Raw genomic sequence first — 115,343 nt, 5'->3', positions numbered from 1 at the left:
ATGATCATGAAGCAGGCAATGTGGTAGACGACATCGTTCATCCAGCGCGTCTTGAAGGCGGTGCCATGGCCGCATTCGTGCCAGCGGCTATCGGAGGCCGAGCCGTAGAGCACGCCATAAGCGAGGAAGAAGGGTAGCGCGATCCACGAGCCCCAGAAATAAATGCCGAGCCCGGCAAGGACGACCATGCTGCCCAGCCAGAGGGCCGTGTCGCGGATCGCCGGCGCATCGGAGCGCTGCATCAGCGCCTTCATCTCCTTGCGGGGAATGTCGGTGTGATACCATTCGGCTGCCGCCAGCCCCGTCTCGACGGCGGTGCGGCCGCTTTCGCCGAGAAGGTCGTAGTCGCGCTTCTTTGTCTGGGTCGCCATTATCCGCCTCCCGTTGCCCTTGCCTCGGAGAATAGGTTGACTTTGGAAAGCGCTCAATGCAGGCTTGATATAATCTATCAAAAACCATCACGAATGACTTGCATTCATGATCGAATCCATCAGGAACGCCGATGCGCCGTCCCACCATATCCGATCTCGCTCGCGCCTCCGGCGTCAGCGTCGCCACCGTCGACCGCGTTCTCAACGCCCGCCACCGCGTGCGCGAGGAAACGGCGCGACGGGTCTATGATGCGGCGCAGTCGATCGGCTATCACGCCGTCGGCCTGATCAAGCAGCGCGTCTTCGAGGATCTGCCGCAATACAGGCTCGCCTTCCTGCTGCAGAAGCCGATGCAGCCCTTCTATCAGAGCTTCGTGCGCGAGATCGAAACCGCCGCGCGCGCGCTGACGAGTGCGCGCATCCAGACGCAGATCGACTTTCCGTCAGCCGCGACACCGGCTGCGATCGTCGAAAAGATCAAGACGCTCGGCGCCCGCAACCAGGCCGTGGCTCTCGTTGGCCCGGATTATCCGGCGGTGACGACGGCGGTCGAGGAGTTGAAGGAGCGCGGTATTCCGGTGTTCTCGTTGCTCTCCGATCTCGCCACGGGCGTGCGCGACGCCTATGTCGGTGTCAACAACCGCAAGGTCGGGCGTACTGCCGCCTGGACGATTGCGCGCACGGCACACAAGCCCGGCAAGGTCGCCTGTTTCGTCGGCAGCCACCGCTTTCACGGCCATGAACTCAGAGAGATCGGCTTTCGTTCCTATTTTCGCGAGAATGCGCCTGAGTTCGATGTCGTCGACACGCTGATCAATCTCGAGACTGCCGAGATCACGCATGAGGCGACGTTGACGCTGCTGCAGAAACATCCCGATCTCGTCGGCCTCTATGTCTGCGGCGGCGGCATGGAGGGGGCAATTTCGGCATTCCGCGAAGAAGGCGTCGGCGGCAAGATCGTCCTCGTGGTCAACGAGCTGACGCCCGACAGCAAAGCCGGCCTTGCCGACGATATCGTCGCCATGGCGATCGGCACCCCCCTGCCCGCACTCTGTAAGGAGTTGATGGTCCTGATGACGGGCGCCATCGAAAACGGCGAAACGGCTGTTCCCGGACAGCTCTTCCTGCCTTTCGATATTCATATTTCCGAGAACATCTGAGGCGTGATGGAATTCCATCATTGCGTTCGAAATTCTCTCAGCAATGAAAGCCGGCGCCGGCGATGACGGATGGATTGCGACGCGAATTCCGATAGAGATTCGCTGACCCATTCACGAGGACCGCTCCGCCCTGACGCGGAGATCAGGAGGAGATACCGATCATGACTTCGATCCGTTTTGCGCTCAACCATATGGCCGCGCCGTTGCTTGCCATCGACGATTTTTTTGCGCTGGCCCGATCGCTCGGCATCGATGCCGTCGAGATCCGCAACGACCTTTCCGGCAATGCCATCCTCGACGGCACCAAACCCGAAACGATAAAGGAGGCTGCTGCCCGCCATGGCGTGACGATCATCTCGATCAACGCCCTGCAGCGCTTCAACGAGTGGAACGCGACCCGGGCCGCTGAAGCGGTGGAACTGATCGATTATGCCGGCGCGTCGGGCGCCAAGGCGCTCGTCCTCGTTCCGAAGAACGACGGGACCGGCTGCGCGGATGGCGAACGGCAGGCCAATCTGCGCCAGTCTCTGATTGCGCTGAAGCCGATGCTGGAGGAAGCCGGCATTATCGGTCTCGTCGAGCCGCTCGGTTTCGAGATCTGCTCGCTGCGCTCGAAGACCGAGGCAGCCGAGGCCATCAGGGGACTCGGCGCGGAATCGACCTTCAGGCTTGTCCACGACACCTTCCACCATCACCTTGCCGGCGAAGCGGCGACCTTCCCTGAGCTGGCCGGCCTCGTTCACATTTCCGGGGTCAGCGATCCCTCCGTTTCCGTTGCCGACATGCGCGATTCCCATCGCGTGCTCGTGGACGGCGACGACCGGCTCGACAATGCCGGGCAGGTCAGGGCGCTGCTGCAGGCGGACTATACCGGCCCGTTCTCCTTCGAGCCCTTTGCGGCGGAGGTGCATGCGCTGAAAGACCCGGCCGGCGCGCTGCGCGCCAGCATGGAGTATCTCAGCGCGCGGGTCTAAAAGCCGCGCGGTCGCTTGACGCTACTCTCTACCTCTGAACCGGCGCTGATAGGCCGGATCGTAGAGCGAGCTTTCGCGGAAATCCTCGGCCGCGAGCGAGGGGCCGACGAAGATGATCGCTGTGCGTTCGATCGGTTCGGCCGCAACCTTTGCCTCGATATCGGCGAGCGTGCCGCGCAGGATGCGCTCGTCTGGCCAGGAGGCCTTGACGACGATCGCGACCGGGCAGTCGACGCCGTAAAGCGGCGTCAACTCTTCGACCACTTGCTTCAGCGCGTGGATTGCCAGATGGATTGCCAGCGTGGCGCCTGTCGCGCCGAATTTTGCCAGTGTCTCGTCGTTCGGCATTGGTGACGCGCGGCCGGAAACGCGGGTCAGCACCAGGCTCTGCGCCACGGCCGGGATCGTCAGCTCTCGGCCGAGGGCTGAGGCTGCGGCGGCAAAGGCCGGAACGCCTGGCGTCATCGTATAGTCGATGCCGTGTTTTTGAAGCCGGCGCACCTGCTCGGCGACCGCACTCCAGACCGAGAGATCGCCGGAATGCAGCCGGGCGACATCCTGGCCCGCCGCGGCAGCGCGAAGATATTCTGCCTCGATCTCGTCGAGCGACATCGGCGCCGTATCGACGATGCGCGCGCCCGCCGGACAATATTGCAGCAGTTCGGGCGAGACGATCGAGCCGGCATAAAGGCAGACCGGGCACCGGGCGATGAGATCACGGCCACGCACCGTGATCAGATCCGCAGCACCTGGTCCCGCGCCGATGAAATGCACCGTCATCTCGTCATCCTTTCGTCCAGCGCCACTGCGTTACCGGCATGGCCGGCCGCCAGCCGGTCATGCCGCCGACAGGCTGGGCGCGCGATATTTCGATCCGCGTGAGGAAGCCGCCGCGTTTGGCATGTTCACTGAGCAGCACCGCTTCCATCTCCAGCGTCACGGCATTGGCAACAAGCCGCCCTCCTCGCTTCAGCGCGGCAATCGCGGCATCGATAACGCCCGGTTCGCTGCCGCCGCCGCCGAGAAAGATCACATCCGGTTCCGGCAGGCCCTTCAGCGCATCCGGCGCCAAACCTTCGATGACGGCAAGATGCGGCACGCCGAAGGCGGATGCATTGCGGGCGACCCGTGCGGCCCGTTCCGGCGATTGTTCGACGGCGATTGCCTTCAGGCTGGGATCGGCCAGCATCCATTCGATGCCGATTGAGCCCGAGCCTGCGCCAATATCCCAGAGCAGTTCGCCGTGACGCGGCGCGAGTGCGGAAAGCGTCATCGCCCGGATTTCACGTTTGGTGATCTGTCCGTCATGCTCGAACAGCTCGTCTTCGAGCCCTGCGGCAAAAGGCAGGATGCGAGCCCCCTCCCCTGCCGCAACATCGACGGCGCAGACATTCAGGGGATCGATGTCCACGAGATCGAAATCCGCCGCCACAGCACTTCTTTGCCGTTCCCGAGCACCGCCAAGCGCCTCGAGCACCGTAAGTCGCGACTGACCGAAGCCAGTGGCAGTCAGCAGGGCAGCCAGATCGCCGGGCCCCTTCTCGTCCGAGGTCAGCGCGATGATGCGCCGTCCGGGGTGCAGATGCGGCCGGATCAGGTTGATCGGCCGTCCATGCAGCGAGAGCGACGCGACGTCCTGCAGTGGCCAGCCAAGGCGGGAGGCAGCAAGGCTGAAGGCCGAGGGTGCGGGAATGGCGCGCATCTCGTCTGCCGCCACGTAGCGGGAGAGCGTTGCGCCGACGCCATAGAGAAAGGGATCGCCAGAGGCGAGCACGACAACAGGCGTGCCGCGCCTTTCAAGGATGGCCTCGACCGAGCGCTCGAACGGGCTCTGCCAGGAAAGCCTTTCGCCTGTGATCAGCGAGGCAGCAAGTGCGTGGTGCCGCGCACCGCCGAAGACGGCGGGTGCGGTCGCGATCAGCCTCTTTGCCTCCTCGCCCAGCCCTTCTGGACCATCTTCGCCGATGCCGATAATAGTCAGCCAGCGCTGGACTGACGGAGGAGCGACATCAGACATGGGACGACCCCGCATCTTGATCCTCGGCGGCACCAGCGAGGCGCGGCTGCTGGCCGAGGCGCTCGCGGCGCGTGATGATTGCGATGTTTTGTTGTCGCTTGCCGGACGCACCGAAAAACCGGCCATGCAGCCTGTTCCGGTTCGTATCGGCGGTTTCGGCGGCGCTACCGCACTCGCCGCTTTCCTGAAGGCCGGCGGATATGACCTGTTGATCGACGCCACGCATCCCTTCGCCGAGCGCATTTCGGCCAATGCCGCTTTCGCGGCTGAGGCCAGCGGTATCGCTGCCATCGCTCTGCGCCGTCCCGAATGGCAACGCCGGCCGGGCGATCGATGGCGGGACGTGCAGAGCATTCCGGCTGCCATCGAAGCGCTTGGCCCCCTCCCCCGCCGAGTCTTCTTGGCGACGGGCCGGCAGGGCGCGTATCATGCGGAAGCCGCGCCGCAGCATCACTATCTCATTCGCAGCGTCGATCCCGTCGAACCGCCGCTTGCGCTTGATAATGTCGAGTACATCCTCGATCGGGGTCCGTTCACGCTGGACGGTGAATGCGATCTGCTGAGACAGCACGATATCGACATCATCGTCGCCAAGAATAGCGGCGGTGCCGCCACCTATGCGAAGATCGAGGCAGCCCGCCTGCTCGGTATCGAGGTGATGATGGTGGCGCGCGCTCCGGCCTCGATCGTCAAAACGGTCGAAACTGTCGAGGCGGCGCTGGCGGCGATCGATCACCTGTTTCCTCCCGCCATGAAACGCGGCGTATAGACGAGGTCCAGTCGGCCTGGCCGCGTGACGATGCGTGTCTCGGCCGAGCCGATGATGATGCAGGTCGCCATATCCGCAATCGACGCATCTGCCTGCGACAGCGGCTGGACGGCGATGCGCTCGTCCGGGCGCCCGGCCGCGCGCCCGAAAATAACCGGCGTTGCTGGGGGCAGATGGTTGCGCAACAGCTTGAAGGCGTCGCCGAGCTGCCACGGCCGCGCTCGGCTGATCGGATTATAGAGCGCGATGACGAAACCCGCTTTTGCCGCCAGTTCAAGGCGGGTTTCTATTATATTCCAAGGCTTTAGATTGTCAGATAGCGAAATGGCGCAGAAATCGTGGCCAAGCGGGGCACCGGCTCTTGCCGCCACTGCCAGCATCGCGGTGATGCCGGGCAGAATGGTGAGATCGACCGAGCGCCAGGCGGCCGGCCCGTTCTCGATTGCCTCGCAGACCGCGGCGGCCATGGCGAAGACGCCGGGGTCGCCGCCGGAGACGACGCAGACTTTCGCGCCGTCAGCCGCCATGGCGAGGGCTGCCCCCGCCCTGTCGAGCTCCTCGCGATTGTCCGAGGCATGGCGCAGCTGATCGTCGCGGAGCTGCAGCCTGTCGAGATAGGGTCCGTAGCCGAAGAAATCCGTTGCCTGGTCGACGACGGTCAAAGCCTCCGGCGTCATCTGCTCGGGATTGCCGGGACCGGTGCCGATCACGAAAAGCCTGCCGCTCATCGGCTGCCCTCCCAGCCCGGCACCAGCACCAGCGAAAAATACGGGGCATCGCCGTCTGTCCTGTCGGCAAGCTTTTCCATCGCCGCATTCGCCATGGTGCCGCGCTCGACATAGACGGCTTCCGCAAGCCGGCCGGCCGCTGCGAGCGCCCGGCGGATCTTCGGCAGATTGCGGCCGACCTTCATGATGACGGCGGCCTGCGTATCGGCAAGGCGGCGCGTCAGCTCGGTCTCGGCCATCGTACCGGGCAGTACGGTAAGCACGTCGTCGCCCTGGACGATCGGCATGCCGGCAAGCGACCAGCAGCCCGACATGGCGCTGATGCCGGGGATCACTTCCGTCGGGTAGCGCTGGGAAAGCCTGATATGCAGATGCATATAGGAGCCGTAGAAGAGCGGATCGCCTTCGCTGAGAACGGCGACGGTCAGCCCGGCATCGAGATGCCCGGCGACCGCTTTGGCAGACAGGTCGTAGAATTGGGTGATCAGGCTCTGATAGCGTTCGTCGTTCTTGTCGATCTCGGTCGTCACCGGATAATAGAGCGGCAGCAGCGTCACGCCGGATTTCAGCAGCGGCTCGACGATCGCCTTGCCGTTGCCGCCCCTGCCCTGCTTGGCGAAATAGGCAATCACATCCGCGCCTTCGATGGCGCGCACGGCTTTGAGGGTCAGGAGCTCCGGATCGCCGGGACCCGTGCCGACGCCGATAAGACGGCCGCTTGTCGTCATAGGCCTGGCCTCGCCAATGCATTGATGGCGGCTGCCGTCATGGCGCTGCCGCCAAGCCGGCCGCGGACGATGGCAAAGGGTACGCCGTAGGAATTTTCCGCCAATGCATCCTTGGATTCCGCCGCGCCGACGAAGCCCACAGGCATGCCGAGGATCGCGGCGGGTTTTGGGGCGCCGTCGCGCAGGAGTTCAAGCAGATGGAAGAGGGCGGTCGGCGCATTGCCGATCGCGACAACGCTGCCGCCGAGCCGATCGAGCCAGAGATGCATGGCGGCGGCCGAACGCGTATTGCCGGTCTCGCGCGCAAGCTCCGGTGTCGCGGGATCGCGCATCGTGCAGATCACCTCGTTCAGCGCCGGCAGCCGCGCCCGGGTGACGCCCTGGGACACCATTTCCGCGTCGCAGAAGATTGGCGCGCCACCCTTCAGCGCATCGCGCGCAGCGCTGACGAAATCGGCGGCAAACAGGAAATGTTCCGCTGCCTCGACCAGCCCGCAGGCATGGATCATGCGCACGGCGATTTCGGCTTGATCGTCGGTGAAGCGCGAAAGATCGGCCTCGGCACGGATAATGGCAAAGGAACGCTCGTAGATCGCATCGCCGCTGCGGATATAATCGTAGTCTGGCATTCCTATTCCTGTCGCAGCGCCTTCGAAACGCCGATGGCGCCAAGCCGTGTAAGGCAGGCGGCGGTCGATTCGCCAGCGTCTTTGTTGTCTTCGATGGACCGGGCGAGCCTCTCTATAGCGAAATCGATCCGACCGCCAGCGATCCGTTCGTCCGGCTGATCCGCCGCAAGCCCATTGAGGATGAGGCCATAACCTTCCGCTGAGCCCGTCAGGGTCAGCGCCGGCCGGGCATGAGCGCAGCCCTTGGCGCAGCCGGATAGATGCAGCGTCAGCGAACCGTCGAAAAGGGCAGGTGCTGCGGCAATGAGACGGCGCGCAAGGGTCCGCGTCTCGTAGAAAGCGGAGCCGCAGGCGCCGGCGCCGGCACAGGCGGCGATATGCTCGGTATTCTCGCCAGGCTGGCTGCTGAAGCCATGTCTGGCTGCGGCGATCTGCATAGCCAGCACTGCATCGTCGGAAAGCCCGATGAGGAAGAAACCGCGACCGGGCGCAAGCCGGATCGCTGTTGCGCCACGGGCTTTTGCCAGGTCAAGCAAAGCGACCAGATCGGACGCTCTCATCTGCCCGAATTCCGGCCTGACGCCGAGTATGATTTTGCCGTCGTCAAGCCTGTGCGAGCCGGCAAGCGGCATGACTGCCGCGCGAGACGAAATGAATTGAATGCCATCCATCGCGGGAAAACGCGCCCGCAGAAGCGTCGCGTCGATATCCCTTGCTCGCCTGCCCTGCCCGAGGGTCGCCAACAAGCTCAGAATTTCGCCAACGGCTGATATCGCCGCCTCGGCAGGACCGATCGCGACTGGCATTGCAGTTTCACCGTCGCCATTGATCGCGACAAGCCAATCCGCGCCGAATTGCGCGACGACACGAATGTCGGCGGACAGTGCTGACAATCCGAAGGATCCGCCGCCGTCGACGATAAGCGAAAGCTTCGGCGCGAGTCGCGGCGAGGCAAACAGATCGTGGAGCGTAGCACGCAAGGCCATTTCCATCACGGCCGGATCGCTTATCTCTTCCGGGTCGATGCCGTGCAGCGGCGATGTCTCGATTGCCGGCCCTTCCGGCACGGTGATCCCGGCGGCATCGATATCGGCAGCGAGCTGTCCGACGGTCTCAGCCCGAAGGCCTCGGATCTGCAGATTGCCGCGGGCGGTGATTTCGAGAATGCCGTTTCCATGTGCTGCGGCGGAGCGGGCAAGGCTTGCGAACTGCGACAGCGTCAGCGCGCCGCCAACCGGCCGCAACCGCACCAGCAAACCATCGCCGGTCGCCATCGGCGCGGCAAGGGCGGGGCAGGCGCCGCGTCTACGCATCGTCGCCGCCGGGCGACCGTGCAGATCCGCCTCGCCCGTCCTGTCGCTCGCCTTTGCGGCCTTAATGCTCATTCTCGATCCTCTGGCCACTTCTTACATCATCGCAGCCGGGCCGGCAAAGCATGCTGGAAAGGCTTCGCACTGGTTAATCGTCGAAATCCCGTCCCTTGCGCAGGAGATAGATGTCCATGATCCAGCCGTGCCGCTGCCTGGCCTCGGTCCTGAGCGTCAGAATGTCGGTGGCGATGTCGCCAAGTCGTCCTGATCTAACGATCTCGTCCTTGGTTCCGAGATAGGCGCCCCAGAAGATCTCGGCATCGGGATTGTTGATCTTCGCAAAAGCCTGTTCGCCGTCGAGCATGACGACGGTGCTGTCGGTTAGAAGTCCATCCTGCGCCAGCCTGCGCCCTGTGGTGATCTCGATCGGTTTGCCGACGAGGTTGACGGGGATTCTGTGGCTGGCCGCCAGCGCCTGGATGCTGGTGATGCCGGGGATGACGCTGTAATCGAAATCCAGGCTGCTTTCCTGCCGCACGCGTTCGATGATGCGGATCGTGCTGTCGTAGAGACTGGGATCGCCCCAGACGAGAAAGGCGCCGCTGCCATCATCCGGGAGACCGGAGATCAGTTCTGCATAGATGCCGGCGATCTCACCGTGCCAGGCGTCGACGCTCTGCACATAGGTCTTGTCTGCCGTCTGCCTTTGCGGCACCGCGAACTCTGAAATCCTGCCGGCCGGCCGTGTGATATAGCGGTCGCAGATATCCCGCCGGATTTCGGCGAGCTCTTCCTTGCCGACGCCCTTGACCGGCAGGAAGACCACGTCGGCTGCGTTCATTGCGTTGATGGCCTGTATGGTCAGGTGCTCCGGGTTGCCCGTGCCGATGCCGATGATATGGATATGCTTCAAGCGGATACTCCCCGTTGAGTCCTGGCGGTCATGCCGAAAAAGCTTGGACGTCGCAAGGGCTGAACGATGAGTTGGCCGCGGCCAACCGGGCCTGTGGATAGCGGCTTAGCCCTATTGTTGCTGCAAATCCCGAATCGTGTCACTTTTGATACGCTTTTTGACGCTATGTTGACAGAAAAGCGCATCGAAAAGGATTGGGTGTTTTGGACAACATTAGCGTATCGACGACAGATGTACGGATCGAGCGGCATGCGAACCAGCTTTCGCGGCAACTGAAGCTCCTCCGTGACAAGCTGTTTCCGCCGCTCTCGCAAAAGACGCTACGAACATTCTCCTCCGGCGAGGCTGCCCAGATGATCGGCGTCTCCGACGGCTATCTTCGCCAGCTTTCACTGGATGGCAAGGGACCGCAGCCGGATCTTGCCCAGAATGGCCGGCGTTCCTACACACTCGGCCAGATCAACGAATTGCGCCAGTATATGGCGAAGCTCAAGCCGAAGGACGCGCTGACCTATCAGCCGTGGCGCCGTCCTGGCGAAAAGCTGCAGACGGTTGCCGTGACCAATTTCAAGGGCGGCTCGGCCAAAACAACGACGACGCTCTATCTGGCGCAGTATCTGGCGCTGGCGGGTTACCGGGTGCTTGCGATCGATCTCGATCCGCAGGCTTCGCTTTCCTCAATGCTCGGCGTTCAGCCCGAATTCGATCTTTCCGAGGGCGATACGCTCTATGGCGCAATTCGTTACGATGAGGGCCGCAAGGCGCTGAAGGAGATCGTCCGCAAGACCTATTTCGACGGACTGGATCTGGTGCCGGGCAATCTCGAGCTGATGGAGTTCGAGCACGAAACGCCACGGGCACTGAACGATCGGCAGCGGCCGGGCGAGCTGTTCTTCCGTCGCGTTGGTGTTGCCATTGCCGAGGTAGAGGCCGATTACGACATCGTGGTGATCGACTGCCCGCCGCAGCTCGGTTACCTCACGCTTGGCGCCGTTTGCGCCGCAACATCGCTGCTCATCACCATCCATCCGCAGATGGTCGATGTCGCTTCCATGTCGCAGTTCCTGCTGATGACTTCGGATCTGCTTTCCGTCGTACGCAAGGCCGGCGGCGACCTGCAGCATGACTTCATCAAATATGTCGTCACTCGTCACGAACCCTTCGATGCGCCGCAGTCGCAGATCGTTGCGCTGCTGCGCAGTCTTTTCAGTGATGACGTGTTGACGGCGACCATTCTCAAATCGACAGCAATCGCCGATGTCGGTCTGACCAAGCAGACGCTCTACGAGATCGAGAAAGGGCAGGTGCGCCGCTCGACCTATGACCGGGCGTTGGAATCGGTCAATGCCGCCAACAGCGAGGTTCTCGCCGGTGTTCACAAAGCCTGGGGCCGTACATGAGCAGACGCGATCGCCTGAAAGGTCTTTTTGACGATACGGCGCAGGAGTTGGCCGCGGCCAACTACGAGGAGCCATCTTCGCGCGGATCGGCCGGGCCGGTTCGGACGATGGCACTGACCCTTGGCCGCATGGAGGAAGAGAGCAGGGCGATGCAGGAGGCCTTGCTCTCCGGTGAACGCATCGTCGAACTCGATCCTGATTTGATCGATTCCTCCTTCGTCCGCGACCGCCTTGCTGACCAGCCGCTCGATATAGAGGACGAGCTTGTGCGCTCGATTGCTGAGAACGGCCAGGAAGTGCCGATCCTCGTTCGCCGCCATCCCAATGATCAGGATCGCTTCCAGATCGCCTACGGCCATCGCCGCCTGCAGGCGGTCAAGCTGCTCGGGCTCAAGGTGCAAGCGATCGTCCGCAAGCTTGACGATACCGATGTCGTCATCGCGCAGGGCATTGAGAATTCGGCGCGTCGGAACCTTTCTTATATCGAGCGCGCGGTCTTTGCCCTCAATCTCGAGCTGAAGGGTTTTGAGCGTCCCGTCATCATGAAAGCGCTGTCGACGGATAAGACGGAGCTTTCGAAGCTGATATCCGTCGCAAAGGCTATTCCTGCCGAAATCGTCAGGTCGGTCGGGGCCGCGCCTGGCATTGGGCGACGCAGATGGATGGCGCTTGCCCAGGACTGGAACGGGATGACGGCCGCGCGGCTTGCCAAGCTCATTGCTTCGGGAAGTTTCCTGGCGGAAGAGAGCGACCGCCGTTTCGAGCTTTTGGTTGCCGAGCTCGCCAAGAAAGAAGCGAAGCCCGAAACCACGGAATTTGACTGGAAGCCGAAGAGCGGCGGCAAAATTGCCGGCCGAATCAAGAGCGCCGGCAATTCCTTCACGATCGCGTTGAAGACCGGCGATGCGCCGGATTTCGGCGCTTACATTTCACGCCGTCTCGATGAGCTTTACGAAGCCTATCGGGCCGGCAAATTGCAAGCAGGAGAATAGGCCGCAAAAGAAAAAAGCCTCCGAACGTTGCCGTCGCGGAAGCCTTTCTCATATCTGGACAATCTGAGAATCGCACTTCCTCGAATCACTGTCAAGCATCTTCGGCATCCTTTTGGGTGGTAGCTTTCTTTTGCCTTGAGAAAAGGTGAGGGACATGGAGCCTCAATATGTATCGACGCCCTTCGGGCGGCGATCGATGACGCTTGGCATGCTGGCAAGCCAGGAAAGCGCCAGCAAGGTCGATCCGGACGCATCGGTCGACAAGTGGAAGATCTTTCGTGCACTCTGCGAAGCAAAGGACATGGTCGGCGTATCGGACCGTGCCTTGGCTGTTCTCAACGCGCTGTTGAGCTTCTATCCGAAGAACGAGATTGCCGAGGCCAACGGTTTCGTCGTCTTTCCCTCGAACGAGCAGCTGTCGCTTCGCACGCACGGCATGGCCGGCACGACGTTGCGGCGGAACCTGGCGATGCTGGTGGAAGCGGGCCTGATCATCCGGCGGGATAGCCCGAACGGGAAACGTTTTGCCCGCCGCAACGGCGAAGGCGGGCTTGGTGAGGCCTTTGGCTTCAGCCTGGCGCCGCTCCTGGTGCGCGCTCGCGAGATCGAGGCGCAGGCGGCTCAGGTGATGGCCGCCAGACTCGAATGGAAGCGCCTGAGGGAGCGCCTGACACTTTGCCGGCGCGATATCACCAAGCTCATCGAGATCGCGCTGGAAGAGGAAATTGCCGGCGAATGGGTCGAGATGCAGAAGCATTTCAATCTGCTTTCCGCTAGCCTGCCGCGCCGTCCGTCGGCTGCCGAGATGGAAAGTCTGCTGGCTGATCTCGAAGCTTTCCGGGAATTGATCGTCAAGACGCTGAAATCGAAGTCGAAAACAGAAAAAACAGACGGCAATGATAACCAAAACGGTCGGCACATACATAATTCAAACTCACACCTCATATCTGAACTTGAACCAAGCTTCGAACCGAAGCAGGGCGCAAAGCCGGAGGAAGAACCGCAGCCGTGGCGGGAGCCGCCGAAATCCTTCCCCCTTGCCATGGTGCTGCAGGCTTGCCCGGAGATCATCGCTTACGGAGCAGGCGGCGGCATTGGCAGCTGGCGCGATCTGATGGCCGCGGCCGTGATCGTCCGTTCCACTCTTGGCGTCAGCCCCAGCGCCTATCAGCTGGCCTGCGATGTCATGGGGCCGGAAAACGCCGCCACGGTGATCGCCTGCATTCTGGAAAGGGGCGGACATATCAACTCGGCCGGCGGCTACCTGCGTGACCTGACGCGGCGGGCGGAGCGCGGCGAATTTTCGCTCGGACCGATGCTGATGGCGCTGATGCGGGCAAATGGTCCGGCAGCGAGGAAAACCGGATGAACGGCTATGAAAAAGCTTCGCGCCAGCTGCGACGGTTAGAAGGATATGCGGCCGGTCGATCTGCCATCTCAACGGCTTCCTTCCCTCGACTTTTGTTGAAATACACCATTAACCATGTCATACATGGCGGAAGGAAACACCTATTTTGCTTCCATTTGTGAAAAACCGTAAAGCTTAACAATGCGCTACGATATCGACGGTGCAATGCTTCAGACCCTGCTTCCCTCCATTGCCGCGGCGGAGGATGCGGTGGCTCGGCTGGACGAGCGGGTGTTACGCTCGGTGGTCGGCGAGGGATTTGCTGAACGCAGCCATTTCTTCGACGCCGCCGGCGCGCTCTGGGTGGCCGGCGAACTCGTGCATGTCGAGGATCTCGTTTTGCATGATGCGCATATGGATAGCCGCGCTCCCACCCACGAACTGACGATCGCCCATTCCGTGCTGCGGGCACGTCGGCGCATCTGGACCGGCGACCCCTCCTGGGCACTTGGCGTCTCGGGCCTTGCGACGCTGACTGCGACCGGCGGGGAAGGGGAGGGGAAAGCACAGGAAGCGAAGAGCCTGGCAGTTCCGGTTGAGTCCGACGGAGAAGGTGAGGATGAGGACGGGCCGCTCGCTGCCGAGATGGCGGAGATCGATGCGCTTCTTGCCCGCTCGCAGAAGCTGCTCGATATCCATGCCGGGAAAACGCCGGCAAGCGAGACGGCCGCCGTTACCCCGGCAAGGCGCAACGAAGATCCTCTCGGTTTGCTCGGTGACGACGAGTGGGACGAGGAACAGCGGCTTACGGAGTGGCGAAGCGTCCAGCCATTGGCCGATAGCTTGCCACCAGTTCTCGGCGCCATCATCCTCTTCGAAGCCTGGGAAAGGATCGAGCCGTTGCGGCGTCAGCACTGGCTCGGTGGGCTTCTGGTCGCAAGCCATCTGCGCGCCCGCGGCAAGGTCGCCTCGCATCTGTTTTCTTTTTACGGCGGGCTGAAGCTGGTGCGCCACGAGCGTCGTCGGGCGCGCGATCGCGCCACGCGGCTGCAAGCCTTTCTGGAGGCGATGCATCTGGGTGCTGTGGCCGGCCTCAAGGAAATCGATCGTCTGTCGCTGGCGCGCACGCAGATGGAGCTGCGCTTTCGCGGCCGCCGTTCGAACAGCAGCCTGCCGGAGCTTGCCGATTTCATTCTGTCGCGGCCAATGGTCTCGGCGGCGATGATCGCCCGTCATTTGCGCATCACGCCGCGCGGTGCGCTGAATCTCGTCAATGAGATCGGCATTCGTGAAATTACCGGCCGGGGCCGCTATCGCGCCTGGGGTATCATCTGAAACGAAAACGGCCGGGCGTTGGCCCGGCCGTCTCCTTTAGGTGAGCACCCAGTCCGCCATCCTGTCACAGACTGCAGACCAGGCGCTCTTGCGCTTCCTTTGCCCCCAGAAGCGCAGTCCTATTCCCGCTCGCCGGTGAAGTTGAGCAGAAGCTGGAAGATGTTGACGAAGTTCAGGTAGAGCGAGAGCGCACCGAAGACGGCAAGCTTCTGGTTCGATTCCTGATCAAAGTTTTCCGAATACTGTTCCTTGATGTTCTGCGTGTCGTAAGCGGTGAGACCGACGAAGACGACGATGCCGATTACCGAGATCGCAAACTGCAGCGCGCTTGAACCCAGGAAGATGTTGACGACCGAGGCGATGATGACGCCGAAGAGGCCCATCATCAGGAACGAGCCCATGCGCGAGAGATCGCGCTTCGTCGCATAGCCGTAGAGGCTGGTGGCGCCGAACATCGTGGCGGTGATGAAGAAGGTCCGCGCGATGCTCATCCCGGTGAAGACCAGGAAGACGGAAGCGAGCGACAGGCCCATCACGGCGCAGAAGGCCCAGAAGGTGATCTGAGCGGTGCTGGCCGACATCGTCTGGATCTTGAACGAGAAGAAGAAGACGAAGGCGAGCGGGGCAAGCATCACCACCCACTTCAGCGGCGAGCCGAAGATCGGGACGTAGAGTGCCGGCGTCGAGCCGACGACAAAGGCGACGAGGCCTGTTATGACGAGGCCGAGAGCCATATAGTTGTAGACGCGCAGCATATGCTGGCGCAGGCCTTCGTCGAAGAGGGCCTGGGAGCCGGCGACGGCGCCGTAGCGGGGATTGATCGGGTTCATGCTGATCTCCTCGGTTTGAATTAATAGAGCGAGCGGGCGAGCCGTTCGGCCGCCTGGTCGAGATTGAGACCGCTATCGTCGGCGATCAGCGCATAAGCGACCTCGCCGATCTGCCAATAGGCGGCTTCCGCTTTTTCCAGCGTGAGATGACTGACCGGCTTGACCTCGAAGGCGCCCGGACGGACGGCAAAAAGCGACAGTCGCTTTCCATCTGCTTGTTCGATCGCCATCTCGACGCTGGGGCCGAATTCGGACGGGAAGATCTGCACGTCGGCGACCTTCCAATCCCTAGGCAGTTCGGGCATCACGATCGCGGTGGCGGCGCGAATATCGTCAGCGCTATAGCTGGCCGGCGTCTGCGGAGGCATCGATTGGCGCAGAGCGGCGGTCTGATAGGCGCGGACGGCATCCTCGACATAGGCGGGTGCCGGAACCGATGCCACCACCTCAGTCGCCGAGAAGGCGCCGAAGGAATTGTGCGCCACCCAGCCGGCGGCGATCAGAATGCCGACGGCGGCAACGCGCTGCATGGAATGGAAGATGCGGCCATAGGAAAGGCCACGTTCCAGCCGCCGGGCGGCATCGCGGGTCTCGGGGCGGCCAAAGGCACTTTCGCCGGCCAGCGCCAGACGCAGTTCGCCCCTCACGCTGAGGTCGGCCATGACCTTGGCGGCAATCGCCGGATTCTCGGAAAGATAGGATTCCACCTGGATGCGACGAGCGACATCGAGCTCGCCATCGACATAGGCGTTAAGATCGGCATCGAGGATCGGATCAATTGCTTTCATTGCCGTTCCCTCCGATGATTCTCAGATGCGAAACCCGCGGCGTCTTCTCCTCGAATTCGCGCAGTTGAGCGCGCGCGCGGGAGATGCGCGACATCAGCGTCCCCACGGGAATGCCGAGCGCCTGGGCGGCTTCCTGGTAGGAAAGGTCTTCGATCGCGACGAGGTGCAGCGCCTCGCGCTGTTCCTCCGGGAGGTCGAAGAAGGCGTCACGCACCTGCTGCAGGCGCACGGCGTGTTCCTGGCCGGCCGGAAGCGACTGCTCGGCTTCGACAGCCGCCTCATCGTGGCGGCGCGTCAGCGATCGGTTCCGGCGAAGACGATCGATATGGGCATTGTGCAGGATGGAGAGCAGCCAGGTGCGCAGGTTGCCGCCGCTGCGGAAGCTCTTTCGCTTCTCGAAGGCGCGCACCAGCGCATCATGCACCAGATCCTCCGCCTCGTCCGAATTGCGCACCAGCGAGCGAGCGTAGCGCCTCAGCGCTGCAAGCTGTCCGATGACGTCGAAGGGGCGTTCTTTGCGTTCCATGATTGAGTATACGCAAGTGCGGCGGGTTTTATTCCCGGCGCGGTAAAAAAATCATGCGGGCCGAAGATCGTCGCCGGATCATCATGAAAATAGTCTTCTCAAGCGGACCAGCGCCTCAAATCCCCAATTGTTTATGACAATTACATGACAGATCATGACGCCGCTGATTTGCGGGGGAAAATAAAGAATGAAGGAAAAGAAGCGGGTCTACGAAGCTCTCGTGGACGGCGCCATGGAAGGGCTGACGGATGAGGCGCTCTATGATTTCGTCAAGGCGCGTTGTCCGAAGGCCACCAGCAAGAAGATCGTCCGAGCCTCGCTTCTCGCCCTGATGGATCCTCATCTCAGAGACCGCAATATTCTCGACGTGATCTACGCGCTGGCGATCAAGCATAGGCTGGATGACGGGGTGCTGGACGACGGCGAAGACGAGGAGCCTGACGAGCGGGCACCCTCGCCGGCAGCCAACCAGAACATGCCACAGCTTTCCTGATGCAGGTCGCCTGAAATGGTCAGCCGCCGCCCGAAAGCTCTTCGAGGATCGGACAGTCCGGCCTGTCGTTGCCGTGGCAGGCATGCACGAGGTGCTCAAGCGTCCGGCGCAGCTCCGTCAGCTCGCGGATCTTGCGATCGATCTCGGCAAGCTTTGTCTGAGCGATATCCTTGACGTCGGCACTCGCCCGGTCCTTGTCCTCATAGAGCGCCAGCAATTGCCGGCATTCTTCGACGGAAAAGCCGAGGCCGCGCGAGCGCTGCAGGAAGCGCAGCTTGTGAACGTCGGTTGCGGCATAGTCGCGATAGCCGTTTCCGCCCCTTTCGGGGCGGATGAGGCCAATATCCTCGTAGTAGCGGATCGTCTTCGAAGGCAGGCCGGACCGTTCCGATGCTTCGCCGATATTCATCGCCATCTCCTATAATTTTGCAAAGCGCAGTCTCAGCGCATTTGATATGACCGAAACGGACGAGAGGCTCATTGCTGCTGCGGCGATCATCGGCGAAAGCAGCAGCCCGAAGATCGGATAGAGCACGCCGGCCGCGATCGGCACGCCAAGTGCATTATAGCCGAAGGCGAAGCCGAGATTCTGGCGGATGTTTTGCATCGTCGCCTCCGCCAGCCGCCGTGCCCTGACGATGCCGTTCAGGTCGCCCTTCACCAATGTGATGCCGGCGCTTTCCATCGCGACGTCGGCGCCGGTCCCCATGGCGATGCCAACATCGGCGGCGGCGAGCGCCGGGGCGTCGTTGACGCCGTCGCCGGCCATGGCGATGATGGCGCCCTTGCTACGCAATTCGTCGATCAGCGCCTTCTTGCCTTCCGGAAGCACATCGGCGCGAACCTCGTCGATGCCGAGGCTTTTTGCCACCGCACGCGCCGTGCGCTCGTTGTCGCCGGTCGCCATGATGATCTTCAACCCGCTGTCGTGCAGTGCCTTGATGGCGGCTGTTGTCGTCGGCTTGATGCGGTCGGCAACGGCGACGAGACCGGCAAGCGCGCCATCGAACACCACGAACATCACCGTCTTGCCGGCGCCGCGCAGGGCCTCGGTCTTCTCGGCAAGTACCGCCGGATCAATGCCGAGATCGGTAAGCATCGCGGCATTGCCGAGCGCCACCGTCGTGCCGCCGGCACGGCCCTGAACGCCCTTGCCGGTCTTTGCCTCGAAACCGGTGACCTCCACGAAGGGGACGCCGCGCTCCTCGGCGCCGGAAACGATCGCTTCGGCCAGCGGATGTTCGGAGCCGCGCTCCAGGCTTGCCGCCAGCGACAGCAGCCGGTCTTCGCCGACCCCACCGAAGGCGATGACATCGGTAAGCTTCGGCTTGCCTTCAGTCAGCGTGCCGGTCTTGTCGACGATCAGCGTGTCGACCTTGGAAAAGCGCTCAAGCGCTTCGGCATCCTTGATCAGCACGCCTTCCTGCGCGCCGCGCCCGGTGGCGATCATGATCGACATTGGCGTTGCCAGGCCGAGCGCACAAGGGCAGGCGATGATCAGAACGGCGACGGCGGCTAGCAGTGCATTCGCCATGCGCGGCTCGGGCCCGATCGCGGCCCAGACAAGGAAGGCAAGGATGGCAGCAGCGACCACCGCCGGCACGAAGACGGCCGACACCCGGTCGACGGCGCCCTGGATCGGCGCCCGCGAGCGTTGCGCCTTGGCGACCATGTCGACGATGCGCGACAGCACCATATCTGCGCCGACCTTTTCGGCGGCCATGACGAAGGTGCCGTTCTTGTTGATCGTGCCACCGGTCAGCGGGTCGCCTTTCGACTTCTCCAGAGGCAGGGGCTCGCCTGATATCATCGATTCGTCGACGGTCGACTGGCCTTCGAGGACGGAGCCATCCACCGGCACCCGCTCGCCAGGGCGAACGCGCAGCTGGTCACCGGTCTGGATATCGCCAACAGGCACGTCGCGCTCGCTGCCGTCGGCATCGATGCGCCGCGCCGTCTTCGGCGCAAGGTCGAGCAAAGCGCGGATTGCCGAGCCGGTACGTTCGCGCGCTTTCAATTCCAGCACCTGGCCGACGAAGACGAGCGCGACGATGACGGCTGCTGCCTCGAAATAGACGGGCACGGCCGCGCCGTGGCCATGGAAGCTCATCGGGAAGATGCCGGGTACAAGCGTGGCGACGACGCTGTAGACATAGGCGGTGCCGACGCCGAGACCGATTAGCGTCCACATATTCGGGCTGCGGTTGACGAGAGACGCCCATGCGCGGCGGAAGAAGGGCAGGGCTGCCCAGAGCACCACCGGCGTTGCTAGCAGCAGTTCGATGTAGGTGGCCTGCGGCTCGCCGATCGTTTCGCGAAGCGGCAGGCCGAACATCGGCCCCATGCTCAGCGCCAGCAGCGGCACGGCAAGGATGGCGCTGACCCAGAGCCGCCTGACGAAATCGACGAGTTCCGGGTTCGGACCTTCGTCAGCAGGCGGAATGCCCATCGGCTCCAGCGCCATGCCGCATTTCGGGCAGTCGCCGGGACGGTCGCTGATGACTTCGGGATGCATCGGGCAAGTGTAGAGCGTGCCCGTCGGCGCCGGCTTTGCCGGCGGGTGCTTGCCGTCGCGATAGGCTGAGGGGTCGGCTTCGAATTTCGCATGGCAGGCGGCCGAGCAGAAATAGAACTTTTCACCGTCGACTTTCAGAAAGTGTTTCGCCGTCGAGCGATCGACGGTCATGCCGCAGACGGCGTCCTTCGCGGCCAGATAATCCGCAGGTGCCGCCGCAAACTTCGTCCGGCAGCCCTCGGAGCAGAAATGATAGGTGCGGCCGTCATGCTCAAGCGATGGCTTGCCGGCTTGCGGATCGACGGTCATGCCGCAGACAGGATCACGGATCACGGCATCGGCAGCCTTCTCCTGATCATGGCCGCAATGGCAATGATCATCGCCATCGTCGTGGCTGTGGTGGTGGTCGTGCTGGTGCTTGATATCCATGACTATCTCCTGTGCCCCGGAGGGCCGTTGGATAGGCTTATCCACCTTCCAGCGACTGGAAGGTCAAGCACTATTTTCATGGACTCGATTTTAGCGACGGCTGGTCCTCAGATCGGGGTGATCAGCCCGACCGGCTGGCTCCCGAGCAGGGCGGCGACCGAGATGCTGCCCCCGGGCTCGATCGTCTTTCCGGTCAGCAGGTCCGCCTTTAGACCGTGAAGCGGGGAGGGGACGGCGATCGCCGTATCCTCCCAGAATTCCGGGCCGGCAAAGAGCACGCCGGGGTCGAGCCAGCCGAACATCAGCCGTGGCGCTGCGATGATGGCGAAATCATCCTTGTGCACCCGGGCATAAGCGAGGATGTGGTCTCGCCGGGCGCCCGTCACCTTCAGCGGCAGATAGTCGCCTCTGGAAAAGAGGTCCGCGTGCCGCTGGCGCAGCTGCAGGCCGATCCCGACAATGCGCTGCTTCAACGCCGCCGCCTGCAGCTTGGCGATCGGCCCGGCTTCATCAAGCCATGCTTTCAGCCGCTCATGATCGACTGGTCGGCGGTTGTCTGGATCGACGAGGCTGAAGTCGAAGCTTTCGGCACCCTGGTAGATATCGGGAATGCCGGGGGCCGTCAGCTTGAGCAGTGTCTGCGACAGGCTGTTGAGGTAACCCGCCGCGATGAAGGGCTGCAGCACCCTTTCGAAATCCTCGAGAAAGACGCCATTATCAGGCGAAACCAGGGCCGCGGCATAGGTCGTGGCCGTTTCCTCGTAAGCGGCATCCTGTTCCGTCCAGTCGCTGCGCAGTTTCGCCTCGCGCACGGCCTTGACGGCGTAATCGGTGAAGCGTTCGCGGAGTTCTTCCGTCTGTCCTCTATCGAAATCTTCCGGCCAGATGCCGGCCAGAGCCTGATAGAGCATCCATTCGACATTTGGCTCCGGCGCTGCGCCATCCGGCAGATCCTTCAGCCACGGCCGGTTCATGTCTCGCCACCGCTCGACCGCCTGTGCAAAAACATCCGCGCCCTCGCTCAGCGCATAAAGCCTTGCACGCGCATCCTCGCCGCGTTTGGTGTCGTGGGTCGCGCTTGTCGAAAGCCCATGCGGCTGCAGCCGCGCCCGCTCTGCCATGCGGCGGTGGAATTCCTCCGGGCCGCCAGGCGCCTTGCCGGGTTCACCGCCCACTTCGTTTGCGGCAAGCAGCCTGTTATAGCGGTAAAAAAGCGTATCCTCGGTCGCCTTCGCCATCACCGGCCCGCTCAATTGCTGGAAGCGGATGCGGAACTCGTGGGCCGCGTCACCCTCGACCTTGCCTTCGAGAAGCTTCAGAACCTGGTCGAGGGCACGTTGATCGTCGAGCAGCGCCATCGCTTGCGAAGCGGTCGCCGCCAGCACCGCTGAATCCTGCCAGGAAAGCGGGCCACCGTCGCCATAGGTGCGGTAGACGGGAAAGGTGATCAGCAGTTCGCTAAGCGCGGTGGCGATCTCGTCTCTTTTTGCCTCGGGAAAGATGCCTGCCGCGATCGACACCAGCCTATTGGTCTCGCCGGCGAAATTACGTTCGACCATCAGTCGCTTGGCAATTCGCCGGCCCGCCTCGAGATCACCCGTGTCGGCGGCGATCCTGCGATAGGCATCATCCAATATGCGCAGACCTCCGGCGTCGATGAACAGCTCGCTCAGCGCGGCGATGAATTCATATCCCGTGGTTCCGGCAACCCGCCAGCTCTCCGGCAGGACCTCGCTAGCCCCGAGGATCTTTTCGACGACGATATAGGTGTCCGGTCCCACCGCCTCCCGCAACCTGTCGAGATAGGCCTTGGGCTCGGCGAGCCCGTCGACATGGTCGATGCGCAGGCCCTGCACTTTGCCATGGCGCACCAGCTCGATCACCAGCCGGTGCATGTCCTCGAACACCGGGGGATCTTCGACGCGGGTGCCGACCAGTCCGGTCACCTCGAAAAAACGGCGATAACTCAGATGTCGCGCCGCCGTCTTCCAGTGCGTCAGCCGCCAATGCTGTCCCTCATGCAGGCTTCTCATGAAATCGCGATCGGCCGAGACGTCATTGAGCTTCTGCTGGAGGGCGGCTCGATCGCCGCCTTCGAAGAGGATATCGCGCATCGCGCGGTTGAAGTTCTCGCCGGAGGTGACGGCCGCAGCCTCCGCCATTCTGGTGGCAATCGGATCGTCGAGCCGATCTGCGATCGCTCCGTAACTCGCCGGGTTCAGCGGCAACAGCGTCTCAAAATAACCGAACGCGAAGTTACCGTGCGTTTCGTCGAGCGCGATGCGAAGCTCGCCACCGGCGAGTGCTCCCTCGAAGTCCTGACCGAGCTGCGGCAGGGTCAGCGGCTCGCTCCAGTCGATGTCGAAGTGGCTGAAATAGGCGCTCTGTCGCCCAAATATCAGCACGTCGCGCCACCAGCCGTTTTCCGGCGAGGCCGCCATGTGGTTCGGCACGATGTCGAGGATCAGTCCCATGCCTGCGGATGCAAGGCTTTCCGCCAGCCGCTCGAATGCGGCCCGGCCGCCGAGCACCGGGTCGATTTCGTTGGCGTCTGTCACGTCATAGCCGTGGGTCGAACCGCTGACGGCGGTGAAGATCGGCGAGGCGTAGAGGTGGCTGATGCCGAGCGTCTTGAGATAGGGGACGAGGTCGCAGGCGCGATCGAAGGTCATGCCGTTGCGGAATTGTATCCGGTAGGTCGCTCTCGGGAGTGTCATGAGGCCGCTGATGTTGGAAAGAGACCCTCCGGAACGGTTGCAGCCGGGTTTTTGTTCCTTGCAGCACCGCGCGTCTTTTGACACGCCTAAGGGACGCTGCAACTTTTTTAATCGGTGGATCGTGCGTTCGGATGTTCTAGTCGATGAAAACGCCGACGCTTGCGGCGCGTCCGGCCGAGTCGATGACGGTTAGTTTCGAGTAGCCGCCGCCATCAGGCAGCCATTGCTGGATACGCCGGCGGGACAGATCAGGCAGCGGCTTGCCATTGGCAAGCCAGCGGAAGGGGGCTCGGCCACCCTGGAGCTTCAGCATCAGCGGTGACAAGTTCCCTTGACCAGCGCCGAGATCGACATGCGCGCCCTCGGGCGGATAGATGATCTCAGGCGGGGCCTCGCGGCCGGAGGCGAGCAGGCCGCTGGCATTGAGGGCGAAGCGCCGCTGGCTGATGGGCAGCTCCGACTGGGCGATGCGCACGGCGCCCGCAGGCGGGCGGGGAAGCGGCGTCGTCGCGATGCCTGACTTGGCGAACCCTTCGAAGAGGACGGGCGCGGCGGTGCCATAACCGGTCAATCCCGGCACGGCGCTGTTGTCAGGCCGTCCGACCCAGACGCCTAGCACATAACGCCCATCATAGCCGACCGACCAGGCATCACGGTAGCCGTAGCTCGTGCCGGTCTTGTAGGCGATGCCGCGCTGCGGTGCGCCTGAGGGAGGAATGACGCCGGAGAGAATATCGGCGACGTTCCAGACCGCGACCGGTTCCAGCAACGGTTCGCCGTCGAGCTTGCCCGGTGCGCCGCTGACGCCGTCGCCGAGCCTTGCCGGCTGGCCGCGATTGGCGAGGGCCGTATAGAGTTGCACCAGATCCTTCAAAGTGATGCCGACGCCGCCGAGACCGATCGCCAGTCCCGGCGTCTCATTCGGCGGCAGGACCGGGCGTACCTCGGCGCGGCGGAAGCGCACCATCAGCCGCGACGGCCCGACGGCATCGAGCAGCTTGACGGCCGGCACGTTCAGCGAAAGCTGCAGCGCCTCGCGCACGGTGACGTCGCCCTGGTAGCTCATGTCGAAATTGCGCGGCCGGTAGCCGAAGAAGTCAGCGGGCCGGTCCTCGATGATCGTTTCCTGGGACACCAGGCCCTGTTCGAAAGCCAGCCCATAAATGAAGGGCTTCAGCGTTGAGCCCGGCGAGCGGTTGACGCGCGTCATGTCGATCCAGCCAGAGCGGCTGGCATCGAAATAATCGGCTGAGCCAACCTCGCCGACAATCGCACCGGTTTGCGCATCCGCCATCACCATGGCAAGCGAAAGCTTCGGCCCGAGCTTGAACGCCGCTGCCCGCGCAACCGCTTCCAGCCCCTGCTGCACCTGTTTCTTCAAAGTCGTCTGATGCTTGAGGACATCAGGCTCCTTGCGCAGTGCGGCTTCGGCGACATGGGCGGCAAGTGCCGGCAATTGCATGCGCCGCGACGGGACCGCGACGCCTTCAGCCCGCTCCGCTTCGCCGTCACCAACGGCTCTAGCGACCGCTACGCGGTCAAGCACACGCTTGCGCGCGGCCTCGGCTGCCTTGAGATTGCGGTCCGGCCGGCGCCGTTCCGGCAATTGCGGCAGGGCGACGAGCAAAGCCGCCTCGGCGACCGTCAGGCGTCGCGGTTCCTTGCCGAAATAGGCAAGGCTTGCGGCGCGCACGCCTTCCAGATTGCCGCCATAGGGCGCGTGCGTCAGATAGAGGTCGAGAATCTCTTCCTTCGACAGCCGCCGCTCGATCTGCACGGCGCGCACCAACTGCAGCAGTTTTGCCGAAAGCGAGCGTCCTTCGCGCGGCTCGATCAGCCTGGCCACCTGCATCGAAAGCGTCGAGGCGCCGGAGACGATGCGGCCATTGCTGACCAGTTGCACGGCAGCGCGCCCGAGCGCCCAGGGATCGACGCCGCCGTGGTCGTAGAAACGCTGGTCCTCATAGGCGATCAGCATGCGCAAGAATTGCGGATCGACGTCGGAGACCGCCGTCTTCAGCCGCCAGCGGCCTTGCGACGTCGCAAACGCACGCAACAATTGCCCATCGGCATCCAGCACCTCGGCAGACACGGCATTTGCCCTGTCCAGCGGCGGCGGAAAGGCCTTGTCGGCGGCATCGAGCGCAAAGAGAGCCGCGCCGGCAAGAATGATGCCGGCTGCGGACCCGATCGCAAACTTGTGCCACCGCCTCATTATTGCGCCGTCACGACCTCCATCTTGCCGGTTGCCGTGCGGGCCGAAAGCTCCGGCCGGTACATGTCCTCGACGTTTGCGGCCGGATGGTCGTAGGTGCCGGGGGTGACGGCACGAACGACATAGGCGACGTTGAATTCGCGCTCATCGCCTGCTGCGCGGTTGAAGGCGGCGACGAAGCGGTCGTAGCGGAATTCGGTATGGGCAGCGGAGATCTCGCCGATCCAGTCGAAATTCGCCATCTGGGCGCTGTCGACGAGATTCGGATTGTCGATCTCGAAGCCGGCCGGCAGAAGGTCGGTGATGACGATGCGCGACGGCCAGTCGTTGGTTTCGCGCACATGGATGACGACGACGTAGCGTTCGTTCTGCTTCGCCTCGCTGACATTCGCTTCTTCGCCGTCGAGCGTGTAATAGGTCCGCTCGATGACGAAGCCGTCGCCGCCGGCCGGCAGCGGCACTGTGGGAGCGGCAACGGTGGTGACCACAGCCGAAACCGTGTCGTTTGTCTGGTTGGTCAGCGTCAGCGGATGGTCAGCCAGGGCATCGCCGGTCATGCGTGCCATGTAGGCACCGGTGTGCGCGGCCCCATTGACATCGACCTTCAGGCCGTCGTCACCGCCTTGGATGGCGCGCGCGGCAAGCAGCATCCAGGTTTCTTCCTGCGTGCTCTTATATTTGCTGCGCTCCCATTCCTTGCCGACCGCCTTGGCGAGTTCCGGGATGACCGGCGGTACCGGCCGGCTTTCGGCGGCGAGCGCCAGGATCGCCGCGCCGTCGCGCAGGATCGTGCCATAGTCGGTACGCGACAGGTTCACGCGTGACACCATCGACTGCTCCGACATCTGCAGCGCGTCGAGGAAGATATTCTTCGAGCGCTGCGCATCACCGTAGAGCGCCAATGCGGCGGCGATATGCGCCTTGGCGAGCGGCGTCGGGAAGTCATTGATCATCGTATCGGCATAATAGCGCAGATCGCTGATCGCAGCCTTCTTGTTGCGAGCAAGGACGTAGATGGCATAGGCGATCTGATCGCCCTGGCCCTTGATGTCGGTGGTGTAGGACAAGGTGTTCTGCAGGTTTTCGAGCGCCTGCACGAAAGCCCTTTCCGGCACGTCGTATTTCATTTCGCGGGCCCGCGTCAGGAAATCGGTGACATAAGAATCGAGCCAGACATCGCCCGAATCCGGTCCCCAGAGGCCGAAACTGCCGGCAGAGGCCTGATAGGAAAGCACGCGGTAGATCGCGTCCTGTACGCGCTTATGCACGTCGTCGTCGTTTTCCATACCCGCCTGCTTTGCGACTTCGGCGAGATAGAGCAGCGGCAGCGCTCGGCTGGTGGTCTGCTCGGCGCAGCCAAAGGGATAGCGGTCGAGCGTCATCAGCAGGGCGGGAATATCGAAGGCGGCCGAACGGGTGACATTGACGCTGATCGAGGCACCCGGCAGCACGCTGTCGGCCAGCAGGTTCTTGTCGACGGTGAGCTTTGCCCCCGGCTTCAGCGCCAGCACCCTGCGTTCGGTGATCGGCAAGGAAGCCGGGCGCACCGGCACATCGACCGTCTGGTCGAGTGAAAGGCCGGAAGCGTCGGAGAGGTTGATCGAGACGCTGCCGGCGCCCGGCTGTTTGCCGATGAGCGAAAGCGTCAGTTCGGATTTCGCGCCGGCCTCGAGGCGGATCGTCTGCGAGGCAGAAGCTTCCTCGATGCCGACCGCATCATTACCGGTCAGTTGCAGCTTGTAGTCGCCGGCCGGCGCATCGGTATTGGCAATGTCGAGGCGCAGATTGGCCTTGTCGCCGGGGGAGAGGAACTTCGGCAGACTTGCGGTCACCACGACGGGATCGCGGATGATGACATCCTTGACGCCGTGGCCGACGCCCGATTTCGACCAGGCGACGGCCATGACACGCGCCGTGCCGTTGAATTGCGGAATGTCGAAGGAGACATTGGCCTTGCCTTCGGCGTCGAGCTTCACCGGCCCGGAGAAGAAGGCGACGAGCTTCTGCGTCGGCGGGCTTGCCTGCAGCGCAATGGCGCCGCCATCACCGCCGGTCCTGAGCTTGCCGGTCGCACCCAGCGAGCCGTCGATCAGGCGGCCATAGAGGTCGCGGATTTCAAGACCGAGCTGGCGCTGGCCGAAATACCAGTCCTCCGGGTTCGGCGGTTCGTAGCGCGTCAGGTTGAGAATGCCGACATCGACGGCAGCAACCGTCACGTAGGCGTCCTCGTTGGCGCCGGCGCCAGCCACCTGCAGGCCGATATTCAACGGTCCGCGCGGCAGCATCTTCTCGGGCGTGTCGAGCGTCACCTGCAGCGCGCGCTGTTCAGGATCGACTTTCAGCCATTTGATGCCGATCGAGCGCATCGGCATATGGCTGTCCTGCGCGTCGCCGGGGCGGAAGAGCGTTGCGGTCACATAAGCACCGGCACCCCAGTCTGATGTAACCGGGATATCGACCTCGCCGCCGGTCTCGCCGATCGTGGCGTTCTGTACGGCAACCAGCTTTTCGGTTCCGGCCGTCACCATCAGCTCGCCGCCATAGCGCGAGGTGACTTTCAGCTTGGCGGTGTCGCCGATCTTGTAGCTGTCCTTGTCGAGGGCGATCTCAAGCCCGTCGGGCGTTTCCGTCGAGGTCGATGTCACGAACCAGCCGGCGTCGAATTCGACGCTGGAGGTCGGGCCGTCGGCATCGGGGCTTTCCACTTCGAGGCGATAGCGGCCCCAGGTCACCGGAACGGAGATCTTGCCGCCGTCCATCGTCGCGTCGACGCTGCCGTTGGAGACCTGCTCGGCGGTGTAGACCGGCTCGTATTTCCAGGCGGTTCCCTCGCGATACCACTGATATTCGCGGTTGAGGCTATAGAATTTCCAGCGCAGGCCCTTCGTCTCCTGCTTCTGTCCGTCGGCCTTGACGCTGATCACCGTAAAGTTGGCGATCGAATTCTCCGGCAGATCGTCGGAAAATTCCGGCTTAACGCCGATCGAAGCGCCCTGGTTCTTCACCGGAATGGTCAAGGAGCGCTCGATGGCGCGGCCGCCCGCCTCCTGCATGCGCATATAGACAGTAGCGTTGAGCAACTGCGTCGTGGCCGGCAGGTCGCTGATGGTCAGGTCGGTCGAGGCTTCGCCGTTCTCGTCGAGTTCCGGCAGGCCGTCGATCGGCAGGCGCGAATCCTCGCTCGCCTCTTCGTCGGCGAGGCCGAAGAGGAAGCCCTTGTAGGCCGCACTCTCGCGCGTCGGCTTGACGACGACGTCGCCTTCGAGCGTCAGGCCGGCGGCTGGGGCGCCGTAGAGATATTTGCCCGAAACGGTGATCGTCGCCGGCGTGTCCGGACCGACTTCCTTGGCCTCGGTCTTGATCTCCATGTCGGTGCGATCGGGGACGAAATCGTCGACGAGGAAACTCTTGGTGGCGATCGCGCTGCCCTTGGGATCGGTATAGATGTTCATCGTCCAGGTGCCGCGCATGGCGTTTTCCTGGGTCGGGAAATCGATGGAGTAGCCGCCGAGATTGCTGGTCTGGCTGACGATCCGCCGGTCTTCGACACCGTCGGGGCGGCTGAAGATGAAAGTGAGCGGCAGGTTCTCGATGGCGTTGCCATCGGTGTCGCGGGCGAGCGCCTGCGCATGCACCGTCTCGCCGGCGCGGTAGATGCCGCGTTCGGTGAAGGTCAGCACGTCGATCGCGCCGGGTGCTGCGCGGCCCGTCACGCCACGGTCGGAGAGGTCGAAGCCGGCGCGCGTCATGTCGAGGAAGACGTAGTCCGACGTGCCGTTTTTGGCGGTAATGACGGCTGGCGTCAGCGCCGCCGTGCCGCGGATCAGGCCGGCAGTGAAGGTGGCGCGGCCGTTTTCGTCGGTCGTGGCAGTGCCGAGCACTTCATTGTTCTTGGCGAGCAGCTGCAGCTCTACGCCTGCGATCGGCTTGGCCGAGGCGAGCGAGCGGGCGAAGACGTTGAGCCCGTCCGTACCGGCATAGGTGGTGACGCCGATATCGGAGACCAGGAACCATTGCGTCGCCTGCGAATCCCACTCCTGCGCGGGGCCGTTTGCCGCCGTTGCGGTCATCACATATATGCCGGGCTTGCGCTCGGGCAGCGCCTCGTCGACCGGGAAGCTGGTGACGATGTCCTTGTTGAGTTCGTTGGCGATGTCGATCGAGCCCTGCCAGACGAGTTCGCCGCTCTGGTCCTGGATGTTCTGGGCGCTGTAGCCGTCGAGTTGGGACAGGAACTGCGAATTGGTCAGCAGCGGCGCGATGGCGCGATCGCCGATGCGGTAGAGTTTCAAGTTGGCCGAGGTCATATTGACCGAGACGATCGGGATGCCGCGGCGCGCCGTCGAGGGCAGCACGAAGCTGTCGCCGGTGAAACGCACGATCTGGCTACGGTCCTTGATGTAGACGTCGACGCTGACAGGTGCTTCCAGCACCTCGTCGACGGCCGACGGCAGGCCGGTGCGGAAGGCGATCTTGTAGGTTTGACCATGCGTCAGCCCCTCGACGCAGATCTGCTTGTCCTTGGCCTCGAGCGCCTTTGGTGCTTCGCCGTTCAGCGTCACGAAGGGCGTGTAGTCGGTGGTTTTGACCAGCGCCTCGGAAAAGGTGACGCAGGCACGCGGCGTGGCGCTGTCGGCATCGACCGTGTGTTCCGTGACGCGGAAGCCCTGCGTTGATTTCAGCTGCAGGTAGGCCGCCTGCACATCTTTGGCGCCGACAAGCGCCAGGCTCGCCTTGTAGGCATCGAGCGCCGGGCGGTAGTTGGCATTCCGCTCCAGTGCAGTGGCGAGCACGGCCAGCGCCTCGGCGCGTTTGGCGGTGGTGCGCGTCAGCTCGTAGCCGTTCAGCGCGTCGAGCACGGCTTGGCCGGTCGTGTTGCTCTCGGCGCTGCCGAGCGAGGCTGCGGCGCGGGCGGTTTCGAGCCAGAGATCGGCGTCGTCAGGTGTGATCGACAGCGCGCCATGGAAGGACTTCAGCGCGTCGGCCAGATTGTTGGCAGTGAGGTCAATGCGGGCATTGGCCGTCAGGCTGTCGGCGCCCTGGCCCTGCTGGTCGTCGGCCAGGGTCAGATTATCCTTGAAGTCGTGGGCCTGCTGGATGAGATCGTTCGTCAGGAAGGTCAGCCGCGGCGCAGCGCCAATATCCCGCTCCTGCTGGCCGGCCGTTTCGACGATCTTGCCGGCGATGGCGCCGGGGAAAGCGTTCATCGTTTTGAAATCGGATTTCAGGAAACACCATTTCACCTTGGGATTGTAGGTGAAGGCCTTGCAGCTCTTGTCGCCGATGCAGGATGTCTTGCACTGATCGAGCGAGACGTTCTGCTCGGTGCGAAGATCGAAGCCGAAGAAATCGGCGTCCTTAATCGTCTGGATGTCGCGCTTGGTGTCCGCAGCGGCGGCGGAAAAGCTGATGGCGATCGTGGAAAATGCGATTGTCGCGAAAGCGAAGAACGAGCGCACGGACATAGGTTCCCCCCGGAAATGCTGGCTCTGACCGGCGGGCACTCTCCTCACTCCTCGCGAGATTGTCAACTGAAGTTGAGCGCTGTTTCATCTTCGCACAGGCGCTTTCGTCCAGCTGTCACATCGGCGTGAGTGACCGCCTTGTGATTTGCGGCTTTTGCTAGGATGAGCAAGGATTTGGGCGATCGCAGGAGGTAGCGCCATGTCCACGTCTTCCCACCGCAGGAGCATTACCGCGCTCCTTGCTGCCACTCTATTCTCGTTCGGCGTGTGTGCTGCGGGTGCGGCCGAGGATGCCGTCGTCATCCCGCCGCCGGCCATTGACGAGGTGGCCGGGCCAGGCACCGAGACCGCCATTTTCGCCGGAGGTTGTTTCTGGGGCGTCCAGGGCGTCTTCCAGCACGTGAAGGGCGTTGAGAGCGCCGTCTCCGGTTATGCCGGAGGCAACGCCAAAACGGCGCAGTATGAAACCGTCAGCACCGGCTCGACGGGTCACGCCGAATCCGTCCAGGTGAAGTTCGATCCGAAACAGGTGAGCTACGGCAAGTTGCTACAGATCTTCTTCTCTGTGGCGCACAACCCGACGCAGCTGAATTTCCAGGGTCCGGACCAGGGAACGCAATATCGTTCGGCGCTGTTCGTTTCCGATCCGCAACAGCGCAAGGTCGCCCTGAGCTATATCAGCCAGCTCGACAAGGCGCATGTCTTTCCGCAGCCGATCGTCACCAAGGTGTCCGACGCCGCCGGCTTCTATCCCGCCGAGGCCTATCATCAGGATTTCCTGACGCTTAATCCGACCTATCCTTATATCGTCTACAACGACCTTCCGAAAATCGAGAACTTGAAGTCGCTGTTTCCGGCCGACTACCGCAGCCAACCGGTACTGGTGAAGGCCAAGGGCTGATCGACACGACCGCTTATAGCGGCCGCATATCTCCGACTCATTGGCAGCCCGGCGACTCAGAGAGAATCGCCGCCGTCTCGTGCGGCAATGGATGCGAATGGTTGGTTGATCAAAGGGAAACTGCAGGGTTCAGCGCCGTTATGGCCGCTCTGGCGCCGACGGCATAAGGAACCATCGTCCCCGCCTTGCGACCAATAACGTGCTCAAGATCGGCGGGCTGCCAAGTCGGCATCTGCAATTCCGTGAGGACATTGAGCAGGAAATCAGGTCGCTTTCCAGCGAACTCCCGGCCGTCGCGGTGCCTCGTCGGGGCCCCCAATCGCCCTGGAGACAGTCATCGAACCCGTATGATACAGTAACATACTCCACAACCACGCCATCGTCTCCCTACATCAGAGAAGCAAACGTGTCCGTGTCGTCGCCTTGGGAGTGAAATATGGACGAAGGCGTGGCCGCTGCTACGCGCCAGTTTCCGGCACAATGGACTTTGCAGAAGCAAAACCCGAGCTCGCCAGGTGGGAGGCCTCGATAGATCCGACGCGTGGCGAGCGCCGTAGCATGTACGAGGAGTTGGTCGCGGCACTGGCAAAAGAAATCTAAGACGCTCTCGACGACGGCGCATTTCACTCTTTTTCTCTAGGTGGTAGCAATGGAGCAATCAGTTCATCCAGCGGCAATCGAGCACCTGCCGATTTTCATCACTTCGCCCGGACATACGGACTACCTTTTCGTTGTCGTCGTTGTCTTTCTGCTGGTGGCCGTGCTCGCGGTTGGAAATCTGTACTTCCAATTGCACGCCCTTCCCGAACGCAGAGCCCACCGTACGAACAAGGTGCAGATGGAGATCGTGGCCGTCCTGGCGCTCATCTCACTGTTCACCCACAACCATCTTTTCTGGATTGCCGGGCTGCTTCTGGCCTTTATTCAGATTCCCGACTTCTCCACGCCGCTCTACTCAATCGCCCAGTCTCTCGGCAAACTCTCCGGCCGCCAGGCTGAAACGACAGGCGATCCTGCTCTGATAGCGGAAGATACTGCGGAAGCAGAGCCAATACCGTCACCGCCCAAGACCAGCGTACATGGAGAGGATATCTGAATGTTTGAGTTGCTTCTCTGCTCAATGCTGACGATCCTCCCCGATTATCTGTTCCGGCGCTACGGTCAGGGAAAGCGGATCGGCCGCGACATCACGCTTTATACGGTGTGGTACGAACTCCGATGGGGGATCACCGCCTGCCTTCTTCTGACCGTTTCGCTGATTACGATGATTTTCTACTTCCATCCATCAGCCCAGACTGCCACCGCGATATTTCGAACCGTCACGATCATGCCGGAGGCAACCGGACGTGTAGAGGAAGTTTTCATCGGGCTGAACCAGAAGGTCGAGGCCGGATCGCCACTGTTCAGGCTCGATAATTCCGAACAGCAGGCGGCGCGGGAGACGGCCCGTCGGCGCGTCGCAGAAGTCGAGGCCGGAATAAAGGTGACCCAGACCGAGCTTATAGGGGTCGATGGCCAGATCAAAGAGGCGCAGGGTGCCTACCAGACGGCAGTCGACGAATACGAGATGAAGGCGCAGCTCCTGACGAACAACGCTGTCGCCAGGCGCGAGGTCGAACGCCTAGCGACGACGATCGACGGCCGCAAGGGAGCGCTGGATGCAACGGTGGCGAAAAAGCTGACCCTGGAGACACAGATCGCCGTGCAGTTGCCAGCTCAAAGAGCAAGCGCCGAAGCGGCCCTGGCGCAGGCGCAGGTCGAACTCGACAAGACCATCGTAAGGGCCGGCGTCGCGGGTACTGTGCAACAGTTTACGCTGCGTCGCGGGGACGTCGTCAATGCAATGTTGCGTCCTGCCGGGATCCTTGTGCCAGAAGGCGCTGGACAAAGCACACTGATCGCCGGCTTCGGCCAGATCGAAGCGCAGGTCATGAAAAAGGGGATGATCGCCGAAGCAACCTGCATCGGAAAGCCGTTTACAATCATTCCGATGGTCGTGACCGACGTGCAGGAGGTTATCGCGGCCGGACAATTGCGCGCGACGGATCAACTCATCGACGTTCAGCAGACGGCGCAGCCTGGCACCCTGACCGTCTTTCTGCAGCCACTTTATCCGGGAGGGCTCAATGGCGTGCCGCCTGGAAGCAGTTGCATCGCCAACGCATATACCAACAATCACGACGCGCTCGCCGATCCAAACATTGGCAAGGTCAGGTGGTTTGCCCTTCATATGGTCGACGCCGTTGGACTTGTACATGCGATGATTCTGCGAATTCAAGCGCTGCTCCTGCCGGTTCAGACGCTCGTTCTGTCGGGTCATTGAACGCAGAACAATACGGGGATCGTTTCATCGACGACGACGAGAAGAGACTTGGTGTGGGTGACTCGTCGGGCGGATGGATCACCGTCGTCCGTTCGGTTGTCGATCCAAATTCTTCGTCGGCGTCCTTCGAACCGGCGCTGAGGGAGGCGGACCGACACGCGCCGAAAGACCATACAATTACATGCATTAGAACACCACTAGCGCGCACATTCGTCCCGCAGGAGACGGGAGGTTGGAATACGCCCGGCGGGCTTGGCCCGACCCTAGCAGGTAGGGTTTTTGGAAGAGCTCCGATTTTGCCGCGCACTTACAAAGACTTCAGTAAATGACGATCGCGCTAGAGCCGGCATGCAAACGATATTTCTCTATCTTCCAGTGAAGTATTCCCAATATGAGTTCGAAAATACTACCAAAGAATTAGTATCTACTGGCAATGCGCTTCAGATTCTGGCCCCAAAAGGGAGAAATAATTATATCGTCTTGTAATTCTCCCATCGAGCCGGCTCGCGTGAGATTGAGGATGATCCGGTTTCTCCTCAGCCGGTTTAAGAATTTATCAACGTTAACAATATCTTAAATCCAAAGAATCACGTTCCACCGCGGAACATATTGTGGAATTGCCCGTTACCACCATGAGTTTCGCGTGGGATAGGCTGTCGGAGCGGATCCCTCCTTAGAAGTATCGGCGTAACCAAGGGGACGTATCATGGCCACCAATGTCGTGCGGCGCTGGCAACGAGATGACCTCATGAAACAGAGAGTATTGATCGTTGAAGATGAATTCCTGATCGCCCTGGATCTCGAGGCGACGGTGGAAGCCATGGGCATGCAGGTCGCCGGCCTTGCGAATGATTGTGAACAGGCGTTGCGGCTGGCGCCGCTTGCCGATATCGCCTTCGTCGACGTCAATCTCGCCGACGGCCCGACCGGGCCCGAGATCGGCCGACGGCTGGCGCAGGAGCATGGCATTGCCGTTGTCTTCATGACGGGCAATCCCGAAGTGGTCGCCGATGGCGTCAAGGGCGCGGTTGGCGTGGTCCAGAAGCCGGTCATGCCTTCGGTTGTCGAGCAGCTGGTGAAATATCTTGCCGCGCGGCGCGTCGGCATGTTCGCGGTCGTACCCTCACAGATGACGGTCTTTGCCTGATCGGCTGGCTTTATCGGAAAGGCCTGGTCAGCCTGGTATGGCTGCGAGCTGCGGCAGATGCCCGGTCGTATCTACCTCCGGCCTGCCATAGGCCTTGAGAAAGGTGCGAACCGCGTTGCGCGCCGCCTTTTCGAGTTCTTCATCGGTGGGCGTGCCCCCGAGAAGGATCATCATCTGCAGGTCGGCATTGCCGAGTGCTACGAACTGCCGGGCGGCGACGTCGTAGTCGTCAATGGCGAGCGCCCCCTTATGGGCAAGCCGAGCTAAAAGTGCTGACAGTGCGGTGATCAGCTTGCCTGGCCCCTGCTGGCGCCAGCTTTCGAAGAGGTGCGGATATCGCTCGCCTTCCGTCTGCACCAGCTTGCGCAGAAATTTTCCGTCGTGGTTGCAGATGCAATTCTTATTGAGGCGCACGGCGAAGGCCGTCAGGTCATCCTCCAGATGGTCGGCGCGATCGGGAAAGGTCGAAAGCACGGAGAACAGCATCGCGTTGGCGCGGTTCATGACGTCTTCGACGACGGCGACGAACAGCGTTTCTTTCTCGCGATAGTGATTGTAGATCGTCTGGCGGGATACGCAGGCGACGGCGGCGATCTCGTCGATGCTGGTACCGGCAAAACCCTGGCGGCAGAATACGTCGGCCGCGGCATCGAGGATCGACATGCGTTTGGCGCATTGTCCGCGCTGCGTATGCCCTGTCATTCGGGCTGCCGGTGTCATGCGATCTTTCATGATAGCGAAGATAAGACGTCTTGACGTTTTAGACAATGGCGTCTAATTTTACATCTGTGTCCAAATTTGTTGACAGTCCTGGTTGCGCTGAAGATATAAGCTCCCAACTTCGTCTTCGCGCGAACGATCATCATTGAACCCTAGCGCATCGGCCCGAAAATCGGTTCCGATTTCCGGAAAGCACGATGCGTAAATTCAAAGAGTTGGAGTGTCCTTGTGCATCCGAGAGGACGCACGGCGCTCTAAGAGCAATGTAGCGGAGCGACGATCCGGTACCTCCGCCGCGCTTTTATGAAAGATCACCATTATGACGGCTCCCTTCTTTCGCATTGCCCTCATTCTCGGCCTTCTGTCGGCCATCGGGCCCTTTGCCATCGACATGTATCTGCCTGCACTGCCGTCCATCGGCCAGGACCTGCATGCCGATAATAACGTCACACAGCTAACCCTTCTTGCCTTCTTCATCTCCTTTGCGCTCGCCCAGCTTGTCTATGGGCCGCTGTCGGATATGTGGGGCCGCAAGCTGCCGCTCTATCTCGGCATCGGCCTCTTCGCCGTCGCCTCGATCGGCTGCGCGTTGGCCACCGATATCGAAACGCTGATCGCCTTCCGTTTCGTTCAGGGTATTGGCGGCGCCGCCGGCATGGTCATTCCGCGCGCCATCGTCCGCGACATGCACACCGGCGTGCAGGCCGCGCGCCTGATGTCGCTGCTGATGCTGGTCTTCTCGATCTCGCCGATCCTGGCGCCGCTGACGGGCAGCGCCGTCATCGAGTTCTACGGCTGGCGCGGTGTATTCTGGGCCGTGACGATTGCCGCCTTCATCGGCCTCGTCCTGCTTGCGACCCAGCTGGAGGAAACCCGTTCGGCGAACGAACGCAGCGGCAGCGGTCTGAGAAGCGCCATGGCGGCCTATCGCCTGCTGCTCACCGACCGCAATTTCCTGACGCTGACCTTTATCGGCGGCCTCGGCATTTCGAGCTTCCTCGTCTATCTCGCCAACTCGCCCTTCGTGTTGATCCAGCATTACGGGCTGACGCCGACGCAATACAGCTTCGCCTTCTCGATCAACGCCGTGTCCTTCTTTGCGGTATCGCAGGCCACAGGCTGGCTCGGCGAGCGTTTCGGCCTGGTGCGCGTCATGCGGATTGCGGTCAGCGCTTATGCGCTTGCGATGGTGGTGATGGCGGTGGTGATGGCCTCTGGCTTCAATCAGCTGCCTGTCCTGGCGACCTTCCTGTTCATCGGCTACGGCTTCCTCGGCCTCGTCATCCCGACGAGCGCGGTGCTCGCTCTTGAGGATCACGGCGAGATCGCCGGCACGGCCTCGTCACTGATGGGCACGCTGCACTTCGTGATCGCCGCCGTCGCCATGGTCATATCAAGCGTCTTCTTCGACGGTACTGCCGTTCCGATGGCCGCCGGCATTGCGCTCTGCGCCTTCTCAGCTTTCGCGCTGACCCAGGCAACGATCGGCCGCCGCGCGGCTGTTGCCGCTGCTGAATGATTTAAAGACAGGCCGCACCCGGTGTGCGGGTGCGGCCATATGATCCCGTCGCGGCCCATCCCAGAAAATGCAACGCGCAATTGATTATCGGCTGGCCGCTCTATCTACGCCGTGACGAAGCATGGTCATATCGGAGGATACTTATGGTCGACGAGAAGCGGCTGATCTCTAAAATCACCTGGAAGCTGATGCCCTTTCTCGGCATCCTTTATCTCATCGCCTATATCGACCGGCAGAACGTCAGTTTCGCCAAGCTGCAGATGGTCGATGCCCTCGGAATGAGCGAATATGCCTATGGCCTCGGCGCTTCGCTCTTCTTCATCGGCTATTTTCTTTTCGAGGTGCCGAGCAACCTCTTCCTCGACAGGCTCGGCGCCCGTGTCTGGTTCGCGCGCATCCTGGTCTCGTGGGGCATCGTCACCATCGCGCTCGCCTTCACGCAGAACGCGACGATGTTCTATATCCTGCGTTTCCTGCTCGGCGTCTGCGAAGCCGGCTTCTTTCCCGGCGTCCTCTATCTGCTGACGCTGTGGTTCCCTTCGGTCTATCGCGGCAGGATGGTCGGGCTGTTCATGATTTTCAGTGCGATCGCCAATGCCGTCGGTGCGCCGCTCGGCGGCGTGCTGCTCGATCTCGACGGTCTCTACGGCTTTGCCGGCTGGGAGTGGGTATTCCTGGCGACGGGTGTTCCCGCAGTCATCGCCGGCATCGTCACCTTCTTCTATCTTCCCGGCCGGCCTGAAAACGCAAGCTTCCTGAGCGGCGAGGAGAAGAAGTGGCTGGAACGAAGGCTCGCCTCGGAAAATTCCGGCATGGGCGAGAATGCCGGAAACGGCTTCAAGGCGCTCATCGACCCACGCGTGCTGCTAATGGCGCTCTGCTATATCGCCTTTCCGCTTTCGGCCTATGGGCTGAGCTACTGGCTGCCGACCATCGTCAAGGCCTTCGGCGTCAGCAACACGGTGAACGGTTTTCTCAACATCATTCCCTGGGTGCTGGTCGCGATCGCGCTCTATGTCGTTCCCGCCATGGCCGACAAGGCGCAATCGAAGACGCCCTATATCGTCGTTCCTGCCTTCATCGGCGCTGCCTGCCTGCTGCTCTCGGCGCTCATTCCGAACCACAGTTTGCAATTCGCCTTCCTCTGCGTCGCTGCTGCCGGGATCTTCGCTCCACAGCCGGTGTTCTGGAGCCTGCCCTCACGTTTCCTCAAGGGTGCGGGTGCCGCAGCCGGCCTTGCGGCCATCAATTCGGTCGGAAATCTCGGCGGTTTCGTCGCCCAAAACGTTGTGCCCTGGATCAAGGAAGCGAGCGGCAGCACGATCGCGCCGATGTTCTTCCTGTCCGCCTGCCTGGCGGCCGGAGCCCTTCTGGTCTTTTTCGTTACGCATCAGCTGTCGAGCAGGGAGCAGGCTGCTCCAAGCCGGGTCTGATGCAAGCCGCTAAACAAATCGACGCAAAGGGCATCAGGTTGTCAGAGTGAAAGCGTCGCTTTCGCCCGGAATGAGTTCCAGCGGCCAAATCCTGTTGCGGGCACCCTGCGGATAGTGATCGGCATAGGCCGGCATGGTGGCGAGCAGGGTTTCGCCGAGCTGCGCGCCGAGATCGCGCAGCGACATGCGAAAGGACGTCAGCGTCGGCTGCAGGAAATGCGTGCGCGGCTCCTCGCGGAAACCGACGACGGCGAGGTCGCGGCCGGGCACGACGCCGGCCTCGGAAAGCCGTCGGTAAAGCCCGATCGCCATCAGTTCATGGATCAGGATGATCGCCGTCGGGCGCTGCTCGATCATCAGCAATTCGTGGCCGGCCTGATAGCCGCCCTGTTCGCTCGACTTGACCCGGATGACGAGGGCCGGGTCGAAGGGGATATCATGCCGTTGCAGCGTCTGGCGGTAAGCGTCGAGGAAGAGGTAGCCGAGATTGATGTCGGAGGAGGGTACAGCCACAGCGATCCGCCGATGGCCTTTGGCGACCAGCCGGTCGACGCCGCGCGACGCCACGCCCTCGAAATCGAGGTCCATCCAGGTGTAGCTGCCGCCCGACGCGCTGCGCCCGAGCGTCACGAAGGGGATGCGGGCCTTTTCCAGCAGCTCGATGCGCCGGTCGGTGCGTCGCGTCGCCGAGATGATCAGCGCGTCAACAAGCCGGCGCGCCACCATGCGCTTCAGATATTCGTGCGGGTCCTCGTCATCGGGGCAGGGCAGCATGACAAGATCGAGCTTGTGACGGGAAAAGACGCTCTGCAGCCCGTCGGTGACGCCAAGGAAGAAGTCGTCGCTGTTTTCGACCGTCTCGCGGCTCACTTCGAGCATCAGCCCGATCACATTTGTCATGCCCTGGCGGAGGCTGCGGCCCGACTGGTTGGCGACGTAACCGAGCTCTTCGGCGGCGGCGAGCACGCGCCGGCGCGTTTCATCGTTGACGTCGGGCTTGCCGTTCAGCGCACGGGACACCGTTCCGATCGAAATATCGAGATGCTCGGCGAGCTGGCGGATTCCTTTCATCTCAGGCGATCTTCCTCCCCCAATGCATGTCGCCCAAAACTGTGCAGCGGTTTTGGGACAACGACATGCGGCAAATAAAGCGTCATGCCCCTTCTTGCCACAGGATGGCGCCTGCGAAAAGCCGTGGGGCAAGTGTCAGGGTCTGAAGCTCTGGCGGATGACGAGTTCCGGAATGACGCGTTCGTAACCAGGAGGCGCATCGGGATTTTCAAGCCGCCGCTCCATCAGCTCGACGGCGCGCTGCGCCATGGTCAGCGGATCCTGGCGGAAGGTGGTGAGCCTGTAGTTCAGCCAGGCGGATTCCGGCACGTCGTCGAAGCCGATGACGGCGACGTCCGCGGGGATACGCAGCCGCGCTTCCAGGCGCACGACATCCATCAGTCCGAAGGCGATCTGGTCGTTGGCGCAGAAAACGGCGTCGGGCGTTATTGTCTCCGAGAAGAGTGCGCGTGCGGCCGCAACACCGCCGTCATAGTCGCAGTCGCCGCCGCGTCCGACGACGACGGATACACCAAGCGACTCGGCCGTCGACAGGAAGGCGCTTTCGCGCTCGATGATAGCAGGCGTTCCCGTGTGGGAGCCGATGACTGCCAGCCGCCGTCTGCCGCTTTCGTAAAAGGCCGTCGCCGCCTTGCGGGAGGCTTCGGAGTTGCCGGCACGCACATGGTCGGCGTCGGGTTCCGAACGGCCGATCACGACGAGCGGCTGGCCGTTTCGCTGTGCAAGTTCGAAGAAACTCGCCGGCGGCGAGCCGGACAGGATGATGATCGCCTCGGCGCGGTGGCCGATCAGCATCTTCTGGGCGGCGAGCAGCTCTTCTTCCGTCTGGCCGGTGTTGATCAGGATCGGGATGCTGCCGCGTTTGATCAGGGCTTTGGCCAGTGCTGCCGCCAGATGCGCACGAAAACCCACTTCCGGCCGTGTTGCGACGATGCCGACAAGGCGGCTCTGGTTGGCAAGCACGCCGCGCGCCAGGTCGTTGACGTGGTAGCCGAGCTCCTGCGCCGCTCGCAGCACTTTTTCGCGCGTCGTCGGAGCGACGCTGGCACCCGGCGTGAATGTGCGCGAGACCGCGGAGCGCGAAACGCCCGCCAATTGCGCGACCTGCTCGGCGCTGACGAAGCGCATGCGTTCTTTCTTCGGCGCCTTGGCGCCGTTCACTGAACCATCATTCATTGGCTTTCAGCTATTGATCGTCTCTGACAGCCGGATGACAAGCGATCGCATGGCAACGAGATTTTTTCGATAAGGGGATAACCGCGGGCAATAGTGATTGCCGAGGCCGCTGGACGCAACCTCGGCTGAGGGGGAACGAATATGAGCGGCGACGAATGATCGGTCACGCCGCTCGTGTGGCGAGTTTATCAACCCGTTATTCGCAGACGCGTACAGTTTCGGCGTGATAGCCGCCGTCATAGCGGTTGCGGACATCGCGGTCCTCATACCAGCATCTCGGTTGGGGCTCGACATAGCGGGGGCTCTCTACGTAACGAGGGCCTTCATCGACATAGCGAGGGCCGCCGCCATTGGCGATCGCGCCGCCAATGAGCCCGCCGACAACCCCTGCGGCAACGCCGCCGGCGATGATGCGGCCGGTGTTATCGTGATGACGGTGGTCACGCGCGGCAGCAGGCTGAATGGCCGATCCAACAAGGGCCGTGGCGATCAACAGGCTGCTAATAACTCTCTTCATAATATTCTCCTCAGTGGCACTTGCCCCGGATAAGAGGCAAATGCGGCAGCAAGTCGTTTGTTCGTTCAAACTTTGCGACAGGCGTTAATGCATGTCATCGGGGATTAGAGCGCCGTGCGTCCTCACGGACGCACAAAAGATGTTCTAACACTTTGAATCTACTCATCGTGCTTTTCGAAAATCGATTCCGATTTTCGGGCCGATGCGCTAGGTCGCAGATTGCGTCGCCGTCGTGTCTTCCAGCACCTCTTCGGGAATATCGTCGAAGGAGGCGTAATTGAGGTTATAGAGCTTGGAGTAGAGCTTGCCGTTCTTCATCAGCTGACGGTGGTCGCCGCTTTCGATGATTTCGCCGTTCTGCAGCACGATGATGCGGTCTGCCTCGCGGATCGTCGCAAGCCGGTGGGCGATGACGAGGCCGGTGCGGTTTTCGAGCAGCTTTACCAGTGCCTTCTGGATCAGCATCTCGGTATAGCTGTCGATATTGGCGGTCGCTTCGTCGAGCACGAGGATCTTCGCGTCCGCCACCAGCGCACGAGCAAAGCTCAAAAGCTGGCGCTGGCCGAGCGAAAGATTGCCGCCGCGCTCGCCGAGAACGCTATCGTAACCCTCCGGCAGACGCATGATGAAGTCGTGCGCGCCGACGGCTTTGGCCGCCTCGATCACCTGTTCGCGCGTCGCCTCCAGCTTGTGGTAGCGGATGTTCTCGAAAACGGTCCCGGTAAAGAGGAAGGGCTCCTGCAGCACCATGGCGATCTGTGCACCGAGCGAATCCTGCGTCAGTGCGCGCACATCGTGGCCGCCAACCAGCACCTGGCCTTGCTGTACATCGTAAAAGCGATGGATCAGCGACATGCAGCTCGATTTGCCGGACCCCGTCGGCCCGACCAGCGCCACCGTCTCGCCGGGATTGACCTTGAAGCTGACATGCTTCAGCACCGGATGCTTCGGATTGTAGCCAAAGACGACGTCCTTGAATTCCACCGAGCCGTCCATGTCGCGCGATAGCGCCGTGGCACCAGGCGCATCCTTGATGTCGACAGGCACGTCGAGCACTTCGGTCAGCCGCTGGCCGGAAGCCATGGCACGCTGCATCACCGAATATTGCAGTGTCAGCGAACGGATTGGGTCGAAGAAGCGCTGAATGTAGAACAGGAAGGCGACGAGCACGCCGACATCGAGCGCCTGGTTGAGAACGCGGGCGCCGCCGACGACGACGACGAGCGCCATCGCCACGCCGGTCAGACTGTCGACGATCGGCACCATAACCTGCGCATAGCGCGCCGCCGTCAAATGCGTCTTGAGGTTGGCACGCGCCTTGTCGTCGTAGAGCGTGAAGTTGACGCCCTGCCTGTCCATGCTCTGGACGGCACGCACGCCGTGGATCGCTTCGGCGAGCGCGCCGGCGGCAATCGAATTGGTCTCGTGCGCCGCCATGAAGGATTTGCGGGCGAGCGGCAGCCAGAACAGCCGGACGATGAAGAGCACCGGCAGCACCGAGAGCGTCAGCAGCCCCAGCTTGAAATCGAGATAGAGCATCACGAAAATGATGCCGAAGAGCAGCACGATGTCGCCGACTGACAGTACCGAGGTTTCGAGAAATTCCTGCATCGAGTTGACGTCGCCTTGCAGGCGCGACATCAGCCGGCCGACCTCCGTCTTATCCATGAAGGAGAGCGAAACGCGCTGGAGATGCGAAAACATCGCCTTGCGGATATCGAAGAGCACATCTTCCGCCACGCCGCCGACCAGCGTTTCCTGCGCGTAGCTTGCCGCATAGTTGATGAGGATGGCAACAGTGAACGCGGCGATCGACCAGGCCAGTGCCGAATGGTTGCCGCCCGGCGACATGCCGTGGTCGATGGCATAGCGGATGATCAGCGGGATGGTGAGCTGCATCATCGTGAAGGTCAGAACGGCGACGACGGACCAGAGGACCTGACGGCGATAGGGGTGGACGAAAATCCAGATGCGCTTGACGATGTTGCCGTCGAAGGCCTTGCCGAACATCTCCTCCTCGACGCGATGCGAACCGACCACCGCCCGTGGCGGGCGGCGTCCATCCTCGCGAACGTCGGGGCGCTCGGTTTCCAGTTCCTCGGCCATGTCATTCCTCCCGCGGCCATCACTTCCGGTGGCCTGCATAGTCAATACTCGTTCCTCTCCACTTGGGAGCAGAGGGGAACATACCCGTTTGCTAGGCGCTCGGCGCCTCGTCGCCGGGCCGCACCTGAAGGTCGTAGAGCGCCTTGTAGCGCCCGCCGAGCGAAAGCAGCGCCGCATGCGTGCCGCGCTCGACGATCCGGCCGTCTTCGACGAACAGGATCTGGTCGGCATGCATCAGCGAGCTCAGGCGGTGGGCAACGATGATCGTTACGCGGTCAGCGGCATAGCGGCGCATGGCGCTGCGGATGCGCTGCTCGGTGGCCGCATCGATCGCTGCCGTCGAATCGTCGAATACCATCACTGCCGGTTTCAACATCAGCGCGCGGGCGATCGAAAGACGCTGCCGCTGGCCGCCGGAAAGCGAAACGCCGCGCTCGCCGACGACAGTGCCATAACCGGTGGGAAGGCCGAGCACGTAATTGTGCAACTGGGCGCTTTCGCTGGCGCGCTCGATGCGGCCTTCCTTCGCCCACGGGTCGCCATAGGCGATGTTGTTTTCGATCGTCGTGGTGAACAGGAAGGAATCCTGCTGGACGACGGCCACGGCCCGGCGCAGCGATTGCAGCGTCGCCTTGCGGATGTCCTGGCCGTCGATCGTGATCTTACCGCCGCTGACATCGTAGAAGCGTGGGATCAGATGCGCGATCGTCGACTTGCCGCTGCCCGGAGGCCCGACGATGCCGATCGTCTGGCCGCGCCGGGCTTCGAAGGAGACATCCTGGAGCACGGTGCGCTTTTCGGAACCCGGATAGGCGAAGCTGACGTTTTCGAAGCGCAGCACGCCGTCGGTGAGGTTCAGCTCCTTCGCATCCGGCGCATCCTTGATCGCGATGTCGAGGTCGAGAAGGGCAAAGAGGCGTGAGCCGCATGTGGAGGCGCGGGCAAAGGCGTTGACCATCAGACCGAGCTGGCGCACCGGCATCTGCAGGATGGTCATGAAGGTCAGAAACGAGGCCAACGTACCGACGGTGATCTCGCCCGACATCACCTTGCCGCCGCCGACCCAGAGCACCAGGCCCATCGCAGCGAAGAAGGAGAAGGTCATGGCGCTGGTATTGGTGACGCGGATGCCGACGCGCTGATGCGCGAGCGCCAGCGCGCTTTTCGACGCTGCCTCAAATTTCGAAATCTCGTGTTGGTGGGCGGCAAAGGCGCGCACGACGCGGATACCGCCGAGATTTTCCTCCATGATGCGGGTCAGCACCGAAAGCCGCTCCTGCAGGTCGAGCCAGGTGGCGCGTAGCCGCAGTTGCGTCACCGAGGAGCGCCAGCCGACGAAGGGAACGAAACTCAGCGCCAGGAGGCCGAGCACGATATCGGTCGACAGCAGCATATAGGCGCCGATACCGATCAGGATCGACAGCAGGATCATCCGGACGAGCGCGGTGGAAAAATACATGCGCACGCCTTCGAGATCGAGGAGTCCGACGGTGATCAGGTCGCCGGAATGAACGGTGTCATGAAAGCTGAAGGAGAGCCGCTGGATCTTCTCGTAGCAGGCCAGCCGCAACTCATAGCCGATGTGATGGCCGACGGCTTCGCTGTAATAGTTCTGGACCATAGTGAAGAGGCCGCGCAGCACGCTGGCGCCAAGCAGCAGCAATGCCGTGGTCAAAAGCGCGTCCTGTGCCGCCTGACCCGCCGCACCGCCGCTCATCGCCATCTGCGTGTGGTCGACGGCCTGGCCGAGAAGGCGCGGGATCATCAACTGGAAGGTGGAGGCGACAAGCGTGGCGCCGATCGCGAAGCCCGATTGCCAGGGGTGGCGGAAGGCCATCATGGTGATGCGCACCAATGTGTAGAGGCCTCGGCCCCAGCCTGCCGCAGTTGCAAGCGCCATCGAAGCCGAAGGCTTCGTCGCGCGTGTTAACGCATCGCTGCTCACGGTATTTTTCCAATAGATGTGTGGTCGGACGCTGGCCCGAAAAGACGGCAAATCCATGAAGGGATTGATAGCACCTTCACTTTTGCCGATTCCATTTGGGGGTTCAAGTAAAGAATTCACCAGTTGGTTATTTTTACGTGAGGTCTCCTCGCATCCGGGCGGGAACAATCTGTGGGCGAACGGGTTGCAGCAGGCGAATGCTCACAGCCAACCGCTACGGAGAGATCCATGCCGCTGAAAGCTCTCGCCCTCAACGCCACTCTGAAGACCAGCGAATCCAAGGACGCCTCCTCGACCGACCGGATGATCGACCTTATCGACAAGGCGATGTCGGCACATGGCGTTGAGACCGGCGTGCTTCGCCTTGCCGATTTCAACGTCAAGCCGGGCGTCACCTCCGACGAAGGCGCCGGCGATGACTGGCCGGATATCCGCGCCAAGGTGCTGGGCGCCGATATCCTGGTGATGGCAACGCCGATCTGGCTCGGCCAGCCATCCAGTGTCTGCAAGCGGGCGCTCGAGCGCATGGACGCCTTTCTCGAGGAGACTGACGATCAGGGCCGCATGGTTTCCTATGGCAGGGTCGCGGCCGTTGCTGTCGTCGGCAACGAGGACGGGGCCCATCATGTGTCGGCCGAGCTCTTCCAGGCGCTGAACGACGTCGGCTTCACCATTCCGGCGAATGCGGTCGCCTATTGGGTCGGCGAGGCAATGGGTTCCACCAATTTCGTCGATCTCGACAAGGTGCCGAAGGTGGTGACGAAAGCCGTCGACATGCTGGCGCGTAACACCGCGCATCTGGCTGGCCTGCTGAAGGCGAAGCAATATCCGGGCGAGGGTAGCTGAGGTCGAGGCAGCACCGCCGAACTGATGTTTCCAACATCAATCCCGTAGTCTTGGGTGCAAATTTCGTCTGGGATTTCTGCGGGAAATCTCAAAAGCCTGTTTTGTTTCAACGGCTTGAAGAGATATGGCAACAAAGCTCTTGCCACCTGCGCCATTTAGCGCTTTCATACACTACTAGTTTGATAGACTATGGGCGGGCGTGATTGCTCCCCTAGTTCCCTTGCGGGGCCGCTGGTTCGGACCCCGATGCCGCGGCAGATGTTGTGAATGGCCGCATGAACCTCGTCAACGCGTGAACCGGTGTTTTATGCGTTGAAACCTCGATCGACCCACGGTGCGGATAAAGCCGCAAAGGAGTTGCGATGACGGTTCAGGGACTTTTTTCCGCGAGAGCCAATGCGGCGGCGCAGATATCCGCCGTACCGCGCATTGCGATCGTCGGGCGCGGCTTTTCCGGCATGATGACGGCCATCGCGCTGATGAAGACGGTACGCGCGCCCTTTCACCTGCAGCTCTTCGATCCGAATTCGTCCGTCAGCGGTGGGCAGGCGCTGGCGTCAGCCCGCTCCTCGACGATCCTCAACACCCGTGTGCGCGATCTCTCGGTTTCGGTCGGCGACAATGACGATTTCAACGACTGGCTCTGCAGCAACGCCGCCTTCCGCGCCGCTGTACCGGCCGCCATCCCCGGATTCCGGCAGATCTTCGTGCCGAAGGAAATCTTCAGCGATTATGTCTACCAACGCTTTTCGGAAGCGCTCGCCGCGCGCAGGGACATCACCGTCCAGGTCTGCAACGATCCGGTCGTGGCGATCCGCAGGAGCCACGGCAACCGCTTCCTGCTCGAAAGCGCCAATCCCGCCAATCCGCTGTTTGATACCGTGATCCTCGCCACCGGTTACGGCCTGTCTGCGCCGGATGCCGGTGAGCAGGACGCTTCGCCGGTCAGGGCCCAGCGCCTCGTCGCGCGGCCGCATGCGGTGCTGCTCGGCAGCGGCATCCGCGTCGTTGACCAGCTGCTGCAGCTGCGCGATTCCGGTTACACCGGCCAGGTGACGATCATTTCCCGGCGCGGCTTTCTGCCCCAGAGCCATACGCCGAATTCCGCCGACCCGGTCTTCCCGGCCGAAGCGCTGCCGCAGAGCCTGCCGGAGATCGTGCACTTCATCCGTCAAGCTTGTCGCGAGGCGGAGGAAGCGGGGCGAAGCTGGCAATCGGTGATGAACGGCCTGAGGAAACATGCCCGCTCGCTTTGGCGTTCACTGCCGGCTCGCGACAAGCATCAGTTCAACCGCCACCTCAGGGCAATCTACGACAGCCATCGCAACCGCCTGCCGGAGGCCATGCACCTGCGGCTGAAACGCGAGCTCGCCGAAGGCCGCACGGTACTGCGCCGCGGCCGCGCCGGCCGCCGGGGCCTGAGTGGCCTGTTCTTCACGCCGGCCGGTTCCGCCGCCGAGGAAGTCATCCATGCCGAGCGCATCATCGATTGCCGTTGTCAGGCGCCGGATCTTTCAGCGCCCTTGATGCAGAGCCTGCTTTCCGCCGGCCTGGCCCAGCCGGACGAGCTCTCGCTGGGGCTGGCGGTCAATGCGCGCGGCGAGCCATTCCTCGAGGATGGTTCGACGGTCGCCGGGCTCTTTGCCGTCGGTCCGCTCGGCCTCGGCAGTCTGCCGGATATCGATCTCGTGCCGGAGATCGTCTCGCAGGCCTATGCCGCTGCCGAGCGTGTCGGCGAGAGGTTCTACCCGCAGGTCAAGGCCGTCTGAAAATTTGAGCCTGAATCGGAACCATCCCACCCCTGCTGCGTTATAATGCGCTGGTGACTAAGAGGGGCCGATGGAAGTGCTGAATCGACATGATACGTCTCTAGATGAGGAGGGACGCTTTCGCCTTCTGGTCGATGCCATCACCGACTACGCCATTTATATGCTGAGCCCCGAAGGTATCATCACCAGCTGGAATACCGGCGCTCAGCGCTTTAAGGGTTACAAGCCTTCCGAAATTCTCGGCCAGCATTTTTCCCGTTTCTATTTGGAAGAGGACCGCGCCGCTGGAATTCCGGCGCGCGCGCTGGCCACCGCGGCGGAGCACGGCCGGTTCGAGGGGGAAGGCTGGCGCCAGCGCAAGGATGGAACCCGCTTCTGGGCGCATGTGATCATCGATCCGATCCGCCATCCCTCCGGCGAGCTCATCGGCTATGCCAAGATCACCCGCGACCTGAGCGAACGCAGAGCAGCTGAACAGACGATCCGCCAGAGCGAGGAACAGTTCCGCCGGCTGGTCCAGGGCGTCTCGGACTATGCGATCTACATGCTGGATCCCAACGGCAACGTCAGCAGTTGGAATTTCGGTGCCGAGCGGATCAAGGGCTATCGACCGCAAGAAATCATCGGCCGGCATTTCTCGACCTTCTATACGCCCGAGGACCGCGCTGCCGGCTTGCCGGAAACCGCGCTCAGCCTCGCCCGCGCCGAGGGCCGGTTCGAGCGGGAAGGCTGGCGCGTGCGCAAGGACGGCAGCCGCTTTTGGGCCAGCGTAGTCATCGACGTCATCCGCGACGACGACGGCGATGTGCTCGGTTTCGCCAAGATCACTCGCGATATTACCGAGAAGATGGAGACCCAGCGAGCACTGGAGCAGGCGCGCGAAGAGCTCTTCCAGTCGCAGAAGATGGAGGCAATCGGTCAATTGACCGGCGGTATCGCCCATGATTTCAACAATCTGCTGATGGCTGTGCTCGGCAGTCTCGAAATCCTGAAGAAGCGCATGCCGCAGGACCTCTCACTGACATCGTTGGTCGACAATGCCATGCAGGGTGCCCAGCGCGGCGCCGCCTTGACGCAGCGCATGCTTGCTTTTTCCCGCAGGCAGGAATTGCACATAGAGCCGATCGACGTCTCCGGCTTGGTCCGTGGCATGATGGATATGCTGAGCCGTTCGCTCGGCCCTCTCACCGTGATCGAGACCTCTTTCCCCGTGAGGCTCCCAACGATCCTTACCGATCCGAACCAGCTGGAGATGGCGATCCTGAACCTCGTCGTCAACGCGCGCGATGCCATGCCGTCCGGCGGACGGATCGTGCTTCGCGCCTCCGAGGAGTCGCTGCTGTCAGGTAAGGGCCCGCTGTCGGCCGGCCGCTATGTCCGTATCGCGGTGATCGATGAAGGCGAGGGCATGGATGCAAAGACGGTGGAGCAGGCCATCACGCCGTTCTTCACCACCAAGGGTGTCGGCAAGGGCACCGGTCTCGGCCTTTCCATGGTGCAGGGCCTCGCGTCCCAGTCCGGCGGCCGCCTCATACTGAAGAGCAGCCTCGGCGAAGGCACCACGGCCGAATTGTGGTTCCCGGTCGCCGTTGCCGAGCAGGGGACCGAGGCCGCTGCAGACCCGCCGCAACGCGAGGACAATGCGCCGCGCCAGATGCGTATCGTCGCCGTCGATGACGATGGTCTGGTCCTGATGAATACAACGCTGATGCTGGAGGATCTCGGCCATACCGTGTTCGAGGCGATGGCGGGCTCCGAGGCACTCGACATCCTGCGCAAGCAGCAGGTCGACCTGGTGATTTGCGATCATGCCATGCCGCGCATGACGGGGGCGCAGCTTGCCCAGGCGATCCGCAACGAATGGCCTGATATGCCGATCATCCTCGCAACCGGTTACGCCGAGATTCCCGAAGGCGCAGGCATCGTCGACCTGCCCCGCCTCGGCAAACCCTTCTCGCAAGCGCAACTCGCCGAGGCGATCAGCCGGATTGCTTCATAAGGGCGATCACTGCCGCATTATGCGGGGGCCCTCTCGCCGCGAAGAATGAACACCAGCAATGCCAGCACCATCGCTGCCAGCCCGTACCAGGTGATCGCGTAGACGAGATGGTTGTTGGGGAAAGCGATGACGGTCAGGCCGCCGACGGGCAGGCCGCCGGGATTGGCAGTGGCATCGGCGTCGATGAAGTAGGGCGCGATCGTACCAATGCCGCGCTTTTGCGCGATCGCTGCGACGTCGCGCGAATACCAGCGGTCGGCCGCGACGTCGTTCGATTGCAGCAGCGATCCCTTCGGCTCCGTCATCCTTATCAGACCGGTGATCTCGACCGGTCCTGACACTTCACCCTCGCGGCGCGAGGCCGGGTCGCGCCTGTCGGTCGGCACGAATCCGCGATTGACGAGGATCGATGAACCGTCGGCAAACGTCAGCGGCGCCATCACCCAGTAACCCGGACCGAGCGCGGTCGAGGCATAGACCAGCGTTTCCTTGTCGTTCGCCAGCGTCCCGGACACGATCACCCGCCGATATTCGTCATCAGTGGCATTGATCTTGTTCCAGTCGGGACGTGCTGGGGCTGGCACGGGTGCCGCATGCACACGCTGGTCGACGCGCACGATCAGATCGCGTTTCCAGGCCAGGCGCTCAACCTGCCAGGTGCCGAGTGCCGCGAGTGCCGCAGCAAGCAGCACCAGACAGACGGCGAAGATCGCTCGTTTTACCCGATAACGCTGTCTTTCCGACTTCTCCGCGTGAGCCTGCGGGTGACGCTGCCGCCGCCCTCTCGTGACTGTCACGGCATGTTCTTCATCATTTCGGGGCTCATCGGCATCATGTTGGTGTTGAGATGATGCATGACCCAGAGGGATCCGGAGAGCGCGATCGCGACGATGATGAGGGTGAAGATCAGCGCCATGATCGTCCAGCCGCCCTCGCTCCTGGTATTCATGTGCAGGAAGAAGACCATATGGACGACGATCTGGATCGCGCCGAGGCCCATCACCAGCACCGCCGTCACCGCCGGACTGTCGAACACGCCTGACATGACCAGCCAGAAGGGAATGGCGGTCAGGATAACGGAAAGCGCGAAACCCGTCATATAGCTGCGGAACGTGCCGTGGCCGGCCTGATGGCCGTGGCTGTGGCCGTGATGAGCCTCGTGGGCATCCTCATGTGCAGGTGCTTGCGAACTCATCCGAGAACTCCCAGCAGGTAGACGAAGGAAAAGACGCCGATCCAGACGACGTCGAGGAAGTGCCAGAACATTGAAAGGCACATCAGGCGGCGGCGGTTGGCCTCGATCAGACCGTGCATCGACACCTGTACCATCAGCGTGATCAGCCAGATGATGCCGAAGGTGACATGCAGTCCGTGCGTGCCGACCAGAGTGAAGAAGGACGAGAGGAAGGCGCTGCGCGTCGGCCCGGCGCCTTCATGGATCAGGTGGATGAACTCGTAGAGCTCAAGCCCGATGAAAGCTGCACCGAACAGGCCGGTAACAGCAAGCCAGAACAGCGTTTCCGCTTTTGCGTTCCGCTCCATCTGCAGCATGGCGAAGCCGTAGGTGATCGAGGAGAAGAGCAGCATCGAGGTATTGAGGGCAACGATCGGCAGATCGAAGAGATCGGCCGGCGACGGGCCGGCGGCATAGTTGCGGCCGAGCACGCCGTGTGTTGCAAACAGCACCGCGAAGATCAGGCAGTCGCTCATCAGGTAGAGCCAGAAGCCGAGATTGGTGCTGTTTTCCGGATGATGGTCTTCGGTCAGGTAGAATTCAGGCTTTTCGGCCGTGTCGATGGTCTGATCGCTCATGGTCTCTTACACCTGCTCGGCAAGCAGCGCAGTTCGCTTGCCTTCCGTTTCGGTTACCTCTTCGGCGGGGATGTAGAAGTCGCGTCTGTAGTTGAAAGTGTGGCCGATCGCGACGACGAGCATGGCGACAAAGGAGACGACCACCAGCCACCACATATACCAGATCAGGCCGAAGGCGAGTGCGACACTGATGCCCGACAAGATCGCCCCGGTGCCGGTATTCTTCGGCATGTGAATAGGCCGGAAGCCTTCCAGCGGACGCGCATAACCGCGGTTCTTCATGTCGTACCAGCCGTCATGATCGTGCACGACAGGCGTCAAGGCGAAGTTGTATTCCGGCGGGGGCGAGGAGGTCGACCATTCCAGCGTGCGGCCATCCCAGGGATCGCCGCTGTCGTCGCGCAATTCCTCGCGTTTCATGAAGCTGACGACGATCTGGATCAGGAAGGCGGCAATGCCAAGCGCAATCAGGCCGACGCCGAAAGCGGCGATGATGAACCAGATCTGTATCGACGGGTCCTCGAACTGGCTCATGCGGCGGGTGACGCCCATCAGGCCCAGCACATAGAGCGGCATGAAGGCGAACCAGAAGCCGATCTGCCAGAACCAGAAGCTCATCTTGCCCCAGAAGGGATCGAGCTTGAAGCCGAATGCCTTGGGGAACCAGTAGTTCACGCCGGCGAACATGCCGAAGAGAACGCCCCCGATGATGACGTTGTGGAAGTGGGCGATGAGGAACAGCGAATTGTGCAGTACGAAGTCGGCCGGCGGCACGGCAAGCATGACGCCGGTCATGCCGCCGATGACGAAGGTCACCATGAAGCCGACCGTCCACAGCATCGGCACCTCGTAGCGGATGCGGCCGCGATACATGGTGAAGAGCCAGTTGAACATCTTCGCCCCGGTCGGAATCGAGATGATCATTGTGGTGATGCCGAAGAATGAGTTGACCGAAGCGCCCGAGCCCATCGTGAAGAAATGGTGCAGCCAGACGATGTAGGACAGGATCATGATCACGCAGGTCGCATAGACCATCGAGGCGTAGCCGAAGAGGCGCTTGCCCGAGAAGGTGGCGACGACTTCCGAGAAGATCCCGAACGCCGGCAGCACAAGGATGTAGACCTCCGGATGACCCCAGATCCAGATGAGGTTGATATACATCATCGGATTGCCGCCGAGGTCGTTGGTAAAGAAGTTCGTTCCCGCATAGCGGTCGAGCGACAGCAGCGCCAGCGTTGCCGTCAGGATCGGGAAGGAGGCGACGATCAGCACATTGGTGCATAGGGCCGTCCAGGTGAAGACCGGCATCTTCATGAAGGTCATGCCCGGAGCACGCATCTTGACGATGGTGGCGATCAGGTTGATGCCCGAAAGCGTCGTTCCGACGCCGGCCACTTGCAAGCCCCAGATATAATAATCGACGCCGACGCCTGGACTGTAGGCAGCGCCCGACAGCGGCGGGTAGGCGAGCCAGCCGGTCTGGGCGAATTCGCCGATGAACAGCGATAGCATGATGATGATCGCGCCGGCGGTGGTCATCCAGAAAGAGAAGTTGTTGAGGAACGGGAAGGAGACGTCGCGCGCGCCGATCTGCAGCGGCACCACGAAGTTCATCAGACCGGTGACGAAGGGCATCGCCACGAAGAAGATCATGATGACGCCGTGGGCGGTGAAGACCTGGTCGTAGTGATGCGGCGGCAGATAGCCCTCCGAACCGTTGAAGGCGATTGCCTGCTGGATGCGCATCAGGATCGCGTCGGAGAAGCCGCGCAGCAGCATGATGACGGCGAGGATTACATACATGATGCCGATCTTCTTGTGATCGACGCTGCAAATCCAGTCCCGCCAGAGCGGACCCCAGAACTTGAAATAGGTGATGATGCCGAGCACCGCGATGGCGCCGATGACGACGCCGATGAAGGTCACGACCAGGATCGGCTCGTGATAGGGGATGGCATCGAGGGTCAACCGGCCGAAGACGAACTTCAGGAGGTCAGGATTGGAAAACATGGAACAACCCGTTCATTATGTCTTGCGACGCAAAGCGCCAGGTTAATTGTTGTTGTTGAGCTGCGCCGGCGCCGGATCGGCGCCATTGCTCATGCCGGGCATGGAATGGCCCTCATGCTGCATGTCCATTCCGGGCATGTCGTTCTGCATGCTGTTGCCGTCGGTACGCTCGGCGGGCTCGCTTCGGGCCGGAGCACCCGTCGCCGGCACGGTGGCGGCGGGCGCCACGATGCCTTCGTCGGCGTGACGGGTGTCATATTGCAGCTTCTCGCGGTTCTCGGCACTTTCCTTGCCACCACCGCCCATCATGTCGATGTGCATCATCTCGCTCATGCACATCTTGCCTGGTGTGGCGCACATATTGAGGATGGCGTTGTAAAGGTCGGCGTCGGCCCCGGCATAATAGCGCACCGGTTCCTTCTCGCTCGGTTTCTCGAGCTTCAGATAGGCGTCGCGGTTGAGCATCGTGCCTTGCTGCTTGACCTGCGCCACCCAGGCGTCAAACCCCTCTTGGGTAAGGCCGTGGAACTTGAAGCGCATGTGCGAGAAGCCAGCGCCGCTGTAATTGGCGGAAAAGCCCTCATATTCGCCTTCCTTGTTGATGACGGCATGCAGCTTCGTCTCCATGCCCGGCATGGCATAGATCTGGCCGGCAAGGGCAGGGATGTAGAAAGAGTTCATAACCGAGGAGGCGGTGATCTTGAAATTGATCGGCATGTCGACCGGGGCAGCGAGTTCGTTGACGGTGGCAATGCCGAGTTCGGGATAGAAGAACAGCCACTTCCAGTCGAGCGCCACGACCTCGACGTTCAAGGGCTTGGTATCAGCCGGAATGGCGCGCTCTGCATCGAGGCGGTCGAGCGGGCGGTAGGGATCGAGCTTATGGGTGGAAATCCAGGTGACGGCGCCGAGAGCGATGATGATCGCAAGCGGTGCCGCCCAGATCACGATTTCGAGGCGGGTCGAATGGTGCCATTCCGGCGCGTAGGTGGCGACCGTATTGGAACGTCGGTAGCGCCAGGCGAAGAACAGCGTCAGGAAGATCACCGGTACGATGATCAAAAGCATCAGCACCGTCGAGATGACGATCAGATCGCGCTGTTGCATGGCGATGTCGCCGGAAGGCGCCATGACCACCATGTTGCATCCTGCCAGGAAAAGCAGCGGCAAGACGGATAGAAGGCGGGAAAACTTCGCGAGTTTTGGCACGTCTCTAAGCTCTTGTTGTTTCGTTTGTTCCGCGACTAACGCACTGGACCAGATAGCGACATGAGGTGTTTGGTCGCAGTGCAGCAATCATGCCGCACTGCGGCAAGAATCATGTTGCACTACAGCTTTGAAATCCTGATGAAATCAAGAAGGATTCTTCGGCGAGCGCATGTTCCAAACAATATATCCGCCTGAACCGGCCAGGCCAGCATCCCATCGCAAAATCGCGGTCCGGATCACGCTGTTTTTTCCGTCCACGCCTCATTTTGAGCCGCCATGATGAACTATTTACGTCTTACGGACTTGATAAGCCTGCAGGTTTGATCAAGATCAGGCTGAGGCGCCTTGCCGAAAGCGCTTCAACGAGGGAGGCGTTTTATGGCTACAACATCGCATTACGGACCGTCGTCGTCGTCGCTGGAACGCGACGCGCGGCGCATTCACGACGACAAGCCGGTTTCGCCGGGCAGCATCGCCATCGGCGTGGTGATCGGCCGCATGTCGGAATTCTTCGATTTCTTCGTCTATGGCCTTGCCTCGGTCCTGGTCTTTCCACAGCTGATTTTCCCCTTTGCTCCGGACAGGCTGACGGGAACGCTCTATTCCTTCGCCATCTTCTCGCTGGCCTTCCTGGCGCGCCCGGTGGGCTCCGTGGTCTTCATGACGATCGACCGGCTGTACGGCCGTGGCACCAAGCTGACGATCGCGCTTTTCCTGCTCGGCGGCTCAACGGCCTCGATCGCCTTCCTGCCGGGTTACAACGAGATCGGCGTCTGGTCGATCGCCTTGCTGGCGCTCTTCCGTCTCGGCCAGGGCTTCGCGCTCGGCGGCGCCTGGGATGGCCTTGCCTCGCTGCTCGCGCTCAATGCGCCGGCCAAGCACCGCGGCTGGTATGCGATGATCCCGCAGCTCGGCGCGCCGATTGGTTTCGCGCTGGCCAGCACGCTCTTCGGTTATTTCGTCGCCAATCTTTCCAATGAGGATTTCCTCTCCTGGGGCTGGCGTTATCCCTTCTTCGTCGCTTTCGCCATCAATGTCGTGGCGCTGTTTGCGCGTCTGCGCCTGGTCATGACCAAGGAATTCGGCACGCTACTGGAACAGCACGAACTGGAAGCAGCTCCCATCCTCGACGTGCTGCGTGTCCATGGCCGCGACATCCTGATCGGCGCCTTCGTGCCGCTGGCGAGCTTTGCGATGTTCCACCTCGTCACCATCTTCCCGCTCGGCTGGATGAGCCTTTACGGCAACCAGCCGATCGGCGCCTTCATGGTGGTGCAGGTGGTCGGCGCCATGGTCGGCATCGTCACCATCATCGCGTCGGGCCTGATCGCCGACCGTATCGGTCGGCGCGCCCAGCTTGCGATCTGCGCCGTCATCATCGCTATCTTCAGCTTCGTCGGGCCGATCCTGATCGCGTCCGGAAACAGCGGTCATGACGCTTTCGTCATCATCGGCTTCGGCGTGCTCGGCCTTTCCTTCGGCCAGGCGACGGGCTCGATCTCTTCCCGCTTCGGCCGCGGCTACCGCTATACCGGCGCTGCCTTCACCTCGGACCTGGCCTGGCTGATCGGCGCAGGTTTTGCACCGCTGGTGGCGCTCAGCCTTTCCAGCCGCTTCGGCCTGCCCTTCGTCGGCTACTACCTGCTGTCGGGCGCCATCTGCACCCTTGCAGCACTCGCCTTCAGCAGGGCGCTGGAGCAGCGCGAATAGACGGACTTGAACCCAGAGGCCTGCATGGGAAACCATGCAGGCTTTTGTTTTTCGGACCGCCGACATTCTGGCCGGCGATAAACTGAATTGTTTTCTTGCGATCTGAACAAGCTTTCGCACGGCTGCGATAAGCCAGCTTGATGAGATCGAGCGTCAGACCGATTTGCGAATCGATCAGCCGGAGATCGGCCGGTCAGGACGAATTGGTGGAACGCGCCAACTGGTCATTTCACGATCTTTTATCGTGATCTATCGTGTTCGCCAGAAAATCGAACAGGTGGAAATTTCGCGCCTCGTTCAACGCGCACAGAAAAGGCCGCCGAAATCTTGCTTTGAAACCCTACTGCGCCATCTGCGGCTGTTTCGCCGCCCGGGCTGCGGTCAGCTCCGCGGTGGTGTGGTTCAGGCGGTCCGCCAGAACCCGCATGATTTCCACAGCCATCTCGGGGAAGTCGCTGAGCAGCTTCAGGAAGTGCTCCTTGCTGATGCGCAGCACTTCGAGCGGCGAGGTGGCGCGCACCGTTGCCGTGCGCGAGACATCGCAGAGAATGGCGATTTCGCCGACGATCGAATTGGGTTCGACATCGGCGACCTTGATCTCGCCCGCCGGCGAGGAGACGACGATATCGGCGGTACCCGAGAGGATGACATAGGCGGCGTCACCGACATCGCCCTGATGGAAGAGATCCTGTCCGGCCTTGTAGGTCATGCGATCGGAGGTAAAGGCCAAAAGCTTGAGCTTTGCTGGCGCGATCCTTGAAAAGATCGGCACCCGTCGCAGCATTTCGACTTCGTCTCTCAACAGCATGAGCGTTTCAATCCCCTGACGCAGGGTCCACAGGACCAGGCATCTTCAAACTCCGAGGCGTTCCCCATCGGGAACACCCACCATCGCCGCCCCTATAGAATATTACGATAACAGTTCCTTGAACATCCCGTTTTTCTCGGAAAGTTCCGGATAGTTTCCAGCCTCCGCCAATCCGCCGCGGTCGAAGAGCAGGATCCGGTCGAACATCTCGGCCTGCCGGGCGTTGGAGAGCACCCAGATGATCGCCGGCCGATGGCCTTCCTCATGCAAATCCTCGATGATATTGCGGGTAATCCGATCCTGAACCCGCTGGTCGAGCGCCGACAGTGGCCGGTTGAAGATGAAATAGTCCGAGCGCTTCAACAGCGCGCGGGCCAGGTTCAGCTTCTGCCGCTGCACCATGGTCAGTCGCTTGCCGCCGGAGCCGACGTCGAATTCGAGGCCGATCGACAGCACGTCGTCATAAAGGTCGAGCGCATCGAAGAGTTCGCCCATGATGCCGCGGATGCGGTCGGAGGCGTCGGCTTGCTGATAGGCGATACGACCGAAGAGCACATTGTCCATCAGGCTTGCCGACGGGGTGAAACGCTCGGCATCGTAGCGCTCGATCAGCTCGGCGAGATCGGCCGGAATATGCTCGTGGAACTGCTTGCGGGCGTTGACGATCTTGTCCATGAGCTCGTTCGTCAGCAAGCCGAAGCGATGGCGCGGCTCGATATAGGCAAAACTCAGCCGGATGATAGCCGAACGTTCCTCAGGCGTGGCGTCCTCGAAGCGGCGGCTTTGCAGCTTCTGCAGCAGCGCCTGGTAGGTCGGAATGTCGTCCGCCGTCATGAAGGTCAGCTGCTGGAAGAAAGGATGGTCCGGCGGCAGGTCGTGGAAGAGTTCCACCGCGTTCTCGGCGATCTCGAGGCCCATGGCGTAGAGATCCGTGCTGAGGCCGGTTTCACGGAAGAGCTCCTGGAAATAGGGATGCGCGGCAAGCCTCCGATTGGTCATCAAAGGCCGCTTCATCGTGCCGAAGAGCAAATTCTCGCCAACCGTCGCCTGGGCGTTGTAGGCGTCGAAATCGAAAGGCACGACGATCGTGTCGAGCCCCTCGTCGCGCAGCCGGTCGCGCAGCGAGGCGCGGAGCGCCACGACGTGGTTGCTGACTGCCACATGCACATCGGTATTGACGGTCGAGCGCAGCGCCAGATCGAGGATGTCCTGTGAGATGAGGACGGCGTCGAGCACCGGGCGGATCGCTTTCAGCAGGTCCTCGGGCCCGCTGGCGCCGGCGGCCTTGTAGTCCACCCAGTCGCTGTTGAGGTCGAGCGTCGGATTGCCGGCCTTCTCTGCCTCGGCGGAATGCCATTTGTACTCCAGCGCTTCCCGCTCGTCGTAAACGGGATCGGTCATCGGCGCATGTTTGAGGCCGTAGAGCAGATTGCTGGCCAGCGTGCCGTGGAAGAAGAAGGTGTCGGCCGAGGCATAGGAGATCCGCCGGCCGGTAATCGATTCCGGCAGGTCCAGGAGATCGCGCCCGTCGATGGTGATGCGGCCGGAGTCCGGCCAGACCATGCGGCCGAGCGCTTCGGCGAAGGCTTCCGCGCCGCTGCCGTTCGGCCCGACGATCGCCACCGTCTCGTTCGGCTTGATCTCGACGGAGACGTGATCGACGAGGCGGGCGCCGCTGTCGTCGGAGAGCGACAGATTGGTGACGACGAGCGCGCTCGTCAGCGCCCCGACCGGGGCAATCGCGAGTTCCTGGATACGGCTGTCGATTAGCGGCTCGACATTGAACTGCTCGTAGACCTGCTGGTACTTCACCTGCACGTCCTGGCGCATCTGGTCCCAGTCGATCAGTTCCTTCAGCGGCCCGGGCAGGTCCTTGTAGGCTGATATGACGGCGACGAGCTGGCCGATGTCGAGCCGGCCCTGCAGCGCCAGGTAGCCGCCGATCGCGTAAAACAGGAACGGCGTGACCTGGGCGAGGAAGTTGTTGATGAATTTCACCAGGAACTTCCACTGGTAAAGATCGTAGCGGATCGAGAAGATCCGGCCGAGCCGCGAGGCGATGTCGGCGCGTTCGAGGTTCGATGTGTCGTTGCCGTGGATCGTGCCGATGCCGTCGACGATTTCGCCAACGCGGCCGGAGAGCTCGCGCGCCGTCAGCTGCCGCTGGCGGCCGAGGTCCAGCAGGCGCTTGCGCATGCGGGGAATGACGACCGCCTGTACGCCGACGATGCCGGCGGCGATCATTCCGAGCCAGAAATTCTGCACGATGATGAAGGCGAGCGCCGTGATCGCCTGGCCGCCAAGAAGGGCAGGGGAGACGAAGGCATCGCCGGTGAAGCCGCCCATCGGCTCCACCTCGTCCTTGATCATGGTGGCGATTTCGGCCGATTTTACCCGCTTGAAGTGGATGGGCGGAAAACGCAGCACCCGGTCGATCAGCTCGAAGCGGATACGGCGCAGCATGCGCTCGCCGAGCCGGCCTTTATAGGTGTTGATGTAGAACTTGAAGAGGCCGTTCAGCACCACCAGCGCCAGAAACACCAGGCTGAGGGCCATCAACATCTGGAAACGATTGAGCTGCAACCCTTGGAAGAATTCGACATGGCCGATCAGCGGGATGTCATAGGCAATATGCATGAAGGTCTGCCTTGCGCCCGGACCTTCGAAGCCGTCACCCTGAATCGGTCCGTTGACGATCTGCTTCGGCAGGTCGAAGGACAGGAAGTAGGGCACCATCGAGGCGGCGACGACAGCCAGAATCCACAGCTGCTGCAGCCGCGTGTTCTTCCAGATGTAGCGGGCGAGGCTTTTTTCCATGGCTAACCGTCAGCTTGCTGGGAAATTCCGGGGGCGCGATCCGGGCGCCGGGACGGGGAGGAATTTTGAGAACAGGACCATGCAGCCGGACCGCCGATATCGCAATGAAAACAAGGCGAAGCGACCGGCTGCAGAAATGCCGATTCTCGCCGGAACTCTGCTTATATCACAGGAATTTTGGATTAGGCGAGGGATTCGGCAATCATGGAGCGAATGATGGCGGCGGTTTTCTCCGCTCCGGCGAGATCGAGCAAGACCGGCCCCCTTAGCTGTGCCGCGAGCGCCTTTTCGACGGCCTCCCTAACATGGCCCGACGTCAGTCCCTTTTCCGGCAGGATGTCGGCAAGGCCGAGCGCCTGCAGCCGTTCGGCGCGCACCGTCTGCTCGGTTTCGCCGTCGGCGACGAAGGGGATGAGGATCGCCCGGCACTCGGTGCGCAAGAGATCGCCGACCGTATTGTAGCCTGCCTGCGAAATCGACACTTTCGCGCCGCGCAGCAGAGAGGGAAAATCCTTGCGGAAGCGCACCAGCGTCACATTCGGGGCGGCATCCTCAGACAGCGCGGCGAAATCGGCCTCCGGCAGGTTCGGGCCTGATATCAGCAGCCAGCGAAGATCGGCGGGTAGCAGCGCTGCTGCCTCTTTGGCCGCGCCGATCAGTGCAGCACCGACCGCGCCGCCGCCCGCCGATGCGATGATGTCGAATGTCTCGGTCGGTTCCGGCGCCGGCGGTGGTGCGACGAGGCCGGTATAACGCAGCCTGTCGGCGATCTCGGATGTCAGCGGGAAGGTGTCCTCGAGCCTGATGAAATCGGGATCGCCGTGGACGAGCACGGCATCGAAATGATCCTTGACCAGCTTGGCGGTCTCCGCGTCGCGGCCTGCCTTGCGGTTTTCCTGCAGGATGTCGCGCACCGAGCTTAGGAGTTTCGGCCGAGGTTCGGCCTTTTCGATCGCCTCGAGCAAGGGTAGTAGTTCGAAGCGCATCTGTCGCCGTCCGAAGGGGAAGGCTTCGATGATGACGACATCGGGCCTCGCGGCATGGAAGGCATCGAGAAGCAGCGCGCGGCGGGCATTGAGGAAATCCCCGCCCGCTGGCCGACCATCGGCATCGGCGAGGCCGGAAAAACCGGCATTGCTGGCAACGACCGCCGGCAAAGCTACGGTCTTTATACCCTCGCCCGGAAAGCCCGGCACAGGCAGGCCGCCGGTCACGACAGTCACGTCAAAACCGTCCTTCACCAGTGCATTGGCGATGCGGCTGGCGCGGGCTATGTGGCCGATGCCGAGCAGGTGCTGGACGTAGAAGAAAATGCGCGGTGCCGTCATGACGCCTTCTGCCATTCGGCCTCGAACAGGCCGGTGAGCTGTCTGATGCTGGAGTGATAGTCGAAATGTTCGCGCACCTGGTTTTCGGCTGCGTCGCCGAGACGCTTGCGCAGTGCTGGGTCGCGGATTGCCGCCTCCAGCGCTCTGGCCAGCAGCGCCGGGTCCTCCGGCGGCACGACGAGGCCGTTTTCACCGTTCTTCAGGAGCTCAGGCACCCCGGATACTTCGGTCGAGAGGCAGACGAGCCGCTGGCTCGATGCCTCGACCAGGACGTTCGGCAGGCCGTCGCGGTCGCCGTTGGCGGCGATGCGGCAGGCAAGTGCGAAGAGGTCGGCGCGGCGGTAATGATCGAGCACGTCTTCCTGTGCCATGGCGCCCTTCCAGACGATGCGAGGGGAAATGCCGAGTTCCGTGGCCAGCGCCTTCAGTTTCCCAAGCTCCTCGCCGCCGCCGATATGGTCCATGCGCCAGTTAAGATCGGCAGGTAGCAGTGCCAGCGCCCGCAGCAGCACGTCGTAACCCTTTTTCTCGACGGCGCGGCCGACGCTGAGGATGAAGGCCGGATCGTCGGGATCGCTCCCGGTCCGGTCCGAGCGCTCGCCGGCAAAATGGCCGAAACGGGCAAGATCGAGACCGTGGTAACTCAAGTGCACGGTCTCTTTGCGTGATGTCAGCGTCCGCATGTGTTCATAGCCCGTCCTGGTGCAGGTGACGGTCCAGCGGGCGCTGCCGAGTTTCTCGTTCAGCTCCCAGTCGGGCGACGTCCAAATGTCCTTGGCGTGCGCCGAGCAGGTCCAGGGGGTGTCCGTGAGGATGCTCGCATATTCCGTCACCGAGGCCGGCGTGTGGATGAAATGGGCATGCAGCCATTCGCCCTCGTCCGGCCATTCACGCCCCAGCACCAGTGCCTGGCCGAGACGGCGCAAACGGTTGCGGGAGAGGTCGCGCTTGAGGTCGGCGAGGAAGCGTTTCATCAGCGTCTTGAAGCCGGGTTTGGAGAAACCGGCGGCCAGGCCTTTCAGCACGCGGATTGGCTCTTCGTGTAGATATTCCGGCAGATAGACGACACGCGCCCGGATCTCGTCATGCACGGGATGGCGCTTCTTGTCGGTCGGCCGGCGCATCGAAATCAGCGTGAGGTCGAAGCCGGCCTTTTCGAGGCCGAGCAGCTCCTGGGCGATGAAGGTTTCCGAAAGGCGGGGATAGCCCTTCAGCACAACGAGGATCTTGCGGCGTTGCGGCAAGGCTGTGCCCTATTCCGCGCCGACGAGGGAAAGGTGGCTGCCGCGGCCGTCGATCCACCGGCCGACGGTCTGCGAGATATGGTCCAGCCCTTCGAGACGCATATTGCCGCCGCTCTTCGACGGCGGCTGGCGGAAGGGCAGGCGCTTCAGCGCTTCGGCCATGATGGTGGGGTCGACCGACTGATCCGGCAGCAGCATGTCGACGAGGCCGAGCTCGCTTGCCCGCTGGGCGCGCAGCAGTTGTTCCTCGCGTGGCTTGACGCGCGGCACGATGAGGGCCGGCTTGTCGAAGGAGAGGATCTCGCAATAGGTGTTGTAGCCGCCCATGGCGACGACGCCGGTGGCGCTGTCGATCAGCTCTTCCATGTGGTTGTCGAACTCGATCACCTCGATATAGGGGATCGCTTCTCCCTTCTGCACCAGCTTGGCCCGCTCGGCGGCCGGCATATAGGGACCGAGCACGACGAGCGCCTTCTGCGTCAGCGTCGGGTCGGCCTCGTAGGCGTTCATGACGTCGTGGACGAGATCGGAGCCGTCGCCGCCACCACCAGTCGTGACGAGGATGTAATTATCCTTGCGGGCGTTGATTGAGGTCTTTCCCCTGGAGACGCTGCGCTGCAGGAAGCCGACGAAATCCATCTTCCGGCGCAGGCTGGCCGGCACGTCGAGGCCGATCAGCGGATCGTAGAAATCCGGCGGACCATAGACCCAGACGCTGTCGTAATATTGGTCGATCTTCTGCATGATGCTGTTCTTCTTCCACTCGGCCTCGAGCAGATGCGGCGCGTCCATGATCTCGCGCAGGCCGAGCACCAGGACGGTACCGCGAGCCTTGAGATAAGCCAACGTATCCTCGACCTCGCCCTTCAGCCCCATCGGTTCCTTGTCGACGATGAAGATATCTGGCTGGAAGGTCTCGGCCGTGTGGCGAATGCTCGACTCGCGCATCTTCAACGTCTCGTGCAGGTCGATATGGCTGGCAAGCGACGTATATTCGCCGTTGCGCAGCTTGATGACGCTCGGGATCTTCACGAAGTCGACGCGGGCGCGGTAGTCGAAGGCGCCGGCGATCGTGGCACCCGAAATGATCAGAATGTTGAGGCCGCGATAATCCTCCACCAGCGCATGGGCGATGGCGCGACAGCGGCGCAGATGGCCGAGACCGAAGGTGTCGTGGCTGTACATGAGGATGCGCGCATCTTCGAGACGTCTGGACATGGGCATCCCTTCTGGGGTGAGCGACATACTTAGTGCCCCCACCGTCGGGAGGCCAAGAGGAGGGGGCGGTGCCGTGACGTACCGCCGCATTTCCTGCTATTTGTAGGGATCTGCCGCATCACGCAAGCCGTCTCCCAGAAAGTTGAACGCCAAAATGACAAGAACAACAGGAATGATCGGATAGAGCAGCCATGGATAGAAGGCGATGACGCTGACGCTTTTTGCCTCGGTCAGCAGAATGCCCCAGCTGGTGATCGGCGGACGAAGGCCGAGGCCTAGGAAGGAGAGCGCGGTCTCTCCAAGGATCATGCCGGGGATGGAAATCGTCGCCGAAGCGATGAGATGCGACATGAAGCCCGGCACCAGATGTCGGCCGATGATGCGCGGCGTGCTGGCGCCCATCAGCTGTGCGGCCTGGACATAATCCTCCTCACGCAGCGCCAGGAGTTTGGAGCGCACGGCACGCGCCAGCCCCGTCCAGTCGATGATGCCGAGGATGACGGTGATGCCGAAATAGATGACGATCGGGCTCCACGTCACCGGCATGATGGCTGCCAGCGCCATCCAGAGCGGCAGGCTCGGCAGCGATTGCAGCACTTCGATCAGGCGCTGGACGATGAGATCGAAAATGCCGCCGCGATAACCGGCAAGGCCGCCGATGATGATGCCGAGCACGAAGCTGATCGAAATGCCAATCAGACCGATCGTCAGCGATATCCGCGCGCCGTAAAGGATGCGCGACAGCACGTCGCGGCCGAGCCGGTCGGTGCCGAGCAGGAACATCTGCCCGCCGATCGCCGGGCAGACAAGATGATAGTTCGAGGCGACAAAGCCCCAGAATTTATAGCCATCGCCGCGGCAGAAGAAACGAATCGGCTGCACGTCATTCTTCTTGTCGGTATAGACCCGGTGGAGCGTGTCGATATCGAGCGTCATGCTCCGGCCGTAGACGAAGGGACCGACGAAGCTGCCCTTGTCGAAGAAGTGGACGCGCTGCGGCGGTGCATGAATGAAATCGACATTGCGCGTGTGCAGGCCGTAGGGCGCCAGGAACTCGACGATCAGGATCATCAGGTAGACGGCGGCGAGAAAGATGCCGGAGATCAAAGCGAGCCTGTGCTGCTTGAACTTCCACCACATCAGCTGCTTTTGCGAGGCGAGATGGATGCGCGATTGCGCTGCCGTCATGCTTTCGGTCGCGTGCGGATCGAAAGGAGCGGTCGAGACGTAATGCGCAAGCGGCGCGCCGGGTGCGGGAAGGGGCGACATTATTTGGTGCTCCTGCCTTGCAGACGGATGCGGGGATCAAGGAAGCCGAGTGCGATGTCTGAGATCAGCACGCCGATGACATTGAGGAAGGCCAGGAACATCAGGAAGGAGCCGGCGAGATACATGTCCTGGCTCTGAAGTGCCTTGATGAGCATCGGCCCCGTCGTCTCCAGCGACAGCACGATCGCGACGATCTCGGCGCCCGAGATGATCGACGGAAGGATCGAGCCGATATCGGCGACGAAGAAGTTGAGCGCCATGCGCAGCGGGTATTTTAGCAGCGCCTTGAGGGGCGGCAGGCCCTTGGCGCGCGCGGTGACGACATATTGCTTCTGCATCTCGTCGAGCAGGTTCGCGCGCAGCCGCCGGATCATGCCGGCCGTGCCTGCCGTGCCGACGATGATGACCGGGATCCAGAGGTGAGAGAGGATCGATCGTGCCTTCTCCCAGCTCATCGGCGCCGAGATATATTGCTGGTCCATCAGGTGCCCGATCGAGATGCCGAACCAGATATTGGCGAAATACATCAGGATCAGAGCCAGCATGAAATTCGGAATGGCGATGCCCATCAGGCCGAGGAACGTCAGCCCGTAGTCACCCCAGCTGTATTGGTGCGTGGCCGAATAGATGCCGATCGGAAATGCGATCAGCCAGGTGAGCAGGATCGTCGTGAAGGAGACGAGCATCGTCAGCCAGAGGCGGTCGCCGACCACGTCGGAGACCGGCAGCTGATATTCGAAGGAGTACCCGAAGTCACCGTGCAGCATGCCGCCGACCCAGTAAAAATAGCGCACGATCTCCGGCTTGTCGAAGCCGTATTGCTGGCGCATCTCCTCGATTTCCTGAAGGTTGGCGGTCTCACCGGAGGCACGCAGCTCGGCGATCTGGCTCTCGAAGAAGTCGCCCGGCGGCAGCTCGATGATGGTGAAGACCAGCGCCGAAATGACGAAGAGCGTCGGCACCATGGCGGCGATGCGCCAGAGAATATATCTGAGCACGGCCTCAGGCCTCCTTATACCAGAATGCATCCGGCATATAGACGCCGAGATAGGAGGTGGGATCGAAGCCGTAGAGCGCTTTCTCCGGCAGGTTTTGCAGTTTGGCGGCGCGAAGAACCGGCTGCAGCGTGCTGTTGATCAGGCCGATCGAAAATACCTGCTGCGTATAGAGCGACAGCATCTTATGCCAGATCACCTGGCGCTCCTCGAATTTCGCCGTCGAGCCCCATTGGCTAAGCAGGTCGACCAGTTCCGCAGCCTCCGGCAGATCCGGTGCAACGCCCTCCTGGCCCGCGGAGAGGTAATGCATGCCCCAGAGCGGCCATTGCAGCTGATCGTCGAGTGTTGGCGCAAGGCCTGCGGGCGACATGTCGGCCGTCGGCACGCCATTGTCGAGGCCGTACCAGATCGACATCATGATCGAACCGCTCATCGCGCGGTTGCGGAAGACGTCGCGCTGCGAGGTGCGGGTATAAAGCGCAAGGCCGATATTGGCCCAGTGGTCGTGCACCAGCTCCAGCACATCGGTGTCGAGATTGCTCTCGCCGGCGGTCTCGACGGTGATCTCGGCGCGCCGCCCGTCGGGCAGCAGCCGGATGCCGTCGTCGTCGCGCTTGGTCAAGCCGAGCTCGTCAAGCAGGCGGTTGGCCTCGTCGGGATCGAACTTCACGAAGGCGTCGGCATATTCCTGCTTGAAGAGCGGGCTGTCGGGCAGGACGGTATCGGCGCTTGGCGTGCCGAGGCCGTAGAAGGCCACCATGTTGACCTCGTGCCGGTCGATCGCCAGCGACAAAGCGCGGCGCAGGCGCACATCGCGGAAGAGGCCGCGCCACACCTCGTCGGCACAGTTGAGGTTCGGCAGCAGCGTGATGCGCGAGCCGCGCGCGAGCTTCCAGAGATTGACCTTCACCGGGAAGCGCTTCTCGGCCTCCTTCAGGAAGGTGTAGTCGTTGAAATCGATGCCGGTTACCTGCAGGTCGGCTTCGCCTGCACCCGCCTTGGCGGCGATGATCGACGACGAGGAGACGTTGAGGATGAAACGGTCGAGATAGGGAAGCTGCCGGCCGGTCTCGTCGATGCGGTGGAAGAACGGGTTGCGCTCGAAGACGAACTGCTCGGACGGCAGCGGCGTCGTATTGCGCCAGGGATCGAGCGTCGGCAGGTTCGGATTTTCCGGACGGTAGGAACGCGCCATCTTGATGTGCAGATCCTGCCATTTCTTGACGCGGTAGGTCTTCATCAGCTCGTCCATCTTCGCCTGGTCCGGCTGGAATTTCTTGTGGAACTGCTTGAGATAATGACCAGGGCCGAAGATGACGAGCGGCTGGGGGCCTGCCAATGTCGGCAGGAACATCGGGTTGGGTTTTTCCCAGGTGTAGCGCACGGTCAGCGGATCGAGCATCTCGAAGCGCGGCAGGCTGCCGTGCGGACGAAGCTCCAGCGCGCCGCCGCCGGGCGTCAGCTTGTCGTTCAGGATGACGTCTTCCCACCAGTAGCGGAAATCGTCGGCCGTGAACGGCTGGCCGTCGGACCATTTATGGCCCTCGCGCAGCGTGAAGGTGAAGACCGTGTCGTCTTCGGACTGGAAACCGGCCAGAATATCCGGCTGAAATTGCAGGTGCTTGTTGTAGCCGACCAGGCGGGCATAGCCGTAGATCGTCATGAAGCGGATGTCGCGCTGGCTGCCGATGATCGTGCGCACCGTGCCGCCGTAGGCACCGGGTTCGAGCCCCATCTCTTTCAGATTGACGATGCGTGGGCGCAGCGGAATGCGCTCGGCCATCGGCGGCAGGCTGCCTGATGTCAGCCGCTCCTTCAGGAATTCGGGTTCGGCGGCTTGTTGTGCCCTCAACACCGCGGGCGCGATCGCCGCACCGACGAGGCCGCCCAGGAATGTGCGACGCGTCACCATCCACGCAACTCCTTGGCATCGGCGCCCTTGCGGGCGCGCACCAGATGGCCGTCGCCGAGGTCGGCATAGGCAAGTTCGGAAGCGTCGTCATGCTCGGCGGTGAAGGTCACGCCCCAGTTCTGCTTGTCGGCGGCGCCGTTTTCCCTGAGCGCCTTGAAATCGAGCGGTCGGTCGAGATCGGGGAAGGGGACGGCGGCAAGCAGCGATTTCGTATACGGGTGCACCGGATCGCGCAGGATGATCTCGCGCGGCGCGATTTCGACGATGCGGCCCTTACACATCACGGCGATGCGGTCGGCCATGTAATCGACGACGGCGAGATTGTGCGAAATGAAGAGATAGGTAAGCCCCAGCTCCTTCTGCAGGTCCTTCAACAGGTTGAGGATCTGCGCCTGCACGGAGACGTCGAGGGCCGAAACCGGCTCGTCGAGGATGACGAGCTTCGGGCCGAGCGCGAGTGCGCGGGCGATGCCGATGCGCTGGCGCTGGCCGCCCGAAAAACTGTGCGGGTAACGGCTGAGATAACGTTTGTCGAGGCCGATTGCCGCCATCAATCCTTCGACCTTGCGCTTGCGCTCGTCACTGTCGCCGCGGTCATGGATCTCGAGCGGTTCGCTCAGGATGTTGCGCACCGTCATGCGCGGCGAGAGCGAGGAGACCGGATCCTGGAACACCATCTGGATCTTGGTCCGCATGTCCTGCAGTTCGGAGCCTTTGACCGAGAGGACGTCGACGACCTCCTTGCCGTCGTTGAACACCACGGCGCCGCTGTCCGGCGTGATGGCGCGCATCAGGATCTTGCTGAGCGTCGTCTTGCCACAGCCGGACTCCCCGACCAGGCCAAGACATTCGCCGCGGCGGATGTCGAAGCTGACGTCGTCGACGGCGCGCAGGACGGTGGCTTCGTGCTTGCCGAAGAAACTGCGCTTGCGCGTCTTGTAGGTCTTCGAGAGATTGGCGACGGAAAGCAGGATACCCGGCGCCTCTGCCTGGCGCGGCTTCTTCATGCCGACAAGGGCTTCGAGATTGACCTTCACATCGCGCAGCGCTTTCAGCCGCTCGCCGGGTTTCATGTCGAAATGCGGAACAGCGGCCATCAGCCCCTTGAGATAGGGATGCTGCGGATTGCGGAAGATATCCTCGACCGGCCCGGCCTCCATGATCTCGCCGTGATAGATGACGACCACCTCGTCGGCCATGTTGGCGACGATGCCGAGATCGTGGGTGATGAGCAGCATCGCCATGCCGAGCTTGGCCTGCAACTCGCGGAGCAATTCGAGGATCTGCGCCTGGATCGTCACGTCGAGCGCCGTCGTCGGCTCGTCGGCGATCAGAAGGGCCGGCTTGCAGATCAGCGCCATGGCGATCATCGCGCGCTGGCGCATGCCGCCGGACAGTTCGAACGGATACATGTCGTAGGTTCGATGCGGGTTCGAAAACCCGACCAGGCCGAGCATCTCCTCGGTCTTTTCGCGCGCTTCTTGCTTGTCGGTTTCGGTGTGGATCAGGAGCACTTCGCTGATCTGATTGCCGATCGTATGCAGCGGCGAGAGCGAGGTCATCGGCTCCTGGAAGATCGTCGCCATGCGCCGGCCGCGCAGGTCGCGCATTTCCTCGCTGTCGCGCGGAAAGGACAGGATGTCGGTCGTGCTGCCGTCGAGCGGATCTGTGAAGAGGATGCGGCCGGTAGCCTTGGCCGGATTGGGCAGGATGCCCATGACCGACTGGCTGATCACCGATTTTCCGGAGCCGGATTCACCGACGAGAGCGGTGACTTTGCCCGGAAGAATGCGAAGATTGGCTTCTTTTACGACGCGTAACCGGTCACCGAAAACCGAGAAGGAGACGTCGAGATTTTCAATACGCAACAGATCGGCTGCAGACGCCATACCAATGAAATTCCCCAGTCTTCTATGTTCCCGTTAAGGCACACTATCGTACCGCAAACGGGGTGTCTAGCTGATGACAATCATAGAAAAACCAGCATGTCCCGCCGAAGTTCCCCAGGCGAGACGCGCAGATTATGAGAGGGGTTCTAAGCTGTTACTGGATGAATTTCTCCATGCTGGTGCGCGTGACCTGTTTCTTGGCGTCGCGATGCAGGAGAATGACCTGCTCGGCTTCTGAAAGTCCGTTCTGCACGGCCTCGCGGAAGCTCTCGTCGACATTGATTGCTGGCGCGGGCGCGCGCGGCTGCAGCACCGTCACTTTCTGGCGGATGCCGCGCAGCTTCTCCTCGCCGAGCGTCGTCCACTCGCCGCCGCAATAACCGGCGAAGGCCTGGCTGGCGACGACCTCGCGGCCGTATTTCTTGGTCAGGATCTGCAGACGCTGGACCTCGTTGACCGCCGAGCCGAAGGCGGAGAAGGTCAGGCGGTCCTTGAGGCCGACATTGCCGAACATGACATTGCCGACATGCAGGCCGATGCCGTAGCCGACCCTGGACAGGCCTTTCTGCTCGCGGTCCCTGTTGAGCTCGGCGACCCGCGCCTGCGCCTGGTGGACAGCCGAAAGCGCTGCCTCGCAGGCAATCTTCGATGGGTCCTTGTGGCGCCCGCAAGGATAGACGGCGAGGAAGCCGTCGCCGAGGAAACTCAGGATCTCGCCGCCATTGCGGTTGAATGGGGCGGCGATCGCATCGAAGAACTGGTTCAGCGTGTCGATATAGGCCTGCCGGCCTTCCTTTTCGGCATACATGGTGGATTCGCGCATGTCGCCCATGACGAGGGCTGCGCGGATCGTCTCACCGTCGCCGCGGCGGATCTGGCCGTTCAGCACCCGCTTGCCGGCGTCGCCGCCGAGATAGGTGGTCAGCATGTTGTTGGCGAGCTTGCCGAGCACCGCCATCTTGGCGGCGACCGCCAGATGGTTCTGCATCCTGAGCAGCGCATCGATCATGTCGTCGGAAAAGCCGGTGTTATGGTCCGTCGACCAGGAACCCATCATGCCCTGCACCGAGCCGTCGCCGAAGGGCTGCACGAAGGCCAGGTAGTCGGTGATGCTGTCCTTACGCAGGTCTTCGAAAATGGGAAATTCGTTCGGCCCATCCTGCAGCAGCCGGCGGCGGATGTGCTGCAGATTGTTGTCGAGCAGGTAGTAATAGGGGCTCTGCAGGAAGCGATCCGGCTTTTGCCCGGCGGGCATACGGAAGCCTTCGATGGTGACGCCGCTGGCGCGCCGCCAGGTGAAGCTGAGCGCATCGTAGAGCGGATGCAGCATCGAAAAGGAAAGATGCACGCGCGCAAGCGGCAGGCCTGCAGCCGTGAGCCTTTCGCAGAAACCACGGACGATATTTTCAAGCTCGTCTCCGGCCAGCGAAGAGTTCGTCAGCCATTCAGCGACCCGGTCCAACAGGATGGAGGACACGCTGGATTCGATCGTGCTCATTCTCGGTATGATCCTCATAAGGCACGCCATCCCCAAGAGCCAAAAGTCCCTCGGCCGGCACATTTTCATGCGCAGGTCACAAGGAAATCAGGATGTACGAGCGGTATTATTGTGTCAACGGATCTGCCGAAAGCCCGGCAGCGGCGCCCCTCAGCTCCCCATATCGGGGGATCGGACGGGTTGTCCTTTCCAGGTGGTTCATTATCAAAAGTCAAAATAGGGATGCTGCAAATGCGAAACAATGGGATGCGCAATTTTTTGTGCGCTCAAGTTGCAGCAAGGGCCGTCACCGAGTCATTTCGGCCACACCCGGTCAGCCACATCCGATAAGCATCGCAAGGGGTCGCGGCCGTGTTTTCTGCTCCTCTCGTCAGCGGAGAGACGGAGCCCGGGTTTAATTTGCCCGGATCATGCATTAGATCAGCCTTCTCTTCCCCGTTTGAAAGATCCCGCCTTGGCCTTCTCCTCCTTCGATACGCTTTTGCAGAAGATCGAAACCCGCGCGGCGCGTGCCGGTATCATCGGCCTCGGCTATGTCGGTCTGCCGCTGGCGATGGCGGTGGCGCGCAGCGGCTTTGCGGTCACCGGTTTCGACATCGATCCAGGCAAGATGGTGGCTCTCGATGCCCGCCGGTCCTATATCGACGCGGTGACCGACGCAGCACTTTCCGCTGAGATCGATGCGGGCCGCTTCAAGGCGACGACCGATTTCGCCGGCCTCGACGAGTGTGACGTCATCATCATCTGCGTGCCGACGCCGCTCACCAAGCATCGTGATCCCGATCTTTCCTTCGTCGAGGCGACGTCGCGCTCGATTGCTGCGCACCTGCGCCCCGGTCAGCTCGTCGTGCTGGAATCGACCACTTATCCCGGCACGACCGATGATGTGGTAAAGGTCATTCTCGAACGCACCGGGCTGAAATCCGGCTCGGACTTCTTTGTCGGTTTCTCGCCGGAGCGCGAGGACCCAGGCAACCAACACTATCATACCGCCACCATCCCCAAGGTCGTCGCCGGCGACGGGGCCGAGGCGCTGGCGCTGATGAAGGCCTTCTATGGCGCGGCGGTATCGTCAGTCGTTCCGGTCTCTTCGAATGCGACGGCCGAGGCGGTGAAGCTCACCGAAAACATCTTCCGCTCGGTCAACATCGCCCTCGTCAACGAGCTGAAGACCGTCTATGCGGCGATGGGCATCGACGTCTGGGAAGTGATCGACGCGGCCAAGACCAAGCCCTTCGGCTACATGCCCTTCTATCCCGGCCCGGGTCTCGGCGGCCATTGCATCCCGATCGATCCCTTCTACCTCACATGGAAATCGCGCGAATACGAGCTGCCGACCCGCTTCATCGAACTTGCCGGCGAGATCAATTCGGCAATGCCGCGTCATGTCGTCGGCAAGCTTGCCGAGGCGCTCGACATCCGCGCCGGCAAGGCGCTGAGCCGCAGCAGGGTGCTGGTGCTCGGGCTCGCCTACAAGAAGAACGTCGCTGATATAAGAGAGAGCCCGTCGCTGCGGCTGATCGAGATCATCGAGGAGCGTGGCGGGCGGGCGGATTATCACGATCCCTTCGTCGCCGAGATCCCGCCGACGCGCGAATACCAGGCGCTGAAGGGCCGCAAATCGGTGGCGCTGACGCCGGAGACCATCGCCGGCTACGATGCGGTGCTGGTCGCGACCGACCACGACAAGGTGGATTATGCGACGCTCGCAAAAAACGCCTCGCTGATTGTCGACACGCGCAACGTCTTCAACCGGCTCGGCCTCTCGGCCGATCACGTCATCAAGGCGTGACGGAAACAGCCGAAAGCGACTTGCCGGTGATCTGGCTGGCGGCCACCGCATAACCGCCGGCGGCGCCATCGATGAAATGGATGTGATCGCGCGCGATCGGCGTCGGCACGAAGCAGGTCATCAGCGCTGAGGATTGCCGATGCAGGCCGTAGCGGGCCACACCCTTGGCTTGGGCCTGTTGCAGCAAAGTCTCGATGCGCTTCAGGTGTTCGGCGTCGACGTCGATCGTCATCTTCAGCCCGTCGTCGAACTTGCGGAAATCGGAATTGTCGGCGACGTCGCGCTTGTAGCGGCGGGCATCGAAGCGGCCGAGCGGAATGCCGAGCCTGTAGCACGCGACGGTGATGCCGAGCTGCAGGAAGATGAAGAGCTTCTGCCACAACCGCCGGCTGGGTGGCGCGGTGGCCTTGGCCTCGCGATTGATACCATGCAGCGAGAAGGCAAGGTCCGGACCATCGGCCGGTACCGGATGGCTGTCCCGGTTCTGCTCGGTGGTGATGGCGACGATGCCGCTGACGAGCTCTTGAAATTCCCGGCCTGGCCGGCCTTCGCCGGGCACGGCGATAATCGAGACGATCTCGCCGTTTCTAGCATCGATCGGGCTCCACCGGCAGGAGAGACCGGTGAGATCCGGGCGGGTTCCAGCGGGCGCGCGGGCAATGCCGTAACGGCCGAGTTTCATCTGTCTTTCGGCCCAGCTGGTGCCGCCGCCCCAGAACATCGCATAGGTGACATAAGGGCTTGCGGAGTAACGTGCGACGCGGACGTCGAGGCCCTCGGCGCGGGTGTCGGCGACCGGCACGATGGCGATGCGCAGCACCAGGTTCAGATCCTCCTCGACCCAGACCTGCGCGGCGGCAAGAGCCTCGCGTGCCGCCGCCTCCAGTGAACCCGGAAGTGCGATCAGCGCGCCGTCGCCGCCGAAGACGAAGGGATAGTCGCCCTTGCCGACGGCATTCAACACCGCTGAAATGACGCTGGCGCCCGCCATGTTGACGTCCTTGTAACGGCCGGCGCCGATCGCCTGCGTCGAGCCGACGATATCGGCGAGCGCCATCACCCATCCATCCGGCAGCGGCCGGTAGTTGGCGGCGTCGGTCACGCCCTCGAATTCGCTGAAGAGCGGCACTTCGGCAAAGAAATCTTCGTCGGTCACGGTTTTCATGTCATCGAGCTTAGCACAGACCCATGTTGCCACTGCAACGCCAATTCCCATTTACGGCAATCGACTTGGCGAGGTTTCATGTGTTAGAGCCTTTTCTGGTTTCCGGGACACTCGGAAACGCTCTATCTTTTTGTTTTTACGCAATTCCGAACGCAAAACCGCTGCCGCACTTTTTGCTGGAATTGCTCCAGGACCGCTAACGATTTCATGACGGATACGGATTAGATGAGCCGCCTCGACAGCTTCATTCGCCGGTTGACGGCTCAACGCGACATTCTGAACTCGATCATCGATCTGGTGGGGGAAATTGAGGGCCCGGTTCTGGAGTTCGGCCTTGGCAACGGCCGCACCTATGATCACCTGCGCGAGAACTTTCCCGGCCGGCGCATTGTCGCTTTCGACTGGGAAGTCCGTTCCTATTCGGCCTCGACACCAGAGGCGCAAGACATGGTCACTGGCAATATCCGCGAGTCCGGCCAGGCCTTCGTCGGCATCGGTGCAGCCCTTGCCCATGCCGATATCGGCACCGGCCATGACGAGGTCGACGCGGTGACACTGACGTGGTTGCCACAGCTGATGGCCGGCGTGCTTGCCCATAACGGCGTCGCCGTCAGCGGGCTGCCGCTGCAGCATCCCGAGCTGGTGGCGCTGCCGCTGCCAGACGGGATCAAGGAAGGCCGTTATTTCCTCTATCGGAGGACGTAAAGGAATCTGCCGCAATTCAAAGTGCTACAGCGTCCTTGCGCGTCTGAAAAGAAGCGGGGCGCTGTAGTGTTTCGGTTCACGCCACCAGACCCTTGGTCAGTTCCAGCGCCTGCCGTTCGAACAGCCGGCGATAGATACCGTTGTTAAGCCGGATCAGCGCCTGGTGGTCGCCTTCTTCAACGATATTTCCCTTGTCGAAGACCAGCAGCCGGTCCAGCGCTCGCACCGTGGACAGCCGGTGCGCGATGACAAGCGTCGTGCGGCCGCTCATCAGGCGTTCCATGGCCTGCTGGATCTGCACTTCGCTCTCACTGTCGAGGCTCGATGTCGCTTCGTCCAGGATCAGCACCGGCGCATCAGCCAGGAAGGCACGGGCAATGGCGACACGCTGCCGCTCGCCGCCCGACAGCTTGACGCCGCGTTCCCCCACCAGTGTCTCATAGCCCTTGGGAAGGTCCATGATGAAGTCGTGGGCGCTCGCCTGTTTCGCTGCGTGCTCGATCTCGCGGCGCGAGGCGTTCGGCCTGCTATAGGCGATGTTTTCCGCCAGCGTGCGGTGGAACAGAATGGGCTCCTGCTGCACGATGGCGATCTGGCCGCGCAGGCTGGATTGCCTAACACCTGCGATATCCTGCCCGTCAATGCGGATTGCGCCCGAGTTCACGTCATAGAGGCGCTGGATGAGCTTGACGAAGGTGGTCTTGCCGGAGCCCGAATGCCCCACCAGGCCCACGCGCTCACCCGGCTTGATGATGACCGAAAAATCCTCATAAAGCGGGGTGGGATGAGCGCCATATTGGAAGGTCACGCGATCGAAGACGATCTCGCCCTCGCCAATCTTGATAGGCTTGGCGTTCGGCTTGTCCTCGATGCCAAGCGGCATCTTGTCGAGCAGCACCAGTTCTTCCATGTCGTTGACGGCACGCTGCAGATTGCGGATGTCCTGGCCGACATTGCGCAGATAGCCTTGCAGAACGAAGAACATGGCCAGCACGAAGGTGATGTCGCCAGGCGTCGCCAGCCCCTGCTGCCACATCACCAGGCCCGTTCCCAAAATACCGGCCTGCATGGAAACCATCATGAAGCCCTGGATCGTGCCGCTCAATGTGCCGCGCTTCCATGTCCGCCGCGTGCGGCTGTCCCATCTGGCCAGCACCTGGCCCAGTCGCGTCTCTTCGCGGCTCTCGGCCCCGAAGGCCTTGACCACCGAATTGCAGCTGATGGCATCCGCCAGTGCGCCACCAAGCTTGGTGTCCCAGGCATTGGCAAGCCTTGCCGCCGGCGACACGAAGCCCATGGAAAGCGCCACGGTGACACCGATATAGATCAGCGAGCCCGCAGCCACGATCAGGCCCATGATGGGCCAGTAGCTGCCGAGCACGATGCTGGCGCCGACCAGCATGACGATGGACGGCAGCAGCGCTACCAGCAGCAGATCGTTAAGCGCGTCGAGCGCCCACATGCCGCGGGTGATCTTGCGCACCGTCGAACCGGCAAAGCTGTTGGCGTGCCAGTCGGTCGAGAACCGCTGCACCTTGTGGAAACCGTTATTGACCACATCCGCCATGGTGCGCAGCGTCAGCCGGATGATGCCGTTGAAGATGAACCAGCGCAGTGCCACGCTGGTCAGGCCCAGAGCCACGACGATGACGAAGGCGCGCAGCGCCCGGTCAGCCGCATTGCCGCCGGCAATGGCATCGACGATCTCGCCTGAGAAAACCGGCACCATGACTTCTGCCAGGGTGCTTGATATCACCAACACGATGATACCGCCCACCAAGACAGGCCGATGGCGCCAATGATGGAAAACAAAGCCGAGCACATGGCGATAGGCATCGGCGCGGAAATCGAGCTTCTTGCGAGTCATTTTAATCGCTCGGCGCCGTGTCGGCGACCGGTCCTCAAAATAGAGAGTTGGATGGCACAGCCCAAGCGGGAGACGAAATGATCCCGTCAGATCAATCGGGCTATGAATTAAGGGAAAACCGCATGTCGGGCGCGCTTAAGGCGGGCCGCGAATGGAAATGACCTAGCGTCGGGACATTCCGCACGGGAAGGTTTCGATGATTGCTGGCATGCAACGCCTCCCTTGTGTTCGAACTAAAGCGGTGAGCGTTTTGTACCGAAGCAATGCGCCATTGCCAAGCGGATTTTTGCAACCTTACGGAAAGTGATGCGGAAACGACACACCTTGTGCGCTTGCCACGAGACGGTTGGGCCGGCGTGCTCGCCCGTAGCGGCGGCGCCGTCGGTGGTCTGCCGCTGGAGCACCCCGAGCTTCTGCCTCTGCCTGCCGACGTGAAGGAGGGCCGTTATTTCCTCTACCGCAGGACGTAATCCCCGCTCAAGAAGCGCAGGAATAGGATGTGGCCGGGAGCGCGGTCAGTTTTGCCTCGAAGTCGGCTGCGATTTTGTCCAGCGTCACGCTGTCCAATCGTCGCAGCAGCAGGGCCTGGGCTTCCTTCATCGCGTCGCCAAGGGCGACATTCACCGCCTGTTCCACAAGGCATTGCGGCTGGTCGTCGGCCGGGCCAATGGCGAAGAGATGCGGTTCGCCGATGGCGTTGTAGACGTCGAGCAGGGTGATCTCGGACAGCGGACGTACCAGCGTCCAGCCGCCGCCATGGCCTTTTTCGGAGCGGACGTAGCCCTGTTCGCGAAGACCGGCCATGGTGCGGCGGACGACGACGGGATTGGTGTTCAGCATTTTCGCAATCATGTCGGAGGTCGAAGCGTGCTGGTGCTTATCCATGTGGATCAGCACGTGCAGCATGCGTGAAAGGCGGCTGTCGTTGCGCATGGTTCTCTTCCTGTCGATCGGGCGGGTCATTATCGCAAGCGGATCGTAACAAGACAAGTAACATGATGCTTGACGGCGCCAGATCATGTAACTTATGTTGAGTCGTGAGTTCCATATCAAGGGAGAGTTCCATGTCGTTCGAAGCCATCGTCATCGGCGGAAACTTCGCCGGCTTGTCGGCAGCGATGCAGCTGGCCCGGGCACGGCGGCGGGTTCTGCTGGTTGACGCCGGCGCGCCGCGCAATCGGTTTTCTGAAGCGTCGCACGGCTTCCTCGGCCAGGACGGCCAAACGCCGGCGGCGATCATGCAAGAGGGAAAGCAGCAGCTTTCGCTTTATCCGACCATCACCATCCGCCAGGGGAAAGTCGTTCGGGCACGGAGGGATGGTGACGCGTTCATTGTCGGCACCGAAGACGGCGGCGAAGAACGAGCCGCGCGCATCGTGCTCGCAACCGGCGTCAGCGACACGCTGCCCGAGATCCCCGGCCTCAAGGAGCGATGGGGCCGCTCCGCGCTGCACTGCCCCTATTGCCACGGTTACGAGGTGGGCGGCGGCAAGCTCGGCGTTCTCGCAAACCATCCGCATTCGGCCCATTCGGCCATGATGATTCCGGACTGGGGAGTAACGACCTTTTTCACCCAGGCGCTATTCGAGCCCGATGAAGAGCAATTGCTGAAGCTGAGCGCCCGGGGCGTTCGGATCGAACGCAGCCCTATCGTCGAATTGTTGGGCGACAATCCGAAGCTCGAGGCCGTTCGCCTCGCCGATGGCCGCGTCGTGCCGCTCGATGCCGTGTTCGTCGCGCCGAAAACGGCAATGGCGAGCCCGGTTGCCGAACAGCTCGGCTGCGCCTTCGACGGCGGCCCGTTCGGGCCGATCATCCGCACCGGTGACAACAAGGAAACCACCGTCAAGGGTGTCTTCGCCGCCGGCGATGCGGCCAGCGCCATGCACAATGCCACACTCGCCTCCGCCTCAGGCGTGCTCGTCGGCGTGCACTGCCATCAATCGCTTGTCATGCAGTTGGGAGCGTAAGGCGGAAACAGCCCGTTAAACGGGTGAAATTCTCCCCAACAGGTCAGGGACCTTCACGTCCACCTTGCGGTCATCGAGGTGAAAATCTCAACGCGTTAAGCATTGCTTTTAAAATAATGACCCGATGCAACCAACTTATTGCAATTTCTACGTTTGAATTGTAGCTGTTTTTCGTCTGAAATGACTGCGAGCAAGAGGATAGTGAGACCGGGGATCACCGCGCTTGCGTCAGCATAAATGGGGGCATTGAAATGGGGTTTACTGAAGCCGTTCGGACTGTTCTAACGCAGAAATATGCAACCTTTTCCGGCAGGGCCTCCCGCTCGGAGTTCTGGTGGTTTCAACTGTTCTATGTGCTTGTAGGGATCGCACTTCTAATCGTGGCCAGTTTGGCCGGTGCCTTTTCCGATATTCAGGATGGACCTTCGTCAGTGTTATTCGCTTTCGGGGCCGTCGGTGGATTGTTCGCGCTTGCAATGTTTTTGCCGCAGATATCTCTTCAGGTTCGCCGCTTCCATGATCGCAACATTTCCGCTTGGTGGTATCTCGCACTGTTCATCCTGAACATGATTCCCGCCGTCGGTTTCATTGCAGGCCTTGCGATGTTGGTGATTTGCGTGCTCAGGGGCACGGAGGGTCCGAACAAGTTCGGGCCCGATCCTCTGCGCCCCGAAGTGAGAGCAGAAGTCTTCGCCTAGAGCATGGTCATCCGCAACCTCGGCCTGCTGGCGGCTTTGTTGCTCGCCGCCTCGGCTCAGTTTTCACTTGCGCAGGCGCAGGGAAGTGACAGTCAGCAGATTGGGGGCGGTGATCATCAAAGGAGCGCCGTCGGAGCCGAATATGCGGCGCAGTGCCAGCAGAATGGATTGCGCTGCACGCTCGTCTATGGCGATGCCTCTCCAAAGGTCGAACCGGCGTCGAATACGACAACATCGTCACCACAACGCAAACCGTTGATGATCCCGCGGGAGCCGGTCGTCAGCGGGTCTCTGGCGGTTGCCGTCGTGCTTGTCGGTCTCATCCTGGTCATCGGCTTGTGGATCCGCTTCGGTAATGGCGGCGTCTTGCTTTCATCGGCCCCACGCGACATCAAGCGGCAGGGGGAGGCGCCGGAAAGCTGGCGCATATCGGCAGCCGAGGCCGAGGAAAAGCCGAGCGACTTCCTGCACCGCATTGCCGCCATGGCGGATCGACGGCAGGCGCTTGTCCTGCTGCTCAGACATTGCCTGCTTCACGCGGCTGACGTGACCGGAACACGGCTTTTCCGTTCGGATACGGAGCGGGCTGTTTTCGCCCGTCTACCGAGCAACATGCCCGACCGCGATCGGCTTGAAAATTTTCTGACCGCAGTGGAGCTCGTTCATTACGGCGGCCGCACGCTCGCGGAAAGCCATTTTAGCGTCCTTCTTACGACCGCGCGCGGCTTGCTATCATCAGGCAGAGTGGCCAATGCGTAACTCGGGCCCTCTTCTGTTTCTGGGGCTGTTGCTTGCGCTGGCGGCGCTGGCAGTCTTTGCGCTGTCGCGCGGCAGCGATTTCGACCGCTCAGCCCTCGGCAACAAGGCGTTGGAATCGTGGCTGCAAGCCAAGGGTATCCCTGTCGTCCGATCCGACCCTCATGTCGCCCGAGCGCGTTCGGAAATCTCGCTGCGCATCATTCCCTTGTCGATACGCCAAGGCGAGACTGTCGCACCTCAGGTAAACGAGGAAGCGGATGATGCAGGCCCGGAAAGTCCGATCCGGGAGTCAAACCGCTATGCCCTGCCAACGCTGATCATTTTGCCGAAGTGGCAGGGCAGCGTTTCAACGGATGGTATTGCCAGCAAATCGAGACTGGTCGATCTCGCCGATATCGGCAGCGAACTCGACAAGATCGGTTATTCAGATTTTGGCTTCGCCCGTAGCAGCACCGATTTTGAAGAGGCGCAGCCGCAGCTGTACCCGGGGCAGCCCATCAGTATCGCCCTCTATCAGGCGCAAACCTTCGAACGGTCGAGCCTCCCGGGTGGTTGGGAGGAGCTCGCGGGCACACCGTCGGGCGCACTGCTCCTGCGTGGCGAGGACGACCCCAACATCTATCTGCTGTCGGATCCCGACCTGTTGAACAATCATGGACTGGCTCTCGCCGATAACGCCTCCTTTGCCGTGTCGCTCGTGACGCTGTTGCGCGGAGCGGGCCAGAAGCGGCCGGCCTATCTGGATACATCAGGCTTGCCTCTGGATAGCAAGAAACCGGCGGATGAGGGCCGGACCTACGAGCGCTCTGCCTCCGATTTCAAGCGGTTTTTCGCCTATCCGCTGTCCGTCATCTGGGGAGTGTTGCTCGTCGTTGCAGCCATTTGTTTCTGGCGCGGCGCCTATCGCTTCGGGCCTGCCTTGAACGAGACATCCGGAAACATCGAGCTGTCGAAGTCTGCCGCGATCGACGCGACGGCGCGTCTGCTGCGCCTGTCGGGCAATGATGGCCGGATGACCGGACAGTTCGTGCTCCATCTGCTTGCGGACAAGGCGCAACTGGTCTTCGGCCCTGGAGCGGGAAACGAGGCGGGCATAGAGCGGCTGTTTCAGCGTCTGGCGCGCCGCGATCAGGCGGCGGCGAAAGCATTGCACTCGTCAGCACAGGCGCTGATCGATCGTGGACATCTGATGACGCGGGCTAATCTGCACCGCAATCTCGAGACATTCAGAAAATCGCTGGGGAGCATTGACCTTGGATCTAGGTGAATTTCGTAATCTTATCGCTGCGGTTCGTGGCGAGATCGGCAAAGCGGTGCAGGGGCAGGATGCGATCATCGATCTCGTCCTGATCTCGATCTTTGCCGGCGGGCATTGCCTGGTCGAAGGTCCGCCCGGCACGGCCAAAACCTTGCTTGCCCGGTCGGTCTCCGCCGCCATGGCGCTGCAATATCGTCGCATCCAATTCACGCCAGACCTGATGCCCGGCGATGTTCTGGGCGTCAATCTCTTCAACTTCCAGACAAATCAGTTCCACCTGACCAAGGGCCCGGTCTTTACCGACATTCTTCTCGCCGATGAGATCAATCGCGCGCCGCCGAAGACGCAATCCGCCCTGCTGCAGGCGATGAACGAGCGGATGGTCACGCTTGATGGAACGGATTATTCCCTGGGGCCGGATTTCTTCGTGCTTGCCACGCAGAACCCGATCGAGCAGCAGGGCACCTATCCCTTGCCCGAAGCACAGCTCGATCGCTTCCTGTTCAAGCTTGTCGTCGATTTTCCCAGCCGCGATACGGAAATTGCCATCCTCTCCAAACACGCGACGCAGGCGCTGAAATCAGACCTGCGCAATGCCGGCATCCGTCCGCTTGTCACGAGTGCCGCACTCGCTACAGGGCGGGCGCTGATCGATGCGATCCATCTGGACAACACGATCCTGACCTACATCGTCGACCTTGTGCGCGCCACGCGCTCCGATCCCGACATTCTCTACGGCGCATCCACCCGCGCAGCCGACGCCGTTGCATCGGCAGTGCGCGTGCGCGCGGCTTTTGAGGGAAGGGACTACGGCTTGCCGGACGATGTCCAGGCGTTGCTGGTGCCCGCCTTGCGCCATCGCATCGTGCTTTCGCCCTCGGCGGAAATTGACGGGCGCACGCCGGACGAGGTGCTGCGCAATATCATGAACCGCGTGGATGCGCCCCGTTAAATGCGGCCGTCCTCCACTCTGATCGCGCTCGTTCTGATATCCGCCGCGGTGACAGTCTTCACCAGCGTGTGGTGGCGCGACATGAGCTATCTCCTACTCCTCATGTGGCTTGCAATCGCAGCGCTCACGGTCGCCGATCTGGTCATCTCCAACTTGGCGGGCAGGATGACGATCGATTTCGATCTGCCGCCGCAAGGCTTTGTCGGCCACACCACCGCGTTCACGGTCGGCGTACGGCCGCAGAAGGGCGTGCTGCCCCGGAAAATCGAAATCCGGCTCGATCTCGCTCTCGAGCTTGTCGTCGACGAAATCAGATGGCTCAACCCTGCATCGGGTGCCGGGGAAGGGGAGGTCAAGGCCTCTCTGGACCTTCATCTGACCCGGCGGGGACGATACGCGGTCAACGAGCTGTGGCTGAAGTGGCCATCGCGATTGAAGCTGCTCGAGATCATCGCGCGCATGCCGGTGGGCAAAGAGATCGCAGTCCAGCCCGACATATCGCCGGTGCTGTCGGGAGCGATCAAGACCCAGATCCTGCCGCTGGAGGCCGGCCAGAAGGATTTGCGGTTGCGTGGCGAGGGATCGGAATTCCACCAGCTGCGGGAATTTGCTAGCGGCATGGATCCGCGCAGCATCGATTGGAAGCGGTCGGCGCGCATGCGCAGTCTCGTCGTGCGCGAGATGCGGGCCGAACGAAACCACCAGATCATCCTCTGCGTCGATTCCGGGCGGCTGATGGGCGAACAGCTTGCCGGCTTCACGAAGCTCGATCGCGCCATCAATGCGGCGCTCGCCATGTGCTGGGGTGCAGGCCTTGCCGGCGATCTCGTCGGCTTCTACAGCTTCGACAGCCGTCCGCGTCTGTTCGTGCCGGCCTTGCCCGGACGAGCGGCCTTTCCGCGGCTGCAGACGGTGTGCGCCGGGCTGCGCTACGAAACCCAGGAGACCAACCATACCTTGGGACTGACCCACCTGTCCGGACGCCTGAAGCGACGGTCGCTGGTTGTGATATTCTCCGATTTCGTCGACACCATCACGGCGGAGCTGATGATCGAGAACATACAGGTGCTCGCCCGGCATCACTTCGTCGTCTATGTCGCCTTGCGCGATCCGATGCTGGGAAAGCTCATCGAACCCGAGGAAACGACGCTCGATGCCGTCGCTCGCTCGGTTGCGGCACGCCAGATCCTTCACGAAAGGCGCGCCGTCATGGAAAAGCTGGCGCGTATCGGCGTGCTTTGCCTCGATAGCACGCCGGAGGCACTGACTTCGGATCTCATTGCGCGCTACATCGAAATCAAATCCCGTGAGATGATATGATGGATATCGGTATCGACGGCAGGATGGATAAGGGTGCGACAGTCGATGTCGGCGCTGTCCAGAACGATACGCTTCGTTCGGCCCGCTTCCGGTTGGAGCGCGAGGCACACTGGCGTCAACTGGACGAACTCGTGACGCGTGCCGAGAAAGGGGGCGCAGCCGCGCTCGGCTATGATGAGGTCCGCAATCTCGCCAGCGGCTACAGGCAGGCGATGAACTCGCTGAGCGTGGCGCGCGATATTTCTCTCGATCGCGCCCTGATTGCCTATCTGGAAAGCCTCTGCGCCCGGGCCTATCTCGTCGTCTACGCCCCGCAGGAAAGCCTGGGCGGCCTGATGAGGCGCCTGCTGTCGCACGGCATTCCCCAGGCCGTGCGTCGCTCGGCCCTACCTTTGTTCATCGGCTTCCTGGCGCTCATTCTGGGGGCGGCTGCCGGATACAGGCTCTGCGCCAACGATCCGAGCTGGTTCTATACCTTGGTGCCGCCGGAGATGGCCGACCAGCGTACGCCTGATGCCTCGACCGACTACCTCCGTTCGACCATCTATGGCGATGAAGGGCATGACAGCGACCGGCTGGCCGCATTTTCCGCCTTTCTCTTTTCCCACAACACGACCATCGTCATCCTGATCTTCACCCTTGGTGTGTTCGTGTCGGTGCCGAGCTTCATCCTGACCTTTTACAATGGTCTGATCCTCGGCGCGTTCTTCGCGATGTTTTATCGCAGAGGGCTGGGCTACGACGTCTTCGCCTGGCTCTCGATCCACGGCGTGACCGAGCTTGCGGCCATCGCCATTGCTTGCGCGGGTGGGGCAAGGCTCGGACTTGCCGTTCTCCTTCCCGGTGCCAGAACACGAAAGGAAGCCTTGCGCCACCAGGCGCATGATGCCGTCAAGCTCGCCATCCTCGCAGGGCTGATGCTTGTCGCGGCAGCCTTCATCGAAGGCTTCCTGCGCCAGCTGATACAGGATCCGACCTGGCGTCTCATCATCGGCTGGGGGATGGGCGTCTGCTGGGTGGGCTGGCTGCTGCTTGCAGGCCGCGAAAGCAAAGCGTCGCGTGAGGCGGTGCGATGAACCGGACAGACAAGGACGGCAAGCGCGTCGAGCAGTTCATCCCGCCGGAGGGCGTCCCGATCACCTTCGCCATTGCCTCGCTCGGAACCCGTTTCGGCGCGCAATTCCTCGACATCGTCTTCACCACAATCATCATATTCATCTGTGCCACCGCCATCATCTTCACAGGCGTGCTGCCTATGACGGCGGAGGCGATGCTCATGGTGCTGCTCGGTTTTTTGGTGCAGATCCCCTATTACATCCTCTCGGAACTCATCTGGAACGGACGCACGCTCGGAAAAAGAATAACGGGCATCCGCGTCATCAATGTGGACGGACGGCGGCTTACGCCGCACCAGGTGACCGCACGCAACCTGATGAAACAGGTGGAGATTTTCGCCCCCATGGGCCTTTTGGCTTCGGTCGACACGCAGTCGGCCTGGGAAAACGGTCTGACGAGCCTCTGGCTTCTGGCGGTCGTCGTCGTTCCCTTTACCAACCGGCGCCGGCAGAGGCTCGGCGACATCATTGCCGGCACCCTGGTGGTCGACACTCCGCGCTCGGTGCTGCTGTCCGACCTCGCGTTGTCCGCCCCCGCCGCCGCGTCGACGCAGGCGGAGTACGAATTCTTGGCCGAGCATCTCGATGTCTACGGCAAATATGAGCTGCAGACGCTGGAGGACGTGCTTCGCGACTCGACAAAGACGTCCAACCATAAAGAGATCGAACAGATCGTGCGCACCATTACCCGGAGGATCCGGTATGAAGACACCGTGAAGCCCGGCCGGGAGCTGCACTTCCTCAACGAGTTCTATTGCGCCCAGCGCGAGCATCTGGAGAGCTTGAAGCTTTTCGGCACGCTTCGCGAAAACAAATATCATGAGCATTCGCGAACAGAGGCGAAGAAACTTGTTTGATGCGACGTCGTTTCCGAAACAACGCGCCTTCTACGGCAAAAACAGCACGTTGTACTGATCGACATCGCCCGGCAGATCCCGCACCTTCATCTCCACCTCGCGGTCCTCGAAGAGGACGAGGCAATCCTCGTAGAAGCCTGATAGCATTGATATGAAGGCTTTCGTTCCCTCTGCTCCGTAGAAGAGCGGCGTGAACTCCATGTAGAGCGGCACGCGGCGGGCAAGCAGCGGCTGCATCGAGCGGCAGGCGACCGGCTCGTAGCCTTCGATATCCATCCAGACGAGGCCGATCGCGGCCGGGTCGATTGAAAGTCCGGCAAGGATCTCCGAGACCGGCTTCACCGGCACGCTGATCTTCCTGTCCGTCGGGCTTTGGCGGATGGCGCTGCTCTTGCCGTGATTGTTGAGGTTGAGGAAAAAGTCGATCTCGCCTTCGCTCTCGCCGGCGGCGCAGTTGACGAGGCGGACCTTCTCCTCCAGCCGGTTCTGGCGAATGTTGAGGGCAAGCAGCGGGAAATTGCGTGGATCGGGCTCGACGCTGACGATCTGAGCGTAAGTGTCGCTCAAGGCGAAATAGACCGTCTGGGTGCCGATATTGCCGCCGATCTCGAGCAGTGTCGCGACCTTTCTGAGCAGGCCGCGCTCGCGCAGGATGACGATCAGCCGGTCAACGGCCTCGCGCTCGAAATGGCCCTTCCGGAAGACCTTGCGGCCAATATAGTCCGAGGGCGAGAAGGTCATCAGATGGTCGCCGGCGTCGACAGTCATCGAGACGACGCGCGGGCCGATATTCTCGATCAGCAGGCGGCGGCCGAAGCGGGTGTCGAAGAAGCGCGAAGCGGCAGCATTGCGCGCCTTGCGCAGGCGGCGGCTCCAGTATTTGGCGGTCAGCCAGGGCTTGCCGGGCATCAGTCTTTTCCTTCGAGCGGTTCTGCCGCTTTCTCTCTCGGAATGACGTAGACCTTCAAGGGCAGGGCCCGGCCGCGCACACTGATTTCACGGCTTTCGATGCCGGCGAGGTCAGCACCCGAAAGGTTCGCTACCGGCTCGGAGATGACGATCGCCGCCTCGAACTCCTTGGCGGCGGTCTCGAGCCGGCTCGCAACATTGACGGTATCGCCAATCGCCGTCATGCTGCGGACCCGGCCGTATCCCATCGTGCCGACGACGGCCGGGCCGGTGTGAATGCCGATGGCGATGCGCAGCGGCAGTGCCAGTTCATCGGCCAGCTCGGCGGCGAGTTTATCGATCTCGGCGACGATCGCTGCTGCCGCGTTGAGCGCCTGGCGGCAGGCTTCCTCCGGCGCGGTATTGAGGCCGAAGAGCGCCATGGCGCCGTCGCCGATGAACTTGTCGAGCCGCCCGCCCGCCTGCTCCACCGCCTTGCCGATGATGGCGAAATAGCGGTTCAGCAGGAAGACGACGTCGAAGGGCAGGCGGGTTTCCGTCAGCGTGGTGAAATGGCGGATATCGACGAAGAGCACGGCGATCTCGCGTTCGCGGCCGGGGCTTGTCTCCTGGCTGTTGGCGGGAAGCGCAGCCTCGATCGCCGGCACGAGAAGCGGCGCGACGGCAACGTCGCGGTTCGGACGAAGCTGGCAGGCGAGCCGGACATCCGGGCCGGCATTGATGCGCTTCAGGGTCGTCTGTTCCATCTTGTCCGGGGCAGGCAGGCTTTCGTAATCGCCGAGGATCTGCACGCGGCAGGTGGAGCACTGGCCCTTGCCGCCGCAGACGGCATAATGCGGCAAGCCGCCGAGCCGGCTCGCTTCCAACACCGAGAAGCCGCGTGGCACACGGATCACCTCGCCGCCCGGATAATTCACGGCAACCTGGTCGAGCCGCTCCTTCAGCCTGCGCCGGGCGCGGGCGACGACGACGATGAGCAGCGAGGCCGAGAAGGCGCCGTAGAGCCCGGCACGGATCATGGCGACCTGACGGTGAACGTCCGGGTTCGAGGCGTAACGGGTGTTGACGCCCTCCTTGTAAGCGCTGACCGTCATTGACTGCTGGTAGGACGGGTCGGCGAGTGTCCGGCCCATTTCGACGAAACCGAGCAGCGCGAGCACCGGCACGAGGATGGCGAGCGCCAGCATGAGCGGTGCGAAGTCCGGGTACCAGGAGCGGTAGCGCAGCCAGAAATGGATGCCGATGCAGCCGTGGATCCAGACGGCGACGACGGCGAGCCCCTGCCGCGCGCCGTTTGCCGGATTCCGGATCCACAGCGAACCGACGACCGTCTCGTAATCATCGATGTAGCCGTAGAACTCGTGGGCGATGCGCGTGCCGATAACATGATCCATAAGCAGCAGCGGGATCATCAAGCCGAGCACGATCTGCGCCATTTCCCCCTTCGGCATGACCAGGCTGCGACGCATATAGATGGCGCGCAGTACCAGCGCGATATGGATGAGGACCGACGAATAGAAGACGGCGGTCCCCAGGGGATTGCGCCAGATCGCCAGGAAGAGATGGGCGGCTTTATCGGCGGCGGCGACGGAAATCAGGCCAATCGCGTGGTTCGACAAATGCAGCACGACGAAGATGAAAATGACGAGGCCGGAACCGAGCCTCGCCCTTCTGATCGTCCGTTCCGAAAAAATCCCTGTGGCCGAGACCGTCGTCATTCATTCCCGTTCTTGTCGATGTAACCGCACGCCCATAGAGATTGGGAAAGAGGCGGAATTGCTTCGATCGCGATCACATTCCATATGCTTATGCGCAAGTTTTCGGCAAAGGGACAATAGTGGAATTTTCCCGACAGGCGCGAAACTTGTAAACAGTGTGTCTTACCTGAGGTGTCCCAATGCGGGTGGCTTTCTACGCGCCGATGAAATCGCCGAACCATCCGGTGCCATCGGGCGACCGGCTGATGGCGCGGCTGCTGATCCGGGCGCTGGAGCTTGGCGGACATCAGGTCGACATTGCCTCCGAATTCCGCACCTATGCCTCGACACCGGAGGCGGCAGCCGCGCTCGAACCCGCCATCTCCGCCGAGCTGGAGCGGCTGCGGCTGACATGGAAATCTGGGCCGCGACCGGAACTCTGGTTCTGTTATCACCCCTATTACAAATCGCCCGATACCTTCGGGCCGGCGATATCAGCCGAATTCGCGATTCCCTATGTCACCGCCGAAGCCTCCTACGCGGCAAAACGCGACCGAACCGGCTGGGCAGCATCACAGAAACGCGTGGGCGAGGCGATCATGCAGGCGGCGGTCAATATCAGCTTCACCGAGCGCGACCAGGCCGGGCTCACAGCCGCCTTTCCGCAGGCGCGGCTTGCCGGGCTGAAACCCTTCATCGACACGGCGCTGTTCGAGAGGGCGTCGCCGGCGCCCGATCCGCACCGGCTGATGACGGTTGCGATGATGCGGGCCGGCGACAAGATGGACAGTTATGCGATGCTCGCGAGAGCATTGCGGCTGATCGAAGAACGCCCGTGGACGCTTGCCGTCATCGGCGATGGTCCGATGCGCCAGGAGGTACAGGCGCTGTTTGCCGATTTTCCCGGCCGCATCGAATGGCTGGGCGAGCGGAATCCCGTCGAGATCGCCGAACTGCTTGGGCATGGCGGCCTCTATGTCTGGCCCGGCTGCGGCGAGGCCTATGGTCTTGCCTATCTGGAAGCCCAGGCCGCCGGCCTGCCTGTCGTTGCGCAGGAAACGGCAGGGGTGCCAGCGGTGGTCGAGGCTGGGGTGACCGGCCTGCTGACGCCGGATGGCGATGTCGCCGCCTATGCCGAGGCTGTGACCGCCTTGCTTGACGACAGGCAAAGGCGCGACGCCATAGGGCAGACGGCGCGGCGCTTCGCGCTTGGGCAACGCTCGCTTGCGATGGCGGCGCAGGTTTTGAACGGAATTTTGCGGGACAATGCAGGAATAGGAGTGACGTGATGACCGACGGGATAGCCTGGGACCCTCTGTGCCGCGAGCTTGACCGCTGGCAGGCTGCCGGCCGCGTGGCGCGGTTCTGGCTGCGCGATGACGACGCCGTCGAGCCGACGCCGGCGCTGGAGACGCTGATGGTACTGGCGGGCGAAAACGATATTCCGCTGACGCTCGCGGTTATTCCCGGCCTGACCGGTGAGGCCTTGGCCGCGCGCCTGGTGGAGGAAACAGCCATCACTGTTGTGGCGCATGGTTGGTCTCATACGAACCATGCAGGGCCTGAGGCGAAGAAGCAGGAACTCGGCGGCGAGCGGCCGGCGGATGCCGTGCTCGGCGAGTTGCGTGAAGGGTTCCGGCTGCTGGAGCGACTGCATCCGGCTCGCTTCCTGCCGATGCTGGTGCCGCCGTGGAACCGGATCGATGCGGCCCTCATCCCGGCGTTGCCGGAGCTCGGATTTGCAGCCCTTTCGGTCTATGGGCGGGCAAGGCAGGGCGGTCCGGTGCCGCTGCTCAACACCCATGTCGACATCATCGACTGGCACGGCACGCGGGGCGGACGGGGCGAGGCGGAATTGGTGGCCGAACTGGTCGCCGAGCTTCGCGACCGGTTTGCCGGCGGCGAGGAGCCTGTTGGCGTGCTCACCCACCATCTGGTGCATGATGCGGCGGCGTGGGATTTCCTGTCGGCCTTGTTTGCGATCACTGCCCGGCATCCCGCCGTCCGCTGGTCGGCGGCGTCAGCACTTCTCGAGACTTAGAACACTCGCGGAAAGCAGCAATCACGCGTGAACTCGCCCGAGAAACTCTCGCATGAGCGCTACGACGTCATCGAGATGCGTCTCGAGCAGCCAGTGGCCGCCGGCCAGGATATGGAGTTCGGCATCCGGCAGATCGCGGAGATAGGCTCGCGCTGATTTTTCCGGCATGTAGTGGTCGTTCGGACCCCAGACAATCAAGGTCGGCGGCCGGTATTCGCTGAGGTATTTGCGGTGTTCCGGGAACCAGGCCCGGTTCTCCTCCAGTCCGGCGATCAGGTCTATGGCGATTTCCTTGCGCCGCGGCGTGATCAGCGACCAATGTAGTTTCCAGAGATCTGGCGGGATCGTATCGGCCAGATGGGGCGACAGATCGTTGAGGAATTCGTGCCTGAAGGCGGCCTCGCTGACCGCCTCCGCCAGCGCCTTTCTCATCTCCGATCTTGGAAGCGTCCACGTCGCCTCGATATCCGCATACTTCGGTCCGAGGGCATCTTCATAGGGGATATCGCCATTCTGGATGATCAGCGCCACGATGCGCTGGGGGATTCTGATCGCCAACCGCGCACCGATAGGCGAGCCGAAGTCGTGGAGGTAGAGGACAAACCGGTCGACATTCATCGCACCGATGAAGGCCTCCAGCCAGGCAGCGTATCCATCGAAGCTGTAGTCGAAATCATCAGGCGTGCCGCTGTAGCCCGCACCCGGGAAATCCGGCGCAATCAGGCGCCAACGATCGGCAAGGCGCGGCATGAGATTGCGAAACTCATAGGATGAGCAGGGATATCCGTGCGGCAGCAACAAGACCGGCGCATCTTCTCGGCCGGCCTCGCGGTAAAAAGTCTCGACGCCTGCAACCGTCATCCAGCGATGTCGACGAGAGTGGCCATCGGAAAGCTCCTCAGAATCGTTCGTCGTTCTCTTCACCTTCGGTCTTCGTCATACTGCTCGGCGCCTTCCACCGGTCGCAGCCACGGCTCGCGGCGTTTGACCCAGAGTTCGTAGCTCGGCACCAGAGGCGTCGGCGCCTCGGAGAGGATGCCAAGCTTGATTTCCGCCTCCTGGTCATCGGCGGAAAACAGCCGCGAACCGCACCCGGTGCAGAAATGCCGACCTTGGAACGCGGCGGTTTCCCCTGAATGTTCGAATTGGCCGGCGGGCCAGATCCCATAAAAGGTAAAGGCCGAACCGCTTTCTTGCCTGCAATCCGTGCAATGACAGATTCCAACGCGTAAGGGTTCGCCGCGGACAGAAATGCGCACCTGCCCGCAGAGACACTTTCCGGAAAGCACGGTCATGACGGATGCCTGTTTCGTTGATTTTGCGCTGCGGGGAAAACGGTCCGGCCCAGCATCTGTTCCGTCGTGACGTTCGCAGGCCTGCTCAGTTCGACGTAGTCGAAGAGCCTCGGACTGGACAGGATAACGGAGGCCGTTAGCGGAGCTGCTAGATCATCACGATCTGATTGTCGCGCGCGGCAAAGGATTCGGGGAAGGCTGCCTGCGCTTGCGTTTCCATCTCCGCCAGCTGTTCGTCGGTGCGGGAGGGGGCGTGGTGGAAGAGCGCGAAGCGCTTGGTGCCCGCCATTTTCGCAAGCTCGGTGCCATGCTGCCAGGTCGAATGGCCGAAGCCCTTGAAGCGCTGCATCTCGTCTTCATTGTAGGTGCAGTCGTAGACGACGAGATCGGCGTCCCGCATCATCTCCAGCGAAACCGGATCATAGCTGCCTGGAATATGCTCGATATCATAGACGAGAGCGACCGAGCGGCCCTGCCATTCGATGCGGTAGCCGATGGCGCCGCCCGGATGGTTCAGCATGAAGGTCTTGATCTCGATGCCCTTGTGAGGGGTCAGCACCTGACCGGCATGGAAATCGCGGAAGTTCATCGTCGCCTGGCAGATGTCGGTCTTGACGGGAAACCAGGGCGGGCTGATGAACTGCTCGACCATTTCGCGCGTGCTCATCTTGCCATCGAGATGGCCGGACCAGATGTTGACGTTGATCGAGGGGTAATAGATCGCCTTGAAGAAGGGCAGGCCGATGATGTGGTCGTAGTGGCAGTGGCTGAAGAACAGATCGACGTCGCTGACGCTGTCGGCGATCATCGATAGCCCAGCCTCGCGCAGGCCGGAGCCTGCGTCGAAGATCATCCGATGTTTTCCGCAGCGAATTTCGATGCAGGAAGTGTTACCGCCGTAGCGATCGAACTCGGGGCCCGACACGGGAATACTGCCGCGGACGCCCCAAAATTTTACCTGAAACAAATCTGTCGTCATCGTTCTTCAAACCGGCCTTCCCACGTCGCCATCGTAGTCATTGTTCATCCCGATGCGAAGCAGTAGAATTCCACGGGTTTGCCTGCGGCCCCTTTCATTCTCCTAACCGCTAGCGGAAGAAGAAGTAGATTTTCCTAAGCAATCGGCTTTCGCTTCGGAAAGCAACCCAGTATGGTTGGTTTTCGGTAAACGGGCTGCTGAGGGCGGGGACATTTTCCCGTACGTCATGCTTATTAGATGGTTGCGCGCGATTGAAAAAACAATTGCCGCCCTGTTGAGCCGAAAAATCCAGTTTTAGGAGCAGCGCGAAAAGCCGCGCCAAAGGGCTTGGCCCCACAGGCATTTGGCGCTGTATTGTGGTCAGGCCCTGCTCGACCCAGTCGCATCCGCGTTCTCCGGCCAAACCAGCATCATATGAGGAAATTCTAATTCCTATTCTGCGAATGCTTCCTTGATTGAGAATGCCAGAAAGAGATATATCCGACGATACAGAAAATATAAGAGACTCGCCATGTTGCAGCCGGTTATCAACGAGACCATTGCCGAGAGCAGCTACAGGCGCATTCGAGCCGACATCATTTTTGGTCGGCTGACCCCCGGACAAAAGTTGAAGCTGGAAAGCTTGAAGGAGTCCTACGAGACCAGCATCAGTACACTTCGAGAAGTGCTCAATCGGCTGTCGTCCGAGGGGCTTGTCGTTGCCGAGGGACAAAAAGGTTTCGAAGTGTCTCCAGTGTCCGTTTCGGACCTCAAGGAGACAGCGGCGCTGAGGCTTCTGCTGGAAACACATGCGCTGGAGCAGTCGTTCGTGCATGGCGACGTGGAGTGGGAAGCTCCCCTGGTATCAGCGCACTACAAATTGGCGCGGATGGAACAGGTGATGGCATCCGGCGACACCAGCAGGGCAGAGGACTGGAAGCGTTACGACTGGGAGTTTCACCAAGCTCTGATATCCGCCTGTGGATCGAAACTGCTGATGGAGACGCACTCGGTGATCTTCGACAGATATTTGCGATATCAGATGGTTGCCTTGTCCTATCGAGGCGATGTCGCGGCCAATGAACACCAACAGCTTTTGGATGCGGCATTGCGACGTGACGCGGAGACGGCCAAGCGGGTGCTTGTGCTGCATATCCAAGGCGGGGTCGAACATGCGCTGGCGAGAGGGACGCTGAGATAGAAATGATCCGGACGTTTCTCTTCGAGCTTTAGGTCCACCACGTAGATTGCATTTCGGCGAAACCAGGAAAAGCTCCATGCTCAAGCAAGTCCATGACCCGGCTGAAACAGTAAGCGATGTCGTCTTCCGGCAGATCCGCGAGGATATCATATCGGGGACATTGCCGCCGGGGGCCAAGATCAAGCTGGAGCAGGCAAAGGAGCGCTACTCCATCGGCATTTCATCGCTGCGCGAAATTCTAAGCCGCCTGACCACGGAAAATCTCGTTGTCGCCGAGGGCCAGCGTGGCTTCGAAGTCAGCCCTGCTTCGCGCCGAGAACTCCTCGAGCTAGCCGACCTCAGGATCGTTCTTGAAACACATGCGATCGGCCTTGCCTTCGCTGCGGGAAATCTCGAATGGGAGGGGCGCATCGTCGCCGCACATCACCGGCTGGCTGCCGCGGAACGCAAGCTCCTTGCCGGCGACGTCTCGCGGACCGTCGACTGGGTCCGATACGACTGGGAGTTCCATCAGGCGATCGTCTCTGCCTGCAATTCAGCGACGCTGATGGCGACATTGTCATCCGTCTTCGACCGCTTTCTCCGCTACCATATGCTGGCCGAGAGTTTTCGGGGCAAGCCTGTTGTCGATGACCACAGGCTTCTGTTTGAACTTTCCATTCAGCGCGACGTCGCCGGCGCGACCGACGTCGTCAGACGGCACGTTCAAAGCGGCGTGGAGCATGTGCTCAAGAGCGGCCGGATTACCTAACCAGGGGCTCAAAAGGCGTCTTTCGGAATTCCTTCCGGACGCATCTGTTTCTTCAGGGCGGCGATCCGGAAAATTGCGTTCGGCGCGCCGTAGCCGCGATAGCCGCGGCGCTCGACGATCTCGAAAAAGAAACCCTCTCCATATGTTCCGCTATAGAGCTGGAAATACTCGCCATGCTCGTCCCGGTCATAGAGGATGTTCTCCGACTTCAGCCGCTCGGTCAGGGTAGGATCGAGGCCGAAGCGTGCTTCGACGTCGTCGTAGTAGTTCGGCGAAATGTGCAGTGATCTGAAACCGCAGACACGAAGGCTTTCGGCGGTTGCAAAGATATCGTCGGTCAAAAACGCCAGGTGCTGTATGCCGGCCCCAAATTTCTCGGCAATGAAATGCCCCGCCAGGGTGCGGCGATTCTCGGCTCCGTTCATGGTAATGCGCAGCGCGCCGGACTCGTTCTCGACAACTTGGCTGCGGACCACCCCGGCTGGATCGATGATATCGACCATCGGGGTCTTCCGCGTCTCGAAAATGGACGTGTAGAACAGAAGCCAGGTGAGCATTTCATCGTAGCCGACTGTCTGGGCGACGTGATCAATGCGCAAAAGGCCTGCCGACGGCGCGTCGCTGTCATCGCTGACCGGCTGAAAGTCGATTTCCGAGAAGCGACCCAATGCGCTCTTGTCGTCGATGAGATAGACGATCCCGCCTCCCACGCCCCGAATGGCAGGCAGCTCAAGCTCACCGTCTACGACAGGCTGGGTGAATGGCTCGGCATCCAAGGCGAGCGCGCGCTCATAGGCCTTGACGGCATCGTCGACGACCAGGGCCATGGCATAGGCGAAGGTACCGTGAACGGCGTAGGCCGCATTGGCGAATCCTGCCTGATCGACATTGACGAGGATCCGTATCTCGCCCTGCTCGAAAAGAGAGACCTTCTTCGTGCGGTGGATTGCCGTCTTTTTGAACCCGAGGGTGCGCAGCAATGCAACCAGCTCGACTTCATCCTGTTCGTCGGTGGCAAACTCGACGAAGCCGACTCCCTTTACGGAGGGCCTTTCCGGCATCGCCGCTCCGGTCATGCTTCCGATGCCGAGATGGCGGCGTACCTGATCGCCGAGATAGATCAGGGAGCGGTGGCCGTCGGCCGCGATCGCACGCGAAAAACCGCCTCGAAACTGGTCGTTGAAGATCTCCAGGGAGAAATACCCATCATAACCTGTTGCCGCGACGGCTTCGGTGAACGCCGTAACGGGAAGGTCGCCTTCACCCGGCATATTTCGGAAGTGGCGGCTCCAATAGAGCAGGTCCATGTCGATCAACGGAGCATCGGCAAGCTGGACGATGAAAATTTTCTCTTTGGGAATTGAGCGGATGGAGTTGACGTCGATCTTGCGTGACAAGGTGTGGAAGCTGTCGAGGATAAGGCCGACATTCGGATGATCGGCGCGACGCACGATCTCCCAGGCGTCGCGGTGGTCGCTGATATGGCGACCCCAGGCAAGCGCCTCGTAGCCCACCCGCAGTCCACGCCTGGCGGCACGCTCGCCGAGTTCCCGAAAGTCCTCCGCTGCCCGGTCGATGCCGCCGATGGCTGCCGGCGAGACGTTTGAACAGACGAGCACCAGGTCCGTTCCGAGCTGCTGCATGACGTCGAACTTCCGTTCCGCGCGGTCAAATGTGCGGCTTCGCAGCGGCTCCGGCATGCCCTCGAAATCACGAAATGGCTGAAACAGGGTGATCTCCAGGCCATGGTCGCGGACGAGTTTCCCGACATCGGCCGGGCTTCCGTCGAAGGCGAGGAAGTCATTCTCGAAGATCTCGACACCGTCGAAGCCCGCCCGGGCGATCGCCTCGAGCTTCTCCGGGAGTTCGCCGCTGATCGTTACAGTCGCAATCGAGGTCCTCATGTCAAAGCCCTTCCGATATCCGTGCAAGATTGAACGAGCGCCGAACACGACGATGCGTTCCAGAAAACCGCTCGCTACTATTATGGCAAATGTCGTGAGGAATTCAAATAGCGTGTCTTATTATAAATTCTCATATGATTTTGAAAAACTCTGTTGATTTGAGTGCTCGTCTCTGGCAATCATTCCTCTCACAGTCAAAAGGTGAGGTGGCTGTCCGGTCGAATGACCGCCAAAGGAGGAGGAATTACATGTTCAAGTCTTTGCTAACGCGCCGAAATGCGATGCTCGGAGCCGCGGCCCTGGTGGCTGCCGTCACCTTGGCGCAACCGGCCGCCGCCGTCACGCCTGACGAAATCAAGGCTCGCGGCAAGATCATCGTCGGAATTCAGGGTGACAACCCGCCCTGGGGCTTTGTGACCAGCGGCGGCAAACAGGACGGCCTCGATGCCGACATCGCGACGCTGTTTGCCAAGGAACTGGGCGTTTCCGTCGAGTTCGTGCCGCTTGAAGTCAACAACCGCATTCCCGCACTGACGGCCGGCCGTGTCGACGTTCTGTTCGCGACGATGGCAATGCTGCCAGATCGTGCAAAGGCCGTGCAGTTCAGCAAGCCCTATGTTGCCAATGCCATCGTTTTGATTGGTCCAAAATCGGCCGAGATCAAGACGAATGCCGACATGGCCAAGTTCACGGTTGGCGTCGCCAAGGGCGCTGCTCAGGACACGCAGGTCACCAAGAACGCGCCGCCGAGCACGACCATCCGGCGCTATGATGGAGACGCCGCGAGCGTCCAGGCCCTGGTGTCCGGCCAAGTCGAGACGCTTGGTGGCAACATTTTCTATATGGACCGGGTGGAGAAGGCCCGTCCGGGCGAATTCGAAAACAAGCTTGAGTTCCAGAAGCTCTACAACGGTGCTTGCACGCGTCTCGGCGAAAAGGAAATCAATGCGGCGCTCAACACCTTCATCGACAAGATCAAGGCCAACGGCGAACTCAAGGCAGTCTACGACAAGTGGATGAAGGTTCCGGTCCCGGAATTCCCGGAAACGCTGGAAGGCATTCCGTTTGCGGCGAACTGAGTGAACGGCAAAGGTGGACGGGGCCCGGCCTTCCGGCTGATTACAGGGCCTGCCAACCACTCCTCCGTCATGCTCGGGCTCGTCCCGAGCATCTACGGCGGCAGATCCCCGGCACAAGGCCGAGGATGACGTCCAACAAGAGGCAACTCTTCACCAAACAAGGCCGGGCATGCAATGCCCGGCAACGCAACCGCCATGCTTAAGGCTCTGCCCGCATCCAGGAGCGCGATCATGAACAAACCAATCTTTGTGCTCAATGGACCGAACCTCAATCTTCTCGGTCAGCGCGAGCCGGCGATCTATGGAACCACGACGCTTGCCGACATCAGAAAACGCTGCGTGACCAAGGCAAAGGCGCTCGGATTCGACGTCGAGTTTCGCCAGACCAATTTTGAGGGCGAACTGGTTGAGAGCGTGCACCAGGCCCGGACCGACGCCTGTGGCATCATCATCAATCCTGCCGGCTATACGTTCACATCGATCGCTCTTCTCGATGCGTTGAAAATGTTCGACCCGCCGAAGATCGAGCTGCATATTTCGAATGTTCATGCGCGTGAGAGCATCTACCACAATTCGCTGATCTCGCGCGTCGTCACGGCCATCATGATCGGCTTTGGAGCCGACGGCTACGAGCTGGCCATCCAGGCGATGGCAGGCATGGTCAAGCGGGACTGAACTTTCAGGAAGACGGACCAGAAGGATCGCCATGAATTATAAGTTGGATTTCACCCCGGTCATAGATGGCCTGCCGAGCCTTCTGCTCGGCTGCCTCGGGACATTCTTGCTTGCCATTTGTGGGATGCTACTGGCGATCATCATCGGAATTGGCGGGGTAGCCTTGCGCGACTCTGCGCTCAAGCCGGCCCGATGGCTGGTCATCGCCTTCGTCGAATTGATCCGCAACACGCCGTTTCTGGTCCAGATCTTCTTCATCTATTTTGCGCTACCGCTGACGGGCATCAGGCTGGATCCGACACCAACGGCGATTATCGCGCTCGGCATCAACGGTGGCGCCTACGCCATCGAGATCATTCGCGGTGGCGTTCAGTCGATCCCGAAGGGACAGATGGAAGCGGGTCTGGCCCTTGGTCTGCACAAGGCTCAGGTTTTCCGGCTGATCATCCTCAAGCCGGCATTGCGGGCGATCTATCCGTCCCTGACCAGCCAGTTCGTCCTCCTGACGCTGACCACCAGCATTGCATCGGCGATTTCGGCCTACGAGCTGACTTCCGTTTCGCAGCGCATCGAGTCGGAGAGCTTCCGGAGCTTCGAGGTCTACTTCACGGTCACGATTTTCTATTTCGTGATCTCCTGGCTGATGATGCGCATCTTCGCGCTGTTTTCGGCGCGCTACTTCAAATATCCGGTCAAGTAGGAGGAATTCCATGGGTCACGAAGAATTCGTCTTCCTCCTGATCGGCTTGAAATGGACCGTGGTCCTGTCCGCTGTCGGCTTTGTCTGCGGCTGTATTTCAGGGCTCGGCATCGCTCTTGCCCGTGCCTCGGGCATACCGCTGCTGGAACGCCTGACGGCTGGCTATATCGCCGTCTTCCAGGGAACACCGCTGCTGATGCAGCTTTTCGTCGTCTATTACGGCCTGGCGCTGGTGGGGCTGATGCTCGATGCTTGGGTGGCTGTCGCGATCGGCCTGACCCTGCATGCCAGCGCATATCTGGGTGAGATCTGGCGCGGATCGATCGAAGCGGTTCCACGCGGCCAGACGGAAGCGGCAAAGGCTCTCAGCCTCAGATATGTGTCGCGCATGAAGGATGTCATCCTGCCGCAGGCGCTGCGCATCTCGCTGCCTGCCACGGTCGGTTTCCTCGTGCAGCTGATCAAAGGCACTTCGCTTGCATCGATCGTCGGCTTCACCGAGCTGACGCGCGCCGGCAACATCATCTCCAACCAGATCTTCCAACCGCTGACGGTCTTCGGCATCGTCGGCGTTCTCTATTTCCTGATGTGCTGCCCACTGACGATTCTTGGCGCGCGCCTCGAACGAAAGTTTGCCGCCTCTGCGCGCTGATCCGCATCTCGCATTCTTCGACGCGGTCCAGCCGCCAATACGGAGTTCTACTGATGACCAGTCCCAATCCTGCCCAAGGCGCAGAGACCATGATCACCATGGAGCGGGTGGAGAAGTGGTATGGCGCTTTTCAAGCCCTGCACGACATCAACATATCGGTTCGCAGCGGCGAGAGGATCGTCTTGTGCGGGCCTTCCGGCAGCGGGAAATCGACGCTCATTCGCTGCATCAACCATCTTGAGACCTACGAGAAAGGGGAAATCCGCGTTGGCGGGATTCTTCTCGGCAATCAGGCCAAGACCATAGATGCGATCCGCCGTGAGGTCGGCATGGTGTTCCAGCAGTTCAATCTGTTTCCGCATCTGACCGTGCTGCAGAACTGCATGCTGGCGCCGATGAAAGCTGTCGGCGTCGGTAAGGCGGAGGCCGAGGAAAGGGCACGCGGCCTGCTCGAGCGGGTCAAGATCCTGGAGCAGGCCGACAAATACCCGGTGCAGCTTTCTGGTGGCCAGCAGCAGCGCGTGGCCATCGCCCGCGCGCTTTGCATGCGGCCGAAAGTGATGCTGTTCGATGAGCCGACGTCGGCGCTTGATCCGGAGATGGTCAAAGAGGTGCTGGATACCATGATAGCGCTGGCCGATGAGGGCATGACGATGATCTGCGTCACGCACGAGATGGGCTTTGCCCGCCAGGTCGCCGATCGCGTGATCTTCATGGCCAGCGGCGCGATCGTCGAGGAAGCCCCGCCCGCCGAATTCTTCACAAACCCACAGCATGAGCGAACAGGAAATTCCTCGGAGAAATCCTGCGGAAGTAAGCCGTCTCAGGGTCGATGCGTCTGGCAAATTATGGGAGCCGGCAATGAAGCCGCTAGAGATTGCAGTCATGGGAGCCGGCCTCATCGGCAGGCGCCACGTCGAGCGAATTATCTCAGAGCCCGGAACCGTTCTCTCGGCGGTGATTGATCCTTCTGCCGCCGGTCGCGACTTTGCCGAGAATGTCGGCGCCCGATGGTGCCGGAGCTTCCTAGACATCCGCGTCGAGGACAGGCCTCACGGCGTCATCGTGGCAACACCGAACCAGCTCCACGTTGGGAACGGAACGGAGATCATCGCTGCCGGCATCCCTGTTCTGATCGAGAAACCGATCGCCGACGATGTCGATGCTGCAGGGGCGCTGGTTGCCGCCGGCGAGAAGGCAGGCATACCGGTGCTGGTCGGCCATCACAGGCGCCACAATCCGATGATCCAGGCGGTCAAGCAGATCGTCGACGGCGGAAGGCTTGGCCGGATCATCACGGTGCACGGCACGTTCTGGGTCGCCAAGCCCGACGAGTATTTCGACATCCCCTGGCGGCGCGAAGCGGGCGCCGGCCCTATCTTCGTCAACCTGATCCACGATGTCGATCTCTTCCGATATTTCTTCGGCGAGGTCGAAGCCGTCCATGCGATGGAATCCCACGCCGTGCGGAACCATGCTGTCGAGGATACGGCTGTCGTGACGCTGCGTTTCGAAAGCGGGGTGCTTGCCACTCTCAACGGCAGTGATGCCGTGGCGGCGCCCTGCAGCTGGGAGATGACCACCGGGGAGAACCCTGCTTTTCCCCGTTACGATCAATTCTGCTACCAGATCGGCGGCACCAAGGGCTCGCTCGGAATTCCTGATCTGACACTGTGGACGAGCCCTTCGAGGCCCGATTGGCTGGAGCAGCTTGCCCAGGAGCGGGTGCACTACGCAGCAGCCGATCCCCTTTGCGTTCAGCTCAGACATTTTTGCGACGTTATCCGTGGTGATGCCACGCCTCTAGTGAGTGGCCGGGAGGGCCTTGCGACTCTCAGGGTCGTCGAAGCGATCAAGAGATCGGCGCGCTCGGGGCAGATGATCCACCTCGCCAAGGCCAGCGCCTCTTCCGATCCCCAGAAAGTCTGACCACATGATCACCGGGACGACCAAACTCATCGCTCACCTCGGCTATCCGACGGAGTCCTTCAAGGCGCCGCTGATCTACAATCCTTACTTTCAGAAGACCGGAATTGATGCCGTCGTCGTGCCGATGGGCTGCAGGCCGGAGGACTATCCGGCGTTTCTGAAGCTTCTGTTCCGGCTATCCAATATCCACGGCGCTCTCATCACGATGCCGCACAAGATTTCGACGATGGCGCTGCTCGACGAAACCTCGACCAACGCAAAAGTCGCCGGCTCGTGCAATGCAGTGCGTCTCGGTTCGGACGGCAGGCTGATCGGTGACATGTTCGATGGCGAGGGCTTCGTTCGAGGCGTGTTGCGCAAGGGCAAAAAGGTTGAAGGAGCCCGTGCGCTCATCGCTGGTGCCGGCGGCGTCGGCTCGGCGATCGCGGCGTCGTTGGCACAGGCGGGCGTCGCCCATCTTGCGATCTTCGACGCCAACGAGACGACGGCGACCGCGCTGCTGGACAGGCTGAAGAAATACTATCCGCATCTTGAAGTGACGGTCGGCTCCGCCGATCCGACAGGTTTCGACATTGTCGTCAACGCGACGCCTCTCGGAATGCGACGGGGTGACCCGCTGCCAATCGATATCGACCGCATCTCCCCATCGACCTTCGTCGGCGAAGTCGTGATGACGAAGGAGATAACCCCTTTTCTCGAGGCCGTGCGGGCGCGCGGCTGTGTATTTCAGGTTGGGACGGACATGTTGTTCGAACAGATCCCCGCCTATCTCGAATTCTTCGAATTCCCGACAACGACGGCCGATAACCTGCGTGCCATCGCCAAACTCGGATGATGCGAATTCAGAGCATGATGCCGAAAAGTGTGAGCGGTTTTCGGACGACATCATGCTCTAACCATATAATATAGAACAGGATTCAGATTTAGGCCGATCCGGCCTAAAATCATCCTGTTCTAGAGCGAGGCGGTGATGCCGCCATCGACGGTCAGCATGTGGCCGTTGACGAAGGAGGAGGCATCCGAGGCCAGGAAGACGGCAGCGCCGACAAGCTCCTTGACCTCGCCCCAGCGGCCGGCCGGTGTGCGGTTTTCCAGCCAGCCGGAAAACTTGGGATCATCGACCAGCGCCTGGTTGAGTGGGGTGCGGAAATAGCCGGGCGCGATCGCATTGATCTGCAGGCCGTATTTCGCCCAGTCGGTCGCCATGCCGCGCATGAGGTTCTTCACCGCGCCCTTGGTGGCGGTATAGGGCGCGATGCCGGGACGGGCGAGTTCGGCCTGGACGGAGGCGATGTTGATGATCTTGCCGCGGCCGCGTGAGATCATTGCCTGGGCGACCGGCTGGCTGACATAGAATAGGCTGGAGACGTTGGTCTTGAAGATCTCGTCCCATTTATCGACCGGGAAGTTCTCCAGCGGTGTGCGAAACTGCATGCCGGCATTGTTGACGAGGATGTCGATCGGGCCGATCTCCGCCTCGATATAGGTGATGGCGGTGCGGCTGGCCTCGGCATCGGTGACGTCGAAGGCGGCGCTGACGGCATGGCGATGGCTGCGACGGATATCCTCGGCGGCGGCTTCCGCCTTCTGCGCGTTGCGGCCGTTGATGATGATCGAAGCGCCATGCTCGGCAAGCCCGACCGCCAATGCGCGGCCGATGCCCTGACTGGAGCCGGTGACGAGGGCGCGGCGGCCGGAGAGGTCGAAGAGGGGAAAGGTCACAAGGCTGCTCCTGATTTCGTTGCACTCTGCATAACCGGTTTCCGGCACTACATGCAAAGGTGCTGGATCAGGCCCTTCCAAGCCTCTTGATATTTCCTGCAAGCTCCCCGGCGAGCCGCAGGCTGGCGGCGGTTGCCATCGTCATTTGCGGCAGGAGCAGCCATTCGAGCGTCCAGGCAGCACCGGAGCGTTCCTGTTCGTGGACGAGGGACTGGTGGATGCCTGATAGAACAGTGGCGTTGAAGCGGGCGAGCGAGACGAGGACTTCGGCCGAAACGGGGTTCTGCTTGTGCGCCATCGCCGACGAGGTGCCGCCGCCCGAGATTTCGATCTCATCGCCGGCCTGGGCAAGCAGCGCGATATCCTGCCCCATCTTGCCGAGACTGCCCGATATCGACGCGAACAGGCCGGCAATATCGGCGATCGGCAGACGCCCGCTCTGCCATTGGTGTGCGTCCGTGAGGCCGAGTTCCTGGGCCAGCGAAGCGCGGATTGCGGAGGCGTGCGATCCGAGCTTGTCCAGTGTGCCGGCCGCACCACCGAACTGGACGGGAAAGCTCTGCTCGGTCAGGCGGTCGCGATAGGTCGTCAACGGTGCGCGCCACGCATTGAGGCGATCGGCGACGGTGATCGGGATCGCCGCCTGCATGCGGGTATGACCCATCAGCTGGTTCCGGCCGAACAGGCGGTCGAGCGCATCGAGTCCTGCGGCAATAGTGGAAAGCCGGCCGGCAAACAGGAAGACGACGGCCTTCAGGCGGATCATCAGGCTGGTATCGATGACATCCTGGCTGGTCGCGCCGAGATGCAGGCTTTTTGCCGCCTCCTCGCCGACATCAGCGCGCAGCTGCTTGATGAGGTCGGGAACGACGACACCGTCCCTTGCCGTCGCCGATCGAAGACTGGGCACATCGGCTGAGAAGGCAGCGCAGGTGTCAGTGATACGCCTTGCCGCTTCGGCAGGGATCAGGCCATGAGCGGCTTGCGCCTTGGCGAGCGCGGCCTCGAAGGAGAGCATGGCTCGGATATCCGCCGCGGCGGAGAAATAGGGCGCGATTTCATCGTCGCCGAGCAGGCCGGAGAGGAAGGGGTGGTCGAAGGGCGATGCGGTCATGAGCGTCTCGGTTTGTGGTGGCGGCCCCCTCATCCGGCTGCCGCCACCTCTCCCCTCGGGGAGAGGGTAGGGTGAGGGGGACGCTACCTACACAGAGCCCTGTGAACAAGCGACTTGCGCGGCTGGCCCTCAGATATCCAGAAACACCGTTTCCTTCGGACCCTGCAGATAGATGTCGAAATGACAGGTCGCGCCGTCGCGCGTGGCGATCATTGTTGCGACGCGCTCGCGATGTTCGATGCGGGAAAGCAGCGGATCGGCGGCGTTGGCCTCCGTCTCCTCCGGGAAATACATGCGTGTGTGCAGGCCGATATTGATGCCGCGGGCGACGATCCAGAAGGTGATGTGCGGGGCCATTTTGCGACCGTCCTTGAAGGGAACGCGGCCGGGCTTGACGGTCTCGAAGCTGTAGACGCCGTCCTCAGCGCGGGTCGGGCAGCGGCCCCAGCCGGTGAAATTGGGGTCGGCGGCGCCGCGCATTTCCGACGGGCTGTTGTAGAGGCCGGCGCTGTCGGCCTGCCAGATCTCGATGACCGCATCGCGCACCAGCGCCCCGGCGCCGTCGAAGATCCGGCCGGTGACGGTGATACGCTCGCCGAGCGTCTTGTCGTTGACCATCTCGATGCCGAGATCGGTGTCGTAGACGCCCGTTATGTCGCAGAAATTCGGCGTCAGGCCGATATGGACATAGGGACCGGCCGTCTGCGACGGGGTTTCCTTGAGGTAGCCCAGCTGCTGCATGGTCAGTTGCCCTCCAGTCTGTTTTCGAACATCGTCGAGCGACGGCCGCGCAGCACGATATCGAATTTATAGGCACGTGAATCCATTGGAATGGTGTTGCCCCAGTCGAGCGGCGCGATCAGTTGCTCGATCGCCGCCTTGTCGGGGATCGTGCCGACGATCGGACATTTCCAGATCATCGGATCGCCTTCGAAATACATCTGGGTGATCAAGCGTTGGGCAAAGCCATGCCCGAAGATCGAAAAATGGATATGGGCGGGACGCCAGTCGTTGATGCCGTTCGGCCAGGGATAGGCGCCGGGGCGGATGGTGCGGAAATGGTAGCGGCCGTCCTCGTCGGTGATGGCGCGGCCGCAGCCGCCGAAATTCGGGTCGATCGCCGCCAGATAGGTTTCCTTCTTGTGGCGATAGCGGCCGCCGGCATTGGCCTGCCAGAACTCGACCAAGGCGCCTGCAACCGGCCTGGCGCGCTCATCGAGCACGCGGCCATGGACGATGATGCGTTCGCCGATCGCACTTTCGCCGGGCTGCGCGTAGTTCAGGATCAGGTCGTTGTCGAGTTCGCCGATCATCGCATGGCCGAAGACCGGACCGGTGGTCTCGGAAATCGTGCCGTCGAGAGAGAGCAGCGCGCGCTGCGGCGCGCGCAGCACCGAGGTCTTGTAGCCGGGGGTCAGCGCTGGCGCATGCCAGGCGCGGTCGCGGGCGAAGAAGCCGCCGGTCTCGGGCTTGCGGTTCGGTCGTTCGGACATTTTTCTCCCTCAGGCCGCCTTTTCGGCGTCCATCTGTTCAAAAGCCTGCTTTGCGATCTTGATCGCGTGATTGGCGGCGGGAACGCCGGCATAGATTGCAACATGCAGCAGCGCCTCGCAAATATCCTCGCGGGTTGCCCCCGTATTGGCGGTGGCGCGCACATGCATGGCGACCTCGTCGTCCTGGCCGAGGGCCGCGAGCAGAGCGATCGTGATGATCGAGCGCTCGCGCTTCGTCAGCGCCGGGCGCGACCAGACATGGCCCCAGGCAGCTTCGGTGATCAGTTCCTGGAAGGGGCGGTCGAACTCCGTCGATGTGGCGGCGGCGCGGTCGACATGGGCGTCGCCAAGCACGGCGCGGCGGGTCGCCATGCCCTGGCGATAACGTTCGGAGGAGGACGCGGTCTCATTCATGGGCGGACTTCTCCAGGCGGAATGGATGTGAGGAAGGCGCGGATGATCGCCGTCAGCGCCTCCGGCTGCTCAACGCAGGGAATGTGCGCGCAATCGCGGATCACTTCGTAGCGAGCGCCTGATATCAGCTTCGCGGTCGAAAGCACGAGATCGGGCGGCGTCGAGCCATCCTGGTCGCCAACGATGCAGATCGTCGGCACGGTGATCGTCTTTGCGATTTCGGTAAAGTCGGCATCGCGGATCGCGGCGCAAGCGGCGACATAACCCTCGACGGGCTGGCGCGTCAGCATGTTGCAATAGCCGGCATAGGCGGTGTTCTCGGGCCGGCGGAAGGCGGGTGTGAACCAGCGTTCCATGATGGCGTCGACAATGCTGCCGATACCGTTTTTCTCGACGGCGGCGATGCGGGCGTTCCAGCTCTCTGAAGTGCCGATCTTGTGGGCGGTATCGCAAAGGATCAGTGCGCCGACCAGGTCGGGTCGGCGGTGATAGAGCGACTGGGCGATGAGGCCGCCGACGGAGAGGCCGCAGATGACGGCATCCTTGACCGACAGCAGATCGAGAAGGCCGGCGAGATCCGTCGCATGATCCTCGATCGATGAGGGGAGCTGGCCGACATCGGAAAGGCCGTGGCCGCGCTTGTCGTAAAGCACGATGGCAAATTCACCGGCAAGCCGTACCACGACGTCGCGCCAGATGCGGAAGTCCGTTCCGAGCGAATTGGTAAAGATGATCACTGGCCTGTCGGCGGGGGCGCTGATGACCTGATAGTGGATCGTCACGTCGTTTATGCGGGCGAATTGCACGTCACTCTCCTCCTGAATGGTGAAATTGACTGGTTGATCCGGTTAAGTAAAATGATATTTATTGGCGTTTCGATAACCTTGGAGTTATGCGAACGATGATCGACAGCCGGGTCAAGTTCCGCCATCTGCAAACCTTTGTCGAGGTGGCGCGGCAGAAGAGCGTCATGAAGGCCGCCGAATTGCTGCATGTCAGCCAGCCGGCAGTCACCAAGACGATCCGCGAACTGGAACAGGTGCTGGGTGTCGATGTTTTCGAGCGCGATGGCCGCGGCATCAAGATCACCCGGTACGGCGAGGTCTTCCTGCGGCACGCTGGCGCTGCGCTGACCGCGCTGCGCCAGGGTCTCGATTCCGTTTCGCAGGAGCAGTTCGCCGATGCGCCGCCGATTCGTATCGGCGCACTGCCGACGGTGTCATCGCGCATCATGCCGCGGGCGATGGAACTCTTCCTCAAGGAGAAGACCTGGAGCCGGGTGAAGATCGTCACTGGTGAGAACGCGGTACTGCTGGAACAGCTTCGCGTCGGCGATCTCGATATCGTCGTCGGACGTCTGGCAGGCGCCGAGAAGATGGCGGGCTTTTCCTTCGAACATCTTTATTCCGAGCAGGTGGTGTTTGCCGTGCGCGCCGGCCATCCGCTGCTCGACGGCCGGCAATCGCTGTTTGCCGGCTTCGGCAACTATACGGTGCTGATGCCGACGCGGGGGTCGATCATCCGGCCGGTGGTCGAAAATTTCCTCATCGTCAACGGCGTCTCCAGCCTGCCGAACCAGATCGAGACGGTGTCGGATTCCTTCGGCCGCGCTTTCCTCAGGGCAAGCGATGCGATCTGGATCATTTCCAACGGCGTGGTGGCCAACGATGTCGCCGACGGGCGGCTGGCGCTTCTGCCGATCGATACCGGCGAGACCAAGGGGCCGGTCGGGTTGACGATGCGCGCCGATGCCGTGCCGTCGCTGCCGCAATCGATCCTGATGCAGACTATCCGAGAGGCGGCAGGTGAGGTTTCCTGAAGTAGCGGAGGTCGGACCAGGATCAGAAGAAGGATCTGGGCGACGGAAGCGACAGTGAAATTCGTCCCTGCCTTTGCCGGAATTGCTGCGCGGCTGCTGGACGAGGAGAAGCATCTGACAAGAGACCTGCCGGGTTATGACGAATACCGCCGCAAGGTCCGGTACCGGCTGCTGCCTGGATTATGGTGACGGCTAAATCGGTGGTCAGCAGAACCAGCTCTTTAAATTCGCTTGTTGAGTGCCCAGATTTGGACTATGTCTAATTCAAGACAGGAGGCCCTTATGCAACATGCGCGACGGGAGCAACGAGAAGGCCAGCGGCCACAGCGGCTGGAAACCGAGCGGTTTGCTCCGGCAAACCGCAAGAGGCTGAGCGCCCCGGCCCTGCGAACCTTTCTGGCGATCGCCGATCTCTGGGGGCTGACGGAAGAGCAGCGTCTGCTCGTGCTCGGTTATCCCTCTAGGTCGACCTACCACAATTGGGCCAAACAGGCGCGCGAGCACGGCGCTTTCACGCTCGATGTCGATACGCTGACCCGCATCTCGGCCGTGCTCGGCATCCATCAGGCACTCGGCGTGCTTTTTTCGGATGAACGCGCCGGCGTCGCCTGGCTGCGCACTCCGCATCAGGCGCTCCTTTTCAGCGGGCATCCGCCGCTTGATATTCTGACGAACGGGACCCAGGACGGGTTGATGACTGTACGCCGCTTTCTCGATGGCGCGCGCGGTGGTCTCTACATGCAGCCAAATATGCTCGACGAAGCCTTCACGCCTTACGAAGATACGGACATCGTCTTCCGGTGAGGGATCGTTTTGCCCAGGCGCCGCGTCCATCGTACCGGCTGATCCCCTCGCAATTTCCGCCTATCGGACTTTTTGAGACGGTGACGCGGGTGGCCGATCTCGAAGCCGTGATGGAGCTCGTCGGCTGGACCAACGACCGGCTCGTCGCCGACCGCATCCAACGGCTTCCCGAGGACCAATGGGTTTATGGCGTTGCCAATGCCAGTATTGTCATGGCGGCATTCCTGCATGTTGCGCCGGGAGGAATGCGCTTCAACGGCCCTGATCTCGGTGCCTGGTATGCAGCCGACGATCTCCGCACAGCCGCCGCCGAAGTTGGCCATCATCTCAGGCGCGAAGCGCTCGCGCGCGGCGTCGCGACGATGGCGCGCACCTATCGAAGCTATTCGGCCAACCTGATTGGTGATTACCTCGACATTCGCGGCGAAGAGAGGCTGCGGCCCCATGTCTATGACGGCACCAGCTATGCGGCGTCGCAAGTGCTGGGGGAAGAGGTGCGCTCGAGCGGCGGCGCCGGTATCCTCTATGACAGTGTCCGGCTGAAAGGCGGAGTGGCCATCGTCGCCCACCGCCCGCGCAATATTCGCGACGTGGTGCAGGCCGACCACTTCGAAATCACCGTTTCCGCCACTGACCGGCGCATCGATGTCAGGAAGCTTGCTGCCTGACGACGGCGCCTGCCGGCGCCGGGAATGGTGATGCTCAAACCGGCAATCGTTCGGCCCATGCCTTCACCGCCTTCGCCATCGTGGCGAGGTGATCGGCACTGGAGAAACCGGAGATCGTCTTGCGCGGCTTGAGGTCGTGGTCGCCATCCTGGAGCCAGAGGATCTCGATTCTGTCGGACAGATCGTAACCCGGCACCTCGTCCCGCGTGCCGAATTCGTCGCGTGTTCCCTGGCAGATCAGCGCGGGCGTCGTCAGCCCGGTGAGATGGCCGGTGCGCAGTTTCTCCGGCTGGCCGGGCGGATGGAAGGGATAGCCGAGGCAGAGCAGGCCGGCAATCTTTCCCCGACGATGAAGATCGTCGGCGATCATGCTGGCAACCCGGCCGCCCATCGACTTGCCGCCAATGATAAGCGGGCCGCTGGCGCCGAGCTCGGCAATGGCCGCCTCGTATTCGGGATTGAGCGTTTCGGCCCGCGGCGGCGGCTTGCGGCCTTCCGAGGTGCGGCGGGCGGCCATATAGGCGAATTCGAAACGGGCCACACGGAAGCCGGCGTCGGCGAGCGCATTTGCCGCTGCTGTCATCGATGCCGAATCCATCGGCGCGCCGGCACCATGCGCCAGAAGGATCGTGAAGCGCGCATCCTGAGGCCCCTGCGATAGAAACCTGTCAAGCATCGGTAATCCTCCATACCATCGTCGGAACCATGTCGATGGCCGTGACTTCTTGCTGGAAAGGAGACTGACAATGTCGACGAATGATCAAAACGTAAAGCCCGAGCAACGGCGCCCCAAAGATGTCGGCGCCGTTCCCGACAAGCCGGAGCCCGCAGACGCAGAATCGATGGCGCCGCCGGCGGTGCAGCCGGCTGGCGTCAGGGACAAAAGCGAACGACCTGTGGTCAATCCGCTCACCGGGGTCGCCTCTTGATCGACTAGAGCATGATGGCGAAAAGTGTGAGCGGTTTTCGGACGACTTCATGCTCTAACTCTTTAATTTAGAACAGGATTCAGATTTTGGACGGACCCGGCCTAAAATCATCCTGTTTTGGGGTCAATTGTCGTGCAGAACCGCCTCTTGAAACCCCGGCGGAAAGGGTCCATATACCTGCCCTGCCTGAAAAATGGATGCGCGCGGTATCGACGTCGTCGAATTGTTCGTTGTCCGACAGGATAAGGGCGCTCCCCGCAAGGGTCGAGCGCCCTTTTTGCTTTACAGCCCTTGCGCCCATTCTGGCGCGTTCTGAACGTTCCGGCCGGAAGTGGCGGGCGCCTCATAACCAGGCCGCAGGTTCAATTCCTCCCCCGCAACCAAACTCAGGTACTTGGCCTAGATGAGCTGCCCTCGCGGGCAAAGGGAATCCCACGTATTTCCGGAACTCGGTCAATAGCAGCTTTGGCCTTGAAATATGCGGCAAGACCGAGGTTCAAAGCATTGGATGAAAATCACCGACGCCCGATAAGCGTCGGCCGCCAGTAACACGTACCTCACGATCAATCAGTTGCCCCAGCCAATTTGGAACCGATCAAATCGAACCTCGCTCAACGGCTTGTTGGAGGGGCTCAGCCTTACCGAACGAAGAACGAGACGAAGCTCGGGGGAATAGTATTGTTCAAAAATAATCGGAGGCAATTCCGTCAGTTCGAGACGGCTGTTGATGGCCCAAACTTTGTAAGAACAAGATGCAATAGTTTCCTCTCCCCAGCCGTCGAACCTAATAACAGTAGCGCCCGAAACGGATTTTTGGCCATTAATGAACAGTGTCGTCTCGGATTGCCAGTTCTTCTTCTTTGGTAGATCCTCTAACGCAATCGCATTCGCGTATTTCAGCTCATGCGTCCCGCTGGCACTAACCCTCTTTTCGACGAGCAAGGGGTGCAAATATACAGCCGACACCGGCTGCAGTGAATGGTTACGCTCCATCAGCCGTTGTTCGGTGAGACCCGGACCGTCCGGCTTGTAGAACACGGAATAGAAAGGTACTTCTCTGGTAAGCAGCACGCCCTGTTTGGTTTCTTTAGCGCTCAAACAACTGCTAGAGGCAGGCGCCGCCAATGTTATTCCAGCCAACAGCGACAAACTTCTCAGCAAGATCGACATTCCAGAGATCCCTCATCCAAATCCGCTACCGTGGCGCTTGGGCGAAATTCCATTCTCTTGCGCATGCCGTCCCCTACATCGCCATCTTCCTCGAGATCATGTAGCCTCATGCCTAAAGCTTGAGGTGACACATGACGAAAATCGGTTATGCCCGGGTCAGCACCATTGATCAGGATTTCGAAATACAGCAGCAACGGCTCTACGCCCAGGGGTGCGTGATCGTTCGGTAAAGTCTTTGGCGCGAGCCGTGAGGGCCGAACGGAGCTCGCAACCATCATTGAGTTTCTGGCAATTCCTTTTCGTTCCAAGCGGTTAAGACGCAGCAGAATCTAAATTTCAAGGCTAGGCCCGCAGGTCGGAATGGGCGAGATACCCCTTTTTGATAAATGTTCGCCATACGCGAACGCGGCTACGATATTTCGCGCGAAATGGCGGAGATTGGGGGCATGCGTCCGGCTTATCGCAATCAGCAGAAGAAATCGGTGCTGTTCAAGGCGCCGGGCTTATTCATCGGCGCCCTCGCGTTTGGTGCAGCCGGCGGCTGGACCGCGAGCGACTTGCTGGCCTCATGGAGCGTCTCAGGCGGCTCGGGACAATCGTGCAAAATCAAGGGCAATGTCAGCATCGCCACCGGCGAGCGCATCTTCCATGTGCCGGGGCAGCGACGCTACGCAGAGACGAAGATCAGCCCCAAGTATGGAGAGCGGTGGTTCTGCTCGGAATTTGAAGCGTGGGCGTCGGGCTGGCGGAAATCGAAATCGTGATGCTTTGGCGTGGGACGACCTAAGGTCAATAGGCAATGGCTACCCCTCGCTTCCTACGCCCGGCAAGACGGGTGCGATTTTGAGCGTCCAATTGAATGAGCATGTTCATCGACGCTCGCCAAGGAGCATCTCGGAAGGTCGAAAACATTGCACCGATACAACATACTACCTCGGAGCAGTTGGACGCCGTCGATGTGGCACTCTCCTGGCACGACGGCGATTCGCGCGCCACGATCGAACCGCTTTTGCAGGAGAGAAGCCAACTAGCGGTCGCGCACTCATTCCTTAGCAGAGGGGGCTACCCGTGGTTGGATCCCGAAACCAGAACGAGACGCCCGTCGTGGTAATCTCAACGAGCGCTCATGAACAGACGCTCGTCGTTCGCCTAGGTCATTCCATTGAAATTTGATCCAAGTTATGGTTCGATCAGTCCGTAAAGTGGTGCATCGAGTCTAACGTCGGACCCCAAGGACTTGCGCGGCTCTGGTCGGTCGGAAAGTTCCCCTATTGTATAACCCGGATTATCTAGTCATATTACTTAAGAGCTAATTGATTTATTGTTGCATGGATTTTAGTATCCCCAATCCGGGAAAATAGCCAAGGCAGCCCATACAAAGCTAACCATTTCTACGTCTTAGTGTCGCGGCAGCGGACTGAGCGACACTGCAAGCTTACTACATCACGTTGCGCCTCGGCCCCAGTTCGGCTAGGGCTGCGAACGATTTCATCGATGGCGACGCGGTCGGCGACCCGACGAAACCGCCCCTACAGGCGTTCTATGGTGGGCTTGGCATCGACACGGCAGTGTCCCACGGCCTCCGCGCGCAATATAAGATTGAGCCGCCGATGTCGCTGATGAATTCAGGCTGATGAATTCCGGAGGCGCAAGCGGAATGGACGTCGATGCAGACGATTGAGGATTGGCTCCGTCAACTCGGTCTCGGCCAGTACGCTGAAGCCTTCGTCAAGAATGACGTTGATCTTCGGGCGCTTCCTCATCTCGCGGAATCCGACCTCCAGGAGCTCGGTGTCTCGCTTGGTCACCGGAAGATTATTCTAGCTGCTATCAATGGACTTGCGCAGCCACGCCTAGCCGAACAGCCCCCTGCTTCAGCCGCTTCCGAAACCGCGTCCGAAGCTGCGGCTGACCGGCGACTGCTCAGCGTGCTCTTCTGCGATTTGGTCGGATCGACAGCGCTGTCTGCGCAGCTCGATCCTGAAGACATGCACGAGTTGATACGTCGTTACCAGGATAGCGTTGCCAGCGCAGTTACGCGGTTCGGAGGCTACGTCGCCAAATATCTCGGAGATGGCGTGCTTGCCTATTTCGGATGGCCTATGGCTTACGAGGATCATGCTGAGCGTTCAATCCGGGCCGGCCTCGAAGCAATGGCCGCCGTCGACGCCCTGCAGTCTCCGAACGCGCAGCAATTGAAGGCTCGCATCGGCATCGCATCCGGGCACGTGGTCGTTGGCGACACCGACGGCAGCGCGAAGGAGCGTGCATCGATCGCGGGAGACACTCCAAACCTGGCAGCACGCCTGCAGGGCGCAGCCGCCCCTGGCCAGATCGTGGTCTCAGACACCACCCGCCGCCTCGCCGGGCAGTCGTTCGATATCCGGAGCCTCGGCGGGCAGGACCTCAAAGGCTTCGTCTCACCCATTGCGATGTTCGAAGTCCGAGGTCAGCGAGCGGTGGATAGCCGTTTCGAAGCCGCGCATGCCAGCGGACTTTCGAAATTTGTCGGCCGCGTTAGTGAGATCGGCCTTCTGCTCGAACGGTGGGAGTTGGCGAAGTCGGGGCAGGGCCAAGCGGTCTTTCTGTCGGGAGAGGCTGGCATCGGGAAATCGCGCCTTGTCGAAGCTTTTGAAGAGCGCCTGCAAGGGACGCAACATGAACTCATTCGATTGCAGTGTTCACCCTATCACGCGACCTCGGCCTTCTACCCGATTGTCGAGCGACTGAGCCGGGTCGCTTCGTTCGACCCGGCAGATGACCGGTGCATTCGTCTCGAAAAGTTTCGCGCCCTAGTTCGCCGCTATGGCGAAAGTCCCTCCGAAGTTGGCGCGATCTATGCTGAGCTGCTGTCGCTCGACTTGGGCGACGAGTTCAGACCGCCGGATCTCTCCGCGCACCAACGCAAGGAACTTCTCGTCCGGACATTGGCTAATCGTTTGCTGCTTGCGGCCAAGATCGCACCGGTGCTCCTGGTCTTCGAAGATGCGCATTGGATCGACCCATCCACCAGCGAAGTGCTGCGGGAATTCGTCAGCCGGCTTCATGGCATCGCAGCCCTAGTCGTCGTGACCCATCGCCCGGAATGGAGAGCGGATTGGGCGAGCGGACTGGC

99 protein-coding genes and 2 pseudogenes (2 of these 101 cut by a window edge) are annotated in these 115,343 nt (G+C 61.5%); 47 read left to right on the top strand and 54 right to left on the bottom strand.

The genetic code is table 11. From position 1 onward, the window contains the following. On the bottom strand, positions 1-371 hold the 5' end (the start) of the coding sequence (locus tag BS629_RS23065) for a fatty acid desaturase family protein (RefSeq protein ID WP_018246209.1). Its footprint begins 718 nt before the window's first position; only the first 371 of its 1,089 coding nucleotides appear in the window; it begins with the start codon at positions 369-371; the stop codon falls past the left edge of the window. A 131-nt stretch (positions 372-502) separates the two neighbouring features. On the opposite strand from BS629_RS23065, the gene BS629_RS23060 reads away from it, so the two are divergent. Next, complete coding sequence (locus BS629_RS23060) at positions 503-1,531, top strand: LacI family DNA-binding transcriptional regulator (protein WP_018246210.1); 1,029 nt, start codon at positions 503-505, stop codon at positions 1,529-1,531. 161 nt (positions 1,532-1,692) lie between these two features. Then, positions 1,693-2,505, top strand: a complete 813-nt coding sequence (locus tag BS629_RS23055; RefSeq protein ID WP_018246211.1) for a TIM barrel protein — start codon at positions 1,693-1,695, stop codon at positions 2,503-2,505. A 21-nt stretch (positions 2,506-2,526) separates the two neighbouring features. Here the strand turns inward: BS629_RS23055 and cobM are convergent, their stop codons facing one another. Together cobM and BS629_RS23045 are read right to left on the bottom strand one after the other, a co-directional pair. Continuing rightward, a complete protein-coding gene (gene cobM / locus BS629_RS23050; protein WP_018246212.1) occupies positions 2,527-3,285 on the bottom strand; it encodes a precorrin-4 C(11)-methyltransferase in 759 nt (252 codons plus the stop codon). Positions 3,286-3,289: 4 nt separating this feature from the next. After that, the gene (locus BS629_RS23045) at positions 3,290-4,522 is read right to left on the bottom strand and encodes a bifunctional cobalt-precorrin-7 (C(5))-methyltransferase/cobalt-precorrin-6B (C(15))-methyltransferase (RefSeq protein ID WP_018246213.1); all 1,233 of its coding nucleotides are present in this window, start codon (positions 4,520-4,522) and stop codon (positions 3,290-3,292) included. Between BS629_RS23045 and BS629_RS23040 the strand changes: the two genes are divergently transcribed. Next, the gene (locus tag BS629_RS23040; protein ID WP_018246214.1) at positions 4,521-5,291 is read left to right on the top strand and encodes a cobalt-precorrin-6A reductase; all 771 of its coding nucleotides are present in this window, start codon (positions 4,521-4,523) and stop codon (positions 5,289-5,291) included. The two genes, BS629_RS23045 and BS629_RS23040, sit on opposite strands and share 2 nt — an antisense overlap. On the opposite strand, the gene BS629_RS23035 is transcribed toward BS629_RS23040, so the two are convergent. The 5 genes from BS629_RS23035 to cobF form a co-directional block, all read right to left on the bottom strand. Next, positions 5,255-6,019: a precorrin-3B C(17)-methyltransferase gene (locus tag BS629_RS23035; RefSeq protein WP_018246215.1), complete on the bottom strand. Its 765-nt coding sequence runs from the start codon at positions 6,017-6,019 to the stop codon at positions 5,255-5,257. The genes BS629_RS23040 and BS629_RS23035 overlap by 37 nt on opposite strands. Further along, a complete protein-coding gene (locus tag BS629_RS23030) occupies positions 6,016-6,747 on the bottom strand; it encodes a precorrin-2 C(20)-methyltransferase (RefSeq protein WP_018517794.1) in 732 nt (243 codons plus the stop codon). The genes BS629_RS23035 and BS629_RS23030 overlap by 4 nt, the downstream gene beginning before the upstream one ends. Next, positions 6,744-7,376 carry a precorrin-8X methylmutase gene (locus BS629_RS23025; RefSeq protein ID WP_077988514.1) on the bottom strand — a complete coding sequence of 211 codons (633 nt, stop codon included), beginning with the start codon at positions 7,374-7,376 and terminating at the stop codon, positions 6,744-6,746. The genes BS629_RS23030 and BS629_RS23025 overlap by 4 nt, the downstream gene beginning before the upstream one ends. A 2-nt stretch (positions 7,377-7,378) precedes the next feature. Beyond that, positions 7,379-8,761 carry a precorrin-3B synthase gene (gene cobG, locus BS629_RS23020; protein ID WP_018246218.1) on the bottom strand — a complete coding sequence of 461 codons (1,383 nt, stop codon included), beginning with the start codon at positions 8,759-8,761 and terminating at the stop codon, positions 7,379-7,381. A gap of 73 nt (positions 8,762-8,834) precedes the next feature. Continuing rightward, positions 8,835-9,599, bottom strand: a complete 765-nt coding sequence (gene cobF, locus BS629_RS23015; RefSeq protein WP_018246219.1) for a precorrin-6A synthase (deacetylating) — start codon at positions 9,597-9,599, stop codon at positions 8,835-8,837. Positions 9,600-9,802: 203 nt separating this feature from the next. Between cobF and repA the strand changes: the two genes are divergently transcribed. The 4 genes from repA (at position 9,803) to BS629_RS22995 (ending at position 14,674) form a co-directional block, all read left to right on the top strand. After that, positions 9,803-10,999, top strand: a complete 1,197-nt coding sequence (repA, locus tag BS629_RS23010; protein WP_018246220.1) for a plasmid partitioning protein RepA — start codon at positions 9,803-9,805, stop codon at positions 10,997-10,999. Then, complete coding sequence (gene repB / locus BS629_RS23005; RefSeq protein WP_018246221.1) at positions 10,996-11,991, top strand: plasmid partitioning protein RepB; 996 nt, start codon at positions 10,996-10,998, stop codon at positions 11,989-11,991. Before repA ends, repB begins: the two co-directional genes overlap by 4 nt. A gap of 154 nt (positions 11,992-12,145) precedes the next feature. After that, the gene (gene repC / locus BS629_RS23000) at positions 12,146-13,360 is read left to right on the top strand and encodes a plasmid replication protein RepC (protein ID WP_018246222.1); all 1,215 of its coding nucleotides are present in this window, start codon (positions 12,146-12,148) and stop codon (positions 13,358-13,360) included. A gap of 180 nt (positions 13,361-13,540) precedes the next feature. Further along, on the top strand, positions 13,541-14,674 hold the full coding sequence (locus BS629_RS22995; protein WP_018246223.1) for an RHE_PE00001 family protein: 1,134 nt from the start codon (positions 13,541-13,543) through the stop codon (positions 14,672-14,674). 119 nt (positions 14,675-14,793) lie between these two features. On the opposite strand, the gene BS629_RS22990 is transcribed toward BS629_RS22995, so the two are convergent. From BS629_RS22990 to BS629_RS22980, 3 genes are read right to left on the bottom strand one after another with little or no spacing between them, the layout of a single operon-like run. Continuing rightward, positions 14,794-15,504 carry a Bax inhibitor-1/YccA family protein gene (locus BS629_RS22990; RefSeq protein WP_018246224.1) on the bottom strand — a complete coding sequence of 237 codons (711 nt, stop codon included), beginning with the start codon at positions 15,502-15,504 and terminating at the stop codon, positions 14,794-14,796. Positions 15,505-15,524: 20 nt separating this feature from the next. Beyond that, positions 15,525-16,292 carry an anti-sigma factor family protein gene (locus tag BS629_RS22985; protein ID WP_018246225.1) on the bottom strand — a complete coding sequence of 256 codons (768 nt, stop codon included), beginning with the start codon at positions 16,290-16,292 and terminating at the stop codon, positions 15,525-15,527. Continuing rightward, positions 16,279-16,818, bottom strand: coding sequence for a sigma-70 family RNA polymerase sigma factor (locus tag BS629_RS22980; protein WP_018246226.1), 540 nt, complete (start codon positions 16,816-16,818; stop codon positions 16,279-16,281). Before BS629_RS22980 ends, BS629_RS22985 begins: the two co-directional genes overlap by 14 nt. Before the next feature lie 187 nt (positions 16,819-17,005). Here BS629_RS22980 and BS629_RS22975 point away from each other — a divergent pair, with 187 nt between their 5' ends. Beyond that, the gene (locus tag BS629_RS22975) at positions 17,006-17,311 is read left to right on the top strand and encodes a hypothetical protein (protein ID WP_018246227.1); all 306 of its coding nucleotides are present in this window, start codon (positions 17,006-17,008) and stop codon (positions 17,309-17,311) included. Between the two features lie 19 nt (positions 17,312-17,330). Here the strand turns inward: BS629_RS22975 and cueR are convergent, their stop codons facing one another. From cueR to BS629_RS22950, 5 genes are all read right to left on the bottom strand, one after another. After that, positions 17,331-17,720: a Cu(I)-responsive transcriptional regulator gene (gene cueR / locus BS629_RS22970; protein ID WP_018246228.1), complete on the bottom strand. Its 390-nt coding sequence runs from the start codon at positions 17,718-17,720 to the stop codon at positions 17,331-17,333. 9 nt (positions 17,721-17,729) lie between these two features. Further along, on the bottom strand, positions 17,730-20,255 hold the full coding sequence (locus BS629_RS22965) for a heavy metal translocating P-type ATPase (RefSeq protein WP_018246229.1): 2,526 nt from the start codon (positions 20,253-20,255) through the stop codon (positions 17,730-17,732). A 107-nt stretch (positions 20,256-20,362) separates the two neighbouring features. After that, on the bottom strand, positions 20,363-22,972 hold the full coding sequence (gene treY / locus BS629_RS22960) for a malto-oligosyltrehalose synthase (protein ID WP_018246230.1): 2,610 nt from the start codon (positions 22,970-22,972) through the stop codon (positions 20,363-20,365). A gap of 136 nt (positions 22,973-23,108) precedes the next feature. After that, a complete protein-coding gene (pbpC, locus tag BS629_RS22955) occupies positions 23,109-25,187 on the bottom strand; it encodes a penicillin-binding protein 1C (protein WP_018246231.1) in 2,079 nt (692 codons plus the stop codon). Further along, positions 25,187-30,652, bottom strand: coding sequence for an alpha-2-macroglobulin family protein (locus BS629_RS22950; RefSeq protein WP_018246232.1), 5,466 nt, complete (start codon positions 30,650-30,652; stop codon positions 25,187-25,189). The genes pbpC and BS629_RS22950 overlap by 1 nt, the downstream gene beginning before the upstream one ends. A gap of 199 nt (positions 30,653-30,851) precedes the next feature. On the opposite strand from BS629_RS22950, the gene msrA reads away from it, so the two are divergent. The 4 genes from msrA (at position 30,852) to BS629_RS22930 (ending at position 35,023) form a co-directional block, all read left to right on the top strand. Beyond that, on the top strand, positions 30,852-31,553 hold the full coding sequence (gene msrA, locus BS629_RS22945; protein WP_018246233.1) for a peptide-methionine (S)-S-oxide reductase MsrA: 702 nt from the start codon (positions 30,852-30,854) through the stop codon (positions 31,551-31,553). A gap of 649 nt (positions 31,554-32,202) precedes the next feature. Then, positions 32,203-32,649, top strand: coding sequence for a hypothetical protein (locus BS629_RS22940; protein WP_018246235.1), 447 nt, complete (start codon positions 32,203-32,205; stop codon positions 32,647-32,649). Beyond that, positions 32,650-33,876: an HlyD family secretion protein gene (locus BS629_RS22935; RefSeq protein WP_018517797.1), complete on the top strand. Its 1,227-nt coding sequence runs from the start codon at positions 32,650-32,652 to the stop codon at positions 33,874-33,876. Between the two features lie 706 nt (positions 33,877-34,582). After that, complete coding sequence (locus BS629_RS22930; RefSeq protein ID WP_026188739.1) at positions 34,583-35,023, top strand: response regulator; 441 nt, start codon at positions 34,583-34,585, stop codon at positions 35,021-35,023. A gap of 27 nt (positions 35,024-35,050) precedes the next feature. On the opposite strand, the gene BS629_RS22925 is transcribed toward BS629_RS22930, so the two are convergent. Next, positions 35,051-35,791: a TetR/AcrR family transcriptional regulator gene (locus BS629_RS22925; protein ID WP_018246238.1), complete on the bottom strand. Its 741-nt coding sequence runs from the start codon at positions 35,789-35,791 to the stop codon at positions 35,051-35,053. 271 nt (positions 35,792-36,062) lie between these two features. Here BS629_RS22925 and BS629_RS22920 point away from each other — a divergent pair, with 271 nt between their 5' ends. Beyond that, positions 36,063-37,262, top strand: coding sequence for a multidrug effflux MFS transporter (locus tag BS629_RS22920; protein ID WP_018246239.1), 1,200 nt, complete (start codon positions 36,063-36,065; stop codon positions 37,260-37,262). A 143-nt stretch (positions 37,263-37,405) separates the two neighbouring features. After that, positions 37,406-38,695: an MFS transporter gene (locus tag BS629_RS22915; protein ID WP_018246240.1), complete on the top strand. Its 1,290-nt coding sequence runs from the start codon at positions 37,406-37,408 to the stop codon at positions 38,693-38,695. Positions 38,696-38,728: 33 nt separating this feature from the next. Here BS629_RS22915 and BS629_RS22910 read toward each other — a convergent pair whose 3' ends face one another. The 5 genes from BS629_RS22910 to BS629_RS22890 form a co-directional block, all read right to left on the bottom strand. Next, positions 38,729-39,766, bottom strand: coding sequence for a LacI family DNA-binding transcriptional regulator (locus BS629_RS22910; protein ID WP_018246241.1), 1,038 nt, complete (start codon positions 39,764-39,766; stop codon positions 38,729-38,731). A 135-nt stretch (positions 39,767-39,901) separates the two neighbouring features. Then, on the bottom strand, positions 39,902-40,942 hold the full coding sequence (locus BS629_RS22905) for a LacI family DNA-binding transcriptional regulator (protein ID WP_018246242.1): 1,041 nt from the start codon (positions 40,940-40,942) through the stop codon (positions 39,902-39,904). 196 nt (positions 40,943-41,138) lie between these two features. Beyond that, positions 41,139-41,459 carry a hypothetical protein gene (locus tag BS629_RS22900; protein ID WP_018246243.1) on the bottom strand — a complete coding sequence of 107 codons (321 nt, stop codon included), beginning with the start codon at positions 41,457-41,459 and terminating at the stop codon, positions 41,139-41,141. 207 nt (positions 41,460-41,666) lie between these two features. Beyond that, complete coding sequence (locus tag BS629_RS22895) at positions 41,667-43,565, bottom strand: ABC transporter ATP-binding protein (protein WP_026188740.1); 1,899 nt, start codon at positions 43,563-43,565, stop codon at positions 41,667-41,669. A gap of 91 nt (positions 43,566-43,656) precedes the next feature. Further along, on the bottom strand, positions 43,657-45,465 hold the full coding sequence (locus BS629_RS22890) for an ABC transporter ATP-binding protein (RefSeq protein ID WP_032981004.1): 1,809 nt from the start codon (positions 45,463-45,465) through the stop codon (positions 43,657-43,659). A 273-nt stretch (positions 45,466-45,738) separates the two neighbouring features. Here BS629_RS22890 and BS629_RS22885 point away from each other — a divergent pair, with 273 nt between their 5' ends. From BS629_RS22885 to BS629_RS22875, 3 genes are all read left to right on the top strand, one after another. After that, positions 45,739-46,356 carry a flavodoxin family protein gene (locus BS629_RS22885; RefSeq protein ID WP_018246246.1) on the top strand — a complete coding sequence of 206 codons (618 nt, stop codon included), beginning with the start codon at positions 45,739-45,741 and terminating at the stop codon, positions 46,354-46,356. 362 nt (positions 46,357-46,718) lie between these two features. Continuing rightward, entirely contained in the window at positions 46,719-48,125 is a 1,407-nt protein-coding gene (locus tag BS629_RS22880; RefSeq protein WP_018246247.1) for an FAD/NAD(P)-binding protein, read from the top strand. Between the two features lie 70 nt (positions 48,126-48,195). Beyond that, a complete protein-coding gene (locus BS629_RS22875) occupies positions 48,196-50,124 on the top strand; it encodes a hybrid sensor histidine kinase/response regulator (protein WP_018246248.1) in 1,929 nt (642 codons plus the stop codon). A gap of 17 nt (positions 50,125-50,141) precedes the next feature. Here the strand turns inward: BS629_RS22875 and BS629_RS22870 are convergent, their stop codons facing one another. The 5 genes from BS629_RS22870 to cyoA are packed head-to-tail and all read right to left on the bottom strand — an operon-like array spanning position 50,142 to position 55,155. Then, positions 50,142-50,921 (bottom strand): SURF1 family protein, encoded by a 780-nt coding sequence (locus BS629_RS22870; protein ID WP_018246249.1) that lies wholly within the window; start codon positions 50,919-50,921, stop codon positions 50,142-50,144. Beyond that, positions 50,918-51,319: a cytochrome o ubiquinol oxidase subunit IV gene (cyoD, locus tag BS629_RS22865; RefSeq protein WP_018246250.1), complete on the bottom strand. Its 402-nt coding sequence runs from the start codon at positions 51,317-51,319 to the stop codon at positions 50,918-50,920. The genes BS629_RS22870 and cyoD overlap by 4 nt, the downstream gene beginning before the upstream one ends. Beyond that, a complete protein-coding gene (cyoC, locus tag BS629_RS22860) occupies positions 51,316-51,936 on the bottom strand; it encodes a cytochrome o ubiquinol oxidase subunit III (RefSeq protein WP_018246251.1) in 621 nt (206 codons plus the stop codon). Before cyoC ends, cyoD begins: the two co-directional genes overlap by 4 nt. Before the next feature lie 6 nt (positions 51,937-51,942). Beyond that, on the bottom strand, positions 51,943-53,946 hold the full coding sequence (cyoB, locus tag BS629_RS22855; RefSeq protein ID WP_018246252.1) for a cytochrome o ubiquinol oxidase subunit I: 2,004 nt from the start codon (positions 53,944-53,946) through the stop codon (positions 51,943-51,945). A 42-nt stretch (positions 53,947-53,988) separates the two neighbouring features. Continuing rightward, a complete protein-coding gene (gene cyoA / locus BS629_RS22850; RefSeq protein WP_018246253.1) occupies positions 53,989-55,155 on the bottom strand; it encodes a ubiquinol oxidase subunit II in 1,167 nt (388 codons plus the stop codon). 378 nt (positions 55,156-55,533) lie between these two features. On the opposite strand from cyoA, the gene BS629_RS22845 reads away from it, so the two are divergent. Continuing rightward, positions 55,534-56,865, top strand: a complete 1,332-nt coding sequence (locus tag BS629_RS22845) for an MFS transporter (protein WP_018246254.1) — start codon at positions 55,534-55,536, stop codon at positions 56,863-56,865. 340 nt (positions 56,866-57,205) lie between these two features. Here BS629_RS22845 and BS629_RS22835 read toward each other — a convergent pair whose 3' ends face one another. The 10 genes from BS629_RS22835 to BS629_RS22790 all read right to left on the bottom strand — a co-directional run bounded on the left by BS629_RS22835 (position 57,206) and on the right by BS629_RS22790 (position 71,846). Further along, entirely contained in the window at positions 57,206-57,673 is a 468-nt protein-coding gene (locus tag BS629_RS22835; protein ID WP_018246255.1) for a cyclic nucleotide-binding domain-containing protein, read from the bottom strand. A 102-nt stretch (positions 57,674-57,775) separates the two neighbouring features. Beyond that, on the bottom strand, positions 57,776-60,490 hold the full coding sequence (locus BS629_RS22830; RefSeq protein ID WP_018246256.1) for an ABC transporter ATP-binding protein: 2,715 nt from the start codon (positions 60,488-60,490) through the stop codon (positions 57,776-57,778). Between the two features lie 182 nt (positions 60,491-60,672). Further along, the gene (locus tag BS629_RS22825; RefSeq protein ID WP_018517800.1) at positions 60,673-61,818 is read right to left on the bottom strand and encodes a glycosyltransferase family protein; all 1,146 of its coding nucleotides are present in this window, start codon (positions 61,816-61,818) and stop codon (positions 60,673-60,675) included. Beyond that, the gene (locus BS629_RS22820) at positions 61,815-63,062 is read right to left on the bottom strand and encodes a glycosyltransferase (protein ID WP_018246258.1); all 1,248 of its coding nucleotides are present in this window, start codon (positions 63,060-63,062) and stop codon (positions 61,815-61,817) included. The genes BS629_RS22825 and BS629_RS22820 overlap by 4 nt, the downstream gene beginning before the upstream one ends. Before the next feature lie 9 nt (positions 63,063-63,071). After that, positions 63,072-64,280, bottom strand: coding sequence for a glycosyltransferase family protein (locus BS629_RS22815; RefSeq protein ID WP_018246259.1), 1,209 nt, complete (start codon positions 64,278-64,280; stop codon positions 63,072-63,074). 96 nt (positions 64,281-64,376) lie between these two features. Next, positions 64,377-65,549 (bottom strand): ABC transporter permease, encoded by a 1,173-nt coding sequence (locus tag BS629_RS22810; RefSeq protein ID WP_018246260.1) that lies wholly within the window; start codon positions 65,547-65,549, stop codon positions 64,377-64,379. Further along, positions 65,549-66,547 (bottom strand): ABC transporter permease, encoded by a 999-nt coding sequence (locus BS629_RS22805; RefSeq protein ID WP_018246261.1) that lies wholly within the window; start codon positions 66,545-66,547, stop codon positions 65,549-65,551. Before BS629_RS22805 ends, BS629_RS22810 begins: the two co-directional genes overlap by 1 nt. A gap of 4 nt (positions 66,548-66,551) precedes the next feature. Next, positions 66,552-68,459, bottom strand: a complete 1,908-nt coding sequence (locus BS629_RS22800; RefSeq protein ID WP_018246262.1) for an ABC transporter substrate-binding protein — start codon at positions 68,457-68,459, stop codon at positions 66,552-66,554. Beyond that, a complete protein-coding gene (locus BS629_RS22795) occupies positions 68,453-70,348 on the bottom strand; it encodes an ABC transporter ATP-binding protein (RefSeq protein ID WP_018246263.1) in 1,896 nt (631 codons plus the stop codon). Before BS629_RS22795 ends, BS629_RS22800 begins: the two co-directional genes overlap by 7 nt. Positions 70,349-70,502: 154 nt before the next feature. Then, the gene (locus BS629_RS22790) at positions 70,503-71,846 is read right to left on the bottom strand and encodes an adenylate/guanylate cyclase domain-containing protein (RefSeq protein WP_026188741.1); all 1,344 of its coding nucleotides are present in this window, start codon (positions 71,844-71,846) and stop codon (positions 70,503-70,505) included. A 454-nt stretch (positions 71,847-72,300) separates the two neighbouring features. On the opposite strand from BS629_RS22790, the gene BS629_RS22785 reads away from it, so the two are divergent. Next, on the top strand, positions 72,301-73,638 hold the full coding sequence (locus BS629_RS22785) for a nucleotide sugar dehydrogenase (protein WP_018246265.1): 1,338 nt from the start codon (positions 72,301-72,303) through the stop codon (positions 73,636-73,638). Here the strand turns inward: BS629_RS22785 and BS629_RS22780 are convergent. Then, a complete protein-coding gene (locus BS629_RS22780; RefSeq protein WP_018246266.1) occupies positions 73,628-74,854 on the bottom strand; it encodes a DUF3095 domain-containing protein in 1,227 nt (408 codons plus the stop codon). The genes BS629_RS22785 and BS629_RS22780 overlap by 11 nt on opposite strands. A 174-nt stretch (positions 74,855-75,028) precedes the next feature. Here BS629_RS22780 and BS629_RS22775 point away from each other — a divergent pair, with 174 nt between their 5' ends. Beyond that, the gene (locus tag BS629_RS22775) at positions 75,029-75,508 is read left to right on the top strand and encodes a class I SAM-dependent methyltransferase (protein ID WP_018246267.1); all 480 of its coding nucleotides are present in this window, start codon (positions 75,029-75,031) and stop codon (positions 75,506-75,508) included. A gap of 76 nt (positions 75,509-75,584) precedes the next feature. Here the strand turns inward: BS629_RS22775 and BS629_RS22770 are convergent, their stop codons facing one another. Next, a complete protein-coding gene (locus BS629_RS22770) occupies positions 75,585-77,375 on the bottom strand; it encodes an ABC transporter ATP-binding protein (protein ID WP_018246268.1) in 1,791 nt (596 codons plus the stop codon). A gap of 350 nt (positions 77,376-77,725) precedes the next feature. On the opposite strand from BS629_RS22770, the pseudogene BS629_RS40570 reads away from it, so the two are divergent. Further along, a pseudogene (locus BS629_RS40570) lies at positions 77,726-77,845 on the top strand (class I SAM-dependent methyltransferase); the annotation flags it as partial. A 7-nt stretch (positions 77,846-77,852) separates the two neighbouring features. On the opposite strand, the gene BS629_RS22760 reads toward BS629_RS40570, so the two are convergent. Continuing rightward, entirely contained in the window at positions 77,853-78,308 is a 456-nt protein-coding gene (locus BS629_RS22760; protein ID WP_018246270.1) for an Rrf2 family transcriptional regulator, read from the bottom strand. A 131-nt stretch (positions 78,309-78,439) separates the two neighbouring features. Between BS629_RS22760 and BS629_RS22755 the strand changes: the two genes are divergently transcribed. The 8 genes from BS629_RS22755 (at position 78,440) to BS629_RS22720 (ending at position 86,304) form a co-directional block, all read left to right on the top strand. Next, positions 78,440-79,345, top strand: a complete 906-nt coding sequence (locus tag BS629_RS22755) for an NAD(P)/FAD-dependent oxidoreductase (protein WP_018246271.1) — start codon at positions 78,440-78,442, stop codon at positions 79,343-79,345. A 251-nt stretch (positions 79,346-79,596) separates the two neighbouring features. Beyond that, positions 79,597-80,043: a DUF805 domain-containing protein gene (locus BS629_RS22750; RefSeq protein ID WP_018246272.1), complete on the top strand. Its 447-nt coding sequence runs from the start codon at positions 79,597-79,599 to the stop codon at positions 80,041-80,043. 3 nt (positions 80,044-80,046) lie between these two features. Then, the gene (locus BS629_RS22745; protein ID WP_018246273.1) at positions 80,047-80,802 is read left to right on the top strand and encodes a hypothetical protein; all 756 of its coding nucleotides are present in this window, start codon (positions 80,047-80,049) and stop codon (positions 80,800-80,802) included. Further along, positions 80,795-82,069 carry a hypothetical protein gene (locus BS629_RS22740; protein WP_077988513.1) on the top strand — a complete coding sequence of 425 codons (1,275 nt, stop codon included), beginning with the start codon at positions 80,795-80,797 and terminating at the stop codon, positions 82,067-82,069. Before BS629_RS22745 ends, BS629_RS22740 begins: the two co-directional genes overlap by 8 nt. Then, complete coding sequence (locus BS629_RS22735) at positions 82,056-83,012, top strand: AAA family ATPase (RefSeq protein ID WP_018246275.1); 957 nt, start codon at positions 82,056-82,058, stop codon at positions 83,010-83,012. Before BS629_RS22740 ends, BS629_RS22735 begins: the two co-directional genes overlap by 14 nt. After that, a complete protein-coding gene (locus BS629_RS22730; RefSeq protein ID WP_018246276.1) occupies positions 83,013-84,332 on the top strand; it encodes a DUF58 domain-containing protein in 1,320 nt (439 codons plus the stop codon). Further along, a complete protein-coding gene (locus tag BS629_RS22725; protein ID WP_018246277.1) occupies positions 84,332-85,408 on the top strand; it encodes a stage II sporulation protein M in 1,077 nt (358 codons plus the stop codon). Before BS629_RS22730 ends, BS629_RS22725 begins: the two co-directional genes overlap by 1 nt. Beyond that, on the top strand, positions 85,405-86,304 hold the full coding sequence (locus BS629_RS22720; RefSeq protein ID WP_018246278.1) for an RDD family protein: 900 nt from the start codon (positions 85,405-85,407) through the stop codon (positions 86,302-86,304). Before BS629_RS22725 ends, BS629_RS22720 begins: the two co-directional genes overlap by 4 nt. Positions 86,305-86,334: 30 nt before the next feature. Here the strand turns inward: BS629_RS22720 and BS629_RS22715 are convergent, their stop codons facing one another. Both BS629_RS22715 and BS629_RS22710 read right to left on the bottom strand, forming a co-directional pair. Further along, entirely contained in the window at positions 86,335-87,213 is an 879-nt protein-coding gene (locus BS629_RS22715; RefSeq protein WP_018246279.1) for an FkbM family methyltransferase, read from the bottom strand. Further along, positions 87,213-88,931 (bottom strand): adenylate/guanylate cyclase domain-containing protein, encoded by a 1,719-nt coding sequence (locus tag BS629_RS22710; RefSeq protein WP_018246280.1) that lies wholly within the window; start codon positions 88,929-88,931, stop codon positions 87,213-87,215. Before BS629_RS22710 ends, BS629_RS22715 begins: the two co-directional genes overlap by 1 nt. A gap of 179 nt (positions 88,932-89,110) precedes the next feature. On the opposite strand from BS629_RS22710, the gene BS629_RS22705 reads away from it, so the two are divergent. Further along, complete coding sequence (locus tag BS629_RS22705; protein ID WP_018246281.1) at positions 89,111-90,199, top strand: glycosyltransferase family 4 protein; 1,089 nt, start codon at positions 89,111-89,113, stop codon at positions 90,197-90,199. Then, the gene (locus BS629_RS22700; RefSeq protein WP_018246282.1) at positions 90,199-90,951 is read left to right on the top strand and encodes a polysaccharide deacetylase family protein; all 753 of its coding nucleotides are present in this window, start codon (positions 90,199-90,201) and stop codon (positions 90,949-90,951) included. The genes BS629_RS22705 and BS629_RS22700 overlap by 1 nt, the downstream gene beginning before the upstream one ends. A 21-nt stretch (positions 90,952-90,972) precedes the next feature. On the opposite strand, the gene BS629_RS22695 is transcribed toward BS629_RS22700, so the two are convergent. The 3 genes from BS629_RS22695 to BS629_RS22685 all read right to left on the bottom strand — a co-directional run bounded on the left by BS629_RS22695 (position 90,973) and on the right by BS629_RS22685 (position 93,225). Then, positions 90,973-91,812 carry an alpha/beta fold hydrolase gene (locus tag BS629_RS22695; RefSeq protein WP_026188743.1) on the bottom strand — a complete coding sequence of 280 codons (840 nt, stop codon included), beginning with the start codon at positions 91,810-91,812 and terminating at the stop codon, positions 90,973-90,975. A gap of 59 nt (positions 91,813-91,871) precedes the next feature. Then, positions 91,872-92,246, bottom strand: coding sequence for a GFA family protein (locus BS629_RS22690; protein ID WP_018246284.1), 375 nt, complete (start codon positions 92,244-92,246; stop codon positions 91,872-91,874). Between the two features lie 148 nt (positions 92,247-92,394). After that, a complete protein-coding gene (locus BS629_RS22685) occupies positions 92,395-93,225 on the bottom strand; it encodes an MBL fold metallo-hydrolase (RefSeq protein ID WP_018246285.1) in 831 nt (276 codons plus the stop codon). Between the two features lie 511 nt (positions 93,226-93,736). On the opposite strand from BS629_RS22685, the gene BS629_RS22680 reads away from it, so the two are divergent. After that, the gene (locus BS629_RS22680) at positions 93,737-94,405 is read left to right on the top strand and encodes a GntR family transcriptional regulator (protein WP_018246287.1); all 669 of its coding nucleotides are present in this window, start codon (positions 93,737-93,739) and stop codon (positions 94,403-94,405) included. A gap of 76 nt (positions 94,406-94,481) precedes the next feature. Next, positions 94,482-95,156, top strand: a complete 675-nt coding sequence (locus BS629_RS22675) for a GntR family transcriptional regulator (protein ID WP_018246288.1) — start codon at positions 94,482-94,484, stop codon at positions 95,154-95,156. 8 nt (positions 95,157-95,164) lie between these two features. On the opposite strand, the gene BS629_RS22670 is transcribed toward BS629_RS22675, so the two are convergent. Next, the gene (locus tag BS629_RS22670) at positions 95,165-97,060 is read right to left on the bottom strand and encodes a bifunctional sugar phosphate isomerase/epimerase/4-hydroxyphenylpyruvate dioxygenase family protein (protein WP_018246289.1); all 1,896 of its coding nucleotides are present in this window, start codon (positions 97,058-97,060) and stop codon (positions 95,165-95,167) included. A gap of 248 nt (positions 97,061-97,308) precedes the next feature. On the opposite strand from BS629_RS22670, the gene BS629_RS22665 reads away from it, so the two are divergent. The 7 genes and pseudogenes from BS629_RS22665 to BS629_RS22635 all read left to right on the top strand — a co-directional run bounded on the left by BS629_RS22665 (position 97,309) and on the right by BS629_RS22635 (position 102,930). Continuing rightward, positions 97,309-98,139 carry a transporter substrate-binding domain-containing protein gene (locus BS629_RS22665; protein WP_018246290.1) on the top strand — a complete coding sequence of 277 codons (831 nt, stop codon included), beginning with the start codon at positions 97,309-97,311 and terminating at the stop codon, positions 98,137-98,139. 231 nt (positions 98,140-98,370) lie between these two features. Beyond that, positions 98,371-98,814 carry a type II 3-dehydroquinate dehydratase gene (locus BS629_RS22660; RefSeq protein WP_026188744.1) on the top strand — a complete coding sequence of 148 codons (444 nt, stop codon included), beginning with the start codon at positions 98,371-98,373 and terminating at the stop codon, positions 98,812-98,814. A 31-nt stretch (positions 98,815-98,845) separates the two neighbouring features. Beyond that, positions 98,846-99,514: an amino acid ABC transporter permease gene (locus BS629_RS22655; protein ID WP_018246292.1), complete on the top strand. Its 669-nt coding sequence runs from the start codon at positions 98,846-98,848 to the stop codon at positions 99,512-99,514. Positions 99,515-99,524: 10 nt separating this feature from the next. Next, entirely contained in the window at positions 99,525-100,166 is a 642-nt protein-coding gene (locus tag BS629_RS22650) for an amino acid ABC transporter permease (RefSeq protein ID WP_018246293.1), read from the top strand. Positions 100,167-100,219: 53 nt separating this feature from the next. Beyond that, positions 100,220-100,983: pseudogene (locus BS629_RS22645) on the top strand (amino acid ABC transporter ATP-binding protein). Positions 100,984-101,027: 44 nt separating this feature from the next. Then, positions 101,028-102,095 carry a Gfo/Idh/MocA family protein gene (locus tag BS629_RS22640; protein ID WP_077988512.1) on the top strand — a complete coding sequence of 356 codons (1,068 nt, stop codon included), beginning with the start codon at positions 101,028-101,030 and terminating at the stop codon, positions 102,093-102,095. A 4-nt stretch (positions 102,096-102,099) separates the two neighbouring features. Further along, positions 102,100-102,930, top strand: coding sequence for a shikimate dehydrogenase family protein (locus tag BS629_RS22635; protein WP_018246296.1), 831 nt, complete (start codon positions 102,100-102,102; stop codon positions 102,928-102,930). A 119-nt stretch (positions 102,931-103,049) separates the two neighbouring features. On the opposite strand, the gene BS629_RS22630 is transcribed toward BS629_RS22635, so the two are convergent. From BS629_RS22630 to pcaD, 6 genes are all read right to left on the bottom strand, one after another. Continuing rightward, positions 103,050-103,817 (bottom strand): SDR family oxidoreductase, encoded by a 768-nt coding sequence (locus BS629_RS22630; protein ID WP_077988522.1) that lies wholly within the window; start codon positions 103,815-103,817, stop codon positions 103,050-103,052. A gap of 67 nt (positions 103,818-103,884) precedes the next feature. Then, a complete protein-coding gene (locus BS629_RS22625) occupies positions 103,885-104,931 on the bottom strand; it encodes a 3-carboxy-cis,cis-muconate cycloisomerase (protein WP_018246298.1) in 1,047 nt (348 codons plus the stop codon). A gap of 129 nt (positions 104,932-105,060) precedes the next feature. Further along, a complete protein-coding gene (pcaG, locus tag BS629_RS22620; protein ID WP_018246299.1) occupies positions 105,061-105,672 on the bottom strand; it encodes a protocatechuate 3,4-dioxygenase subunit alpha in 612 nt (203 codons plus the stop codon). A gap of 2 nt (positions 105,673-105,674) precedes the next feature. Next, positions 105,675-106,424, bottom strand: coding sequence for a protocatechuate 3,4-dioxygenase subunit beta (pcaH, locus tag BS629_RS22615; protein ID WP_018246300.1), 750 nt, complete (start codon positions 106,422-106,424; stop codon positions 105,675-105,677). A 9-nt stretch (positions 106,425-106,433) separates the two neighbouring features. Further along, positions 106,434-106,838: a 4-carboxymuconolactone decarboxylase gene (gene pcaC, locus BS629_RS22610; protein WP_018246301.1), complete on the bottom strand. Its 405-nt coding sequence runs from the start codon at positions 106,836-106,838 to the stop codon at positions 106,434-106,436. Continuing rightward, entirely contained in the window at positions 106,835-107,644 is an 810-nt protein-coding gene (pcaD, locus tag BS629_RS22605; protein ID WP_018246302.1) for a 3-oxoadipate enol-lactonase, read from the bottom strand. The genes pcaC and pcaD overlap by 4 nt, the downstream gene beginning before the upstream one ends. 95 nt (positions 107,645-107,739) lie before the next feature. On the opposite strand from pcaD, the gene pcaQ reads away from it, so the two are divergent. From pcaQ to BS629_RS22590, 4 genes are all read left to right on the top strand, one after another. After that, positions 107,740-108,657 (top strand): pca operon transcription factor PcaQ, encoded by a 918-nt coding sequence (gene pcaQ, locus BS629_RS22600; protein WP_018246303.1) that lies wholly within the window; start codon positions 107,740-107,742, stop codon positions 108,655-108,657. Between the two features lie 54 nt (positions 108,658-108,711). Further along, entirely contained in the window at positions 108,712-108,846 is a 135-nt protein-coding gene (locus BS629_RS39955) for a hypothetical protein (RefSeq protein WP_018246304.1), read from the top strand. 93 nt (positions 108,847-108,939) lie between these two features. Beyond that, positions 108,940-109,461 carry an MbcA/ParS/Xre antitoxin family protein gene (locus tag BS629_RS22595; RefSeq protein ID WP_018246305.1) on the top strand — a complete coding sequence of 174 codons (522 nt, stop codon included), beginning with the start codon at positions 108,940-108,942 and terminating at the stop codon, positions 109,459-109,461. Further along, the gene (locus BS629_RS22590; RefSeq protein ID WP_018246306.1) at positions 109,458-110,129 is read left to right on the top strand and encodes an RES family NAD+ phosphorylase; all 672 of its coding nucleotides are present in this window, start codon (positions 109,458-109,460) and stop codon (positions 110,127-110,129) included. The genes BS629_RS22595 and BS629_RS22590 overlap by 4 nt, the downstream gene beginning before the upstream one ends. A 34-nt stretch (positions 110,130-110,163) precedes the next feature. On the opposite strand, the gene BS629_RS22585 is transcribed toward BS629_RS22590, so the two are convergent. Then, positions 110,164-110,805 carry an alpha/beta hydrolase family protein gene (locus BS629_RS22585; protein ID WP_018246307.1) on the bottom strand — a complete coding sequence of 214 codons (642 nt, stop codon included), beginning with the start codon at positions 110,803-110,805 and terminating at the stop codon, positions 110,164-110,166. Between the two features lie 70 nt (positions 110,806-110,875). Between BS629_RS22585 and BS629_RS22580 the strand changes: the two genes are divergently transcribed. After that, positions 110,876-111,058, top strand: a complete 183-nt coding sequence (locus tag BS629_RS22580; protein WP_018246308.1) for a hypothetical protein — start codon at positions 110,876-110,878, stop codon at positions 111,056-111,058. Between the two features lie 567 nt (positions 111,059-111,625). On the opposite strand, the gene BS629_RS22575 is transcribed toward BS629_RS22580, so the two are convergent. Continuing rightward, positions 111,626-112,228, bottom strand: coding sequence for a hypothetical protein (locus BS629_RS22575; RefSeq protein ID WP_018246309.1), 603 nt, complete (start codon positions 112,226-112,228; stop codon positions 111,626-111,628). Between the two features lie 386 nt (positions 112,229-112,614). Here BS629_RS22575 and BS629_RS22565 point away from each other — a divergent pair, with 386 nt between their 5' ends. Further along, positions 112,615-112,992 (top strand): sunset domain-containing protein, encoded by a 378-nt coding sequence (locus BS629_RS22565; RefSeq protein WP_018246311.1) that lies wholly within the window; start codon positions 112,615-112,617, stop codon positions 112,990-112,992. Between the two features lie 903 nt (positions 112,993-113,895). Then, on the top strand, positions 113,896-115,343 hold the start of the coding sequence (locus BS629_RS22550) for an ATP-binding protein (protein ID WP_018246313.1). The gene runs 2,080 nt beyond the window's last position; only the first 1,448 of its 3,528 coding nucleotides appear in the window; it begins with the start codon at positions 113,896-113,898; its stop codon lies beyond the right edge, outside the window.

The sequence above is a fragment of the Rhizobium leguminosarum bv. viciae USDA 2370 genome, assembly GCF_002008365.1.
Lineage (GTDB): Bacteria > Pseudomonadota > Alphaproteobacteria > Rhizobiales > Rhizobiaceae > Rhizobium > Rhizobium leguminosarum.
The sequence above is the reverse complement of the archived record's forward strand: the minus strand, read 5'-3'. Positions and strand labels throughout refer to the sequence as shown.

Bases quoted from the DNA above. Each gene is read 5' to 3' on its own strand.
- BS629_RS23060 (WP_018246210.1), top strand. From the start codon at position 503: ATGCGCCGTCCCACCATATCCGATCTCGCTCGCGCCTCCGGCGTCAGC.
- BS629_RS23055 (WP_018246211.1), top strand. From the start codon at position 1,693: ATGACTTCGATCCGTTTTGCGCTCAACCATATGGCCGCGCCGTTGCTT.
- cobM (WP_018246212.1), bottom strand. From the start codon at position 3,285: ATGACGGTGCATTTCATCGGCGCGGGACCAGGTGCTGCGGATCTGATC.
- BS629_RS23040 (WP_018246214.1), top strand. From the start codon at position 4,521: ATGGGACGACCCCGCATCTTGATCCTCGGCGGCACCAGCGAGGCGCGG.
- BS629_RS23045 (WP_018246213.1), bottom strand. From the start codon at position 4,522: ATGTCTGATGTCGCTCCTCCGTCAGTCCAGCGCTGGCTGACTATTATC.
- BS629_RS23035 (WP_018246215.1), bottom strand. From the start codon at position 6,019: ATGAGCGGCAGGCTTTTCGTGATCGGCACCGGTCCCGGCAATCCCGAG.
- BS629_RS23030 (WP_018517794.1), bottom strand. From the start codon at position 6,747: ATGACGACAAGCGGCCGTCTTATCGGCGTCGGCACGGGTCCCGGCGAT.
- BS629_RS23025 (WP_077988514.1), bottom strand. From the start codon at position 7,376: ATGCCAGACTACGATTATATCCGCAGCGGCGATGCGATCTACGAGCGT.
- cobG (WP_018246218.1), bottom strand. From the start codon at position 8,761: ATGAGCATTAAGGCCGCAAAGGCGAGCGACAGGACGGGCGAGGCGGAT.
- repB (WP_018246221.1), top strand. From the start codon at position 10,996: ATGAGCAGACGCGATCGCCTGAAAGGTCTTTTTGACGATACGGCGCAG.
- repC (WP_018246222.1), top strand. From the start codon at position 12,146: ATGGAGCCTCAATATGTATCGACGCCCTTCGGGCGGCGATCGATGACG.
- BS629_RS22995 (WP_018246223.1), top strand. From the start codon at position 13,541: ATGCGCTACGATATCGACGGTGCAATGCTTCAGACCCTGCTTCCCTCC.
- BS629_RS22990 (WP_018246224.1), bottom strand. From the start codon at position 15,504: ATGAACCCGATCAATCCCCGCTACGGCGCCGTCGCCGGCTCCCAGGCC.
- BS629_RS22985 (WP_018246225.1), bottom strand. From the start codon at position 16,292: ATGAAAGCAATTGATCCGATCCTCGATGCCGATCTTAACGCCTATGTC.
- BS629_RS22980 (WP_018246226.1), bottom strand. From the start codon at position 16,818: ATGGAACGCAAAGAACGCCCCTTCGACGTCATCGGACAGCTTGCAGCG.
- BS629_RS22975 (WP_018246227.1), top strand. From the start codon at position 17,006: ATGAAGGAAAAGAAGCGGGTCTACGAAGCTCTCGTGGACGGCGCCATG.
- cueR (WP_018246228.1), bottom strand. From the start codon at position 17,720: ATGAATATCGGCGAAGCATCGGAACGGTCCGGCCTGCCTTCGAAGACG.
- BS629_RS22965 (WP_018246229.1), bottom strand. From the start codon at position 20,255: ATGGATATCAAGCACCAGCACGACCACCACCACAGCCACGACGATGGC.
- treY (WP_018246230.1), bottom strand. From the start codon at position 22,972: ATGACACTCCCGAGAGCGACCTACCGGATACAATTCCGCAACGGCATG.
- pbpC (WP_018246231.1), bottom strand. From the start codon at position 25,187: ATGAGGCGGTGGCACAAGTTTGCGATCGGGTCCGCAGCCGGCATCATT.
- BS629_RS22950 (WP_018246232.1), bottom strand. From the start codon at position 30,652: ATGTCCGTGCGCTCGTTCTTCGCTTTCGCGACAATCGCATTTTCCACG.
- msrA (WP_018246233.1), top strand. From the start codon at position 30,852: ATGTCCACGTCTTCCCACCGCAGGAGCATTACCGCGCTCCTTGCTGCC.
- BS629_RS22940 (WP_018246235.1), top strand. From the start codon at position 32,203: ATGGAGCAATCAGTTCATCCAGCGGCAATCGAGCACCTGCCGATTTTC.
- BS629_RS22935 (WP_018517797.1), top strand. From the start codon at position 32,650: ATGTTTGAGTTGCTTCTCTGCTCAATGCTGACGATCCTCCCCGATTAT.
- BS629_RS22930 (WP_026188739.1), top strand. From the start codon at position 34,583: ATGGCCACCAATGTCGTGCGGCGCTGGCAACGAGATGACCTCATGAAA.
- BS629_RS22920 (WP_018246239.1), top strand. From the start codon at position 36,063: ATGACGGCTCCCTTCTTTCGCATTGCCCTCATTCTCGGCCTTCTGTCG.
- BS629_RS22915 (WP_018246240.1), top strand. From the start codon at position 37,406: ATGGTCGACGAGAAGCGGCTGATCTCTAAAATCACCTGGAAGCTGATG.
- BS629_RS22910 (WP_018246241.1), bottom strand. From the start codon at position 39,766: ATGAAAGGAATCCGCCAGCTCGCCGAGCATCTCGATATTTCGATCGGA.
- BS629_RS22905 (WP_018246242.1), bottom strand. From the start codon at position 40,942: ATGAATGATGGTTCAGTGAACGGCGCCAAGGCGCCGAAGAAAGAACGC.
- BS629_RS22900 (WP_018246243.1), bottom strand. From the start codon at position 41,459: ATGAAGAGAGTTATTAGCAGCCTGTTGATCGCCACGGCCCTTGTTGGA.
- BS629_RS22895 (WP_026188740.1), bottom strand. From the start codon at position 43,565: ATGGCCGAGGAACTGGAAACCGAGCGCCCCGACGTTCGCGAGGATGGA.
- BS629_RS22890 (WP_032981004.1), bottom strand. From the start codon at position 45,465: ATGGCGCTTGCAACTGCGGCAGGCTGGGGCCGAGGCCTCTACACATTG.
- BS629_RS22885 (WP_018246246.1), top strand. From the start codon at position 45,739: ATGCCGCTGAAAGCTCTCGCCCTCAACGCCACTCTGAAGACCAGCGAA.
- BS629_RS22880 (WP_018246247.1), top strand. From the start codon at position 46,719: ATGACGGTTCAGGGACTTTTTTCCGCGAGAGCCAATGCGGCGGCGCAG.
- BS629_RS22875 (WP_018246248.1), top strand. From the start codon at position 48,196: ATGGAAGTGCTGAATCGACATGATACGTCTCTAGATGAGGAGGGACGC.
- cyoD (WP_018246250.1), bottom strand. From the start codon at position 51,319: ATGAGTTCGCAAGCACCTGCACATGAGGATGCCCACGAGGCTCATCAC.
- cyoC (WP_018246251.1), bottom strand. From the start codon at position 51,936: ATGAGCGATCAGACCATCGACACGGCCGAAAAGCCTGAATTCTACCTG.
- cyoB (WP_018246252.1), bottom strand. From the start codon at position 53,946: ATGTTTTCCAATCCTGACCTCCTGAAGTTCGTCTTCGGCCGGTTGACC.
- BS629_RS22845 (WP_018246254.1), top strand. From the start codon at position 55,534: ATGGCTACAACATCGCATTACGGACCGTCGTCGTCGTCGCTGGAACGC.
- BS629_RS22835 (WP_018246255.1), bottom strand. From the start codon at position 57,673: ATGCTGTTGAGAGACGAAGTCGAAATGCTGCGACGGGTGCCGATCTTT.
- BS629_RS22830 (WP_018246256.1), bottom strand. From the start codon at position 60,490: ATGGAAAAAAGCCTCGCCCGCTACATCTGGAAGAACACGCGGCTGCAG.
- BS629_RS22825 (WP_018517800.1), bottom strand. From the start codon at position 61,818: ATGACGGCACCGCGCATTTTCTTCTACGTCCAGCACCTGCTCGGCATC.
- BS629_RS22815 (WP_018246259.1), bottom strand. From the start codon at position 64,280: ATGTCCAGACGTCTCGAAGATGCGCGCATCCTCATGTACAGCCACGAC.
- BS629_RS22810 (WP_018246260.1), bottom strand. From the start codon at position 65,549: ATGTCGCCCCTTCCCGCACCCGGCGCGCCGCTTGCGCATTACGTCTCG.
- BS629_RS22800 (WP_018246262.1), bottom strand. From the start codon at position 68,459: ATGGTGACGCGTCGCACATTCCTGGGCGGCCTCGTCGGTGCGGCGATC.
- BS629_RS22795 (WP_018246263.1), bottom strand. From the start codon at position 70,348: ATGGCGTCTGCAGCCGATCTGTTGCGTATTGAAAATCTCGACGTCTCC.
- BS629_RS22790 (WP_026188741.1), bottom strand. From the start codon at position 71,846: ATGAGCACGATCGAATCCAGCGTGTCCTCCATCCTGTTGGACCGGGTC.
- BS629_RS22780 (WP_018246266.1), bottom strand. From the start codon at position 74,854: ATGGGAATTGGCGTTGCAGTGGCAACATGGGTCTGTGCTAAGCTCGAT.
- BS629_RS22775 (WP_018246267.1), top strand. From the start codon at position 75,029: ATGAGCCGCCTCGACAGCTTCATTCGCCGGTTGACGGCTCAACGCGAC.
- BS629_RS22770 (WP_018246268.1), bottom strand. From the start codon at position 77,375: ATGACTCGCAAGAAGCTCGATTTCCGCGCCGATGCCTATCGCCATGTG.
- BS629_RS22760 (WP_018246270.1), bottom strand. From the start codon at position 78,308: ATGCGCAACGACAGCCGCCTTTCACGCATGCTGCACGTGCTGATCCAC.
- BS629_RS22755 (WP_018246271.1), top strand. From the start codon at position 78,440: ATGTCGTTCGAAGCCATCGTCATCGGCGGAAACTTCGCCGGCTTGTCG.
- BS629_RS22750 (WP_018246272.1), top strand. From the start codon at position 79,597: ATGGGGTTTACTGAAGCCGTTCGGACTGTTCTAACGCAGAAATATGCA.
- BS629_RS22745 (WP_018246273.1), top strand. From the start codon at position 80,047: ATGGTCATCCGCAACCTCGGCCTGCTGGCGGCTTTGTTGCTCGCCGCC.
- BS629_RS22740 (WP_077988513.1), top strand. From the start codon at position 80,795: ATGCGTAACTCGGGCCCTCTTCTGTTTCTGGGGCTGTTGCTTGCGCTG.
- BS629_RS22730 (WP_018246276.1), top strand. From the start codon at position 83,013: ATGCGGCCGTCCTCCACTCTGATCGCGCTCGTTCTGATATCCGCCGCG.
- BS629_RS22725 (WP_018246277.1), top strand. From the start codon at position 84,332: ATGGATATCGGTATCGACGGCAGGATGGATAAGGGTGCGACAGTCGAT.
- BS629_RS22720 (WP_018246278.1), top strand. From the start codon at position 85,405: ATGAACCGGACAGACAAGGACGGCAAGCGCGTCGAGCAGTTCATCCCG.
- BS629_RS22715 (WP_018246279.1), bottom strand. From the start codon at position 87,213: ATGCCCGGCAAGCCCTGGCTGACCGCCAAATACTGGAGCCGCCGCCTG.
- BS629_RS22710 (WP_018246280.1), bottom strand. From the start codon at position 88,931: ATGACGACGGTCTCGGCCACAGGGATTTTTTCGGAACGGACGATCAGA.
- BS629_RS22705 (WP_018246281.1), top strand. From the start codon at position 89,111: ATGCGGGTGGCTTTCTACGCGCCGATGAAATCGCCGAACCATCCGGTG.
- BS629_RS22700 (WP_018246282.1), top strand. From the start codon at position 90,199: ATGACCGACGGGATAGCCTGGGACCCTCTGTGCCGCGAGCTTGACCGC.
- BS629_RS22695 (WP_026188743.1), bottom strand. From the start codon at position 91,812: ATGACGGTTGCAGGCGTCGAGACTTTTTACCGCGAGGCCGGCCGAGAA.
- BS629_RS22690 (WP_018246284.1), bottom strand. From the start codon at position 92,246: ATGACCGTGCTTTCCGGAAAGTGTCTCTGCGGGCAGGTGCGCATTTCT.
- BS629_RS22685 (WP_018246285.1), bottom strand. From the start codon at position 93,225: ATGACGACAGATTTGTTTCAGGTAAAATTTTGGGGCGTCCGCGGCAGT.
- BS629_RS22680 (WP_018246287.1), top strand. From the start codon at position 93,737: ATGTTGCAGCCGGTTATCAACGAGACCATTGCCGAGAGCAGCTACAGG.
- BS629_RS22675 (WP_018246288.1), top strand. From the start codon at position 94,482: ATGCTCAAGCAAGTCCATGACCCGGCTGAAACAGTAAGCGATGTCGTC.
- BS629_RS22670 (WP_018246289.1), bottom strand. From the start codon at position 97,060: ATGAGGACCTCGATTGCGACTGTAACGATCAGCGGCGAACTCCCGGAG.
- BS629_RS22665 (WP_018246290.1), top strand. From the start codon at position 97,309: ATGTTCAAGTCTTTGCTAACGCGCCGAAATGCGATGCTCGGAGCCGCG.
- BS629_RS22660 (WP_026188744.1), top strand. From the start codon at position 98,371: ATGAACAAACCAATCTTTGTGCTCAATGGACCGAACCTCAATCTTCTC.
- BS629_RS22655 (WP_018246292.1), top strand. From the start codon at position 98,846: ATGAATTATAAGTTGGATTTCACCCCGGTCATAGATGGCCTGCCGAGC.
- BS629_RS22650 (WP_018246293.1), top strand. From the start codon at position 99,525: ATGGGTCACGAAGAATTCGTCTTCCTCCTGATCGGCTTGAAATGGACC.
- BS629_RS22640 (WP_077988512.1), top strand. From the start codon at position 101,028: ATGAAGCCGCTAGAGATTGCAGTCATGGGAGCCGGCCTCATCGGCAGG.
- BS629_RS22635 (WP_018246296.1), top strand. From the start codon at position 102,100: ATGATCACCGGGACGACCAAACTCATCGCTCACCTCGGCTATCCGACG.
- BS629_RS22625 (WP_018246298.1), bottom strand. From the start codon at position 104,931: ATGACCGCATCGCCCTTCGACCACCCCTTCCTCTCCGGCCTGCTCGGC.
- pcaG (WP_018246299.1), bottom strand. From the start codon at position 105,672: ATGCAGCAGCTGGGCTACCTCAAGGAAACCCCGTCGCAGACGGCCGGT.
- pcaH (WP_018246300.1), bottom strand. From the start codon at position 106,424: ATGTCCGAACGACCGAACCGCAAGCCCGAGACCGGCGGCTTCTTCGCC.
- pcaC (WP_018246301.1), bottom strand. From the start codon at position 106,838: ATGAATGAGACCGCGTCCTCCTCCGAACGTTATCGCCAGGGCATGGCG.
- pcaQ (WP_018246303.1), top strand. From the start codon at position 107,740: ATGATCGACAGCCGGGTCAAGTTCCGCCATCTGCAAACCTTTGTCGAG.
- BS629_RS22595 (WP_018246305.1), top strand. From the start codon at position 108,940: ATGCAACATGCGCGACGGGAGCAACGAGAAGGCCAGCGGCCACAGCGG.
- BS629_RS22585 (WP_018246307.1), bottom strand. From the start codon at position 110,805: ATGCTTGACAGGTTTCTATCGCAGGGGCCTCAGGATGCGCGCTTCACG.
- BS629_RS22580 (WP_018246308.1), top strand. From the start codon at position 110,876: ATGTCGACGAATGATCAAAACGTAAAGCCCGAGCAACGGCGCCCCAAA.
- BS629_RS22575 (WP_018246309.1), bottom strand. From the start codon at position 112,228: ATGTCGATCTTGCTGAGAAGTTTGTCGCTGTTGGCTGGAATAACATTG.
- BS629_RS22565 (WP_018246311.1), top strand. From the start codon at position 112,615: ATGTTCGCCATACGCGAACGCGGCTACGATATTTCGCGCGAAATGGCG.